Origin of the sequence: Pseudomonas sp. NBRC 111130 (assembly GCF_001320485.1) — a bacterium.
Lineage (GTDB): Bacteria > Pseudomonadota > Gammaproteobacteria > Pseudomonadales > Pseudomonadaceae > Aquipseudomonas > Aquipseudomonas vlassakiae.
On the sequence record NZ_BCBG01000100.1, the window covers coordinates 1 to 114,171 of the forward strand.

Annotated in this window: 107 protein-coding genes and 4 pseudogenes (1 of these 111 only partly in view); 64 read left to right on the forward strand and 47 right to left on the reverse strand. The window is 63.7% G+C overall.

Going from position 1 to position 114,171, the window contains the following annotated elements; genetic code table 11:
• On the forward strand, positions 1-679 hold a 679-nt coding region (locus tag APH33_RS22775), incomplete at its 5' end, for a thioredoxin family protein (protein ID WP_054887300.1).
• Between the two features lie 4 nt (positions 680-683).
• On the opposite strand, the gene ureG is transcribed toward APH33_RS22775, so the two are convergent.
• The 8 genes from ureG to APH33_RS22815 are packed head-to-tail and all read right to left on the reverse strand — an operon-like array spanning position 684 to position 6,246.
• Positions 684-1,307 (reverse strand): urease accessory protein UreG, encoded by a 624-nt coding sequence (gene ureG, locus APH33_RS22780; RefSeq protein ID WP_054887301.1) that lies wholly within the window; start codon positions 1,305-1,307, stop codon positions 684-686.
• A gap of 11 nt (positions 1,308-1,318) precedes the next feature.
• Positions 1,319-1,993: an urease accessory protein UreF gene (locus APH33_RS22785; protein WP_054887302.1), complete on the reverse strand. Its 675-nt coding sequence runs from the start codon at positions 1,991-1,993 to the stop codon at positions 1,319-1,321.
• On the reverse strand, positions 1,993-2,538 hold the full coding sequence (locus APH33_RS22790) for a HupE/UreJ family protein (RefSeq protein WP_054887303.1): 546 nt from the start codon (positions 2,536-2,538) through the stop codon (positions 1,993-1,995). Before APH33_RS22790 ends, APH33_RS22785 begins: the two co-directional genes overlap by 1 nt.
• Before the next feature lie 23 nt (positions 2,539-2,561).
• Positions 2,562-3,053, reverse strand: coding sequence for an urease accessory protein UreE (gene ureE, locus APH33_RS22795; protein ID WP_054887304.1), 492 nt, complete (start codon positions 3,051-3,053; stop codon positions 2,562-2,564).
• A gap of 10 nt (positions 3,054-3,063) precedes the next feature.
• Positions 3,064-4,767, reverse strand: a complete 1,704-nt coding sequence (gene ureC / locus APH33_RS22800) for an urease subunit alpha (RefSeq protein WP_054887305.1) — start codon at positions 4,765-4,767, stop codon at positions 3,064-3,066.
• Positions 4,764-5,081, reverse strand: coding sequence for an urease subunit beta (locus APH33_RS22805; RefSeq protein ID WP_054887306.1), 318 nt, complete (start codon positions 5,079-5,081; stop codon positions 4,764-4,766). The genes ureC and APH33_RS22805 overlap by 4 nt, the downstream gene beginning before the upstream one ends.
• Before the next feature lie 19 nt (positions 5,082-5,100).
• Positions 5,101-5,403 (reverse strand): urease subunit gamma, encoded by a 303-nt coding sequence (locus tag APH33_RS22810; RefSeq protein ID WP_027916767.1) that lies wholly within the window; start codon positions 5,401-5,403, stop codon positions 5,101-5,103.
• Between the two features lie 9 nt (positions 5,404-5,412).
• The gene (locus APH33_RS22815; protein ID WP_054887307.1) at positions 5,413-6,246 is read right to left on the reverse strand and encodes an urease accessory protein UreD; all 834 of its coding nucleotides are present in this window, start codon (positions 6,244-6,246) and stop codon (positions 5,413-5,415) included.
• Between the two features lie 272 nt (positions 6,247-6,518).
• Here APH33_RS22815 and APH33_RS22820 point away from each other — a divergent pair, with 272 nt between their 5' ends.
• The 6 genes from APH33_RS22820 (at position 6,519) to APH33_RS22845 (ending at position 12,389) form a co-directional block, all read left to right on the forward strand.
• Positions 6,519-6,896 (forward strand): glyoxalase superfamily protein, encoded by a 378-nt coding sequence (locus tag APH33_RS22820; protein ID WP_054887308.1) that lies wholly within the window; start codon positions 6,519-6,521, stop codon positions 6,894-6,896.
• Positions 6,893-7,246 (forward strand): hypothetical protein, encoded by a 354-nt coding sequence (locus APH33_RS22825; protein WP_054887309.1) that lies wholly within the window; start codon positions 6,893-6,895, stop codon positions 7,244-7,246. Before APH33_RS22820 ends, APH33_RS22825 begins: the two co-directional genes overlap by 4 nt.
• Positions 7,247-7,413: 167 nt before the next feature.
• Positions 7,414-8,994 carry an ATP-binding cassette domain-containing protein gene (locus APH33_RS22830; RefSeq protein ID WP_054887310.1) on the forward strand — a complete coding sequence of 527 codons (1,581 nt, stop codon included), beginning with the start codon at positions 7,414-7,416 and terminating at the stop codon, positions 8,992-8,994.
• 180 nt (positions 8,995-9,174) lie between these two features.
• Entirely contained in the window at positions 9,175-10,194 is a 1,020-nt protein-coding gene (locus tag APH33_RS22835) for a branched-chain amino acid aminotransferase (protein WP_054887311.1), read from the forward strand.
• 145 nt (positions 10,195-10,339) lie between these two features.
• Positions 10,340-11,020, forward strand: a complete 681-nt coding sequence (locus tag APH33_RS22840; RefSeq protein ID WP_054887312.1) for a response regulator transcription factor — start codon at positions 10,340-10,342, stop codon at positions 11,018-11,020.
• Positions 10,998-12,389 carry a HAMP domain-containing sensor histidine kinase gene (locus APH33_RS22845; protein WP_054887313.1) on the forward strand — a complete coding sequence of 464 codons (1,392 nt, stop codon included), beginning with the start codon at positions 10,998-11,000 and terminating at the stop codon, positions 12,387-12,389. Before APH33_RS22840 ends, APH33_RS22845 begins: the two co-directional genes overlap by 23 nt.
• Before the next feature lie 119 nt (positions 12,390-12,508).
• Here the strand turns inward: APH33_RS22845 and cysS are convergent, their stop codons facing one another.
• Together cysS and APH33_RS22855 are read right to left on the reverse strand one after the other, a co-directional pair.
• Positions 12,509-13,891 carry a cysteine--tRNA ligase gene (gene cysS / locus APH33_RS22850; protein ID WP_054887314.1) on the reverse strand — a complete coding sequence of 461 codons (1,383 nt, stop codon included), beginning with the start codon at positions 13,889-13,891 and terminating at the stop codon, positions 12,509-12,511.
• A 9-nt stretch (positions 13,892-13,900) separates the two neighbouring features.
• Positions 13,901-15,604: a glutamine--tRNA ligase/YqeY domain fusion protein gene (locus APH33_RS22855; RefSeq protein WP_054887315.1), complete on the reverse strand. Its 1,704-nt coding sequence runs from the start codon at positions 15,602-15,604 to the stop codon at positions 13,901-13,903.
• 248 nt (positions 15,605-15,852) lie between these two features.
• On the opposite strand from APH33_RS22855, the gene APH33_RS22860 reads away from it, so the two are divergent.
• Complete coding sequence (locus APH33_RS22860; RefSeq protein ID WP_054887316.1) at positions 15,853-16,353, forward strand: peptidylprolyl isomerase; 501 nt, start codon at positions 15,853-15,855, stop codon at positions 16,351-16,353.
• Positions 16,350-17,072, forward strand: coding sequence for a UDP-2,3-diacylglucosamine diphosphatase (lpxH, locus tag APH33_RS22865; RefSeq protein ID WP_054887317.1), 723 nt, complete (start codon positions 16,350-16,352; stop codon positions 17,070-17,072). Before APH33_RS22860 ends, lpxH begins: the two co-directional genes overlap by 4 nt.
• Before the next feature lie 121 nt (positions 17,073-17,193).
• Here the strand turns inward: lpxH and APH33_RS22870 are convergent, their stop codons facing one another.
• Entirely contained in the window at positions 17,194-19,512 is a 2,319-nt protein-coding gene (locus APH33_RS22870; RefSeq protein WP_054887318.1) for an acylase, read from the reverse strand.
• A 194-nt stretch (positions 19,513-19,706) separates the two neighbouring features.
• Here APH33_RS22870 and APH33_RS22875 point away from each other — a divergent pair, with 194 nt between their 5' ends.
• Positions 19,707-20,081, forward strand: a complete 375-nt coding sequence (locus APH33_RS22875) for a hypothetical protein (protein ID WP_054887319.1) — start codon at positions 19,707-19,709, stop codon at positions 20,079-20,081.
• A gap of 34 nt (positions 20,082-20,115) precedes the next feature.
• Here APH33_RS22875 and APH33_RS22880 read toward each other — a convergent pair whose 3' ends face one another.
• A complete protein-coding gene (locus tag APH33_RS22880; protein ID WP_003248064.1) occupies positions 20,116-20,304 on the reverse strand; it encodes a hypothetical protein in 189 nt (62 codons plus the stop codon).
• Between the two features lie 148 nt (positions 20,305-20,452).
• On the opposite strand from APH33_RS22880, the gene APH33_RS22885 reads away from it, so the two are divergent.
• The 4 genes from APH33_RS22885 to APH33_RS22900 all read left to right on the forward strand — a co-directional run bounded on the left by APH33_RS22885 (position 20,453) and on the right by APH33_RS22900 (position 22,866).
• On the forward strand, positions 20,453-20,911 hold the full coding sequence (locus tag APH33_RS22885; RefSeq protein WP_054887320.1) for a hypothetical protein: 459 nt from the start codon (positions 20,453-20,455) through the stop codon (positions 20,909-20,911).
• A 231-nt stretch (positions 20,912-21,142) separates the two neighbouring features.
• Positions 21,143-21,523, forward strand: coding sequence for a Mor transcription activator family protein (locus APH33_RS22890; protein WP_054887321.1), 381 nt, complete (start codon positions 21,143-21,145; stop codon positions 21,521-21,523).
• Positions 21,524-21,585: 62 nt separating this feature from the next.
• Positions 21,586-22,236, forward strand: coding sequence for a DUF2589 domain-containing protein (locus APH33_RS22895; RefSeq protein ID WP_054887322.1), 651 nt, complete (start codon positions 21,586-21,588; stop codon positions 22,234-22,236).
• 72 nt (positions 22,237-22,308) lie between these two features.
• Complete coding sequence (locus APH33_RS22900) at positions 22,309-22,866, forward strand: DUF2589 domain-containing protein (protein ID WP_256218727.1); 558 nt, start codon at positions 22,309-22,311, stop codon at positions 22,864-22,866.
• 6 nt (positions 22,867-22,872) lie between these two features.
• Here APH33_RS22900 and APH33_RS22905 read toward each other — a convergent pair whose 3' ends face one another.
• The 3 genes from APH33_RS22905 to APH33_RS22915 are packed head-to-tail and all read right to left on the reverse strand — an operon-like array spanning position 22,873 to position 28,990.
• Entirely contained in the window at positions 22,873-26,547 is a 3,675-nt protein-coding gene (locus APH33_RS22905) for a translocation/assembly module TamB domain-containing protein (RefSeq protein ID WP_054887324.1), read from the reverse strand.
• Positions 26,544-28,286: an autotransporter assembly complex family protein gene (locus APH33_RS22910; RefSeq protein WP_054887417.1), complete on the reverse strand. Its 1,743-nt coding sequence runs from the start codon at positions 28,284-28,286 to the stop codon at positions 26,544-26,546. The genes APH33_RS22905 and APH33_RS22910 overlap by 4 nt, the downstream gene beginning before the upstream one ends.
• A 53-nt stretch (positions 28,287-28,339) precedes the next feature.
• Positions 28,340-28,990, reverse strand: a complete 651-nt coding sequence (locus APH33_RS22915) for an N-acetyltransferase (protein ID WP_054887325.1) — start codon at positions 28,988-28,990, stop codon at positions 28,340-28,342.
• 164 nt (positions 28,991-29,154) lie between these two features.
• Here APH33_RS22915 and xthA point away from each other — a divergent pair, with 164 nt between their 5' ends.
• Positions 29,155-29,967, forward strand: a complete 813-nt coding sequence (gene xthA, locus APH33_RS22920) for an exodeoxyribonuclease III (protein ID WP_054887326.1) — start codon at positions 29,155-29,157, stop codon at positions 29,965-29,967.
• A 114-nt stretch (positions 29,968-30,081) separates the two neighbouring features.
• Here the strand turns inward: xthA and APH33_RS22925 are convergent, their stop codons facing one another.
• A complete protein-coding gene (locus APH33_RS22925; RefSeq protein ID WP_054887327.1) occupies positions 30,082-30,834 on the reverse strand; it encodes an anti-sigma factor in 753 nt (250 codons plus the stop codon).
• Positions 30,831-31,352 (reverse strand): sigma-70 family RNA polymerase sigma factor, encoded by a 522-nt coding sequence (locus tag APH33_RS22930; protein ID WP_054887418.1) that lies wholly within the window; start codon positions 31,350-31,352, stop codon positions 30,831-30,833. The genes APH33_RS22925 and APH33_RS22930 overlap by 4 nt, the downstream gene beginning before the upstream one ends.
• Positions 31,353-31,481: 129 nt before the next feature.
• Between APH33_RS22930 and APH33_RS22935 the strand changes: the two genes are divergently transcribed.
• The 4 genes from APH33_RS22935 (at position 31,482) to APH33_RS22950 (ending at position 34,969) form a co-directional block, all read left to right on the forward strand.
• Positions 31,482-32,528 (forward strand): catalase family peroxidase, encoded by a 1,047-nt coding sequence (locus APH33_RS22935; RefSeq protein WP_054887419.1) that lies wholly within the window; start codon positions 31,482-31,484, stop codon positions 32,526-32,528.
• Complete coding sequence (locus tag APH33_RS22940) at positions 32,525-33,058, forward strand: cytochrome b (RefSeq protein WP_054887328.1); 534 nt, start codon at positions 32,525-32,527, stop codon at positions 33,056-33,058. The genes APH33_RS22935 and APH33_RS22940 overlap by 4 nt, the downstream gene beginning before the upstream one ends.
• Positions 33,059-33,139: 81 nt before the next feature.
• Positions 33,140-34,345 (forward strand): MFS transporter, encoded by a 1,206-nt coding sequence (locus APH33_RS22945; protein WP_054887329.1) that lies wholly within the window; start codon positions 33,140-33,142, stop codon positions 34,343-34,345.
• Between the two features lie 78 nt (positions 34,346-34,423).
• Positions 34,424-34,969 carry a cupin domain-containing protein gene (locus APH33_RS22950; protein WP_054887330.1) on the forward strand — a complete coding sequence of 182 codons (546 nt, stop codon included), beginning with the start codon at positions 34,424-34,426 and terminating at the stop codon, positions 34,967-34,969.
• Positions 34,970-35,007: 38 nt separating this feature from the next.
• Here APH33_RS22950 and APH33_RS22955 read toward each other — a convergent pair whose 3' ends face one another.
• On the reverse strand, positions 35,008-35,601 hold the full coding sequence (locus APH33_RS22955) for a 2-hydroxychromene-2-carboxylate isomerase (protein ID WP_054887331.1): 594 nt from the start codon (positions 35,599-35,601) through the stop codon (positions 35,008-35,010).
• Positions 35,602-35,627: 26 nt separating this feature from the next.
• On the reverse strand, positions 35,628-36,359 hold the full coding sequence (locus APH33_RS22960; RefSeq protein ID WP_054887332.1) for an SDR family oxidoreductase: 732 nt from the start codon (positions 36,357-36,359) through the stop codon (positions 35,628-35,630).
• 87 nt (positions 36,360-36,446) lie between these two features.
• On the opposite strand from APH33_RS22960, the gene APH33_RS22965 reads away from it, so the two are divergent.
• Together APH33_RS22965 and APH33_RS22970 are read left to right on the forward strand one after the other, a co-directional pair.
• Positions 36,447-37,010, forward strand: coding sequence for a TetR/AcrR family transcriptional regulator (locus tag APH33_RS22965; RefSeq protein ID WP_054887333.1), 564 nt, complete (start codon positions 36,447-36,449; stop codon positions 37,008-37,010).
• Positions 36,997-37,590 (forward strand): DUF4157 domain-containing protein, encoded by a 594-nt coding sequence (locus tag APH33_RS22970; protein ID WP_054887334.1) that lies wholly within the window; start codon positions 36,997-36,999, stop codon positions 37,588-37,590. Before APH33_RS22965 ends, APH33_RS22970 begins: the two co-directional genes overlap by 14 nt.
• 123 nt (positions 37,591-37,713) lie before the next feature.
• Here APH33_RS22970 and APH33_RS22975 read toward each other — a convergent pair whose 3' ends face one another.
• A complete protein-coding gene (locus APH33_RS22975; protein ID WP_054887335.1) occupies positions 37,714-38,706 on the reverse strand; it encodes a bile acid:sodium symporter family protein in 993 nt (330 codons plus the stop codon).
• Positions 38,707-38,827: 121 nt separating this feature from the next.
• Here APH33_RS22975 and ampC point away from each other — a divergent pair, with 121 nt between their 5' ends.
• The gene (gene ampC / locus APH33_RS22980) at positions 38,828-39,964 is read left to right on the forward strand and encodes a class C beta-lactamase (protein ID WP_054887336.1); all 1,137 of its coding nucleotides are present in this window, start codon (positions 38,828-38,830) and stop codon (positions 39,962-39,964) included.
• A gap of 304 nt (positions 39,965-40,268) precedes the next feature.
• Entirely contained in the window at positions 40,269-40,601 is a 333-nt protein-coding gene (locus APH33_RS22985; protein WP_054887337.1) for a hypothetical protein, read from the forward strand.
• Between the two features lie 47 nt (positions 40,602-40,648).
• On the opposite strand, the gene APH33_RS22990 is transcribed toward APH33_RS22985, so the two are convergent.
• From APH33_RS22990 to APH33_RS23005, 4 genes are all read right to left on the reverse strand, one after another.
• Positions 40,649-40,945 carry a hypothetical protein gene (locus APH33_RS22990; RefSeq protein WP_054887338.1) on the reverse strand — a complete coding sequence of 99 codons (297 nt, stop codon included), beginning with the start codon at positions 40,943-40,945 and terminating at the stop codon, positions 40,649-40,651.
• 160 nt (positions 40,946-41,105) lie between these two features.
• Positions 41,106-41,294, reverse strand: a complete 189-nt coding sequence (locus APH33_RS22995; protein WP_054887339.1) for a hypothetical protein — start codon at positions 41,292-41,294, stop codon at positions 41,106-41,108.
• Positions 41,295-41,431: 137 nt separating this feature from the next.
• Positions 41,432-41,752, reverse strand: a complete 321-nt coding sequence (locus APH33_RS23000; protein WP_054887340.1) for a YbjQ family protein — start codon at positions 41,750-41,752, stop codon at positions 41,432-41,434.
• A 59-nt stretch (positions 41,753-41,811) separates the two neighbouring features.
• On the reverse strand, positions 41,812-42,699 hold the full coding sequence (locus tag APH33_RS23005; protein WP_054887341.1) for an EamA family transporter: 888 nt from the start codon (positions 42,697-42,699) through the stop codon (positions 41,812-41,814).
• 233 nt (positions 42,700-42,932) lie between these two features.
• On the opposite strand from APH33_RS23005, the gene APH33_RS23010 reads away from it, so the two are divergent.
• Positions 42,933-44,330 (forward strand): cytosine permease, encoded by a 1,398-nt coding sequence (locus APH33_RS23010; RefSeq protein WP_054887342.1) that lies wholly within the window; start codon positions 42,933-42,935, stop codon positions 44,328-44,330.
• A gap of 66 nt (positions 44,331-44,396) precedes the next feature.
• Here APH33_RS23010 and APH33_RS23015 read toward each other — a convergent pair whose 3' ends face one another.
• Positions 44,397-45,152 carry a class II aldolase/adducin family protein gene (locus APH33_RS23015; RefSeq protein ID WP_054887343.1) on the reverse strand — a complete coding sequence of 252 codons (756 nt, stop codon included), beginning with the start codon at positions 45,150-45,152 and terminating at the stop codon, positions 44,397-44,399.
• A gap of 53 nt (positions 45,153-45,205) precedes the next feature.
• On the reverse strand, positions 45,206-46,249 hold the full coding sequence (locus APH33_RS23020; RefSeq protein ID WP_054887344.1) for an ABC transporter substrate-binding protein: 1,044 nt from the start codon (positions 46,247-46,249) through the stop codon (positions 45,206-45,208).
• Positions 46,250-46,438: 189 nt separating this feature from the next.
• Between APH33_RS23020 and APH33_RS23025 the strand changes: the two genes are divergently transcribed.
• From APH33_RS23025 to APH33_RS23065, 9 genes are all read left to right on the forward strand, one after another.
• On the forward strand, positions 46,439-48,391 hold the full coding sequence (locus APH33_RS23025) for an FAD-dependent oxidoreductase (RefSeq protein ID WP_054887345.1): 1,953 nt from the start codon (positions 46,439-46,441) through the stop codon (positions 48,389-48,391).
• Between the two features lie 39 nt (positions 48,392-48,430).
• The gene (locus APH33_RS23030; RefSeq protein WP_054887346.1) at positions 48,431-49,033 is read left to right on the forward strand and encodes a helix-turn-helix domain-containing protein; all 603 of its coding nucleotides are present in this window, start codon (positions 48,431-48,433) and stop codon (positions 49,031-49,033) included.
• A gap of 39 nt (positions 49,034-49,072) precedes the next feature.
• Entirely contained in the window at positions 49,073-50,128 is a 1,056-nt protein-coding gene (locus tag APH33_RS23035; RefSeq protein WP_054887347.1) for a GlxA family transcriptional regulator, read from the forward strand.
• Positions 50,129-50,222: 94 nt separating this feature from the next.
• On the forward strand, positions 50,223-51,425 hold the full coding sequence (locus APH33_RS23040; protein WP_054887348.1) for an NAD(P)/FAD-dependent oxidoreductase: 1,203 nt from the start codon (positions 50,223-50,225) through the stop codon (positions 51,423-51,425).
• Positions 51,426-51,585: 160 nt separating this feature from the next.
• Entirely contained in the window at positions 51,586-52,425 is an 840-nt protein-coding gene (gene yghU, locus APH33_RS23045) for a glutathione-dependent disulfide-bond oxidoreductase (RefSeq protein WP_054887349.1), read from the forward strand.
• A 137-nt stretch (positions 52,426-52,562) separates the two neighbouring features.
• Complete coding sequence (locus tag APH33_RS23050; RefSeq protein ID WP_054887350.1) at positions 52,563-54,266, forward strand: amidase; 1,704 nt, start codon at positions 52,563-52,565, stop codon at positions 54,264-54,266.
• An 87-nt stretch (positions 54,267-54,353) separates the two neighbouring features.
• Positions 54,354-55,271, forward strand: a complete 918-nt coding sequence (locus APH33_RS23055; RefSeq protein ID WP_054887351.1) for a pyridoxal-phosphate dependent enzyme — start codon at positions 54,354-54,356, stop codon at positions 55,269-55,271.
• A gap of 310 nt (positions 55,272-55,581) precedes the next feature.
• On the forward strand, positions 55,582-56,679 hold the full coding sequence (locus tag APH33_RS23060) for a carboxynorspermidine decarboxylase (protein ID WP_054887352.1): 1,098 nt from the start codon (positions 55,582-55,584) through the stop codon (positions 56,677-56,679).
• A 33-nt stretch (positions 56,680-56,712) separates the two neighbouring features.
• Complete coding sequence (locus APH33_RS23065; protein WP_054887353.1) at positions 56,713-57,957, forward strand: saccharopine dehydrogenase family protein; 1,245 nt, start codon at positions 56,713-56,715, stop codon at positions 57,955-57,957.
• A 162-nt stretch (positions 57,958-58,119) separates the two neighbouring features.
• Here APH33_RS23065 and APH33_RS23070 read toward each other — a convergent pair whose 3' ends face one another.
• Positions 58,120-59,166 (reverse strand): class I SAM-dependent methyltransferase, encoded by a 1,047-nt coding sequence (locus APH33_RS23070; RefSeq protein WP_054887354.1) that lies wholly within the window; start codon positions 59,164-59,166, stop codon positions 58,120-58,122.
• A gap of 527 nt (positions 59,167-59,693) precedes the next feature.
• Between APH33_RS23070 and APH33_RS23075 the strand changes: the two genes are divergently transcribed.
• From APH33_RS23075 to APH33_RS23115, 9 genes are all read left to right on the forward strand, one after another.
• Complete coding sequence (locus APH33_RS23075) at positions 59,694-61,031, forward strand: UDP-glucose/GDP-mannose dehydrogenase family protein (RefSeq protein ID WP_054887355.1); 1,338 nt, start codon at positions 59,694-59,696, stop codon at positions 61,029-61,031.
• Positions 61,019-62,020, forward strand: a complete 1,002-nt coding sequence (locus tag APH33_RS23080; protein WP_054887356.1) for an NAD-dependent epimerase — start codon at positions 61,019-61,021, stop codon at positions 62,018-62,020. The genes APH33_RS23075 and APH33_RS23080 overlap by 13 nt, the downstream gene beginning before the upstream one ends.
• Before the next feature lie 5 nt (positions 62,021-62,025).
• A complete protein-coding gene (locus tag APH33_RS23085; protein ID WP_054887357.1) occupies positions 62,026-62,769 on the forward strand; it encodes a glycosyltransferase family 2 protein in 744 nt (247 codons plus the stop codon).
• Complete coding sequence (locus APH33_RS23090) at positions 62,766-63,038, forward strand: lipid-A-disaccharide synthase N-terminal domain-containing protein (protein ID WP_054887358.1); 273 nt, start codon at positions 62,766-62,768, stop codon at positions 63,036-63,038. Before APH33_RS23085 ends, APH33_RS23090 begins: the two co-directional genes overlap by 4 nt.
• Before the next feature lie 3 nt (positions 63,039-63,041).
• The gene (locus tag APH33_RS23095) at positions 63,042-64,598 is read left to right on the forward strand and encodes a glycosyltransferase family 39 protein (protein WP_054887359.1); all 1,557 of its coding nucleotides are present in this window, start codon (positions 63,042-63,044) and stop codon (positions 64,596-64,598) included.
• An 89-nt stretch (positions 64,599-64,687) separates the two neighbouring features.
• Positions 64,688-65,557 (forward strand): SdiA-regulated domain-containing protein, encoded by an 870-nt coding sequence (locus APH33_RS23100; protein WP_249342079.1) that lies wholly within the window; start codon positions 64,688-64,690, stop codon positions 65,555-65,557.
• Positions 65,558-65,630: 73 nt separating this feature from the next.
• Positions 65,631-66,851, forward strand: coding sequence for a putative DNA modification/repair radical SAM protein (locus APH33_RS23105; RefSeq protein ID WP_054887361.1), 1,221 nt, complete (start codon positions 65,631-65,633; stop codon positions 66,849-66,851).
• Positions 66,842-67,681 (forward strand): TIGR03915 family putative DNA repair protein, encoded by an 840-nt coding sequence (locus tag APH33_RS23110; RefSeq protein WP_054887362.1) that lies wholly within the window; start codon positions 66,842-66,844, stop codon positions 67,679-67,681. The genes APH33_RS23105 and APH33_RS23110 overlap by 10 nt, the downstream gene beginning before the upstream one ends.
• A 124-nt stretch (positions 67,682-67,805) precedes the next feature.
• Complete coding sequence (locus APH33_RS23115) at positions 67,806-69,962, forward strand: TonB-dependent siderophore receptor (RefSeq protein ID WP_054887363.1); 2,157 nt, start codon at positions 67,806-67,808, stop codon at positions 69,960-69,962.
• A 32-nt stretch (positions 69,963-69,994) separates the two neighbouring features.
• Here APH33_RS23115 and APH33_RS23120 read toward each other — a convergent pair whose 3' ends face one another.
• Positions 69,995-70,846: a type 1 glutamine amidotransferase domain-containing protein gene (locus APH33_RS23120; protein ID WP_054887364.1), complete on the reverse strand. Its 852-nt coding sequence runs from the start codon at positions 70,844-70,846 to the stop codon at positions 69,995-69,997.
• Positions 70,847-70,940: 94 nt separating this feature from the next.
• On the opposite strand from APH33_RS23120, the gene APH33_RS23125 reads away from it, so the two are divergent.
• The 4 genes from APH33_RS23125 to APH33_RS23140 all read left to right on the forward strand — a co-directional run bounded on the left by APH33_RS23125 (position 70,941) and on the right by APH33_RS23140 (position 75,512).
• Entirely contained in the window at positions 70,941-71,849 is a 909-nt protein-coding gene (locus APH33_RS23125) for a LysR family transcriptional regulator (RefSeq protein ID WP_054887365.1), read from the forward strand.
• 76 nt (positions 71,850-71,925) lie between these two features.
• A complete protein-coding gene (gene treS, locus APH33_RS23130) occupies positions 71,926-73,992 on the forward strand; it encodes a maltose alpha-D-glucosyltransferase (protein ID WP_054887366.1) in 2,067 nt (688 codons plus the stop codon).
• 182 nt (positions 73,993-74,174) lie between these two features.
• A complete protein-coding gene (locus APH33_RS23135) occupies positions 74,175-74,801 on the forward strand; it encodes a riboflavin synthase (protein WP_054887367.1) in 627 nt (208 codons plus the stop codon).
• Positions 74,802-74,810: 9 nt separating this feature from the next.
• Positions 74,811-75,512 carry a YoaK family protein gene (locus tag APH33_RS23140; RefSeq protein ID WP_054887368.1) on the forward strand — a complete coding sequence of 234 codons (702 nt, stop codon included), beginning with the start codon at positions 74,811-74,813 and terminating at the stop codon, positions 75,510-75,512.
• A gap of 3 nt (positions 75,513-75,515) precedes the next feature.
• Here APH33_RS23140 and proP read toward each other — a convergent pair whose 3' ends face one another.
• The 6 genes from proP to APH33_RS23170 all read right to left on the reverse strand — a co-directional run bounded on the left by proP (position 75,516) and on the right by APH33_RS23170 (position 83,724).
• Positions 75,516-77,018, reverse strand: a complete 1,503-nt coding sequence (proP, locus tag APH33_RS23145; RefSeq protein ID WP_054887369.1) for a glycine betaine/L-proline transporter ProP — start codon at positions 77,016-77,018, stop codon at positions 75,516-75,518.
• Between the two features lie 138 nt (positions 77,019-77,156).
• Positions 77,157-78,131, reverse strand: coding sequence for a porphobilinogen synthase (gene hemB / locus APH33_RS23150; protein ID WP_054887370.1), 975 nt, complete (start codon positions 78,129-78,131; stop codon positions 77,157-77,159).
• 314 nt (positions 78,132-78,445) lie between these two features.
• Positions 78,446-79,339: a PA4780 family RIO1-like protein kinase gene (locus APH33_RS23155; protein WP_054887371.1), complete on the reverse strand. Its 894-nt coding sequence runs from the start codon at positions 79,337-79,339 to the stop codon at positions 78,446-78,448.
• Positions 79,340-79,814: 475 nt separating this feature from the next.
• Positions 79,815-81,392, reverse strand: a complete 1,578-nt coding sequence (locus tag APH33_RS23160; protein ID WP_054887372.1) for an aldehyde dehydrogenase (NADP(+)) — start codon at positions 81,390-81,392, stop codon at positions 79,815-79,817.
• 29 nt (positions 81,393-81,421) lie between these two features.
• Positions 81,422-82,411 (reverse strand): AraD1 family protein, encoded by a 990-nt coding sequence (gene araD1, locus APH33_RS23165; RefSeq protein ID WP_054887373.1) that lies wholly within the window; start codon positions 82,409-82,411, stop codon positions 81,422-81,424.
• Positions 82,402-83,724, reverse strand: a complete 1,323-nt coding sequence (locus APH33_RS23170; RefSeq protein ID WP_054887374.1) for an MFS transporter — start codon at positions 83,722-83,724, stop codon at positions 82,402-82,404. The genes araD1 and APH33_RS23170 overlap by 10 nt, the downstream gene beginning before the upstream one ends.
• 184 nt (positions 83,725-83,908) lie before the next feature.
• Between APH33_RS23170 and APH33_RS23175 the strand changes: the two genes are divergently transcribed.
• The gene (locus APH33_RS23175) at positions 83,909-85,642 is read left to right on the forward strand and encodes an IlvD/Edd family dehydratase (protein WP_054887375.1); all 1,734 of its coding nucleotides are present in this window, start codon (positions 83,909-83,911) and stop codon (positions 85,640-85,642) included.
• Between the two features lie 167 nt (positions 85,643-85,809).
• Positions 85,810-86,532, forward strand: coding sequence for a FadR/GntR family transcriptional regulator (locus tag APH33_RS23180; protein WP_054887376.1), 723 nt, complete (start codon positions 85,810-85,812; stop codon positions 86,530-86,532).
• Between the two features lie 36 nt (positions 86,533-86,568).
• On the opposite strand, the gene APH33_RS23185 is transcribed toward APH33_RS23180, so the two are convergent.
• Entirely contained in the window at positions 86,569-87,000 is a 432-nt protein-coding gene (locus APH33_RS23185; protein ID WP_054887377.1) for a multidrug/biocide efflux PACE transporter, read from the reverse strand.
• A gap of 353 nt (positions 87,001-87,353) precedes the next feature.
• On the opposite strand from APH33_RS23185, the gene APH33_RS23190 reads away from it, so the two are divergent.
• From APH33_RS23190 to APH33_RS28070, 3 genes and pseudogenes are all read left to right on the forward strand, one after another.
• Complete coding sequence (locus APH33_RS23190) at positions 87,354-88,124, forward strand: EAL domain-containing protein (protein ID WP_054887378.1); 771 nt, start codon at positions 87,354-87,356, stop codon at positions 88,122-88,124.
• A gap of 60 nt (positions 88,125-88,184) precedes the next feature.
• Positions 88,185-88,955: pseudogene (locus APH33_RS28065) on the forward strand (PAS domain-containing protein); the annotation flags it as partial.
• 108 nt (positions 88,956-89,063) lie between these two features.
• Positions 89,064-89,504, forward strand: a pseudogene (locus APH33_RS28070) (methyl-accepting chemotaxis protein); the annotation flags it as partial.
• A gap of 9 nt (positions 89,505-89,513) precedes the next feature.
• On the opposite strand, the gene hutH reads toward APH33_RS28070, so the two are convergent.
• The 4 genes from hutH to APH33_RS23215 form a co-directional block, all read right to left on the reverse strand.
• On the reverse strand, positions 89,514-91,037 hold the full coding sequence (gene hutH / locus APH33_RS23200) for a histidine ammonia-lyase (RefSeq protein WP_054887380.1): 1,524 nt from the start codon (positions 91,035-91,037) through the stop codon (positions 89,514-89,516).
• Positions 91,038-91,049: 12 nt separating this feature from the next.
• Positions 91,050-91,883: a glycine betaine/L-proline ABC transporter ATP-binding protein gene (locus APH33_RS23205; RefSeq protein WP_054887381.1), complete on the reverse strand. Its 834-nt coding sequence runs from the start codon at positions 91,881-91,883 to the stop codon at positions 91,050-91,052.
• Positions 91,880-92,731, reverse strand: a complete 852-nt coding sequence (locus tag APH33_RS23210; protein WP_054887382.1) for a proline/glycine betaine ABC transporter permease — start codon at positions 92,729-92,731, stop codon at positions 91,880-91,882. The genes APH33_RS23205 and APH33_RS23210 overlap by 4 nt, the downstream gene beginning before the upstream one ends.
• Positions 92,732-92,804: 73 nt before the next feature.
• On the reverse strand, positions 92,805-93,773 hold the full coding sequence (locus tag APH33_RS23215; protein WP_054887383.1) for an ABC transporter substrate-binding protein: 969 nt from the start codon (positions 93,771-93,773) through the stop codon (positions 92,805-92,807).
• Between the two features lie 173 nt (positions 93,774-93,946).
• Here APH33_RS23215 and APH33_RS23220 point away from each other — a divergent pair, with 173 nt between their 5' ends.
• The 3 genes from APH33_RS23220 to APH33_RS23230 all read left to right on the forward strand — a co-directional run bounded on the left by APH33_RS23220 (position 93,947) and on the right by APH33_RS23230 (position 96,404).
• Positions 93,947-94,861 (forward strand): LysR family transcriptional regulator, encoded by a 915-nt coding sequence (locus tag APH33_RS23220; protein WP_054887384.1) that lies wholly within the window; start codon positions 93,947-93,949, stop codon positions 94,859-94,861.
• 197 nt (positions 94,862-95,058) lie between these two features.
• On the forward strand, positions 95,059-95,754 hold the full coding sequence (locus APH33_RS23225) for a 3-oxoacid CoA-transferase subunit A (protein ID WP_054887385.1): 696 nt from the start codon (positions 95,059-95,061) through the stop codon (positions 95,752-95,754).
• Between the two features lie 8 nt (positions 95,755-95,762).
• Positions 95,763-96,404 carry a 3-oxoacid CoA-transferase subunit B gene (locus tag APH33_RS23230; RefSeq protein ID WP_054887386.1) on the forward strand — a complete coding sequence of 214 codons (642 nt, stop codon included), beginning with the start codon at positions 95,763-95,765 and terminating at the stop codon, positions 96,402-96,404.
• Between the two features lie 71 nt (positions 96,405-96,475).
• Here the strand turns inward: APH33_RS23230 and APH33_RS23235 are convergent, their stop codons facing one another.
• The gene (locus tag APH33_RS23235) at positions 96,476-97,192 is read right to left on the reverse strand and encodes an IclR family transcriptional regulator (protein ID WP_082433691.1); all 717 of its coding nucleotides are present in this window, start codon (positions 97,190-97,192) and stop codon (positions 96,476-96,478) included.
• An 85-nt stretch (positions 97,193-97,277) separates the two neighbouring features.
• On the opposite strand from APH33_RS23235, the gene APH33_RS27795 reads away from it, so the two are divergent.
• The gene (locus tag APH33_RS27795) at positions 97,278-97,445 is read left to right on the forward strand and encodes a hypothetical protein (RefSeq protein WP_256218728.1); all 168 of its coding nucleotides are present in this window, start codon (positions 97,278-97,280) and stop codon (positions 97,443-97,445) included.
• Here APH33_RS27795 and APH33_RS23240 read toward each other — a convergent pair.
• Positions 97,385-97,747: pseudogene (locus APH33_RS23240) on the reverse strand (thiamine pyrophosphate-dependent enzyme); the annotation flags it as partial. The gene APH33_RS27795 and the pseudogene APH33_RS23240 sit on opposite strands and share 61 nt — an antisense overlap.
• Between APH33_RS23240 and APH33_RS23245 the strand changes: the two are divergent.
• Positions 97,736-98,728, forward strand: a pseudogene (locus tag APH33_RS23245) (cytochrome c); the annotation flags it as partial. The pseudogenes APH33_RS23240 and APH33_RS23245 overlap by 12 nt on opposite strands.
• Before the next feature lie 92 nt (positions 98,729-98,820).
• Here APH33_RS23245 and APH33_RS23250 read toward each other — a convergent pair.
• Positions 98,821-100,083, reverse strand: coding sequence for an OprD family porin (locus APH33_RS23250; protein ID WP_054887389.1), 1,263 nt, complete (start codon positions 100,081-100,083; stop codon positions 98,821-98,823).
• A 456-nt stretch (positions 100,084-100,539) separates the two neighbouring features.
• On the opposite strand from APH33_RS23250, the gene APH33_RS23255 reads away from it, so the two are divergent.
• Both APH33_RS23255 and APH33_RS23260 read left to right on the forward strand, forming a co-directional pair.
• Entirely contained in the window at positions 100,540-101,460 is a 921-nt protein-coding gene (locus APH33_RS23255; protein ID WP_054887390.1) for an SMP-30/gluconolactonase/LRE family protein, read from the forward strand.
• Between the two features lie 45 nt (positions 101,461-101,505).
• A complete protein-coding gene (locus tag APH33_RS23260; protein WP_054887391.1) occupies positions 101,506-102,840 on the forward strand; it encodes an MFS transporter in 1,335 nt (444 codons plus the stop codon).
• A gap of 4 nt (positions 102,841-102,844) precedes the next feature.
• On the opposite strand, the gene APH33_RS23265 is transcribed toward APH33_RS23260, so the two are convergent.
• Positions 102,845-104,026 carry an MFS transporter gene (locus APH33_RS23265; protein WP_054887421.1) on the reverse strand — a complete coding sequence of 394 codons (1,182 nt, stop codon included), beginning with the start codon at positions 104,024-104,026 and terminating at the stop codon, positions 102,845-102,847.
• A gap of 125 nt (positions 104,027-104,151) precedes the next feature.
• Positions 104,152-104,829, reverse strand: coding sequence for an RraA family protein (locus APH33_RS23270; RefSeq protein ID WP_054887392.1), 678 nt, complete (start codon positions 104,827-104,829; stop codon positions 104,152-104,154).
• Positions 104,830-105,054: 225 nt separating this feature from the next.
• Between APH33_RS23270 and APH33_RS23275 the strand changes: the two genes are divergently transcribed.
• On the forward strand, positions 105,055-106,032 hold the full coding sequence (locus tag APH33_RS23275) for a hydroxyacid dehydrogenase (protein ID WP_054887393.1): 978 nt from the start codon (positions 105,055-105,057) through the stop codon (positions 106,030-106,032).
• Positions 106,033-106,113: 81 nt separating this feature from the next.
• Complete coding sequence (locus tag APH33_RS23280) at positions 106,114-107,448, forward strand: MFS transporter (protein WP_054887394.1); 1,335 nt, start codon at positions 106,114-106,116, stop codon at positions 107,446-107,448.
• A gap of 85 nt (positions 107,449-107,533) precedes the next feature.
• Here the strand turns inward: APH33_RS23280 and APH33_RS23285 are convergent, their stop codons facing one another.
• From APH33_RS23285 to APH33_RS23295, 3 genes are all read right to left on the reverse strand, one after another.
• Positions 107,534-108,817 (reverse strand): OprD family porin, encoded by a 1,284-nt coding sequence (locus tag APH33_RS23285; RefSeq protein WP_054887395.1) that lies wholly within the window; start codon positions 108,815-108,817, stop codon positions 107,534-107,536.
• Between the two features lie 72 nt (positions 108,818-108,889).
• Positions 108,890-109,213: a hypothetical protein gene (locus tag APH33_RS23290; RefSeq protein WP_054887396.1), complete on the reverse strand. Its 324-nt coding sequence runs from the start codon at positions 109,211-109,213 to the stop codon at positions 108,890-108,892.
• Between the two features lie 66 nt (positions 109,214-109,279).
• Positions 109,280-111,049 (reverse strand): cyanophycinase, encoded by a 1,770-nt coding sequence (locus APH33_RS23295; protein WP_054887397.1) that lies wholly within the window; start codon positions 111,047-111,049, stop codon positions 109,280-109,282.
• A gap of 356 nt (positions 111,050-111,405) precedes the next feature.
• Between APH33_RS23295 and APH33_RS23300 the strand changes: the two genes are divergently transcribed.
• The 4 genes in view from APH33_RS23300 to APH33_RS23315 are tightly spaced (at most 11 nt apart) and all read left to right on the forward strand, a layout consistent with a single transcriptional unit that may run on beyond the window.
• Positions 111,406-112,182, forward strand: a complete 777-nt coding sequence (locus APH33_RS23300) for an ABC transporter substrate-binding protein (RefSeq protein ID WP_054887398.1) — start codon at positions 111,406-111,408, stop codon at positions 112,180-112,182.
• Positions 112,183-112,193: 11 nt separating this feature from the next.
• The gene (locus APH33_RS23305; protein ID WP_054887399.1) at positions 112,194-112,883 is read left to right on the forward strand and encodes an ABC transporter permease; all 690 of its coding nucleotides are present in this window, start codon (positions 112,194-112,196) and stop codon (positions 112,881-112,883) included.
• A gap of 9 nt (positions 112,884-112,892) precedes the next feature.
• Complete coding sequence (locus APH33_RS23310) at positions 112,893-113,588, forward strand: ABC transporter permease (protein WP_054887400.1); 696 nt, start codon at positions 112,893-112,895, stop codon at positions 113,586-113,588.
• Positions 113,589-113,597: 9 nt separating this feature from the next.
• Positions 113,598-114,171, forward strand: the 5' portion of a protein-coding gene (locus tag APH33_RS23315) for a succinylglutamate desuccinylase/aspartoacylase family protein (protein WP_054887401.1). Its footprint extends 539 nt past the window's final position; the window shows 574 of its 1,113 coding nt (coding positions 1-574); the start codon lies at positions 113,598-113,600; its stop codon lies beyond the right edge, outside the window.

The following is a 114,171-nucleotide window of genomic DNA, read 5'->3' on the forward strand; positions in this document are numbered from 1 at the left end:
GGCCGCCCGCCGCCAGCTGTGGCTGCACGAAAAGGCCTTCACCCACCAGCGCGATGAACTGGCTGCTGCCCGTCGTGCCCTGCCCTGGGTCAAGGTCGGGCAGCCCTACCGTTTCCAAGGCCCGGACGGCGAACTGAGCCTGCCCGACCTGTTTGCCGGGCGCAGCCAGTTGCTGGTCTATCACTTCATGTTTGCCGAGGGCTGGAACGAAGGCTGCCCAAGCTGCTCGTTCCTCGCCGATCATTTCGACGGTGCCAACCTGCACCTGGCCCATCACGACGTCTCGCTGGTCGCCGTGTCGCGCGCGCCCTACGCCGAATTCCAGGCTTTCCGCCAGCGCATGGGCTGGCGATTCCCCTGGTATTCATCGAACGGCAGCGGTTTCAACGAGGACTTCGGCGTCAGCGTCGGCACCGAGGGCCAACGCCAGTACAACTATGAGCCGTACACCGGCAACGAGGCCGAACTACCGGGCCTGAGTGCCTTCTACAAAGACCCGGACGGCGCGCTCTACCATACCTACTCCACCTACGCCCGCGGCCTGGACATCCTGGTCAACACCTACAACTTCCTCGACATCGCCCCACTGGGGCGCAACGAAGCCGGGACCATGGACTGGGTGCGGCATCATGATCGCTACGAAGGCCAGCACGGCAAACCCCATTGCAGCCATGAGTGAGCGGTCAGCCCCTCACACCCAGCATGCCCCGCTCCACGATGAAGTCGATCACCGCCTGCAAGCCTTCGCCCTTCTTCAGGTTGCTGAAGGTCCAGGGCCGCTGCGGGCGCATGCGCTGGGTATCACGCTCCATGACCTTCAGCGAGGCGCCGACGTAAGGCGCCAGGTCGGTCTTGTTGATCACCAGGAAATCCGACTTGGTGATGCCGGGCCCACCCTTGCGCGGGATCTTCTCGCCCTCGGCCACGTCGATGACATAAATGGTCAGGTCCGCCAGCTCCGGGCTGAAGGTGGCACTGAGGTTGTCGCCACCGCTCTCGACGAAGATGACTTCAAGGTTGCCGAACTTGCGCGCCAACGCTTCAACGGCAGCCAGGTTCATCGAGGCATCTTCGCGGATGGCGGTGTGCGGGCAGCCGCCGGTCTCGACGCCGACGATCCGATCAGGCTCCAGGGCGCCGGCTTCGGTGAGGATGCGCTGGTCTTCCTTGGTGTAGATGTCATTGGTGACCACGGCGATCTGGTAGTGATCGCGCATGGCCTTGCACAGGCATTCGAGCAGCGCGGTCTTGCCAGAGCCGACCGGGCCGCCGACACCGACGCGCAGGGGTTGCTGATAGCTTTGCATGTAGGCAGTCCTCAAGAACGGAACAAACGGGTGTATTGGGTTTCGTGACGCGAAGATGCGATTGCCAGCAGCGGCAGGCCGCCGCCGAGCTGGTCATCGGCCAAGGCCAGGGCCTGGTCCAGCACGCCGGGCAGTTCAGCACCCAGGTCGCGCAGCAGGGTCTGCGCCGCCTGCTGGCCGAACGGCACCAGCTTGACCCCGGCCATCACCGCGCCTTCGAGCCAGGCGAAGGCATGGCCGAGGGCGAGTTGACGCAACGGGATCTGCCAGTGCGCGGCGAGCCAGGCCATGCCGCCAAGCTGGCTGAGTTCAAGGCTGGCGCGCCAGGCCGGGTCCTGGCCCAGCTGCCAGCCGTCGAGCAGGCGCGCCAGGGCCGAGCCACGCTGCTGTTCTTCCAGGCGCAGCTCGGCAGTTTCGCGGTTGGCCAGCAGGAACCTGCTCCAGTGCGCAAAGGCCTCTGCATCGCCTGCCTCGCAGGCGCGATACAGGCGCGCCAGCACCGGCCAATCCAGACAAGCCAGGGTGTCGTGCAGCTGCTCCCGTTGCCAGGCGCTGAAGCTGGCAGTATCACGCACCCAGCCAGCCTCCACGGCCCACTCCAACCCTTGCGAGTAGGTGAAGCCACCCACCGGCAGGCCAGGGCTGGCCAGCTGCAGCAGACGCAGCAGTGCCAGGTCGCTGTTCATCAACCGGCCAGCACCAGCGCGGCGCCAGCCAGCATGCCGCCACCGAAGGCCTTCTGCAGGGCGCTATGACGACGCAGCAGGCATCCGACGCCGAAGCCGACGGCCAGCAGCAGGCCGCTGACCGTGACGAAGCCTGCGCTGAACATCCAGAAAGCGCTTGGCGTGGCTTCCACGCCGTGTGCCCAGCCGTGGAACAAGGCAAACACCGGCATGGCCAGGGCCAGCAGCAACTGACGGCGCGGCAGCAGCACGGCAACGGCAGCCACCAGCACCGACACGGCAATCATGCTTTCCATGCCCAGCACATCGCCGAACAGGTGGCCGCACACGGCGCCAGCGAACATCGACGCCAGGGTGGCCAGTGGCAGGGCAAGGTTGCGCCGGGTCAGCGCAGCCAGCACTCCGGTACCCAGCAGCATCAGCAGGTGGTCAAGACCGGTCAGCGGGTGCAGCAAGCCATCCTGCAGCGGGTTGCCGTCGTGACCAGGGTGGGCGAAAGCTGGCAATGCGACCATCAGCAGGGCAAGGGCGAAAATCTTTTTCATGGTGGGCTCCTTGGATGAGGGGTTCAGGGATGGGCTGGCAGGCGCACGAACGGATGGTCGTTGCCATGGCTGTGACTGTGGCTGTGCGGTGCGCTCTGGTAGGCGCCGGCTTCAGGCTCGAACGGTGCCTGCTCGGCCAGCACCGTCAGGCCCAGGCCACGCAGCATCTCGTCGAGCACATGATCGTGCTGGTAACGCAGCAGGCCTGGCTCGATCTGCAAGGGCACATGGCGGTTACCCAGGTGATAGGCGGCACGGGCCAGCAGATGCGGGTCGTCGCAGCGCACCGTCGAAACCGCTTCAGGTGCAGCGAGGATGCGGATCACCTGGGTGCCTGCGGCATCGGCAAGCAGCTCGCCACCGCGCAGCAGGTGGCCACGTTCGAGCATCAGGCCGGCTTCGCGGCCGTCATCGAGGACCACGCGCAGGCGGCTCTTGATGCGGCTGTCGACGTCCAGGGTCACAGTACCGGTGACGCTCTCGGATGCCTCGGTCCGACGGGTCAGGACAATCATCTTCACTCCTTCAGAACAGGAAATAACGCTGGGCCAGCGGCAGTTCGCTGGCCGGCTCGCACACCAGCAACTCGCCGTCGGCGCGTACCTGGTAGGTCTGCGAGTCGACTTCGATCACTGGCTGCAAGGTGTTGTGGACCATGTCGGCCTTGCGCACCCGCCGGCAGCCGTGGGCCACGCCGATCAGGCTCTGCAGCCCCAACTCCTGGTGCAGGCCACGGTCCATGGCGGCCTGGGGCAGGAAGGTCATGCGCGTGGCGTGACGGGCCGCACCCAGGCCACCGAACATCGGCCGGTAGTGCACTGGCTGCGGGGTTGGAATCGAACCGTTGATGTCGCCCATTGGCGCGGTGGCGATCATCCCGCCCTTGATCACCAAGGCCGGTTTGACCGCGAAGAACGCCGGTGACCAGAGCACCAGGTCGGCCAGCTTGCCCACTTCCACCGAACCGACTTCATGGGCGATGCCGTGGGTCAATGCCGGGTTGAGGGTGTATTTGGCGATGTAGCGCTTGACCCGGAAGTTGTCACTGTATGCGCTGTCCGGCGCCAGCGGGCCGCGACGCAGCTTCATCTGGTGCGCCACCTGCCAGGTGCGCAGCACCACTTCGCCGACCCGGCCCATGGCCTGGGAGTCGGACGAGGTCATGGCGAAGGCGCCCATGTCGTGGAGGATGTCCTCGGCGGCAATGGTCTCGCGGCGGATGCGCGACTCGGCGAAGGCCACGTCTTCGGCAATGCTCGGGTCCAGGTGGTGGCAGACCATGAGCATGTCGAGGTGCTCGTCGACGGTGTTGACCGTGTACGGCAGGGTCGGGTTGGTCGAGGACGGCAGCACGTTGGCCTGCCCGGCCGCACGGATGATGTCTGGCGCGTGGCCGCCACCGGCACCTTCGGTATGGAAGGTATGGATGGTGCGGTCGCCGATGGCCGCCAGGGTGTCTTCGATGCAGCCCGACTCGTTCAAGGTGTCGGTATGGATCGCCACCTGGATGTCCATTTCCTCAGCCACGCCCAGGCAGCAGTCGATGGCGGCCGGGGTCGAGCCCCAGTCCTCGTGAAGCTTGAGGCCCACCGCGCCGGCGGCGATCTGCTCGCGCAGCGCTTCGGGGCGCGAGGCGTTGCCCTTGCCCAGCAGGCCGATGTTGATCGGCAGGCAATCGGCGGCCTGGAGCATCCGCGCCAGGTACCACGGCCCGGGCGTGCAGGTGGTGGCATTGGTGCCGGTGGCCGGGCCGGTGCCGCCGCCAATGAAGGTGGTGACGCCACTGGTCAGCGCCTCTTCGACCTGCTGCGGGCAGATGAAGTGAATGTGCGAATCGATGCCGCCGGCGGTGACGATCTTGCCCTCGGCGGCGATCACCTCGGTACCTGGGCCGACCGGCACGGTCACGCCCGGCTGCACGTCGGGATTGCCAGCCTTGCCGATGGCAGCGATACGCCCGCGCTTGACGCCGATATCGGCCTTGACGATGCCCCAGTGATCAATGATCAGCGCATTGGTCAGCACCAGGTCCATGGCCTCGGCCGCGAGCATCTGGCCCTGGCCCATGCCGTCGCGGATGACCTTGCCGCCACCGAACTTGACCTCTTCGCCATAGACCGTAAAGTCCTTTTCGACCTCAACCCACAACGCGGTATCGGCCAGGCGAACGCGGTCGCCGACGGTGGGGCCGAACATGTCGGCATAGGCCCGACGGGAAATACGGCTCATGCCCTACCCTCCAGTGCGCCATTGACCTTGCCCTGGAAGCCGTACACTTCACGCTTGCCGCCGTAGGCCACCAGTTGCACGGTGCGCGCCTGGCCCGGCTCGAAGCGCACGGCGGTGCCAGCCGGTATATCGAGGCGAAAACCACGGGTCGGTTCACGCTCGAACACCAGCGCATCGTTGACCTCGTAGAAGTGGTAGTGCGAACCGACCTGCACCGGCCGGTCACCATGGTTGGCCACGCTGACGCTGACCGTGTCACGGCCGACGTTGAGTTCGATGTCGCCAGCGGCGACCTGAATTTCACCTGGGATCATGCTGAGCTCCTGCTCCAGGTCAGACGATAGGGTCGTGCACGGTCACCAGCTTGGTGCCGTCGGGGAAGGTCGCCTCGACCTGCACGTCATGGAGCATCTCGGCGACGCCCTCCATGACCTGCTCGCGGCCAATCACTTCGCGGCCCAGGCTCATCAGCTCGGCCACCGTGCGGCCATCGCGGGCGCCTTCGAGCACCGCAGCGCTGATCAACGCCACCGCCTCCGGGTAGTTGAGCTTCAGGCCACGGGCCAGCCGCCGTTCGGCCAGCAGCGCGGCGGTGAACAGCAGCAGTTTGTCTTTCTCTCTCGGGGTCAGCTCCATGGCGCTCTCTCAAGTGGCCCAGATGCGCGGCGGGCATGCGGCCAGGCCAAGAACGGCCGGGCGCAGGGCATGCCAGAGGCGCTGCAGGGTATGTTGCAGGTGTTGGTTGTCGTGATCGAGCAGGCGGATCACCAGCAGCGAACCGAGCAAGGTGGCGCCCGCGGGGGTTTCAAGTTCCTCGAGCAGCGCGCGCACCTGCTCCAGCACGGCCGGGGTTGCAGGCGCTGCGCAGAAGGTGGCGACCAGCGGGTGGCCGCCGACCTTGGCCAGTTGGCCGCCGGCGATGCGCAGGCGCTCGTGCAGGCCGGGGTCGCCTGGCAGCTCGATGCACAGGCGGCTGTCCAGTGCACCTTGCTCGAAACGCTCGTTCATCACGGGCCGGCCCAGGCACAGGGTTTCCCAGGCCAACAGCTTCGCCCCCGGTTCCAGGATGAAGCGGCTGTCGAGGCTGGCGCGGGCGCCGTTGAACAAGATGCTGTCCTGCGGCAGCCATTCCAGGGTGCTGCCGGCCTGCAGGTGGAAGCGCTGGGCCAGCCGCGCGGTGGGGCCGATGCTGCGGTAGAACTTGCTGGCACCCGGCATGGTCAGCAGCGCATGGCTGCCCGGCTCGAGGTGGATATCCAGCTCCAGCCGGTCACCGGCAACGATGCCGCCGGGCGGGTGCAACACATACACGTGGCACGGTCCACCCTCTGGGTAGAACGGGCGCTGCACCAAAAGCGGGCCGAAATGCCGGCGCGCACCAATGCGGGTCACGCCATTGCGCTCGACGAAGCGCAACTGCAAGTGCGCGCTCCAGCCGGCGTCCTGCTCCGATGGTTCGATCTGCTCCGCGAGCGACATCCTGCGGCCCCTTGATATCCGTGGCCTGACGGCCGTTTTGAGGGTCATGCGTGGCCTTTTCGGGCAACCGCAGACTGACCACTCGATCAAATTTCGCTGGCTGGATATAGCAGGTTGCGGGCCAACTACGCAGGTGAATGAAGATGAAACCTTCACGGCGACGGCTCTGGCATGGGGCATATGGGGTTACATCGCACATTGCCGGGGCGGCACTTGGCCCTGTTTCGGTGCTGCGCTACAGTCTCTGTTTTACCTACGGCCAAGGAACCGCCATGCCCCTCGCCCCTGCCATTCCGGTCCTGCGGATTTTCTCGGTCGACAAGGCCAAGGAGTTCTATCTCGAGTTCATGGGCTTTCAGCTCGACTGGGAACACCGCTTCAGCCCGGACCTGCCGCTGTACGCGCAGATCCACCGCGACGGCCTGATACTGCACCTGAGCGAACACCACGGTGACGCCTGCCCGGGCTCGACCGTTTTCGCCCGTACCGAAGACCTGCTGGCACTGCAGCGCGAACTGCTGGACAAGCAGTACGGCTATGCCCGACCTCAGGCCGAACGTGTCGACTGGGGCCTGCAGATGCAGATCCGCGACCCGTTCGGCAATCTGTTGCGCTTCTGCCAGCAGATTGATGATGAGGATGCCCAGTGAAAGCCATGAGCAAGCGCGACCTGGCACGCCTGGAGCGCGAGCTGGTCGCCTGCCTGACCGATGCCTGCGAAACTGCAAAGGGCGAGATCGTCGGTTTCACCTGGCTGACTCATCGGCTGGCCCCCGCTGATTTCCCGGCCAGCCTGCGCATTACCTGGGTGTTCGAGCGCGAGGCCGATAAAGCAGCAGCGCTGGCGGGTGAGGCCAAGGCACGCATGCTGGCGCTGACGGCCCAGGCACTCGACACGGCGGGGGTAAAGCTGGACCACGTGGCCTGGCATGTGCGCTTCGACAGTGAAGAAGCCTGCTCGCGCAGCCATGCAGGTGATTGGAACAGGCGCCTGCGTTGAGGAAGTGGCCAGGCGGGCCTTTACCCGCTCTCGCCGCTCGGTTAGGCTTTCGCATCCACTTCCACGAGGTATTCGTCCAATGCGCCATTGATGCCGCCGTCCCTTCGACGGCCAGTCTTCAGGCTCCGGCAACCACCGGGGATGTTGCGGCATGAGTGGAGTTGTGCATGACGAATACGTCGATCCTGACGCTGGACAGCGTCTCCCTGACCTTGCCTGATGGCAGGTCTCTGTTCACCGATCTCAACCTGTCGCTCGATCAACGCCGTACCGGCCTGGTCGGGCGTAACGGCGTGGGCAAGAGCATGCTCGGGCAGATGCTGGCCGGCCGGCGCGAGCCCAGCAGTGGCCGCTGCCTGCGCCATGGGCTGGTCCATTATCTGGACCAGCGGGCGATCGAACACAGCCTGCGGGTGGCCGACCTGGCCCAGGTTGGCGAAGTGATCGCTGCGCTGGAGCGCATAGAGCAAGGCGGAGTCAACCCGGACGATTTCGAGACCGTGGGCGAGCGCTGGAACATTCGCGAGCAGCTGCACCAGCACCTGCAACAGCAGGGCTTGGGGCACCTCGACCACCAGGACCCGATCGCCCGCCTCAGTGGCGGCCAGGCCATGCGGGTCGCCCTGCTTGGTGCTTGGCTTAGCGAGGCCGATTACCTGATCCTCGACGAACCCAGCAACCACCTGGACCGCAAGGGCCGCGCCGAACTGCTGCGCATGCTCCAGGCCTGGGACAAGGGATTGCTGGTCATCAGCCATGACCGCGAACTACTTCGGTACATGATGCGCATCGTCGAACTGTCGGGCCTGGGCCTGCAATCGTTCGGCGGCGACTACGACTTTTATGAACGAAACAAGGCTGAGCAGCGCGAACAGGCCTTGCAGGCACTCGACCGCGCCAAACAGGAACGCCTGCACCAGGCCCGCGAACTGCAGCGCCAACGCGAACGCCTGGAACGCCACCAGGCACGCGCCAGCCGCCAGGCAAAGCATGCCAACCAGGCTAAAATTCTCGTCGACCGCCAACAGGAGCGCAGCCAGGCCACCGCAGGCAAGCAACGGCGCGACCACCGCACGGCCCTGCAAGAGCTACAGGCGCAGGTGTGCAAGGCGGCTCGCCACGTCGAGCAGGACAGCCCGGTCGTGGTTCACCCGCCAGCACCTCGACGCCATGCGGGAGGTGAAGTGTTGCGGCTGCAAGGGGCGCGACTGCCCAGGGGCAGCGCCCAGGCGATTGACCTGCGCCTGTGCCTGGGCCAACGGATGGCCCTGACCGGAGCCAATGGCAGCGGCAAGTCCACTGTATTCCAGGTGCTGCTCGGCAATCTGCCGCTCAAGGCCGGCGAACTGCACCAAAACGGCGAAGTGGCGTTGCTCGACCAACATTGCAGCGCCTTGCCGAGCCGGCACAGCGCACTTGATCACCTGTCAGCGGCCAACCCGACGCAGGGCCAGGCCACCTTGCGCACTCGCCTGGCCCAACTGGGCCTGGATGCTTCTCGCATCGAGCTGCCCAGCGGCCTGCTGAGCGGTGGCGAGCGGCTCAAGGCGGCACTGGCCGCAATCCTGTACGGCGAACGACCGGTTGATCTGTTACTGCTCGACGAGCCCGGCAATCATCTCGATCTGCCTTCGCTGGAAGCCCTGGAACGCATGCTGGACCGGTTCCAGGGGGCCTTGCTGGTCAGCTCCCATGATGCTGTGTTTCTCGAACGTCTGAAACTTGACGGTTACGTGCATCTCATGTGAGAGCGAACCTGTGTCGCAACAGGGCTGCGACCTGGCCCTTGGACCGGGGTGCTTCGCCGCCTTTCGCGACTCAAGGCCGCTGCCACGGTTCCCGAGTCGCGAGGTTTGTATTATCGTGGCGTGGTGCGCATATAACAGCAGCCCGAGCGATCGGGCACTTGCAAGACAATCGAGGGTGTCATGAGTAACGAAAGCATTAACTGGGACAAGCTGGGTTTCGACTACATCAAGACCGACAAGCGCTACCTGTCCGTGTGGCGCAATGGTGAGTGGGACAAAGGCACCCTGACCGAAGACAACGTGCTGCACATCAGTGAAGGCTCCACCGCCCTGCACTATGGCCAGCAGTGCTTCGAAGGCCTCAAGGCCTACCGTTGCAAGGACGGCTCGATCAACCTGTTCCGCCCAGACCAGAACGCAGCCCGCATGCAGCGTAGCTGCGCGCGCCTGCTGATGCCGCAGGTGCCGACCGATGTGTTCATCGAGGCGTGCAAGCAAGTGGTCAAGGCCAACGAGAAGTTCGTCCCGCCACACGGCAAAGGCGCCCTGTACCTGCGCCCGTTCGTGATCGGTACCGGCGACAACATCGGCGTGCGCACCGCCCCCGAGTTCATCTTCTCGGTCTTCGCCATCCCGGTTGGCTCGTACTTCAAGGGCGGCATGAAGCCGCACAACTTCCAGATTTCCAGCTTCGACCGTGCCGCCCCTCAGGGCACTGGCGCAGCCAAGGTCGGTGGCAACTACGCGGCCAGCCTGCAGCCAGGCGCCGAGGCCAAGAAGGCCAACTTCGCCGACGCCATCTACCTCGATCCGCTGACCCATACCAAGATCGAGGAAGTCGGTTCGGCCAACTTCTTCGGCATCACCGCCAACAACGAATTCGTCACCCCGAAATCGGCCTCGGTACTGCCAGGCATCACCCGCCTGTCGCTGATGGAACTGGCACAAGCGCGCCTGGGCCTGACCGTGATCGAAGGCGACGTCGAGATCAACAAGCTCGACCGCTTCGTCGAAGCCGGCGCTTGCGGTACCGCTGCGGTGATCACCCCGATCGGTGGTATCGAGTACAACGGCAAGCTGCACGTGTTCCACGACCTGGAAAAAGTCGGCCCGGTCACCCAGAAGCTCTACAACGAGCTGACCGGTATCCAGAGCGGCGACGTCGAAGCGCCAGCCGGCTGGATCGTCAAGGTCGCCTGAGACGCTGCACCGCGCTGATCGACGGGGCATGCCAGACACTGGCATGCCCCGTTTTGTTTTACCCGGCGTAGATGAATTTTTCTTAAATCGCCGTTTGGCTATTCTTTGGCACAATCAAGTCTCCAATAGACGCCCAGGAACGAGCATGCCACGCGTACTGACCATCGAAGACGACGCCGTCACCGGCCAGGAAATCGTCGCCGAACTCTCCAGCCACGGCCTGGAAGTGGATTGGGCCGACAACGGCCGCGAGGGCCTGGCCAAGGCGATCGCCGGCGGTTACGACCTGATCACCGTAGACCGGATGCTGCCCGAGGTCGATGGCCTGACGATCGTCACCACCCTGCGCAACCTGAAAATCACCACGCCGATCCTGATGATCAGCGCCCTGTCCGACGTGGATGAGCGCGTGCGCGGTCTGCGCGCCGGCGGCGACGACTACCTGACCAAGCCGTTCGCCTCCGACGAAATGGCGGCACGGGTCGAAGTACTGTTGCGCCGCAACAGTGTACCGATGACCCAGACCCGCCTGCAGGTCGCCGACCTGCAGCTGGACCTGATCAGCCACGAAGCCCGCCGCGGCGAGCAGACCCTCAACCTGCTACCCACCGAGTACAAACTGCTGGAATACCTGATGCGCCACAGCGGCCAGGTGATCACGCGGATGATGATCTTCGAGGAAGTCTGGGGTTACCACTTCGACCCGGGCACCAACTTGATCGACGTGCACATCGGGCGCCTGCGCAAGAAAATCGACTCCCCCGGCCAGTCGCCGCTGATCCGTACGGTACGGGGCTCGGGCTATGCCATTGCTGAACCCGTCTAAGGGCTGGAGCTCGTCCACCAGCCGCCTGCTGGCGCTGTACAGTTTCCTCTTCGTGGCCTGGAGCAGCATCCTGATGGGGGTGCTGTATTTCGAGGTGTCCAGCTACCTGAACAAGCTGACCCGCCACTCGATGCTGCAGCGCCAGCACCTGTTCGCACACATGAGCGGCAAGCAGCTCGACGATGCCCTGGTCGCCAGCCAGGCGTTCGAGGAACGCAGTTTCGATGCCTATGGCCTGTTCGATGCCCAGTTCAACCCGGTGGGCGGGCGGATTCGCGCGATCCCCCCGGACCTGGGCCTGGACGGCAAGGTGCACGAACTCAAGCGCTGCCTGGATGCCGATGACCCGCACATGCCACGTGACAGCTGCGATGCGGTGGCGATCAGGGTGCAAGATGGCCGTTGGCTGGTACTGTTCCGCGACAATGGCTCGTTGTTCGTGGTGACCCGCATCATCCTGCATGCCTTGCTGTGGGGCATCTCGCTGACCCTGATTCCGGGGTTTGCCGGCTGGTACCTGCTACGCCGCCGCCCGCTCAAGCGCATTCGTGCCATTCAGGCCCAGGCAGAGCTGATCGTTGCCGGCGACCTCACCCACCGCTTACCACTGTCAGCGCGCCGCGATGAGCTGGACATGCTGGCCGATATCGTCAACGCCATGCTCGACCGCATCGAGCGGCTGATGCATGAAGTCAAAGGCGTATGCGACAACATCGCCCACGACTTGCGCACTCCCCTGACCCGCTTGCGGGCCCAGCTTTACCGTATTCGTCAGCAAAGCGCGCACGATTCACCACAAGCCGAAGCGCTGGACCAGGCGATTGGTGAGACCGATACGTTGATGGCCCGCTTCCGTGGCCTGCTGCGCATCAGCGAGCTGGAAGACCGCCAGCGCCGCGCCGGCTTCGTTCAGCTTGATCCGCACGACTTGCTGGTGGAACTGCACGACTTCTACCTGCCGCTGGCCGAAGATGGCGGCATTCGCCTCAACCTGGAACAGCCGGCCCAGTTACCGGCGCTGCACGGTGATCGCGAGTTGCTGTTCGAAGCACTGGCCAACCTGGTGGGCAATGCCATCAAGTTCACGCCTGAAGACGGCCGGGTTGCCATCAAGGCGACTCAGGATGAGCTGGGCGTGCACATTGCCATCGAAGACAGCGGGCCGGGGATTCCCGAAGAGGAGCGCGCTGCGGTGCTGAAGCGGTTCTATCGCAGCGAGGAAGGCCACCGCCATTCCGGGTTCGGGCTGGGGTTGTCGATCGTTGCGGCGATCGTCGACCTGCACGGGTTCGGGCTGGAGATTGGCGAGTGCGAGCTGGGTGGGGCCAGGCTGGTATTGCACTGCCCATTGGCCGGTTTGGCCAAATAAAGCTGGGGCTGCTTTGCAGCCCTTTCGCGACACAAGGCCGCTCCTACAGGAGATCGTGTTCCCCTGTAGGAGCGGCCTTGTGTCGCGAAAGGGCCGCAAAGCGGCCCCAGTTGCGCCGATCAGTCAGCCAGGCGCCAGGTGGTGGCACCCTTGCTGTCTTCCAGCACCACACCCATGGCCGTGATCTGGTCACGGATACGGTCGGACTCAGCCCAGTTCTTGTCCGCACGCGCCTGCAGACGCGCCTGGATCAAGGCTTCCACCTCCGCCGCATCGACCTTGCCTTCGGCGCCGGCACGCAGGAAGTCATCGGCCTCCAGTTGCAGCACACCCAGCACATCGCCCAGCTCACGCAGGCGACCGGCTAGGCCCGCCGCCGCATCGACATCGCTGTCACGCAGGCGGTTGATCTCGCGCACCAGGTCAAACAGCACGGCGCAAGCTTCCGGGGTGCCGAAGTCGTCGTTCATCGCCACGCTGAAGCGCTCGACGAACGCCTCGCCACCCTTGGCGGCAACCCGCGGCAGGCCACGCAGCGCGTGGTAGAAGCGCTCCAGGGCGCCCTTGGCATCGCGCAGGCTGTCTTCGGAGTAGTTGATGGCGCTGCGGTAGTGGCTGGCCACCAGCAGGTAGCGCACCACCTCCGGGTGATACTTCTCGAGCACGTCGCGAATGGTGAAGAAGTTGTTCAACGACTTGGACATCTTCTCGCCATTGATACGGATCATGCCGCAGTGCATCCAGCTGTTGGCGTACTGCTTGCCAGTGGCTGCCTCGCTCTGCGCGATCTCGTTCTCGTGGTGCGGGAACTCCAGGTCGCTGCCACCGCCGTGGATGTCGAAGCTCTCACCCAGGCAGCAGGTGGACATCACCGAGCACTCGATGTGCCAGCCCGGACGGCCCGGGCCCCACGGCGAATCCCAGTACGGCTCGCCCGGCTTGACGCCTTTCCACAGGACAAAGTCCAGTGGGTCCTGCTTGGCCTCGTCGACCTCGATGCGGGCACCGATGCGCAGGTCTTCGATCTTCTTGCGCGACAGCTTGCCGTAGCCGGCGAACTTGCCGACCCGGTAGTACACGTCGCCGTTGCCGGGCGCGTAGGCGTAGCCCTTGTCGATCAAGGTCTGAATCATCGCGTGCATGCCGGCGATGTGGTCGGTGGCACGCGGCTCCAGGTCCGGCTTGAGGATGTTCAGGCGGCGCTCGTCTTCGTGCATCGCGTCGATCATGCGCGCGGTCAGGGCATCGAACGCCTCGCCGTTTTCGTTGGCGCGGTTGATGATCTTGTCGTCGATGTCGGTGATGTTGCGCACATAGGTCAGGTCGTAGCCGCTTTTACGCAACCAGCGGGTCACCAGGTCGAACGCCACCATGCTGCGGCCATGGCCAAGGTGGCAGTAGTCGTACACGGTCATGCCGCACACGTACATGCGCACCTTGTTGCCATCGAGCGGCTTGAAGGCTTCCTTGGTCTTGCTCAGCGTGTTGTAGATGGTAAGCACGGCGGTTCCTTAGCTGCCCCAGGAGTCACGCAGGGTGACGGTGCGGTTGAACACCGGACGCCCCGGCTGGCTGTCCTTGAGGTCGGCGCAGAAGTAGCCTTCGCGCTCGAACTGGAAGCGGTCCTCAGGCTGCGCCTGGCCCAGCGATGGCTCGGCGCGGCAGCCCGTCAGCACTTGCAGCGAATCCGGGTTGATGTTGTCGAGGAAGCTGCCGCCGTCTTCGGTCTTTTCCGGGTTGGCGGAGCGGAACAGGCGGTCGTACAGGCGCACTTCGCACTCGACACTGCCTTCGGCCGGTACCCAGTGGATCACGCCCTTGACCTTGCGGCCTTCCGGGTTCTTGCCCAGGGTGTCCGGGTCGTACGAGCAGCGCAGCTCGACGATGTTGCCGTCGGCATCCTTGATCGCCTCGTCGGCGCGGATCACGTAGCTGCCGCGCAGGCGCACTTCACCGGCGGGCTCCAGGCGCTTGTAGCCCTTCGGCGGCTCTTCCATGAAGTCGTCGCGGTCGATGTACAGCTCGCGGGCGAACGGCAGCACGCGCACGCCCATGTCTTCCTTCGGGTGGCGCGGCAGTTCAAGCTGCTCGACCTGGCCTTGCGGATAGTTGGTGATGACCACCTTCAGCGGGCGCAGCACACACATGGCGCGTGGCGCGGTGCGGTCGAGGTCGTCACGGATGCTGAATTCGAGCATCGACATGTCGACCACGCCGTCGGAACGGTTGGTACCGATCATTTCGCAGAAGTTGCGGATCGACGCCGGGGTGTAGCCGCGGCGGCGGAAGCCCGACAGGGTCGACATGCGCGGGTCGTCCCAGGCACTGACGTGCTTTTCGTCCACCAGTTGCTTGAGCTTGCGCTTGGAAGTGATGGTGTAGTTCAGGTTCAGGCGGCTGAACTCGTACTGGCGCGGGTGCGCCGGGACCGGCAGGTTGTCGAGGAACCAGTCGTACAGCGGGCGGTGGCCTTCGAATTCGAGGGTGCAGATCGAGTGGGTGATGCCTTCGATGGCGTCCGACTGCCCGTGGGTGAAGTCGTAGTTCGGGTAGATGCACCACTTGTCACCGGTCTGGTGGTGGTGGGCATGGCGGATGCGGTAGAGGATCGGGTCGCGCAGGTTCATGTTCGGCGAAGCCATGTCGATCTTGGCACGCAGCACGCGCTCGCCGTCCTTGAACTCGCCGGCCTTCATGCGTGCGAACAGGTCGAGGTTTTCCTCGACGCCGCGCTCGCGGAACGGGCTGTTCTTGCCGGGTTCGGTCAGGCTGCCACGGTATTCCTTGGCCTGATCAGGGGTCAGGTCGCAGACATAGGCCTTGCCACGCTTGATCAGTTCAACGGCCCAGTCGTGCAGCTGGTCGAAGTAGTCGGAGGCATAGCGCACCTCGCCGGCCCAGTCGAAGCCCAGCCATTTCACGTCGCGCTGGATGGCGTCGATGTATTCCTGGTCTTCCTTGGCCGGGTTGGTGTCGTCGAAGCGCAGGTGGCAGACGCCGCCGAACTCCTTGGCCAGGCCGAAGTTGACACAGATCGACTTGGCGTGGCCGATGTGCAGGTAGCCATTGGGCTCCGGCGGGAAGCGGGTGACGATGCTGCTGTGCTTGCCCGAGTCCAGGTCGGCCTGGATGATCGGCCGCAGGAAGTTCGCAGGGACAGCGGGGGCGCCTTTGGCAGCGGCGTTGGGCGCGTTGTCGGCAGTGGGCTTGCTCATAGGATCCTTGAATGCACGTGTCCGGCCTGGGTAGGCCGATTGAATCAAAGGGCCTATCATAGCCGAAGCAGTCAAGCTGCTGACAGCCGGGCACCGACAAACTGGCGCGATTTATCGCGATCCGTGCAAAATGGTCGCTGCGCGCCATGAACCATCAACATGTGTCGCGGTTGCCCGATCCTGCGTCAGGTGACTAAACGCGCCCTGCGCACCCTATTCCCGTATGCCTTGAAAGAGCGAATTTCAGCATGTCCAAAGTCAAACTGACCACCAACCACGGCGACATCGTTCTGCAACTGAACGCCGAAAAAGCGCCGCTGACCACCGAAAACTTCGTTCAGTACGTCAAGGACGGCCATTACAACGGCACCGTGTTCCACCGTGTGATCAAGGGCTTCATGATTCAGGGCGGCGGTTTCGAAGCCGGCATGAACCAGAAGAAGACCCGTGCCAGCATCCAGAACGAAGCCGACAACGGCCTGAAGAACACCAAGTACAGCATTGCCATGGCCCGCACCATGGAGCCGCACTCCGCCTCGGCGCAGTTCTTCATCAACGCCGCCGACAACGACTTCCTCAACCACAGCGGCAAGAACGTCCAGGGTTGGGGCTACGCCGTGTTCGGCGAAGTGACCGAAGGCCGTGAAATCGTCGATGCGATCGAAAAAGTTGCCACCGGCTCCAAGGCTGGCCACCAGGACGTGCCGAAGGACGACGTGATCATCGAGAAAGCCGAGATCATTGAGTGATCCTGCTGATCTCCGATCTGCACCTGCAAGAAGAACGCCCGGACATCACCCGGGCGTTTCTTGATCTGCTCGACGGCCGCGCCCGTCACGCCAAGGCGTTGTACATCCTCGGTGATTTTTTTGAAGCGTGGATCGGCGACGACGCCATGACAGCGTTCCAGCAGTCGATCTGCCAGGCCTTGCGCCAGCTCAGCGACAGCGGCACGGCGATCTACCTGATGCATGGCAACCGCGACTTCCTGATTGGCCAGGACTTCTGCACGGCCGCTGGCTGCACACTGCTGGCCGACCCAAGCGTGATCGAGCTGGGCGGTGAACAGGTGCTGCTGATGCATGGCGACACCCTGTGCACCCGCGACCTGGGCTACATGAAGATGCGCCGTTACCTGCGCAACCCGGTGAGCCTGTGGATCCTTCGGCACCTGCCGCTGGCCACCCGCCAGAAACTGGCGCGCAAGCTACGCAGCGAAAGCCGTGCACAGGTGCGCATGAAGGCCACCGAGATCGTCGACGTCACGCCGGAAGAAGTGCCGAAAGTGATGGCCGCGCATGGCGTACGCACGCTGGTGCATGGCCACACCCACCGGCCGGCGATTCACAAGCTGGTGGTCGAAGGTGAACCGGCCCGGCGCATCGTGCTGGGGGATTGGGACCGTCGGGGCTGGACCTTGCAGGTCGATGGGCAAGGCTTTGCCCTGGAGCCATTCGAGTTCTCCTGAAAGTCCAATTCGCCCTTTTCGCGGGCTCGCCCGCTCCCACAGGGAAACCACTGGACTCAGGCCTGTGGAGTTTCCCGTGGAAGCGGGCGAGCCCGCGAACAGGCCGTTACAGGCCAAAGGCTCAAGGCCGGCTGGCCACCGCGGCTTTGTCCCGTTCACTGATCACATACTGACGATACTCCGGGTCCGCCTTGATCTGCGCCTCGGTAAACGGTATCGCTGCCAGCTGCTTGGCGGCAAACGCCTGGGTCTGGTCGCTGAAGTGCGCCGAGCCAGCTTCGCTGGATTGCGAGAAGGCCAGCAGCCCACGTGCCTGTGGCCCGTGCTCAGTGAAACTGACAAGCTGCAGATAGCTGGTACCGCTGACCACTAGGCGCTTGCCCGGCCCATGCGGCACGCTGAACATCGCGTTATAAACCCCAAGCTGCTGCGGGCCGCCCGGCACCGGCGTGCCATCGGCAGCCTGCTGGATCTGCCCCCATCGGCTACCCTCCTCGACTCCGGCGTCGGCCACTTGCTGCAGCGAACCCAAGGCCGCTTCACGCAACAGCTTGCGCACCAGCGCCTGCTCCACCGCCAGGCCCCGCGGGGTGTGCTGAGGGTCTGCCGGGTCGAAAGCCACGCGCCAACTTTGCGGATGCTTGGCCATGGCCTCGACCATGTTCTGGAAATGCACCAGACCAACACCACTGTCCACACCGGCCTTGCCATCCCAGGCAGCGAGGCTGACACACACGGCCTGCACCTCGGCCTCAGCCACTTTGCACCACTGCAGCAGGTCGGGCAGTACCAGGCTGGCCAGGTAAACCTCGTCATCCAGCACCATGCGCTGCAAGTCGTCGACACCCAGCTTGGCGTTGCCTTGCAGGCGCTCAAGGGCAAAACGCCCGCGCATGCCCAGCGGCTGGTCACTGCGGCTGATCAATGGCGAGAAGCCGGTCAACGGCTGGGCCGGGTTGGCCATCCAGGCCGGGTCGTTGGAATTCTGCACAAAGTCGTTGCGTTCCAGGCTCGGCAGCATTCGCGCCGGGAAGATACCAGGCTGCGCGGCCTGGGCATCGACCTTCCACTGGCAGGCACTGCGCGACCCGTCCAGTACCACCAGAGGGCCTTGCGCCGCCGGATCGCTGCAGGCGCTGAGCAGTTGCTGATCGACAAAAGGCACTACCGACTGGTTCAGGTACAGCGCCTTGCCTGCGGCATCGACGGCGAGGGTGTTGACCCACGGGATGCCCTGCAACTGCTCGATGGAACCCTTGAGGGCCTCCAGGCTGTCGGCACGATTGATGCGGTACCACTGCTGCAGCACGCGCGTGTTGTCCAGGTTGGCATCGCGCAGGCTGTAGGCTGCCTGGGTGTCCCAGTCCAGTCTCCCCGGCCACTGCACAATCGGCCCGAAACGGGAGCTGTAGACCTTGCGCTCGATCTGGCTGAGGGTGCCATCGTCGGCCTTGACCCTGACGCTCACGGTTTGCCGTGTCATCGGGATGGACTTGCCATCCTGCAGGTAATGGGTCGGATCCTTGGGGTCCAACTGCAAGCGATACAGGGTGAAGTGCTTTGAGGTATCCACCGTGTGGGTCCAGGCCAGGTGGCGGTTGAAGCCGATGTTCACCACTGGCAGGCCAGGCAAAGCGGCCCCCATCACATCCAGCTTGCCTGGGATGGTCAGCTGCATCTGGTAAAAACGCATGCCACCCATCCACGGGAAGTGCGGGTTGGCCAGCAACAGGCCGCGGCCATTGGCCGAGCGTTGCGCCCCCACAGCCACCGCGTTGCTGCCGCGCTCGGAGGCGAAGCGCTGCTGCCGGGCCAGCGCCACGTCAAAGGCCGGGGTTGTTCGCTGGGCTGCCAGCCTGGGGGGCTGGGCACCCGCCAGCGCTTCGGCGAACTGGCCCACGCCCCCTTCAGCCAGCAGGCGACGGGTCAGTTTGACCAAGTCCTGGCTGGTGATCTGGCGTACCCACTGGCCGTCGCCGCATTGCGCAGGCAGGCCTTGCTTGCGCCGCTCGGCCAAGGCGCGGTTGAAGCCGCTGGCATAACCCTCCAGCAATTCGCGCACCTGTGCTGGCTGGGCCTGCATGAACCCAGTGACTGCCGCCGGCGTGTTGAGCCAGGTGTAGAACAGGTCACTGGCGAGGTTGTCGCGTTGTTCGAGGGTCTTGGCCTGAGCGCCGAAATAGCGCGAGCGCTCACCGTTGACCGTCAGCACTTCATTGGCCAGCAGGCACAGGTTGTCCTGGGCATAGGCATAGCCAATGCCATACCCCAGGCCGCGCTCATCCTTGGCGACGATATGCGGCACGCCAAAACTGGTGCGACGGATCTGCGCACTGGCATCAGCGCCGGTTTGCCGCGCCTGCACGGCTACGCTGGAGGCGACCAGGGCAGCCGCCAGGCTGGCAAAGGTCAAGGGACGCGAAATTGACAACACGGGCATTCCTCGGATTCAGGGATCATTCCCGATCAAACGAACGGCTGGATGAAAATTTTACGCGCAGTGGCGCCGCGAACCGTCTTCAAGAAACACCGGCAGAAAATTTTGCAGGCAGACGCTGCAGATTTGCCGTTCTCATTCGTCCTAATCAGTGAGCCAACCATATTTCGGGACAGTCCACGAAAAGGAGCATTCACATGTACGACCCGCAACCCTCATTGCAGACCGGGTGCATTCCGGGAAAGGCGGCCAACGGCGCGGCCGCCTGCGTGGATGAGCGTACCGGCAACGAGCAGATTCGCGAACTGCTGCGCAATTACGGCCTGCGCACCAGCCTCATTCGCCTGAAGGTGATCGATGCGCTGTACCACGCAGATCGCACCGGGCGCAGCATCGGCGTGCGCGGCGTGCATGCGCAACTGGAGCAACTGGACATCCCGTTGTCGTTTCTGAGCGTGCGCGAGGTGCTCAAACGGCTGTGCACAGAGGGTGTGATCAGCCTTGGCAGCGACAAGTGCTACAGCCTCAAGCCCGAAGCACGCGCCGTACTCGAACAGCCCTTGCCGCGCTGACTGCAGGCCGCCTGACGCTGCCGCCGGGCAGGCGTCAGGGCTTGACCTTGCGCCGCAGAATCCCGTTGATCACGACCACCACAACGGCAATCGCGATAGCCAGCATCTGGAAGGTCTGTTCACTGATCGTGCCTTGCTTCTGCAGATGCGACAGGCCCAGCATGAGGCCCAGCACCACCAGGATGATCAGAAGCGAATATTTGAGGCGCTGCACGTGGGTCATCGAAAAATCCTTCAACTTCGGGGGTATTTGCTCACAACGAGCGACGACAATGATACAACGTCAACGCCTTGCAGCGCTGTATTTCCTGCTTAGCATGGCAGGGCATGCCTGAAAGCATTGGGCTTCCTCAATCCACGCTGGAGGCACCATGCGCAGGTTCGCGCTGTTCATCATACTGCTCGCACCATCACTTCCCATTCAGGCCCTCGACACCGGCCAGGCACCGCCTGAGCAATTGCTCAAGCTAGGTAACCAACTGGCTGCGCATGCTGGCAGCAGCCAGTGGCAACAACTGTGGCAGAGAACCCGTGCAGCCGGGCACCTGCAAGCAAGGCCCGGCCACCCCTACTTCACCATCGCGCACCCATTGCTGCCCGGACTCGCTCGCCAGGCGCTGGCACAGGCGGATCAAGTCGAGCCCCAGGGCAAAACCGTCGCCCGCTATCGGCGAACTTTTCCCGACAGGGTCATCGGCATGCTCGATGACCAGCCATTGAACAGCCTCTGCCTGGACATCGACTGGCGCACCTTGCCCCGCGAGCAGTCAGGTAACGCCCACGCCTATCTTTCAGGTGCAAGCCTGCTGAACAGTTATCCGTGTGAATAAGGGTTCGGGCACTCACTAGCGCGATGGTAATGCAACCCAACGAATAATCGGGCCTGCAAAGCAGCGTCGACGTAACGTCCTACATCACGCGACATCGTTGCCTGCAAGCCCTGCTCACCAAAACTACAACTGCCAGCCCACTTGGCGCCTAGCGGCAACATTCGGCGCTCACCGAGAATTCCTCAATGCCAACGACGGCATCGCGCCCAATCCACCGCGAGGAAGTCTCCTATGGAACTGCCAGATCTCACATCCATCGACATCGGCCAGTTACCGCATTCGTTGCAGGCCTTGATCGAATGCATCGGCCTTGAAAACGCCTACCACTTGACCTGCGCCTACGGCGGCAGGCCCAAGTACATTCCCAAGCACCGAACGCGCACCAAACTCGCCGACGTGCTTCCGGCAGACGCACTCGAGGCCCTGATCAAGCGATTTGCCGGCGTGGCGCTGGAAATACCCAAGGCAGATCATTTCCTGCGGCAATTGCGCAATCTGCAAATCCAGAAAGAGAGCGCCGAAGGTTTGTCTCGCAGCCTGCTCGCCAACAAGTATGGGCTGAGCCTGCGACAGATTGGCAACATCCGGCGCCAGGAGCACTGCTCCCGCTGACTGTACCTATCGCGGCCTGAACGTGGCCGCCCCCTCAACCCTGATAAAAAGAGAAAACCCACATGTCTATCGATAACAGCCTCATCGGTTCTGTCATCAATGCCTTGCCCATGGACCGCATGATCGCTGCACCATTGCAAGCCATGGTGCAAGCGCAGGTCACCGCCAGCAAATCCTATGCAGACTTTCTCATGCAGGTCTGCGTACAAGATGGCAAAGCGGTTGCCATCCAGTTCGACTATGACGAAACCATCGTTGACGAGCAAGGCGAGTACAAAGGCGTCGTCAGCAAATCCATGAAGGTGCCGCTGCTGGCGGCCATCACCCACCCGAACATCACCATCGAAGAAGGTAACGTCGAGTTCGAACTGACCATCAGCCAGATGGCCGAGGACTTCAGTGAATCCAACAAAAGTGGCGAAGTGGCGGCCTCGCTGGGTTGGGGGCCTTTCAAACTGGACGTCAAAGGCAGTATCAGCAGCAAGTCGACGCAAACCCGCAAGACCGATACCCGTGCACGCTATGCATTCAATACCTCACTGCGTCGCCAGGATCCACCGGAGGCCATGATGCGGGTGATCGACTTCCTCACCGAAGCCGCCACCAAGCCGACAGTGACCCAGAATTCAACCCTGGAGAGCCAGGAGGAGATCTCGCAGGCCGATACCTTGAAAGACCCAACGCCTCCAGGCGCAGCTCCCAATAACGCGTGATGGTCACTCGCTGTTTGATCGGTTGCCCCGCGCCTGGCGGCGGGGCCTCTTCCACCCTCAGGAGCCAACCCTTTGGACACCCCCCCAGTGCCCATGACTGCAATCGACCTGCGGGATATCACCCGCGGTCTTCAAGAGGCCGCTGCGGCCACCAATAGCCTTATAGCCCAGCAGTACATCAACCTGTTCGACCAGTTCTTTGACTGTGACAGCCAGGCCTTGGGCAGCCCGATGAAAGCGAAGATGGTCGAAATCGCCATGGACGATCGACACATCATGCGCGTGCCTCTGTTCGCCCTGGTGGCACCCAAGGGCCTGAGCCTGGAGCGCATGCAGGTGGATCTGTCGGTGCGGGTCAACGCAACCGAAGGCCTGGGCGCCCTAAGCGAAGAATGCGCACAGGCCAGTGCCGCCAGTTTCAAGGTGACGATCGGCGCCCAGGGGCGCCAGGGTGAAACACGGGACCCTGACGAAGTGCAGATCCGCATGCAGTTTCATGCCAGCGAACCACCCGAGGCACTTAACCGCCTGATTGAAGAGTACACCAAGCTGATCACCCCCATACGCAAGCCCGACACGCCGGCACCCGCCGAAACCAACGAATTCATCGAGGCCGCGACCGTTCGCTGACGTTCTTCAGAAGTCTCGCTTGTAGAAGATATCCAGGGAGCTCGCCAGCCCGCTGGCAGCCTCCAGGTATACCTTCTTGCTCAACTTGTAACGCAGCGCAATGGTATTGGCTGGCTCGAACACCCCGACCCCGTAGCGCAAGCTGAGCTTCTCGGTCAGGTTGCCACTGGCCACTACGCTGGTGCTGTTACCGGAGCCTTCGGTATCCAACTGGAAGTCATCGATCCCGAGGCCCGAGGCCAGGCTGCCGGTAATCCCGGCACTGCCCGCCAGGCCCAGGCCCAATGCCGCTTCGGCAAGCATGTTGTTATCCTCGCCAGAAGTCCCCAGCGGGCGCCCCAGCACCAGGTACGACAACGCCTGCTCCTGGCTCATGGCCGGTTCCGAGAACACCGTGGTGGTCGGCTGCTCGGCGCTGCCATTCAGGCGGATACCGGCAATCACATCGTCGACCTTGCGGATGGCCTCGATATCCAGATAAGGCTGGTCGATCGGCCCGGCAAAAAGCAACCGTGCGCGGCGAATGGTCAGGCGCTGGCCGTAGGCACGGTAGCGACCATCGGCCAGGCTCAGTTCGCCACGGGTGTCCATGTTGTCGCCTATATGCACGTGGCCAAGCAGGTTGGCAGTCAGGCCAAAGCCGCTGAATGACAGCGTGTCCTGCCCCACGACCACATCGATATCCATGGCCATCGCCATGGGCGGCTTGCCCTCTTCGGTCTGGTGGCCGACGATGACCGTGTCGTCCGAGACCTTGACAGTAGAAGGTGGCAACTCGCGCACAATGATCTTGCCCTTGGGCACCAGCACCTTGCCGATCACCGCCAGCTTGTCATCGACCAGCCGCAGGTTCAGGTCCGGGGCAACTTCCAGTGTCGCGTAGGGCTCGACGGTCACGGGCAGTTGCTGGCCCTGCAGACGCAGGTCCATGCCCAGGGCCTGGCCCCAGGTCAGCTGGCCGTTGAGTTGGCCGCGCCCGGCATCGCCGCTGCGCCAGCCGCCGTTGATCTGCACCTGCTCGCCAGCGATCAGGGCCTGCAGCGACAGGTCCTGCAGGCTGACCGGCAGCTCGGCACCACTGACCTCGCCCCCGGTGAGCACCAGGTTGCCGTTGATTTGTGGTGCCAGCAAGGTGCCGGTCAAGCGGCCGCTGCCATTCAACTGCCCGGCCAGGCGTTCGACCATCGGCACGAACGGACGGGCAATCGACACATCCAGCCCGGCGAGACGGAAGTCGCCAGACAGCGGCTTGTTCTTGCCCAGCGGATCGAGGCGCGTGTTCAGGCTCAGCTCACCCAGGCGCTCACCGCGAAAATCCAGGCGCGTATCGACCCGGCGTGGCGCCAGGGTGCTGTCCAGCCGCAGGGCCTGGTAAGGGAAGTCGATCCAGCGGCCGTTGTCGCGAACGCGCAACGTACCGCCACTGGCATCGACACGGATGTTGCCCTTCGGGCCGCTGGTGGGAATGTCCAGGTTCACGTCGGCATTGAGCATGCCTTGCCAGGCGAAGTCCTTCGGCAGCCATTGCGCCAGGCTATCCAGCGGGAACTGCTTGAGGTGATAGCGCAGACGCGGCTCGGGCGCCAGCCGTTGGTCCTCGCCGCACAGGCTGGCCTGGCCTGAACGCCAGCAATGGGCGCCGAAATCCAATTGGCCACTTGCCAGCCGCTGCAGGCGCGCCGGTGACTGCAGCTGCCAGTCCTGGCCACCGGCCTGGATCCTGCCGCTGGCCAGGCGACCACGCCAGTCGCCTTTGTTCAGCTGGCCATCCAGGCCCAGGTCGAGCTTGAGTTGCGGACCGTCCAGGGCCAGGGTCAGCGCCTGCTGGCGGATATCACCCTTGCCATTGGCCTGCAAGGTGCCCAGCACCGTGTCGCCCAGGCGGATGCCGCTGGCCTTGAGGTCGATCACGCCCCGTTGGGCGCTGTCCAGACGCCCCTCCAGCTCGAGCCGCTGGAGGTGGTTTTCTTCCTGCGCCAGTTGCTGGCCCTGCAGGGTCAGGTTGCCTTGCGGTGCGTTCAGCGTGCCGCTGACGTCCAGGCGCCCTTTAACCCGCCCTTGCAACCTCGGCCATAGCTGGCCAAGCCGTGGCAGATCGAGGTCGACACGCCCGGCCATGCGCTGCTGCAGGCTACCGCTACCGTTGATACGGTTATCGCCCAGTTGCACAGCCAGTGCGCCGAGCGTCCAGCTCTGCCCGGCCCCTTTGGCCTCGACCTTGAGCATCGCCGGCTGCCCGCGCAGGCGCCCCTTGAGGTCGAGCTGGGCATCCAGGCTGAGTTGTTCGCCCTTCATCTCACCCTTGCTGCGCAAAGGCCCGGCCAGGGTGCCCGGCAACTCGGCGAGCCAGTACGCGGGGTCCAGCGCTGACAACTGCAGGTCGACGTCCCAGGCCAGCGTATCGGCAAAGCGCACAACGACGCTGCCCGCCGCCTTGCCCTGCCCGGCGGTCAGCGCCAGCTGCGGCAGGCGCACCTGGCCCAGGTCACCTTGGAACGGGCTGGCCAGGGTAAATGCCCCTGCCGGGCCGTCGAGATCACCGTTGAAGGTGCCCTGGTAGTTGCCATCCTGGTATTGAACCTGGGCACTGAAACGCTTGAGGGTAACCTGCGGCGGCGTTTCCAGCGGGTATAGACGCAACCACGGAAAGTCCTGCCAATCCAGTTGAGCGTCGGCCTTCAGCGCCTGCTGCCAGTCAGCGCTGGCCTGCAGCTTGACGCGCTGGGTGTCGCTGGCTGTCAGGTCCAGGGCATCCAGCTTGGCACCCTTGGCGTCCACCTTGCCGGCCAGCGCCAGTGCGATCGGGGCCTGTTCGGCCGGCAAGCTGGCGCTACCAGACAGTTGATAGCCCTTGAGGAGGTCGCCCTGGGCATCCAGCACAAGCTGGTTGAATTGCAGCGTGTCGGGCAACGAGCCCATTGGTTTGAATGCGTCGGCGCGTATCTGCAGCTTCGCCGGCAAGTGTTCGGCCAGGGCCTGTAGCGTCCCGTTCAGGCGGGCATCCAGGTAGCCGCTGCTGGTGGCGTCGAGGGTAAGGGTTTTCTGCAATTCACCCTTGGCGGTCAGGGCCAGTTGCCAGGCCTTGCCCTCCACCGCTGGCAACTGCACCTGGCCTTGAAGTTGTACCGGCCAATTTCCCTCAGGCTGCACATCGCCCTGCAGGTGCACCCGCAAACCGTCACGTTGCAACTGCAGGCTGTCGATGCGCAGGCCACTCGCGGTCCAGTGCGCCGCCAGGTGCAGATCGCCAAGCAGATCACTGCCATCCAGGCGCAACTGCCCCACCTTCACCTCACCGACCTCGATCGCCAGCGGCAAGCGCAGGGCGGGTAACTGCAGCGGAGCACTTTCGGCCGTTTGATCGCCTGGCGCGAAGGCCATGTCGACCCGCTGAGCCTGTAGCTGGTCGATACACAGCGTGGCGCGCATGAGGCAAGCGGGAGACCAGCTCAGTAGCGGCGCTTGCAGCTGCACCGTGTTGCCGCCGTCGACCCAGCGCAACTGGCTGGCCTGCCAGGTGCCTGCCAAGCGGCCCTGGAATGCTTCGATCGTCAGCCCTGGCACTCGGCCGAGAACCCAACGGCTGCCGCCTTCGGTACCCAGCAACAGCCCCAGGGCCAAGGCCACCAGCAGCACACTGCCGAGCACGCCCGGCAGAACGAATTTCAACACACGCATCACAGCTCGGGCCCCATGGAGAAGTGCAGGCGAATACCGCCGTCGTCATCGAGCGCCTTGGCCAGGTCCAGGCGCAGCGGCCCTACCGGCGAAACCCAGCGCACACCAAAACCGACCCCGGTCTTGAGGCTGGGCAGTTCCAGCGTGTTGAACGCGTTGCCCTGATCGATGAAGGTTGCCACCCGCCATTTTTCGGCCAGCGAATACTGGTACTCGACACTCCCCGCGACCAGGTAGCGCCCGCCAATGCGGTCACCGTCGCTGTTCTTCGGCGAGAGCGTCTGGTAGTCGTAGCCGCGCACGCTCTGGTCACCACCGGCGAAAAAGCGCAGCGACGGCGGAATGTTGTTCTTGTAGCCGTTGGTGGCACTGCCACCGAACTGCACCCGGCCGAGGAAACGGTGATTGTGGCCGAGCGTAGTCAGGCCCTTGAGCAGGACATTGCCGTGCAACAGGTTGGTGTCGGACACCAGCCCCTCCTTGGCCACCTGGGTATCGAACTGTAAGCGGTAGCCGTTGTGCGGGTCGATGCGGTTGTCACTGCGCAGGTAGGAAAAACTCACGCCGGGCATCAGCAGGTTGCTAAGCCCCGAGTCATCGCCCAGGCGATACTCTTCGCGCTGGTACTTGAGCGAGACCACCCGCTGCCAGCCGCTGGCCAGTTTGCTGTGCCACTCCGGGCCGACGGTCAGCAACTTGCTGAGGGTGTCGGTGCCGGCGATTTCCTCGTTCTGGTAACCACCTGCGAAGCGCAGCTTGTCGGTCAAGGGTGGATCGAGCGGCACGTCGTACCACAAGCCCACGTTCTGCCGCGGAGCCGAAAGCTCGGTTTCCCAGCCATAACTATGGCCTTGCGGATTGACCCAGTGCCGTGTCCAGTTGGCCTTGCCACGCGGCCCCACGTCAGTCGAGAAGCCCAGGCCCAGGCCCATGGTGCGCGGTTTGCGGGTGTCGAGGCGCACCTCTACCGGGATGTCCTCGCCCACTGCCGCAGTGGGCGCGGCATCGACCCGCACGCCTTCGAAATAGCCACTCGATTGCAGGTCGTTGTTGAGTTGGGCAATCAGTTCGGAGTCGTAAGGCGTGCCGGGCTTGAACGAGACCATGCGCTGCAGCAGGTCTTCATCGAGCGGCGTGTCACCAGTGAATTTCACGGCGCCGAGGCGATAACGCGGACCACTCTGGTAAACCAGTTCGATATCGGCCACACCGGCCTGAGGGTCGACCGCCAGGCGCTGGCGCGTGAAGTGGCCACTGAAGAAGCCATAGCGCGAAGCCTGGTTCTGGATCAACCGCTTGGCATCTTCGTACGTGCCATGGTTGAGCTGTTCACCCTCCCGCAGGGCCTTGCTGTCGGGTACGCGAAAACCTTTCATCTCGCTGGCCGGCCCTTCGATGCGCACCGTCACGTTGCGCAGGCGCACCGGCTCGCCGGGGGCGATCTCGATGATCAGCTGTGGGTACTGGTCGGCCTTGGCTGGCGGCTTGACCTCGGTGTCGATCTGCGCCTGATAGTAGCCAAGGGCCTGCGCGGCCTTGCGCGCCTGCTCCTGGGCCCCGCGACTGAAACGCAGCAGCGCTTGCTCATCGCGGTCTCCAAGGCTACCGATATAGCCTTCGACATTGGCCTTGAGTTCCTTGTTGGCGGGCTTGACCTTCACCAGCAACTCGCTCTGGCCCCATGCAGCAACACTGGCAGCCCAGAAAACCAGGCCCCAGGTAAGTCTTCCTGAATACGTCATGCGGCGCATGCTACCAGAGCCAGGCGCTCAAGGGAGGCGCCTGGCGGCACAGTTCAAGCAATTGATGACATGGATGAGACTGGGTTGGGATGAAAGAACACCCTTTCCCGGACTGGCCCTACAGCTACCTCCCCTATCTCTTCATAGCCCTGGCGCGCGTAAAAGGCCAGGTAATGCTCGTTGCCAGAGTCCAGCACCACGCCTTGGGTGTTTGGGTCTTCCGCGCACCAATCGTGAACAGCTTGTAACAATTGCTCGCCATAGTGACAGCCTCGAAATTGCGGATGCACCCCCAGCAGCGGCAGCATGTGCACCTGCCCGCTCGGCAGGCAGCTGGCCAGCGCGGCCTGGTAATCCATGTAGCGTCGGGTACAGCGCTGGCCGGTGCCCAGCAGCATGCGCAAGCGCCAGGCCCAGCTGTCGGCCACACCCAGGCGACGTTGCGGCGGCACGATCAGGGCCATGGCGATCAGGCGGTCTTCCAGCAGCAGACCGATGGCCGGCAGCTGCAGGTAAAAATGTTGACGTACCCACTCGCGCACCATCACCCGCAACCGGCGCTCGTAGCCTGGGCGCTGGGCTTCGAAGATATAGGCAAAAGTCGGTTCGTGGCGGTAGGCGTTGTACAACAGCGAGCGTGCCTCACGGCTGTAGCCGTCATCGAGGGTGCAGATACGCGCCTGGGCGGCAGCTGTTTCGAGCATGGCGGGTCGTCCTCCTGGAAAGGGCATGTCAGTGCCTTGGAGGTGCTCCACTGCGCATCGTTCACCTCACCCAGCACGTTAGCAGTGCCAGGGCCTGGCCGCCATGCTGGTGATCATCGCCGATGTCGGCTAGCATCCGGCCTTTTACCAGGATTGTCTTTCCAATGAAGATCGTCTGTTTCAACATCAACGGCCTGCGGGCCCGCCCGCACCAGCTGGCGGCGCTGATCGAAAAGCACCAGCCGGACGTGATCGGCCTGCAGGAAACCAAGGTCAGCGACGATCAGTTCCCCCTGGCCGATGTCCAGGCGCTGGGCTACCACGTGCACTACCACGGCCAGAAGGGCCACTACGGGGTCGCCCTGCTCTCGCGCCAGGCGCCGCTGAGCCTGTTCAAGGGCTTTGCCACGGATGAAGAAGATGCGCAGCGCCGCTTCATCTGGGGCACCTTCGCCGATGCCGACGGTAACCCGATCACTGTCATGAACGGCTACTTCCCGCAAGGTGAAAGCCGTGATCACCCCACCAAGTTCCCGGCCAAGCAGCGCTTCTACAGCGATCTGCAAGCGTTGCTCGAGGCGCAGTTCAAGAACGACCAGCCGGTCTTGGTGATGGGCGACATGAACATCTCGCCCCAGGACTGCGACATCGGCATCGGCCCGGACAACGCCAAGCGCTGGCTGAAGACCGGCAAGTGCAGCTTCCTGCCGGAAGAGCGCGAGTGGATGGAACGCCTCAAAGGCTGGGGCCTGGTGGACAGCTTCCGCCACATGCACCCGGACGTAGCCGACCGCTTCAGCTGGTTCGACTACCGCAGCCGCGGCTTCGAGGACGAACCCAAGCGCGGCCTGCGCATCGACCTGATCATGGCCTCCCAGGCCCTGGTGCCGCGGATCAAGGCGGCCGGCGTGGACTATGAGCTGCGCGGGATGGAAAAGCCTTCCGACCATGCGCCGATCTGGCTCGAATTGAGCTGACCTGATCCGACGCATTCGCGGGCACGCCCGCTCCCACAGGGAACCCACAACGCTCGAGCTTGTGGTAATCCTGTGGGAGCGGGCGTGCCCGCGAAGAGACACACACGATACCCGCTAGAGCCCCAGGCGCAACGCCTCCCCAACCCCTGCCCCACGCCCATCGTCCGCCGCGCTGACCAGGGCAAAGTTGTACGCCCCATGCGACCAGTATCGCGCCTCCAGTTGCCCATCGACCCGCTGCCCCTGCGGCATGCGTTCATAGCGGTCGCCCGGCGAGCGCAGGAACAGGCTGATGCGCTGGCCGTTACGATCCTGGAATACCAACAGCGCTGCCGGCCCCTGCTCGTTGCTGAGCAAGCGCGCGCCGACCGGCTCGAAGCCGTAACCCGCCAGGTCAGGGAGCTGGCCCACGCGGTTGAAATGCCGGCCCAGCCAGTCGCGCAATTGCGCCGGGTCACTGGCCTGGATATCCAGTGCCTCACTGCCGGCGAACAACCGATGGGCCTGCACCGCATCGGCCATCGGCAATTCATGGCTGGCCAAGGTCACCTGGCGTGCCTGCCAGCCACCCAACCCGCCGACCCCCATGGCCAGCAACAGCACCGCCGCCGAAGCCAGCCGCCGCTGGCGACGCTGGCGCACCCGCTGCTGCACCTGACGCAGGTCGAGCGTGGCCGCCCCAGGCTGCTCGGCAAACCCTGCCAAGGCCGCACGCAGGCGCCGGGCATCGTTGCGCCAGGCCTCGACCCGCGCCGCTTCCTGCGGGTTGGCCGCCAGCCAGGCCTGCACCTCGGCACGGCGGGTGGGCTCCAGGCGGTCATCGATATAGGCGTGCAGTTCGTCTTCACCAGGAATCAGGCGTGTCATTTGAGTCTCCGCAAGGCCGGCGGCTGGGGGTTGCCTTCGGTCAGTTCACGCAAGGCAGCACGGGCACGCGACAGGCGCGACATCACCGTGCCAATAGGGATTTCCAGGGCTGCCGCCGCTTCCTTGTAACTGAGCCCCTCGATGCTGACCAGCAACAGCAAGGCCCGCTGTTCGGTCGAGAGCTGGGCGAAGGCCTGCAAGTCGGCCTGGGCCAGGACGATGTCCTCGGTGTTATCGCCGAGTGCTTCATGCTCCACCGCGCTGCGGTCGAACCATGACAGCCAGCGGGCATGCAAGCGCTCGCGGCGCTTGGCATCGAGAAACAGCCGATAAAGAATGGTAAACAGCCAGGCGCGCAGCGCCTCGGCTTCGCGTTGCTGGTCTCGGCGGCTCAAGGCGCGTTCGATGGTGGCCTGGACCAGATCATCGGCACTGCCGGGCTCACGGGTCAGCCACAGGGCAAAGCGGCGCAAGCGCTGCAACAGCTCACGCCATTGCTGTTCGTCCAGATCGTGCATGGTCAGGTACCGGGCGCTGGGGTTGTCAGTGTAGGGGCAGACGCCCGGCAAGAAAATTTATTCCCGCCCAGGGAATAAGTTTTTCCCCAGGCCGTCGTACCGCCACCTTCACTGAACCGGATGACCACCATGAACTCACCCTTGCAAGGCCCTGCCAAGGCGCTGCGCCTGGCCGGCATCGGCACCGTGCTGCTGGCGCTGGGCGCCGGCTTCGCCTATGCCGCAGGCTGGATAGGCGGGCCGCAGCTGACGCCACAACGCATCATCGATACCTTCGAAGCCCAGGCCGGGCACTACCCGGGGTATCGCAAGAACCACGCCAAGGGCCTGTGCGTCAGCGGCTACTTCGAGCCCAGCGGCCAGGCCGCGAGCTTGTCGACAGCACGGGCTTTCAGCCAGGCGCGAGTGCCGGTGATCGGCCGCTTCGCCATCGGCGGTGCCAACCCGTTCGCCCCGGACACCGGCATACCGGTGCGCAGCCTGGCAATCCAGTTGAGTACCGATGACGGCCAAGTCTGGCGTACCGGCATGAACAACCCGCCCGTGCTGGCGGTCAGCACACCGCAAGGCTTCTACGACCAGGTGCTGGCCGGCGCGCCAGATCCGGCCACTGGCAAGCCAGACCCGGCAAAGCTGCAGGCATTTTTCGCCGCCCACCCGGAGAGCGCGGCATTTCGCCAGTGGGCGGCAAGCTACAAACCCAGCGACAGCTTCGCCAGCACCCAGTACCACAGCATCAATGCCTTCCGCCTGATCGACGCCCACGGCACCGCGCACCCGGTACGCTGGCAGCTGGAACCGCAAACGCCATTCACCGCCCTGCCCGGCCAGGTCGACGACAAACAGTTCCTCCAGCACGACCTGCAACAGCGCCTGGCCCAAGGGCCATTGCGCTGGACCCTGCGCCTGGTGCTGGCAGACCAGGGCGATGCGGTGGACGACCCGGCTCGTCCCTGGCCGGCCGAACGCCGTCGCGTCGATGCCGGCAGCCTGGTGATCGAACAGGTCGACGCCCCCGAACAAGGCGCTTGCCGTGACCTGAACTTCGACCCATTGATCCTGCCCGGTGGCATCGAACCGTCCGCCGACCCAATCCTCGCCGCCCGTTCGGCGGCCTATTCGGAATCATTCAACCGCCGCAGCCGCGAGTCCCTCGGCGCAGGAGCAAAGCGATGAAACCTGAAGTCTTCCACCCGATGGCGCGCCTGGTGCACTGGCTGATGGCGATCCTGATCATCAGCATGCTGTTCATTGGCGTGAGCATGGTCGGCGACCTGTCACCGCGCCACCTGCTGCTGGTCGAATTGCACAAGGCCACAGGCCTGGCACTGCTGGTACTGGTGATCGTGCGCATCGGCCTGCGCCTGACCTTGCCACATCCGCCCTTGCCCACCGACCTGCCTGCCTTGCAACGTGTTGCCGCGGGCGCCTCGCACTTGCTGCTCTACGCCCTGATGCTGGCCATGCCGCTGCTGGGCTGGGCGATGCTGTCGGCGGGCGGCTACCCACGCCCCCTGCAACTGCCGGCGATCGCTCCGCACGACCTGCAGCTGTATGCCTTGCTGCGCCAGGCCCATGGCTGGGCAGGCTACCTGCTGTTCGCCACTGTACTGGTGCATCTGGGCGCGGCGCTGATGCATGCGTTGGTGCGTCGGGACGGCGTGTTGCGTAGCATGTGGCCAGGCCACGTGCGGCGCAGCGAATGACAGGCTGACGCCAGGCGGGCTCACGATGACTACTCTTACTCATCTCGACAGCTAGCTTGTCGACCTGCTCTGGACTGCCCGATGAACACCGCAAAGGACCCTGCCCTGCTTGCCCCTGCCAACGCCCTGGACATGCGCCCGCTGCTGCTGGCCAACATGGCCTGCACCATGTCGATGATGGCCTTCGTCGCGCTGATCGGGCCGATCTCGCGCTTGCTGGGCATGGCCACCTGGCAGGCCGGCGCGGCGGTGACGGTGGCCGGCGTGGTCTGGGTGCTGCTCGCGCGCCCTTGGGGGCGATTGTCCGACCGCCTGGGGCGTCGCCGCATCCTGCTGATGGGCAGCGCTGGCTTCACCCTGGCCTACTGGCTACTGTGCCTGTTCGTCGAAGGTGCGCTGCGCTGGTTGCCAGGGGCAAGCCTGGCCTTCGTCGGGCTGATGCTGGCGCGCGGTTGCATCGGCGCTTTCTACGCTGCCATACCGGTGGGCTGCAATGCACTGATCGCCGACCATGTCGAACCGCAGCGCCGGGCGCGGGCCATGGCTTCACTGGGCGCGGCGAATGCCGTCGGCCTGGTGGTGGGGCCGGCGCTGGCAGCCGTGCTGGCCCAGCACAGCCTCAGCCTGCCCTTTCACATCATGTCGTTGCTGCCGGCCAGCGCCTTCCTGGTGGTGTTGTTCAAGCTCAAACCACAGCCCCTTGCCCAAACCTATGCGCCCAGCCCGGTTCGGCTCAGCGACGCCCGCTTGCGCCGGCCACTGCTGGTGGCGTTCAGCGCCATGCTCAGCGTCACGGTTTCGCAGATCGTCGTCGGCTTCTTCGCCCTCGACCGCCTGCAACTGGCGCCGACCGATGCCGCACAGGCTGCCGGTGTCGCCCTGACCACCGTCGGGGTGGCGCTGATCCTGTCGCAGGTGCTGCTGCGCCAGCTGGAGTGGCCACCGTTGAAGATGATCCGGGTCGGTGCCAGCGTGTCGGGGCTGGGTTTCGCCGCTGGCGCGCTGGCCACCACGGCGCCCTGGCTGTGGAGCTGCTATTTTGTCGCTGCGGCCGGCATGGGCTTTGTATTCCCGGCGTTTTCCGCGCTGGCAGCCAATGCCATGCAGGCCTCGGAACAAGGTGCCACCGCCGGCTCGATTGGCGCAGCCCAAGGCATGGGGGCGGTGATCGGCCCGTTGGCCGGAACCCTGGTCTACGCCTTGGACCCACGCCTGCCGTTCCTGGCGGTGGCACTGCTGTTGCTACTGGTCGGGCTGTGGCCGCTGCCGCGTGACCAACGCGCCTGAAAGCACAGCGCGCAAGCGTGCAGAGTATGTTTTAATGCGTCGCTAATTATTTTAAACACCTCTGATTACAAGGCGGCTATGGACACGGGGACGCGACTCAAACTGGTGCGTGAACGCAACAACCTCTCCCAACGGGAACTGGCCCGCCGCAGCGGGTTGACCAATTCGACGATCTCGCAGATCGAACAGAACCGTGTCAGCCCGTCGGTCAGCTCCCTGAAAAAACTCCTCGAAGGGATCCCCATGACCCTGGCCGAGTTCTTCAGTTTCGACGAGCCGGTGCGCGAAGAGCGCTTCGTGTTCCGCGCCAGCGAGCAGCCGGACCTGGGCCGCAATGGCCTGCGCATGCTGCTGGTCGGTGCCAGCGTCGAGGCCCGCCAGATGCGCATGCTGCGTGAACTGTATGCCCCCGGCGCCGACTCCGGCGAGCCGATCGTGCATGCCGAAGGCGAAGAATGTGGCCTGGTTACCCGTGGCACCGTGGAGCTGTGGGTCGATGGCCAAGTGAGCATCCTCAACTCGGGCGATGGCTACTACATCCCTACTACCCTGCCGCACAGCTTCAAGAACATCGGCCCGGACGAGGCGGAAATCATCAGCGCCAACACCCCGGCGAATTTCTGAGCCCGCGATGGCCTCACCCATGGAGAGGCCATCCAGCCTCAACGGCTCAGCGCTTCTTCGACGAAATCCAGGCGATCCTGGCCGAAGAACATTTGCCCATCGACAAAGCAGGTCGGCGCACCAAACACACCCCGCGCAACCGCCTCCTCGGTCACCCGCTTGAGTTCGGCCTTTACCTCGCCATTGGCCGCCAGAGCATGAAACGCCTCAGGGTCGAAGCCAGACTGGTGCAGCGTTTCATTCAGTACCTGACCATCGCTCAAGTTGCGCTGATGCTGCCAAAGCCCCTTGAACAGCACGGCCAACAGCGCGTCGAACTGCGCGGGCGCACGAAGCTGCATGCCGAGGGTGCCGCGCATCAGGGTCAGGGTGTTCACCGGGAACCCCGGCGGCAGCCCGAACGGCACGTCATAACGGCGGGCGTAACGGCCAAGATCGATGGACATGTAGCGGCCCTTGGCAGGGATCATCGCCGGTGATGCGTTGCCGGTGGCCTGGAACACCCCGCCCAGCAGCATGGGCCGGTAGACCAGGGTCGCGCCATGCCGGGCGCACAGCGCAGGCAGCTGGGTCCAGGCCAGATAACTGGCCGGGCTGCCCAGGTCGAAGTAGAACTCCACGGTCTTGCTCATAGGTCACGCTCCTTGCTCAGGCAGGCTTACCAGCGCTCCATCCACGGGCGCAGGTCCAGTTCGAAGGTCCAGGCATCCCGGGGCTGGGCATGCAGGAACCAGTAGCTGTCGGCGATGTGCGCCGGGTCGAGGATACCGTCCTGATCCTTCAGCGCGTAGCGTTCGGGGAACGTGTCACGAATGAACGCGGTGTCGATGGCCCCATCCACCACCACATGGGCCACGTGGATGTTGCGCGGGCCAAGCTCGCGCGCCATGCTCTGGGCCAAGGCACGCAGGCCATGCTTGGCCCCGGCGAAGGCGGCGAAACCGGCAGCGCCGCGAGTGCCTGCGGTGGCGCCGGTGAAGAGGATCGTGCCACGCTCGCGGGTGACCATGCGCCGGGCCACGGCCTGGCCGGTGAGGAAGCCGGCGAAGCAGGCCATTTCCCAGATCTTGAAGTATTTGCGCGGGGTCTCCTCAAGGATGCTGCACGGCACATTGGCGCCGATATTGAAGACAAAAGCTTCAATCGGGCCAATATCACGTTCGATGGTTTCGACCAGCTCGGCAACTTCCTGCTCTTTGCGCGCATCCGAGCCGAAACCATGAGCTTGGCCCCCTTCAGCGCGGATCTCATCGATCAACGGCTGCAACTTATCGGCCTGGCGACGGGTAACACAGGCGACATAGTCCTCACGGGCAAAGCGCTTGGCGATTGCGCCACCGGTGGCGTCCCCGGCCCCGATCACCAGCACCACTTTTTGTTGTTCTAGCATGCCTGACTCCATTGGTGAATGATCGTTTAGTAAACGAACGCTATGTTATGATCGCCCCCATCGTCAAGCAGCGCGAAGAGGTCGTGCATGCGCTACTCCACCGAACACAAGCAGCAGACTCGCGACAAGCTGCTGGCCAGCAGCGGCGCGCTGGCCAAGCGTGGCGGCTTTTCCAGCACCGGCGTGGCCGGGTTGATGAAGGCCATAGGCCTGACCGGCGGTGCCTTCTACAACCATTTCCCGTCCAAGGACGACCTGTTCACCGAGGTGGTCCGCCAAGAGCTGTGCAACAGCCCGCTGGCCCGCCTGGCCAATCAGGGGGCCAGCCGCGAACGCCTGGCCCGTTGCCTGCAGCAGTACCTGAGCCTGGCCCACCTGCACAATGCCGAGGGCGGCTGCCCGCTGCCACCGCTGGGGGTGGAAATCGCCCGCGCCGAACGGCCTGTGCGCGAAGAGGCCGAGCACTGGCTGGTAGGTTTGCATGGGGCGTGGAGCGAAACCCTGGAAGACCCGGCGCTGGCCTGGGTGCTGATCAGCCAGTGTGTCGGCGCCCTGGTGGTTGGGCGCATGCTGGCCAGCGAGGAGGTGCAACAGCAGTTGCTCGATGCCAGCAAAGGCTTTGTCGACAGGGCATTGAATGAAGGCCATTAACCTGCTGTTGGGGCTACTGCTGGCAGCGCCCGCCCTGGCCGAACAGGCCTGCCCGGCCGGGCAGTACCAGGTGTGCCTGATGGGCTGTTTCTGCGCGCCGATCGACCCTGGCCAGGCCGGGCAGATACTGCAGGATGTCGAAGCCGTAGCGTCGAGCAGCCTGGCGTTTGCCTTGCAGCAGGCACGCGACGAGGCCACCGCCAGCGGCAGTCAACCGATCCCTTTGCACATCCGCGCACAACTGGAGCCCTGGTATGATTTTGCCGTGCTCGATGCAGCGCGCTACCGGGTCGGTGATGAGCAGCAAGTCACGGCGGCCAACGCCATGCTGCAGAACCCGGACGTGAACGCGGTAACCCTGGTCGATACCATCATCTTCCGGCACGCCAGCGATGCCGAGGACAACGTGGCATTGTGGGCACACGAGCTGAAGCATGTGCAGCAGTACCAGCAGCTAGGCGTGAATGAGTTTGCCCGGCGCTACACACGCAACTATGAAGAGCTGGAAGGCCCGGCCTACAAGATCGAGGCCGAAGTCGGGAAGGCATTGCGCGAGCGCAGTGCCGGGCAAGCGAGATAGCCTGTTCCGGCCTCTTGGCGGGTGAACCCGCTCCCACAGGTTCTGCACTGCTCTCAAGACTGGTACACATCCTGTGGGAGCGGGTTTACCCGCGAAGAGGCCAGTACAAGCAACATCTGGCGATCAGGACGAAGCGGTAGCCCCCTCACCCACCTGCTCCCGACTGGCATAGCGCTGTGCCAGTACCGCACACACCATCAACTGAATCTGGTGGAACAGCATCAGCGGCAGAATCATCGCGCCGATGCCGCTCCCCACGAACAGCACCTGGGCCATTGGCACCCCGGTGGCCAGGCTCTTCTTGGACCCGGCAAACAGGATGGTGATGCGGTCTTCCAGGTTGAAGCCCAGCAGCTTGCCCAGCATGCGCGTACCGAACAGCACCACCGCCAGCAGGATGCCGCAGACGGCGAACAGCCCGGCCAGGTGCTGCGGCGACACGGTGTGCCACAGGCCGGTGACCACGGCCTCGCTGAACGCGGTGTACACCACCAGCAGGATCGAACCCTGGTCGACGCTTTTCAGCCAGCGGGCATTCTTCTTGACCCACGCCCCGATCCAGCGGCGTGCCATCTGCCCGGCCACGAAAGGCACCAGCAACTGCAGCGTGATCTTCAACACGGCGTCCAGCCCCGAACCCGTATCGCCACTGGCGCCCAGCAGCATCATTACCAGCAGCGGGGTCAGGAAGATGCCGATCAGGCTGGACGCCGCCGCGCTGCAGATGGCAGCCGGCACGTTGCCGCGGGCCAGCGAGGTGAAGGCGATCGCCGACTGCACGGTGGCTGGCAGCGCGCACAGGTACAACACGCCCAGGTACAGTTCGTTGCCTACCAGCGGCACGAACAGCGGCTTGAACGCCAGGCCCAGCAGCGGGAACATCACGAAGGTACAGGAGAACACCAGCAGGTGCAGGCGCCAATGGCCAGCACCCGCGATGATTGCCTCGCGCGACAACTTCGCACCGTGCAGGAAGAACAGCAGGCCGATCGCCAGGTTGGTCAGCCAGCCGAAATACACCGCGCCGTCGCCCGAGCAAGGCAGCACGGTGGCGATCAGTACCACCCCGAGCAGGCACAGCGTGAAGTTGTCGAACAACATGCGCAAATACTTCATAACAGTTTCCATCTTGTCGTTGTGCAGGGCCTGACGATAAGGTCTTGGGTTTTTTCCCGCTAACGCCGGAACCCCCATTGGTGTCGCTCAACGGACACATCCACGAAAAGGACCCCTTTGCATGCCACGCGTACGTCTAGCTCCACTGCTGATGCTGTTCGGCCTTGCCTCGGCACACGCGGCCGAGCCGCTGCAGGCCCAGGTGGACGAGGTCATCCGGCCGCTGATGAAACAACAGGACATCGCCGGCATGGCCGTGGCGGTTTATGACAACGGCCAGGCCCACTACTTCAGCTATGGTGTGGCCAGCAAGGCCGACGGCAAGCCGGTGAGCGCCGACACCCTGTTCGAAATCGGGTCACTGAGCAAGACCTACACCGCCACCCTCGTGGCGCTGGCCAGTGCCGAAGGCAAGCTCGACCTGGACGCCCCTGCCCGGCGCTACGAGCCGGCCCTGACCGGTGCGCCGTTGGGCGAGGCCAGTGTGCTGGAGCTGGGTGCCTACAGCGCCGACTGCCTGCCACTGCAATTTCCCGATGAGGTGCAGACTGCAGAACAGGCACTGGCATTCCTGCGCAAAAGGAAGGCCCGCAGCGAACCTGGCACTCAGCGCTGCTATTCCAACCCGAGCCTGGGGCTGTTCGGCGACCTCGCGGCACGCGCGCAACACAAGCCATTCGCAGCCGTCATGACCCAGCACCTGCTACCGCAGATGGGCCTGCAGCACACCTACCTGCAGGTGCCAGAAGCGGCAAAGGCCTTGTATGCGCAGGGCTACGACGCGCAAAACCACCCGGTGCGCGTCAGCCCTGGTCCCTATGCCGACGAAGCCTATGGCATCAAGACCAGCGCCAGCGACCTGCTGCGCTACGTGCGTCTGCACATGCAGCCTGCGCAACTGCCGTCGGCGCTGCGCAAAGCCATCGGCATCACCCAGGCGGGCTACTTCAGGGTTGGCAGCATGACCCAGGGCCTGGGCTGGGAGCGCTACCCTTACCCGGTCGCGCTGGACACGCTGGTCGATGGCAACAGCCCGCGCCTGATTCGTGAACCCCAGGCCACCCAGCGCCTGCAGCCGGCGCTTCCGGCCCTGCCTGCCGCCTGGTACAACAAGACCGGCTCCACCAACGGGTTCGGCGCCTACGCTGCCTTCATCCCGTCCCAAGGCAGGGCCATTGTCCTGCTTGCCAACCGCAACTACCCCAACGAAGCCCGAGTTCGGGCGGCCTTCCAGATCCTTTCCGGGCTCGACCGCTGAGTCACCGCCGAACTGATTGCCAGACAATATGACAAGAATGTAGTGAATAAAAATATTCACTACAGAACCATTGACGACGTTCGTCGGCCTTGTGCATGATGAGGCCGTCTCCCTGATCGGGAGCGGTGGCAAGGGTGTTCCAGACGGCTTGCGCGGTAACGCAGGCCGTCCGTGGAGAGGGAATCTGTCCAAAAGGCAGCGTGAGAAAGCCCCTGTTGCGATGCTGCTGTAGCAGCCTTGGTAGTGCGCTACAACCTGTGGCGCCAACTGTGACAATCAACAACAAATAGGTGATGGGGGCTTTATGATGAACTTGAACGACAATCCGACTATCGACCAACTGGCCCAGCTGTTCGCGGTACGCAAGGACAGCCTCGACGACCACCTGCTGTGGGTCAGCCAGACCGGCGAGGTGCGCATCGACCGCCTGCCGCCGAACACGGTCGAAGATGAATTCGAAGCGCACCTGCCCAGCATGCGCGCCCGCTTCAAGGTCTACCGCCGTGGCCAGGGCTACGTCGGCAAGAAGGCCGCCGCCGACACCGAGTTCGTCGGCCGCGTGCTACAGACCCTGCAACAAGAATGGCCCGCCGCCCGTGAGCGGCAGGCAGTCAAGGTGATCGATCCGCTGAACTGAGGGTTGGCCACCACTTAGCGAGCCCGGCCTGCATAGGCCGGGCTTTTTCATGCCCGCTGTCGGCGCTGCGGCATCGGTAACGCACCGATCGCCAGCGCCCGAGCCCGGTTAACCCCCCACACCAGCGCGCGGGTCATGGTTTCGCCGGGCCGCGCCGGGTAGTACTCCTCCAGCAGTGCCCTGCCGTCCTGCCCATAAAGCCCAAGGAACAGTTGTGTCGCGCCGAGCCGCGACAGGCGCACCTGGATATCCAGCGAAGTGCCGTCGCTGAGCACTTCGTCATGGCAGCGGCTATGCAGCTGCGCATCGGCCCACTGCCAATAGGTTTCGTCCCTGAATCGCATGGAAAATCAATCCTCCCTTTCCTGGATGCCGCGCCAGAAGACCACACCTGCGCCGCCGCCGCGAGAGCAACCCGCGGTTACCATGAGCGGGATCAAGCAACTTCAACAAAAACCCCGCCGTTGGGCGGGGATCTGTGAGCAGGTTCACCTTTTGACTGGCCTATTTCCTGGCCGGCACCCGGGGTGTGAAGCGGCCCTTCTTGATGCGCTGCAGGTAGGCAGGCTTGAGGTCTTCCGACTCCTCCAGGGTCATGTGGATGAAGCCGAGGCGAAACGCCGCCTGGCCGCAACGCACCTGGCTATTGATCGGAAATGCATCGTTGCTGTCTTCGAAAAAGGACTCGCTCATGCCCCTATCTCCATTCAGTGGCGACCGCGTCAGCCAGCAATGGGCTGACCTGAAAAACGCGACCTGTGCCAGTGAGACTAGCCGGTCACAAGCGGACCGCTCGGACGAAACCTGCGGACCCGACCAGTGGCATTTAGCTACTTCAGCCGCACGGCAGTACCGGTGGCGAACACCACGACCATGCCGCCCTGCACCGACGGCATGCTGATCTCGAAGTCCACGCCTACCACCGCATCGGCTTGCAACTGCCGTGCCCGCGCCATGAGTTCTTCGGTGGCTTGCGCGCGGGCCTCACGCAGGGCGCTTTCCAGGGTCTGCGAACGGCCGCCGAAGACGTCGCGAACACGTGTGAAGAAATCGCGCACGAAGTTGATGCCCTGCACCGATTCGGAGCTGACAACGCCAAGGTACTCGGCGATCGGGCGGCCCTCGAGCTGGCTGGTGGTGGAGATGATCATGTTGCGCTCCTTGGCCTTGCAAAAAAGGCCAAGTCTAACAAAAGCGCCGGTGGCTTCCGCTATTGCGCACTGGCTGCCCGCAAACGCTGCCCCAGCCTGGGTCCGAACACATTGACCAGTAAACCAAGCATCACCAGCAATGCGCCCCAGCCCTGGGTGGCCGTCAGCCGCTCACCCAGCAACCAGGCTGACGAACTCAGGCCGATTACCGGCACCAGCAGCGAAAACGGCGCCACCTTGCCCGCAGGGTGGCGCGACAGCAGCTTGCCCCACAGGCTGTAACCGATCATGGTGGCGACGAAGGCCAGGTACGCAAGCGCCAGTACCGAGCTCCAGCCGATATTGGCCAGTGCATGACCAATCCGCTCCGGCCCTTCCAGCCACCACGACAACGCCAGGAACGGCAGCGGTGGAATCAGCCCGCCCCAGATCACCAGCGCCACCAGGTCGACCGAGCCAAAGCGGCGGGTAATGATGTTGCCCATGCCCCACATGGCCCCGCCACACAAGGTCAGCAGCAGCGCCACCAGCGGTACATGGCCGCTGTCCTCGCTACCGATCAGCGCCAGGCCGCTGGCCGCTACCAGCAACCCCAGCACACTCGCCAGGCGCAGCCGCTCCCCCAGGAACAGCGCGGCAAAACCGAGGGTGAAAAACGCCTGCGACTGCAGCACCAGCGACGCCAGGCCCGGTGGCATGCCGCTGTACATGGCCTGGAACAGGAAGGCGAACTGGCCCAGGGAGATGGTCGCGCCATAGGCGATCAGCCAGCCCCAAGGCAGCTTCGGCCGCTTGACCAGCAGCACAGCCGGAAACGCCACCAGCAGAAAACGCAATGCTCCGAGCAGCATCGGCGGCAAGCCATCGAGGCCGACCTTGATGACCACGAAATTGACTCCCCAGGCGACAATCACCACCAGGGCGATCAGTAGGTCCTTGAGCGGCATTGCAGCTTCCTTCTTCGGGCGTTCTAGACATATTTCGTAACAGCATAAGGCCATTTTCCGCCCACGGACCAGCACAGTTATGGCCAACCCTTGCGCTACAGATTGGCTGTTATGCCCAGCAGTCTTCACTTGACCCTACTTGTATAGACATGATGATATCGGGCAGACGCCATCCGCGCAGCGCGCCGGCGATGGCCCTCCCCTGACACAAGAACAATGAAGTGGAGCCCTCAATGTCCCGCAAATCCGTGCTCGAACGGCGCTCTATCGACTACATCCCGGAAGCCGAGCGCCATGGCAAGCTGTACAGTCAGTTCACCCTCTGGCTCGGCGCCAACCTGCAAATCACCGCCATCGTCACCGGCGCCCTGGCCGTGGTGCTCGGCGGCGACGTGTTCTGGTCGCTGATCGGTCTGCTGCTGGGCCAGTTGATCGGCGGCGCGGTCATGGCCTTACATGCCGCCCAGGGCCCGCGCCTTGGCCTGCCGCAGATGATCTCCAGCCGCGTGCAGTTCGGCGTGTATGGCGCGGCCATCCCGATGGTGCTGGTGTGCCTGATGTACCTGGGCTTCACCGCCACCGGCACGGTGCTGTCCGGGCAAGCCATTGGCCAGTTGCTGAGCGTCAGCGACAGCACCGGCATCCTCATCTTCGCCTCGGTGATCGTGCTCGCCACCCTGGCCGGCTACCGGGTAATCCACTGGATCGGCCGGGTCGCCAGCGTGCTGGGCATCATTGCCTTCGTCTACCTGTTCAGCCGCATCCTGATGCTCGCCGACATCGGCCAGTTGCTGGAAAACCGTCACTTCAGCTGGGCCAGCTTCCTGCTCTCGGTGTCGCTGGCGGCCTCCTGGCAGATCGCCTTCGGCCCCTACGTGGCAGACTACTCGCGCTACCTGCCGAGCAGCACCTCGCCGGTGAAGACCTTCCTCGCCGCCGGCCTGGGTTCGGTCGTCGGCGCGCAGGCGTCGATGATTCTCGGCGTGTTTGCTGCGGCCATCGCCGGCGGGCAGTTCTCCGGGCGTGAAGTGGCCTACATCGTCGGCCTCGGCGGCGCCGGTACCACTGCGGCGTTGCTGTACTTCAGCATCGCCTTCGGCAAGGTGACCATCTCGACACTGAACTCCTATGGCAGCTTCATGTGCATCGCCACCATCATCAGCGGCTTCCGTGGCCACCTGGCGATCAGCCGCGTGCAACGCCTGGTGTTCGTGCTGGCCATTGTCGGTGCCGCCACGCTGGTCGCCTTGCTCGGCCAGCACTCGTTCCTTAGTGCGTTCAAATCGTTCATCCTGTTCCTGCTGACCTTCTTCGTGCCCTGGAGCGCGGTCAACCTGGTGGACTACTACTTCATCACCAAGGAGCGCTACGACATCCCGGCCCTGGCCGACCCGCAAGGCCGCTATGGCCGCTGGAACTGGCCTGGCATCAGTGTCTATACCCTTGGCGTGCTGGTGCAGATGCCGTTCATCGACACCAAGCTGTACACCGGCCCCATGGTCGCGCACCTGGGGGGTGTGGATGTGTCGTGGCTGATCGGGCTGGTAGTGCCGAGCGTGCTGTACTACTGCGTGGCGCGCCGACGAGCCGCCGAAGCCCCCGCCAGCATGATCGTGCCGCAGGCGCGCTGATGGCCGTGTCCTGAGTTTTCTTGCACCGGCCTCTTCGCGGCGGTTCGACGCGAAGAGGCCGGCCAGTCAGTCGCGATAGTCTGGAGCAATGCGCTCCAGCATCCGCAATAAAGCCGCCCACGCCAGCTGCAGCGCATCCGGGTCATTCAGCTCGCCCTGCTTCAACCCGCGCATCGGCTCATTGAACTGCCGCTCGGTATGCGCACACACCGCCTCCGGCGGCAACACCAGTTGCCCGGCACTCTGCGCCGCCAGCTGAATGTCGCACGCCTTCTCCAGGTAATACATGCGCAAGAACGCCTCGGCCACCGAGCGCCCGGTAGTCAGCAAGCCATGGTTGCGCAGGATCATCACCGGCTTGTCACCCAGGTCCGCCACCAGCCGTTGCTGCTCGTCCAGGTCGAGCGCGATACCTTCGTAGGTGTGGTAGGCGACCTTGCCATGGAACTCCATCGACATCTGGTTGACCGGCAGCAAGCCGCACTCCAGCGCCGCCACCGCGCAACCGGCGCGGGTATGGGTGTGCAGCACGCACTGGGCGTCTTCACGGGCGGCATGGATGGCACTGTGGATGACGAAGCCGGCCGGGTTGACCGGGTATTCGGTAGGTTCCACCGGCCGGCCTTGCAGGTCGATCTTCACCAGGCTCGAGGCGGTGATTTCGTCGAACAGCAGGCCGTAGGGGTTGATCAGGAAATGGTGTTCGGGGCCCGGCAAGCGCAGGGAGATATGGGTGAAAATCAGGTCCGACATGCGGAAATGGGCAATCAGGCGATAGCAGGCGGCCAGTTGCTGGCGCAGGGTATGTTCCGTGGCGGTCATTGTTGTTCTTCCTGTTGGAATCTGGGGCTGCAAAGCAGCCCCGATAAACTACGTCATTTGCTCGCCCAGGCATTGAAGCGTTGCTCCAGCTCCTCGCCGTGATCGACCCAGAACTCCACATTCATCGCCAAGGCGCCCTGCAGGTTCTCCGGCGAGGTCGGCACCCAACTGGCCAGCGCCGGGTCAAGCTTGGCCGCCGCCTTGGTATTGGTCGGCCCGTAGGGGATCTGCTCGACGTAACGCACCTGGGTATCCGGCTGGTTGGCATAGCTGATCAGGCGCTTGGCCTGGTCGACGTGCTTCGAGCCCTTGATGATCGCCCAGTAGTCCATGCCATACAGGCTGCCAGGCCAGACCACCGCCAGCGGGCTGCCGTGCTGAGCGGCCACGGCGATGCGGCCGCTGTAGGTCGAGGTCATCACCACATCACCCGCCGTCAGCCACTGCGCCGGTTGCGCGCCGGCCTCCCACCACTGGATGTACGGTTTGAGCTCGGTGAGCTTGGCAAAGGCACGCTCGACACCCGCCGGGGTCGACAGCACCTTGTACACGTCATCGACCTTGACCCCGTCGGCCAGCAAGGCGAACTCAAGGTTGTACACCGCGCGCTTGCGCAGGCCGCGTTTGCCCGGGTACTTCTGCACGTTCCAGAAATCGGCCCACGAGGTCGGTGCCTGGGCCAGCTTGTCGCGGTCGTAGGCGATTGCCACGCTCCACACCAGCGCCGCCGAGCCGCAGGCCTGGGCCGCCGCGGGGATCAGTTCGGCGGCATGCCCCAGGCGCTGCCAGTCGAGGTGCTCGTAGATGCCCTCGTCGCAGCCGCGCATCAGGTCTGGCCCCTCGATCTGCACCACGTCCCAGTCGACATTGCCGGTATCGGCCATCACCTGGATGCGCGCCATCTCGCCGTTGTATTCGCTCTGGATCAACTTACTGCCGTCCTGGGCGCTGAAAGGCTGGAAGATCGCCACATCCTGGGCTTTCTGACCGGCGCCGCCATAGCCGACCACGACCATCTGCGGCGCCGCTTGCGCACTGCCCAGGCCGAAGGCCAGGAGCGCTGCGCAAAGGCCGGTACTGCGAGGAAATGCCTGCATCGAGTTGCCTCCTGTCGGTGCCGTCCAGCGTTTAGCTCGAAGGCCCGTTTCTTGTTGTAGTGAGGTCACGCGCCACTGCCGTGGCTGGGAAAAAGCTAGTCGGGCACTAGTAAAAAAACAAGTTGATTTTTTACTGGCGCTACACTTTCATGAGAAAAACAAGAACGACACCGCACCGGAGCCGCCCGCATGACGACCGCCTTCGCCCACCTGTTCGAACCCCTGCAGATCCGCGGCAAACGCCTGAAGAACCGCATCATGTCGACCGGCCACGACACTTGCCTGCCCACCGACAACCTGGTCAACGACAAGCTCATCGCCTACCAGCGCGCCCGTGCCGCCGGCGGGGTCGGCCTGATCGTGCTGCAGGTGGCCGGGGTGCATGACAGTGCCCGCTACACCTCGCACGTGCTGATGGCCACCGACGACGCCTGCATCGACGGCTACCGGCGCCTGGCCGAGGCCTGCCATGCCCACGGCACGGTGGTGCTGTCGCAACTGTTTCACCCGGGTCGGGAGATCATGGAGTCGGCGGATGGCCTGCTGGCAGTGGCCTATTCGGCCTCGTCGGTGCCCAACGAGCGCTTCCGGGTCATGCCGCGGGCGCTGGACCAGGCGATGATCGACGAAATCGTCCAGGGCTATGCCAGCGCCGCCCGGCGCCTGCACCAGGCCGGCCTGGACGGTGTCGAGGTAGTGGCCAGCCATGGCTACCTGCCGGCGCAGTTCCTCAACCCGCGGGTCAACCAGCGCACCGACGGCTACAACGGCGACCTGGAACAGCGCCTGCGCTTTCTGCGCGAGGTGCTGGCAGCGGTCAGGGCGGCCACCGACGAGCCGTTCATCGTCGGCCTGCGCATCAGCGCCGACGAACGCGACAGCGAAGGCCTCAGCGAGGACGAATCGCTCGCTGCCGCCCAGGCCCTGCAAGACCAGGTCGACTACCTGCACATCGTCGCCGGTACCTCGGCGTCGCTGGGCGGTGCCGTGCATATCGTGCCGCCCATGGCCATCGCCCCGGCCTACCTGGCGCGCGAGGCCGGCACCTTCAAGCAGCACCTGGACATCCCACTGTTCGTCACCGGGCGCATCAACCAGCCGCAGGAAGCCGAACTGATCCTGGCCCGTGGCCAGGCCGACGTGTGTGGCATGACCCGCGCCCTGATCTGCGACCCGCAGATGCCGGCCAAGACCGAGCGCGGCCAGGTCGAGGACGTGCGCGCCTGCATTGCCTGCAACCAGGCCTGCATCGGCCACTTCCACCGCGGCCTGCCGATCTCCTGTATCCAGCACCCGGAAACCGGGCGCGAGTTGCAGTACGAACACCCAGCCCCCGCTACTGCGCGCAAGCGCATCCTGGTAGCGGGCGGCGGCCCCGCTGGCATGAAAGCCGCAGCCGTGGCTGCGGCCCGCGGGCATGACGTCACGCTGTACGAAGCCAGTACACAACTCGGCGGCCAGATACAGCTTGCCCAGATGCTGCCCCGGCGCAGCGAGTTCGGCGGCGCCAGCACCAACCTGCAGCGCGAGATGGAACTGGCTGAGGTTCGCGTAGTACGTAATACACGTGTTGATCGCGCATTGGTCGAACGTGAACGCCCCGACCTGGTGATTGCCGCTACCGGCGCCACGCCCTACTGGCCCTCGTTCGAACGTAGCGGCGAGCTGCAGGTGGTGGATGCCTGGCAGGTTCTGCGCAATGAAGTCGCTCTTGGCCCCTCGGTGCTGGTGATCGATTGGCGCTGCGACTGGATCGGCCCCGGCATCGCCGAGCGCCTGACTCGAGATGGCCACCAGGTGCAGCTGGCGGTGAACGGCACCCACTGCGGCGAAACCCTGCCGCTGTACGTGCGCGACCAGATGGCCGGCGAGCTGCACCGCCTGGGCATCCCGATCACACCTTATGCCCGCCTGTACGGGTGCGACGACAACACCGTCTACCTGCAGCAGACCGCCAGCGGCCAACCAATGATCTTCGAAGGTATCGACACCCTGGTACTGTGCCTCGGCCACCAACCTCAGGACACCCTGGCAGCAGAACTGGCCGGCCTGGTGGAGGTGCGGCGCATCGGCGACTGCCTGGCCCCACGCACGGTCGAGGAGGCGATCCATGAAGGCCTGACAGTTGCCTGGGCGCTCTGAGCCTGTCCATACTGCGGCTTTCCCGATGGACCGAAGCGCATGAGCCAGCAACCCCAGTTTCCGCCCGCCGCCGAAGACGGCGGCAGCGCGCCGCAGTTCCTCGGTGGCCGCATCCGCGGCCTGCGCAAGCGCCGCGGCATGACCCTGGCGGAGCTGGCGGCGCACAGCGAGCTGACCGCCGGCTACATCAGCCAGCTGGAACGCAACCTGTCGTACCCGTCGATCCCGGCGCTGTTCAACATCGCCCGCAGCCTCGGGGTGACCATCCAGTGGTTCTTCGCCAGCGAAGCCACCACCGCCCCCGAAGACCAAGGTTACGTGGTGCGGCGCAACAGCCGGCTGAGCGTGCATTACGAGGACGGCATCGTCGACCAGCTGCTCACGCCGCAACCCAACCGCCAGCTGGAGATGCTGCACTCGCGTTTTCCACCAGGCACCTACAGCCAGCAGAGCTACAGCCATGAAGGTGACGAAGCGGGTTACGTGCTCTCGGGCAGTTTCGAGGTGTGGGTTGGCGAGCGTCACTTCCTGCTGGGCGAAGGCGACAGCTTCAGCTTCTCCAGTCAGGAGCCGCACCGCTATGGCAACCCTGGCGAGGTGGATGCCGTGATCATCTGGGTGATCACTCCGCCAACATTCTGAATCCGAGGATGCCATCACCACCAGGCGACGCCCGATACGATGACCGAGCCCAATCAGCAACTCGACCCACCGCTGCTCCCCGTCGACCACCCAAGGGTGCTGGTCTTCGTCGCCTATCCGCAGATGGGCCTGCTCGACCTCAGTGGCGCGCAGACCGTGTTCTGGGCCGCGACCAAGGCCATGGCCGAGCGCGGCCTGCCAGGCTACCGGCTGCACACCGCCAGCCTGGAAGGTGGCCTGCAGCAAACGGCCGAAGGCCTGGTTGTCGCCAGCGAGCGGCTGGACGATGTCATGACGCAAACCGTCGACACGCTGATCGTGCCCGGCGCCCCCGACATCATCCGCAGCCTCCCCGATCACGGCCCGCTGATCACCTGGTTGCGCCGTGCCAGCCACCACGCCAGGCGCACCGCTTCGGTCTGCAGCGGTACCTTCCTGCTGGCCAGTGCCGGCCTGCTCGATGGCCGGCGCGCCGCCACCCACTGGGCCATGTGCGAGGTATTGCGCCGCGACTTCCCGGCCGTGGAAGTGGACCCTGAATCGATCTTCGTCCAGCAGGGCAGCGTCTGGACCTCTGCCGGTGTGAGCGCGGGTATCGACATGGTCCTGGCCCTGGTCGAACTGGACTGCGGCCGCGACGTGGCGATGCAGGTGGCGCGCGAGCTGGTGGTATTCCTCAAGCGCCCCGGCGGCCAGGCCCAGTTCAGCGAACTGCTCAAGTCCCAGGGCCAGGACGCGGGGGCGTTCGAGGCGCTGCACCTATGGCTCAACCAGCATCTGCACGACCCACGACTCAGCGTCGAGCATCTGGCCGAACAGGCGCACATGAGCCTGCGCAACTTCACCCGGGTATACAAGCAGAAAACCGGCCGCACCCCGGCCAAGGCCATCGAGGTGTTCCGCCTCGAAGCGGCGCGGCGGCTGCTGGAGAACAGTGACGGCCACATCGAGCAAGTTGCCCGCCAGTGCGGTTTCGGCAGCGAAGAGCGCATGCGCCTGGCCTTCCAGCGCCACCTGGCGGTGACCCCTCGCGACTACCGGGCGCGCTTTGCCCGCACGGTACCTTTGGCCGAAATTCAGGGTTCTCTGGCCTAGGGTGCGGCACCTGGCCGGTCGTAACATCGTTGACCGCAATGACGGTCTGTCTTGTCTACCGGTCTTTCCTCATGGACTACCCAGGAGCATAACGATGAAGAATATCCTGATCATTGGCGCCGGCTTCGCAGGCCTGTGGAGCGCCCTGAGCGCCATCCGGCAACTGGACCTGCACGGCCGCCGGGATGTCCAGGTGACACTGCTCGCCCCCCAGGCCGAACTGCATGTGCGCCCGCGCTTCTACGAACCTGAAGTGCATACCATGGCGGCACCGCTGCAGGAACTGTTCGATGCGGTGAACGTGCGCTTCGTCCACGGCACGGCCTTCGATGTCGATGAAGCCGAGCAGCGCGTACGCTACCGCACGTCATCCGGCACCGAATGCAACCTGCCCTACGACCGCCTGATCATGGCCTGCGGCAGCGTGCTCAATCGCCCGGACATGGTGGGTATCGAGCACGTCTTCGATGTCGACAAGATCGACAGCGCCGCGCGCCTCGAAACCCACCTCAAGTCCCTGGCCGACCTGCCCGAGAGCCCCGCACGCAACACCGTGGTGGTAGCCGGCGGCGGCTTTACCGGTATCGAGACCGCCACGGAACTGCCGACGCGCCTGCGCGCCATTCTCGTTGAGGACGCCAGGCTACGGGTGGTTGTGGTCGACCGCGGGGCGAAGATCGGCGCCGCGCTGGGTGACGGCATCCGCCCGGCCATCGAACAGGCCTGCGAGGCGCTGGGCATCGAGTGGATCTGCGGCACCACTGTCGCCTCGGTGGACCGTGACGGGGTGCTGCTGGACGACGGCCAGCGCATCGACGCCGCCACGGTCATCTGGACCGTGGGCTTCAAGGCCAACCCGCTGACCGAACAGATCAGCGGCGAGCGCGACCGCCAAGGCCGGCTGCATGTCGACGGCAACCTCAAGGTCATCGGCAATGACGCGGTCTACGCGGCCGGGGACGTGGCCTATGCCGCCTGCGACAACCAGGGCAACTTCGCGGTGATGTCGTGCCAGCATGCCATTCCGCTGGGGCGCTATGCCGGCAACAACGCAGCGGCCGAGCTGATCGGCGTGGCACCGATGACCTACAGCCAGCCCAAGTACGTGACCTGCCTCGACCTTGGCGCCTGGGGCGCGGTGTATACCGAGGGCTGGGAGCGCACCGTCTCGCCACCGACCGACAAGGCCGAGGCCAAGCTGCTGAAAGCGCAGATCAACTCGATCTGGATCTATCCGCCGATGGCGGACCGTACGGCGGCCCTGGCGGCGGCGGACCCGACCATTCCCGTAGCCTGACCCTGCGCATTCGCGGGTACGCCCCGCGAATGCCCCCACCCATTCCCCATGCAGCCCGTGCCCGCGCCCAATGCATTTGCGCTTTTCTCCGAACCCGTGGCATAGATGCAGGTCAACGTCTTTGGCTGACTGCCTTCGCGACTTCCCAGGAGAACCCTGCATGAGCAAGCACCCTTACGTCCCGCCCAAGGTCTGGCGCAACGACGCGGCCTCCGGCGGCCAGTTCGCCAGCATCAACCGGCCGATCGCCGGGCCGACCCATGACAAGGACCTGCCCGTCGGCAAGCACCCGCTGCAGCTGTACTCCCTGGCCACCCCCAACGGTGTCAAGGTCACCATCCTGCTCGAAGAACTGCTCGCCCTGGGCCACAGCGGCGCCGAATACGACGCCTGGCTGATCCGCATCGGCGACGGTGACCAGTTTTCCAGCGGCTTCGTCGAGGTCAACCCCAACTCGAAGATTCCCGCCCTGCTCGACCGCAGCGCTGAACCGCCGGTGCGGGTGTTCGAGTCCGGTTCGATCCTGCTGCACCTGGCGGAAAAGTTCGGCGCCTTCCTGCCCAAGGCACCCGCCGCACGCACCGAAACCCTCAACTGGCTGTTCTGGCAGATGGGCGCCGCGCCTTACCTGGGCGGCGGCTTCGGCCACTTCTATGTGTACGCGCCGGACAAGATCGAGTACGCGATCAACCGCTTCACCATGGAAGCCAAGCGCCAGCTCGACGTGCTGGAGCGCCGCCTGGCGGTAAGCCGCTACCTCGGCGGCGACGAATACAGCATCGCCGACATCGCCGTGTGGCCATGGTACGGCCAGCTGGTGCGCGGCAACCTGTATGGCGCGGCGGAATTCCTGGCGGTGGATGAATACCCACAGGTCAAGCGCTGGGCCGAGGAAATCGCCCAGCGCCCGGCCGTGCAGCGTGGCACCCGGGTCAACCGTACCTGGGGCGATGAAGCCAGCCAGGTGCCCGAGCGGCACTCGGCGGCCGACCTTGACTGAAGCTGTCGGGGGCCGCTGGGCGGCCCCGACAATGCCCCGTTGCAAAAAACCATTTCTGCCGCGCAAACCTCCCAGCCCTGATCCCTTCTTGTACACTCCTCGCACTAGCCCCAACCTGCACAAATTTTGGTGAAAGCATGATCGAGGTAACCGAGGTTTCCATTGCCGAGCTGCGCGACGCACTCGAAACGGGCCGCACGACGGCGGTCGAGCTGGTCAAGGCCTACCTGGCGCGCATCGACGCCTACGATGGAGCCGACACCGCCACCGCGTTGAACGCCGTGGTCGTACGCAACCCTGATGCGCTCAAGGAAGCCGAGGCCTCCGACGCCCGCCGCGCCAAGGGCCAGACCCTGAGCCCGCTGGACGGCATCCCCTACACCGCCAAGGACAGCTACCTGGTCAAGGGCCTGACCGCCGCCTCCGGCAGCCCCGCGTTCAAGGACCTGGTCGCCCAGCGCGACGCTTTCACCATCGAACGCCTGCGCGCCGCCGGTGCCGTGTGCCTGGGCAAGACCAACATGCCACCGATGGCCAATGGCGGCATGCAGCGTGGCGTCTACGGCCGCGCCGAAAGCCCGTACAACGCCAAGTACCTGACCGCACCGTTCGCCTCCGGCTCGTCGAACGGCGCCGGTACCGCCACCGCCGCCAGCTTCAGCGCCTTCGGCCTGGCCGAAGAAACCTGGTCGAGCGGCCGCGGCCCTGCCTCGAACAATGGCCTGTGCGCCTACACCCCGTCGCGTGGCGTGATCTCGGTACGTGGCAACTGGCCGCTGACTCCGACCATGGACGTAGTGGTGCCGTATGCCCGAACCATGGCCGACCTGCTGGAAATCCTCGACGTGGTGGTTGCCGACGATGCCGACAAACGCGGCGACCTGTGGCGCCTGCAGCCATGGGTACCGATCCCGGCTGCCTCTTCGGTGCGCCCGGCGTCCTACCTGGACCTGGCTGTCGATGCCAGCTCGCTCAAGGGTAAACGTTTTGGCGTACCGCGCATGTACATCAATGCCGACGCTGAAGCCGGCACCTCGGAGAAGCCGGGCATCGGTGGCCCGACCGGCCAGCGCATCGTCACCCGCGACAGCGTCATCGCCCTGTGGCAACAGGCTCGCCAGGCCCTGGAAGCGGCTGGCGCCGAAGTGCTGGAAGTGGACTTCCCGCTGGTGTCCAATTGCGAAGGCGACCGCCCGGGGGCGCCGACCGTCTACAACCGCGGCATCGTCAGCAAGGAATTCCTCCATGACGAGCTGTGGGAGCTGTCGGGCTGGGCCTTCGACGACTTCCTGCGGGCCAACGATGACCCCAAGCTCAACCGCCTGGCCGATGTCGACGGCCCGCAGATCTTCCCCCACGACCCGGGCACCCTGCCCAACCGTGAGGACGACCTGGCCGCGGGCATGGACGAATACGTCAACATGGCCAAGCGCGGCCTGAAGACCTGGGACCAGATCGAGACCCTGCCCGATGGCCTGCGCGGGCTGGAAAAGACCCGCAAGCTTGACCTCGAAGACTGGATGGACGCGCAGGGCCTGGACGCCGTACTGTTCCCGACCGTGGCCGATGTCGGCCCGGCCGATGCCGACGTCAACCCGGCCTCGGCCGACATCGCCTGGAGCAACGGCATCTGGGTGGCCAACGGCAACCTGGCGATCCGCCACCTGGGCGTGCCGACCGTGACCGTGCCGATGGGTGTGATGGCTGATATCGGCATGCCGGTGGGCCTGACCTTTGCAGGCAAGGCCTATAGCGACAATGCGCTGCTGAGCTTTGCTGCGGCCTTTGAATCGACCGGTTCGCGCCGGATGGTACCGCCGCGTACCCCGCCGCTGGGCTGATCATCCTGGCCCCAGCGTCGCCTTGCCGATGCTGGGGCCAGCTGGTATGACAGGCTTCCTTTGTATTGCGCAGACCAGAAGGCTCACATGTCCCTGCATATCCAGACGCCCCTCCTTGAATCCCGCCCTCTGTCGCTTGCCGCCGGCCGCTCGGTCTGGCTGAAAATCGACGCCCTGCAGCCCTGTGGCTCGTTCAAGCTGCGCGGTGTCGGCCATGCCTGCGAGGTGCATCATGCCCGTGGCGCGCGCCATTTCGTCTCCTCGTCGGGCGGCAATGCCGGGCTGGCGGTGGCCTATGCCGGGCGCAAGCTGGGGGTGCCGGTGACCGTGGTGGTGCCCGAGACCACCACCGAACGGGCCAAGGAGCTGCTGCGCCTGGAAGACGCCAAGGTGGTGGTGCATGGCAGCTCGTGGCAAGAAGCCAATGAACTGGCACTGACCCTGGTCGGTGCCGGCGATGCCTTCATCCACCCGTTCGACGACCCGCTGCTATGGGCCGGGCATGCCAGCCTGGTCGACGAAGTGGCGGCGGGCGGCTTGAAACCGGATGCGGTGGTCCTGTCGGTGGGCGGCGGCGGCCTGCTCAGTGGCGTGGTCGAAGGCTTGCAGCGTAACGGCTGGGGCGATGTGCCGGTGCTGGCGGTGGAAACCACAGGGGCCGCTTCGCTGCATGCGGCCATGCAGGCCGGGCACACAGTGGAACTGCCGGGCATCGCCTCGGTGGCCAGCTCGCTGGGCGCCAAGCGCGTGGCCGAACAGGCTTTGGCCTGTACCCGGCAGCATCCGGTGCACTGTCATCTGGTCAGCGACCGGGCAGCACTGGAAGCCTGTGAGCGCTTCCTGCTGGACCATCGGGTACTGGTGGAGCCCGCGTGTGGCGCGGCATTGGCACTGGCTTACTCGGCAGAGGCGTTGGCTGGCTACCAGCATGTGCTGGTGGTGGTTTGTGGGGGAGCTACTGCAACGCTGGAGCAGATTCAGGCGTGGTTGAAGCAGGCGCAATGAACGGCGGTATGGCCGCCGGGTGCTCGCCTAGGCCTTTTCGGCGCCTGTGGGACCGAGCACCGCCCGCGATGCACCGCTCGGGCGGCGCTCGGTCCCACAGACGCAAAAATGCCATGGCGAACATATGCCATCGGTCACGCTGTCATCAGGATGTTCATTTCCCCCTGTATTACTGAACCCGCCGCTGCCGAATCATTTCACCTGCAACAACCGCCACGCAGACGAAATACACCATCCGCCCTTTCGATCTGCGGCAAGTGAAGGCACAATGCGGATCTTTTTTTTGGCCGGCCTGGCCGGGGGCCTTTAAATGATCAAGACGCCGTACTACCTCATCGACAAAACCAAGCTCCTGCGCAACATGGAGAAGATCGCCTACGTGCGTGAAAACTCCGGTGCCAAGGCGCTGCTCGCCCTCAAGTGCTTCGCCACCTGGTCGGTGTTCGACCTGATGCAGCAGTACATGGACGGCACCACGTCGTCCTCGCTGTTCGAGCTCAAGCTCGGCCGCCAGAAGTTCGCCGGCGAAACCCACGCCTACAGCGTGGCCTGGGCCGATGACGAAATCGAGGAAATGCTCGAGAACTGCGACAAGATCATCTTCAACTCGATCGGCCAGCTGCAGCGTTTCGCCGAACAGTCCGAAGGCAAGGTCCGCGGCCTGCGCGTCAACCCGCAGGTGAGCAGCTCCGACTACCTGCTGGCCGACCCGGCCCGCCCGTTCAGCCGCCTCGGCGAGTGGGACCCGGCGAAGATCGAACAGGTGATCGAACAGATCTCCGGCTTCATGTTCCACAACAACTGCGAGAACGGTGACTTCGGCCTGTTCGACCAGATGCTGATACACATCGAAGAGCGCTTCGGCCACCTGCTGCACAAGGTCGAGTGGGTCAGCCTGGGTGGCGGCATCCATTTCACCGGTGAGGGGTATGCCCTGGATGCCTTCTGTGCACGCCTGAAAGCCTTCTCCGAGCGATACGGCGTGCAGGTGTACCTGGAGCCGGGCGAAGCGGCCATCACCAACAGCGCCTCGCTGGAAGTGACCGTGCTCGACACCCTGTACAACGGCAAGCACCTCGCCGTGGTCGACAGCTCGATCGAAGCGCACCTGCTCGACCTGCTGATCTACCGCCTCAACGCCAAGATGGCCCCCAACGACGGCGAGCACACCTACATGGTCTGCGGCAAGTCGTGCCTGGCCGGTGACATCTTCGGCGAGTACCAATTCGATCGTCCGCTGGCCATCGGCGACCGTCTGTCGTTCATCGACACCGCCGGCTACACCATGGTCAAGAAAAACTGGTTCAACGGCCTGAAGATGCCATCGATCGTGGTCAAGCAGCTCGACGGCAGCGTCGAGGTGGTGCGCGATTTCGGTTTCGAAGACTACGTTTCCAGCCTGTCGTAAGACCGGCTACCCAAGTAAGGAGCAACAGGTAAATTGAAGAAGAACGTTCTTATCATTGGTGCAGGAGGTGTCGCCAAGGTGGTGGCCCACAAGTGCGCGCAGCATAACGACGAACTGGGTCGTATCGCTATCGCGTCACGGAACATCTCCAAATGCCAGGCCATCATCGACAGCGTCAAGGCCAAGGGTAGCCTCAAGGTGCCCGCCGACATCCAGGCCTTCTCGCTCAACGCCCTCGATGTCGAGGCGACCAAGGCACTGATCCGCGAGACCGAATCGCAGATCGTGATCAACGTCGGTTCCGCCTTCCTCAACATGTCGGTGCTGCGTGCCTGCATCGATACCGGTGTCGCCTACCTGGACACCGCCATCCACGAAGAGCCGGGCAAGATCTGCGAGACCCCGCCGTGGTACGGCAACTACGAGTGGAAACACCTCGAAGAGTGCCAACAAAAGAACATTACCGCCATTCTCGGTGTCGGTTTCGACCCGGGTGTGGTGAACAGCTACGCAAAACTTGCGCAACAGCAATACTTCGACAGCATTGATTCGATCGACATTCTCGACGTCAACGCCGGTTCGCACGGCAAGTACTTTGCCACCAACTTCGACCCGGAAATCAACTTCCGCGAGTTTACCGGGCAAGTATGGAGCTGGCAGAACAGCCAGTGGACCAGCAACACCATGTTCGAAGTCAAGCGTACCGACGACCTGCCGGTGGTCGGTTCGCAGAACCTGTACCTGACAGGTCACGACGAAGTTCATTCGATCTCGAAGAACCTCAACGTACCGAACGTGCGTTTCTGGATGAGCTTCGGCGAGCACTACATCAATGTGTTCACCGTGCTGAAGAACCTCGGCCTGCTCTCCGAACAACCGGTGAAGACGGCCGAGGGCCTGGAAGTGGTCCCGCTGAAAGTGGTCAAGGCCGTACTGCCTGACCCGGCCTCGCTGGCCCCGGGCTACACCGGCAAGACCTGCATCGGTGACCTGGTGAAGGGCACCAAGGACGGTAAGCCGCGTGAAGTGTTCATCTACAACGTGGCCGACCACGAAGAAGCCTACGCCGAGACCGACAGCCAGGGTATCTCCTATACCGCCGGTGTACCGCCGGTGGCTGCGGCTCTGCTGGTCGCCCGTGGTGAGTGGGACGCCAAGCGCATGGTCAACGTCGAAGAGTTGCCAGCCGAGCCGTTCCTCAAGGCGCTGGACGTGATGGGCCTGCCGACCCGCGTGAAAGATGAAAATGGCGATCGTCCGTGGGACGCTGAAGCCTGAGCCGTAAACCAGAAGGGGCGCCAACATGGCGCCCCTTCTGCATTTGCAGGCCCGGCCTCTTCGCGGGCTCGCCCGCTCCCACAGGTACTGCGCAGGCCTCGAATACTGCGCAGTACCTGTGGGAGCGGGCAAGCCCGCGAAGAGGCCGGCACAGGATTACATCTATTTCCTGGCCTCCAGAATCAGGTTGAACGGTGTCTGCGTAGCCCGCCGGAACCGTGTGAACCCCGCCTCCTCGAACACTGCCCGCAAGCGCGCCTCCCCGGCCTGAGCGCCGAGCCCCAGCCCCACTTCCTGGGACAATGAATTAGGCGTGCAGATGAACGTCGACGCCGCATAGAACAACCGCCCGACCGGCGTCAGGTTGCCCTCCAGCGAATCCTCGGCATAAGGCTCCACCAACATCACTGTGCCATCCGCCTTCAGCGCCCGGTAGGCATGCTTTGCTGCGCCCACGGGGTCGCCCATGTCATGCAGGCAATCGAAGAAGCACACCAGGTCGTGGTCATGCCCCGGATAGTCCTTGGCCGATGCCTGCTGGAAGCTCACACGCGCCGCCAGCCCGGCTTCGCGCGCACGTTCACTGGCCGTGGCAATGGACGGTGCGTGGTAGTCGTAGCCGATGAAGGTAGAAGCCGGAAACGCCTGCGCCAGGACCAGCGTCGAAGCGCCATGGCCACAACCGACGTCTGCGACCTTGGCCCCGGCCTGCAGCTTGGCCACCACGCCTTCGAGCGCCGGCAACCAGTCCGCCACGAGAAACGTGCGGTAACCGGGCCTGAAGAACCGCTCGGTGCCACTGAACATGCACGGGTGGTGGTCACCCCAGGCCAGCCCGCCATCGCCGCGCATGGCCGCCACCAACTTGTCCTTGTCATGGAACAAGGCCGCGATGACCGCCGCGCCCCCGGCCATGTAGGCCGGCGAGTCTTCCAGGGCCAGCGCCATGGCCTGCTCTTCAGGCAGAACGAACGTGCCTTTGTCATGCACCATGTAGCCGGAGGCTGCCTGGGCGTTGAGCCATTCGCGCACCAGCCGTGGGTGGCAGCCGGTCTTTGCCGCCAGGGCCTCGGGGCTGGTCGGCTGGCTGTCGGCCATGGCCCGGTACAGGCCAAGTTCATCGCCAAGGATGACATTGGCCAGGGTCGCTGCAGCGCCCATGTCACCGACCAGCTTGCCCATGAATGCGTGAAGCCTTGTCTCGTCCATGACCTGCCCTCCTCTGCAAGAAGGCCACCGTCGACGAGGAAGTCCGGTTCGAGGGGAGCGGTGGTCAGTGGTTTGAATGGATGGACATCCGTTATAAGTCTAGCCCCTCGATGCCGTTCATGGGCAACACCAACTTAACGGGCTTACAACTTTCGCTTGTTAGTGCAACTTATCCTAACGAACCCACCGCATATTCTGGCACTTCGCAGTCCACTATCTATGCTCTTGCACTGTGTCGACTCTTTTCCGGCTTATGTTCAAAGTCGCAATTATCAAGTAGTCCATCGCTCAACTTTCCGGCCTGCGCCGGGCGCTTTTCCGTGCGTCAGGAAGATGAGTTTGCATTTCATTTACATAGCAAACGTGTGCAGCACACAAGGGCCCTGAGAACCGCACTCAGGTAACAAAATTTAAACAAAAATGTGACATTTTTTTTCAGCTTTTTCGCCAAGGATCTCTGCGGCCGCATCCCGGCACCTGCGTAAGCAGGGGTACTGCCCGTACAGGTTCACACCATGGAGCTTTGAATGAAGGTTACGGTTTTCGGTACCGGCTATGTCGGCCTTACCCAGGCGGTGTGCCTGGCCCAAGTGGGGCACTCGGTGTTATGCATGGATATCAACGCCGCGAGGGTGGCGGCGCTCAGCGAGGGACATTGCCCGATTTTCGAGCCCGGCCTTGCGCCTCTGCTGGAGAAGAACCTGGCCTGCGGCCGCCTGCGCTTCACCACCGATGCCGCTGAAGCGGCGCAGTACGCCAGGTTGCAGTTCATTGCCGTCGGTACCCCGCCCCAGGCCGATGGCAGCGCCGACATGCGCCATGTGTTCAGCGTCATCGACAGCATTCTCGAACATGCCGACGGCCCCAAGGTGATCGTCAACAAGTCCACCTCGCCGGTCGGCACGGTAGACCGTATCAAGGCGCGGATCAGCCAGGCGGTGGCCGACGCTGAACGCTACCAGGTGATCAGCAACCCCGAGTTTCTCAAGGAGGGCTCGGCGGTGGATGATTGCATGCGCCCGGACCGCATCATCATCGGCGGCGCCGAACCGGCCGAGGTCGAGTTGCTGCGCGAGCTGTATCAGCCATTCAGCCGCAACCGCGAGAAAATCATGCTCATGGACGCGCGCAGCGCCGAGCTGACCAAGTACGCTGCCAACTGCATGCTGGCGACCAAGATTTCCTTCATCAATGAAATGGCCAACCTGGCCGAGCACCTGGGGGCCGACATCGAAATGGTCCGCCGCGGTATCGGCTCGGACCCGCGCATCGGCTACGATTTCATCTACCCCGGCTGCGGCTTCGGCGGCTCGTGCTTCCCCAAGGACCTGCAGGCGCTGCGCAGGACTGCCGAGGCCGAAGGCTTCGACCCGCTGTTGCTCGGCGCAGTGGAGGCCGTCAACCAGCGGCAGAAGAGCCGGCTGTTCAGCAAGATCCAGCGCCACTACCCCGACGGCCTGCACGGCAAGGTCTTCGCCATGTGGGGGCTATCGTTCAAACCCAACACCGATGACATCCGCGAAGCCTCCAGCCTGGTGCTGCTCGAAGCCCTGTGGGCCGCCGGCGCCCGCGTGCAGGCCCACGACCCGCAAGCCATGGAAGAGATCCAGCGGCTCTACGGCGCTCGCCCCGACCTGAAACTGGTGCCATGCAAGGACGACGCCCTGCTGGGGGCCGATGCTTTGGTGATCGTCACCGAGTGGCAGGATTACCGGGTATTGAACCTGGACAAGGTCCCGCAGCAACTGGCTGACCGCGTGGTGTTCGACGGCCGCAACCTGTTCGAACCCGAGCACATGGCCGCCGCCGGCCTCACGTATTACGGTATTGGCCGTGGCCAGGTGAAACAAGCATGCCCGTACTGATCACCGGCGCCGCTGGATTCATTGGTTTCCACCTGGCTCGCCGCCTGTGCGAAGCCGGCATCGACGTGGTGGGCATCGATAACCTCAACGCCTACTACAGCGTCGAGCTCAAGCTGGCGCGCCTGCAGCAGCTGCTCGCCTATTCCAGTTTCCGCTTCCAGACGGTCGACATCGCCAACGCCGCCGACATGCAGCAACTGTTCGCCGGGCAGCCATTCAGCGAAGTGATCCACCTGGCGGCGCAGGCGGGCGTGCGCTACTCACTGGACAACCCGGCGGTGTATGGGCAATCCAACCTGACCGGTTTTCTCAACCTGCTCGAAGCCTGCCGCCAGCACCCGCCGCGCCACCTGATCTATGCCTCCAGCAGTTCGGTGTATGGCGCCAACACCAAACAGCCGTTCAGCGTCGAAGACCCGGTCGAGCAGCCGATTTCGCTGTATGCCGCGAGCAAGCGCGCCAATGAGCTGATGGCCCACAGTTATGCGCACCTGTACCAGCTGCCGATCACCGGCCTGCGCTTTTTCACCGTCTATGGCCCGTGGGGCCGCCCCGACATGGCGCTGTTCAAGTTCACCCGGGCGATGCTCCAAGGCCAGCCGATCGAGATCTACAACCATGGCCAGATGGCGCGCGACTTCACCTACATCGACGACATCGTCGAAAGCATCCTGCGCCTGCGCCAGAAACCGCCTCAGCCTGATGCCGGGCAACCGCCCTGCCAACTGTTCAACATCGGCCGTGGCCAGCCGGTACGTCTGCTGGCGTTCGTCGAGTGCCTGGAGGACGCACTGGGCATCAAGGCCCGGCGCGAATACCTGCCGTTGCAGGCCGGTGACGTGCTGGAGACCTGGGCGGATGTGGACTCACTGACGCGCTGGATCGATTTTTCGCCGAGCACCCCACTGGAGCACGGCGTTGCCGCTTTCGTCGGGTGGTACCGGGACTTCTACCGTGTGACCACGCAATCCATACAAGCACACAGGTAGCCTCGATGACTGATCCTCTTGACCTCTCGGTACTGATCCCCGCCAAGAACGAGGTCGACAACCTGCCGGCGCTGCTGGCGGAAATCCGCACGGCGCTGGCCGCCGAAAACTATGAAGTGCTGGTGGTCGACGACGGCAGCACTGACCAGACGCTCAACAGGCTGAAGCAGCTCAAGCAGCAAGGCTTTCCCCAGTTGCGCATCCTGCGCCACGACCGCTCGCTGGGCCAGAGCACCTCGATCTGGCACGCCGCCCAGGCTGCCCGCGGCCGCTGGCTGGCCACCCTGGACGGCGACGGGCAGAACGACCCGGCCGACATCCCCGGCATGCTCGCCCTGGTGCGCGGCAACCAAGACCTCGGCGGCGGCATCCAGCTGGTCGCCGGGCACCGCGTCAACCGCCGCGATACCGCCAGCAAGCGCTGGGCCTCGCGCTTCGCCAATGGCCTGCGCAGCCGCCTGCTCAAGGACGCCACGCCAGACACCGGCTGCGGCCTGAAACTGATCGACCGCGAAGCCTTCCTGCGCCTGCCCTATTTCGACCACATGCACCGCTACATCCCGGCGCTGATCCTGCGCCACAAGGGCCGCATGCTGGTGCACCCGGTGCACCATCGCCCGCGCCATGCCGGCGTGTCCAAGTACGGCAACCTGGACCGCGCCCTGGTCGGCATTCTCGACCTGGTCGGGGTCTGGTGGCTGATCCGCCGCACACGCCTCGACACCCACCCTCAGGAGCTCGAAGGATGACCCGCGAAACCCTCTGGCTGATCGTCGGCTTCGCCGGCCAGGTCGTGTTCACCGGCCGCTTCGTGCTGCAGTGGCTGTACAGCGAATTCAAGAAACGCAGCGTGATCCCGGTGGGCTTCTGGTACCTGAGCATGCTCGGCAGCGCCCTGCTGCTGGTCTACGCCATCTACCGCGAGGACCCGGTATTCATCATCGGCCAGTCGTTCGGCCTGGTGGTCTACCTGCGCAACCTGCAGTTGATTGCCCGCCACAAAGAGCAGAAGGAATAGCCCTTGCCAAGGTTCCAGACACTGGGGGCCGAACGCCTGGCCCTGGTTGTACTCGCCGTGCTGCTGGTCGGTGCCGGTATAGGCTGGCGCCAGCCGATGAACGTCGATGAAGAGCGCTTCCTCGGCGTCGCCCTGGAAATGCTCCAGAGCGGCAACTGGTTCATCCCTCACCGCGCTGCGGAAATCTATGGCGACAAACCCCCGTTGTTCATGTGGACGGTAGCCCTGTTCAGTTACCTGACCGGCTCGCCCAAGGTCGCCCTCTACCTGCCAGGGCTGATGTCCGCTGCGACCATCACCCTGGTGCTGCATGACCTGGGCAGACGCCTGTGGACCCGGCGCATCGGCATGATCGCCGCGCTGCTGTTCCTGGCGACCTACCAGAGCTACAGCATCCTGCGCACCGGGCAGATCGACAGCTACCTGTGCCTGTGGGTGGCGCTGGGCCTGTACGGCATGGTCCGCCATCTGTTGCTCGGGCCTGCCTGGGGCTGGTTCTACATGGCCTGTGCGGCCATGGGCCTGGGCATCATCAGCAAGGGCGTGGGGTTCGTACCCGCACTGATGCTGCTGCCTTATGCCTGGGCCGTGCGCAAAGGCTGGCGCGGCGTGGTGGCGTATCCCGGCCAGGGTTGGCGCTGGAGCCTGGGTTTCGTCTGGCTGCTGGCAGGCTGCGCGGTGTGGCTGCTACCGCTGCTGATATCGATCGCCCACGGCGGCGGTGCCGCGGAACTGGCCTACCTGAAGGAGATTCTCCTGCGCCAGACCGCTAACCGTTACGCCAATGCCTGGGACCATCGCGAGCCGTTCTGGTACTTCTTCGTCAAGGTCATCCCGCAATACTGGCTGCCCCTGATCCTGGCCTTGCCGTGGCTGGTCCCGGCCTGGCGCAGGCAGCTGCAAAAACGTGACGGGCGCTTCCTGCTGCTGCTCGGCTGGGTGGCCCTGGTGCTGCTGTTCTTCAGCCTGAGCAGCGGCAAGCGCAAGCTCTACATCTTCCCGGCCCTGCCCGGCCTGGTACTGGCCATCGCCCCGCTGGTGCCGTGGCTGCTCAAGCGCTGGTTGCAGCGCCGCCCCGGCTGGCGCAAGGCGTTCACGGCCATTGCCCTGGCGTGGTTCTGCCTGTGGTTCGCCCGCGGCTTCGTCGAGCCGCTCAAGGAGGGCCGCAACCCGCACGAAACCTTGATGGCCGACGCCGCCCGCGCCACCGGTGGCGCCGAACTGGTGCTGGTCAACTGGCGTGAAGGGCATTGGCTGTTCGCCCGGCAACCCCTGGTTCATTTCGGTTTCGCCAACCAGTCCAAGCCGGAAACCGCGGTGTATTGGTTACGCCAGAACCCCACGGCCTTCGCCCTGGTTCCGCAAACCGAACTGGGCCGCTGCTTCAACGCTGACAAGGCTCAACGGTTGGGCGACACCTCGCGCGCCGAGTGGTACGTGGTCGGTGCCGATGCCGACAACGGCCAATGCCAGCCAAACGTACCTGAACAGGTCTACCACTTCGCCTGGGCCAACACGCCCGCACACCTGCAAACAGCAGCACAGGGGGTCGGACAATGACGACTCAAACCCTGCCAGCACCGCGCCGGCATGTGTGGCGACGTTTGAACCGCTGGGGCCAGATCGGCGCGGTCGGCGTCTTGGTGGCCATGGCATTGGTGGGCATCGAGGCCGCCCGCTCGTTCTGGCCTCAGCAACTCTACGCGCACCTGAGCAACCGCTTGACGGGCGACACCGCACCCGGCAAGAACGTCTGGCTGCCGGACTTCAAGGTCACGATCGACGCCAAAGTGGTGGACCCGAACCTGACCAACCTGTCCGGCATCACCTACGACTACGACCGCGACCGGCTGCTGGCGATCACCAATGGTGTGCCCATGGAATTGCTGGAGTTGAGCAAGACCGGCGTCATCGTGGCGCGCTATCCCCTGGTGGACTTCGAAGACACCGAAGGCCTGGCCTACCTGGGCAATGGCCGCCTGGCCATCAGCGACGAGCAGAAGCAACGCCTGGACGTGATCACCCTGCCCGACCACCCGCAGCCGATCCACGCCAGCGAGGCTCAGTGGATCACCCTCGACATCAACCCGACCCTGCGCAACAAGGGCTTCGAGGGGGTGACCTACGACCGCCAGCATGACCGCCTCTTCGCCATCAAGGAGCGCGACCCACGACAGCTGTTCACAGTCACCGGCATGCTCGGCGCACTCAGCGGCGGGCCCTTGCAACTGACAGTCAGTGACCGCCGCGACTGGGTCAAGCGCAGCGTGTTCGCCACCGACCTGTCCGATGGCTACTACGACCCACGTACCGGCCATCTGCTGGTACTCAGCGACCAGTCGAAGAACATCACCGAGCTCGATGGTGATGGCCGCTTCGTCAGTATCCGTTCACTGCGTGCCTGGCTTGGCGGGCTGCACCGTGACGCGCCGCAGCCCGAAGGCATGACCATGGACAGCGCCGGCAACCTCTACGTCGTCAGCGAGCCCAACTTGTTCTACATGCTCAGCAAGCCCTGACGCCGGCGCTGGCCCTTGCAAATGTACCGGTCTCGAAATACTGTATGAATATTCAGTATTTCGAGACATCCCCATGCAACTCATTGCCAAACTCGGCATTCTCGCCGATGCCGCCAAGTACGATGCCTCATGCGCCAGCAGCGGCGCGCCGAAACGCAGCTCGCGGGGCAGCGTCGGCATGGGCGCGACCGATGGCATGGGTATCTGCCACAGCTACACCCCCGATGGCCGCTGCGTATCGCTGCTCAAGGTGCTGCTGACCAACTTCTGCCTGTATGACTGCCAGTATTGCGTCAACCGCCGCTCCAGCAACGTCCCGCGGGCGCGCTTCAGCCCCGAGGAAGTGGTGCGCCTGACCCTGGATTTCTACCGGCGCAACTGCATCAGCGGCCTGTTCCTCAGCTCGGGCATCATCCGCTCGGCCGACTACACCATGGAACAGCTGATCCGTGTGGCGCGCCTGCTGCGCGAGGAACACCACTTCCGTGGCTACATTCACCTGAAGACCATCCCCGACGCCGACCCGCTGCTGATCGAAGAAGCCGGGCGCCTGGCCGACCGCCTCAGCGTCAACATTGAACTGCCTACCGACGCCAGCCTCAAGCGCCTGGCCCCGGAAAAGCAGGCACATACCATACGCCAGGCCATGGGCGTGATCCATCAGGGTCAGCAGGCCGTGGCCGGTGAACCGAAGGCACCCCGCTTCACCCCGGCCGGGCAGAGCACCCAGGTCATCGTCGGCGCCGACGCCACCGACGACAGCACCCTGTTGCGCAACGCCGAATCGCTGTATCAGGGCTACGGCCTCAAGCGCGTGTACTACTCGGCCTTCAGCCCGATCCCCGACAGCCCTGGCAGTGTGCCGCTGGCCGCCCCGCCACTGCTGCGCGAACACCGCCTGTACCAGGCCGACTTCCTGCTGCGCAACTACGGTTACAAAGCCGGTGAGCTGCTCGGCCAGGCTGGCAACCTGGCGCTGGACATCGACCCCAAGCTGGCCTGGGCGCTGGCCAACCGCGAGCTGTTCCCGCTGGATGTGAACCGTGCCGAGCCTGCGTTGCTGGCGCGCATTCCCGGCATCGGCCTGCGCAGCGTGCAACGGCTGGTGGCGCTGCGTCGCGAGCGGCGCGTGCGCTACGACGACCTGATCCAGCTGCGCTGCGTGCTGGACAAGGCGCGGCCGTTCATCGTCACCAGCGATTACCGCCCCGCCGATGGCGAGCTGCGCAGTGGCTTGCTCAGGGCACGCCTGCGCGAACCCCAGGCGCCGCAGCAGATGGGGTTGTGGGGGTGATTGCGCTCGATTGCGATGACCTGTTCGCCACGTGTCGCAACCAGGCGCGTACCCTGCTGGGGCATGGCATCGACCCCGCCGACGTGACTTGGGCACAAGGCCCGATCCAGGACCTGCTGGCGCAGCCCACTCCCCTGCCCGAAGGCCCCGGCCCATTTCGTGCCAAGGTGCCGGCCGCACTGCTGACGCAACTCGAGCAGGCGGCCCGCTACCGCGGTGAACAACGCTGGAACCTGTTGTACGAAGTGCTCTGGCGCGTGGCCCATGGCGACCGTACCGCAATGCTGGCGGGTGACCGCCTGGGCAGTGAGTTGCAGCGGCGCATCAAGCAGGTCAGCCGCGAGGCGCACCACCTCCACGCATTCGTGCGTTTCGTGCCACTGCCCCAGATGCTGGCCGAGCGGTTGCAGCTGGACCTGGTGGCTTACCACGAACCCGCTCACGACATCCTGGAAAGCGCCAGCGCGCACTTCGCTGACCGCCTCGGGCGCCAGCGCTGGCTGATCGCAACCCAGCAGGATGGCATTCGCTTCGATGGTCAGGTATTCGATTATCGACGCCGCTGCCCGGACGATTGGCGGCAATGGGCGCACAATGCCGACGACCCCGGCGCTGAACTGTGGCGTACCTATTACCGGCATACTTTCAATCCTGCCCGGCTCAACCCTGACGCGCTGCGCCTGCACATGCCGGGTCGGTTCTGGCGGCACCTGCCGGAAGGCATGCTGATTCCGCAGCTGGAAGGCCTGGCACGACAAGGCAAGCAGCGCGACGGGCAGGCAATCGAAGTGGCCGGCCAGCGTGGCAAGAAGATCACCCGCACCGGGTGATTTGTGAAAATTTTGTAATGGATCTGGCATACCACCTTCCCAAGGTGCGACACATCCTGACAAACTAACTGCTAATCATTCTCATAATTAGTTACGTTAGCTATACGCCAGGAGCCCATCCGTCATGCTTTCACCCCTCGCGCACACGCGCCCCCTCGCCGCCCGCAACCTGCTCGCCATGGCCGTATGCATGGCCATGGCCACGCCCACCCTGGCCGAAGACGCTCCGACCACGCTGGAGCTGGGCGCGACTGAAATCAGCTCGGACAGGCTGGGCAGCACCACCGAGGGCTCGGGCTCCTACACGACCGGCTCCATGTCTACCGCCACCAAGCTGCCGCTGAGCATGCGCGAAACGCCCCAGGCAGTAACCGTGATCACCCGCCAGCGCATGGACGACCAGGCCATGACCAGCATCAACGATGTGGTCAAGGCCACGCCTGGCCTGTTCCTCGACTACTCCAGCGGCCCGGGCCGGCAGAGCTACTCGGCACGCGGTTTCAACATCGATAACCTGATGTACGACGGCATCCCCAGTGGCTATACCGGCTGGGTCGTCGGGGCCCAGCCGAACCTGGCAATGTTCGACCGGGTCGAGGTGGTGCGCGGCGCCACCGGCCTGGTCACCGGTGCTGGCAACCCGTCGGCGGCGGTCAACCTGGTGCGCAAGCGCCCGCTGGCCGAGCAGAAGGTCACCCTGACCGGCGCCGCCGGCAGCTGGGACGACTACCGCGGCGAGGTCGATGCCTCCAGCCCGCTCAATGACAGCGGTACCCTGCGCGGGCGCGTGGTGGCGTCCTACCGTGACGCCAACAGCTACATCGATGATGTCGAGGAAGACCACGGCCTGTTCTATGCGGTGACCGAGGCAGACCTGTCCGATGACACCAGCCTGATGCTTGGTTTCTCGCACCAGACGGACAAGACCAATAACTTCTGGGGCGCCATGCCCACTGCGGTCGATGGTCACCACCTGGACTTCTCACGTTCCTACAACCCCGGCAGCGACTGGGAGAACAAGGACCAGCAGATCGATACCCTGTTCGCCGAACTGCGCCACTTACTGGCCAACGACTGGAAGCTGCAGGTCAATGCCAATTATGCGCAGCAGCAAGCTACCTTCACCGGGTCCTACCAGTCGCGCTGGGGCGGGCTGCAGGCGCCGATTGCGCGCACGGTCTACCAGTCCAGGCACCAGGAAAACCAGGCAGGCCTGGACGCCTTCGTCAGCGGCCCGTTCGAACTGCTTGGCCGCAGCCATGAACTGGTGGTCGGCGCCAGCAAGCGCATCTACGACATGGACACCCGCAACTACAGCCCGTACGACAGGTTCTGGCCGCTAAACGGCAGCAAGCCGAACTTCGTGCACACCGGCAACCAGCGCGAAGTGACCACCCAGGACGGCGTGTACATCACCACCCGCCTGAACCTGGCCGACCCGCTCAAGCTGATCCTCGGCGGGCGCCTGGACTGGTACGACTACGACAACCGCGATGGCGACGGCGACTACAAGGTCACCCGCAACGTCACCAAGTATGCAGGCCTGATCTACGACCTCGACGACCATCACTCGGTGTATGTCAGCTACAGCGACATCTTCACCCCGCAAAGCTCGAAGGACACTTCCGGTACCCCGGTAAAACCGATCGTAGGCAGGAACTACGAGGTCGGCATCAAGGGCGAATACTTCGGCGGCGCGCTCAATGCCAGCGTCGCGCTGTTCCGCATCGACCAGGAGAACCGTGCCACCCAGGTATACGTCGCGAACTGCCCGCAAACCTCCTGCTACGAGGCCTCGGGCGAGGTCCGCAGCCAGGGTATCGACATGGAGCTGCAAGGGGCGCTGACGCCTGACTGGCAGATCGGCGCGGGCTATACCTATGCGCGGGCACACACCATCAAGGACGCGGCCAACCCTGCCAACGTCAACCAGCGTTTCGACACCGATACCCCGGAGCACATGTTCAAGCTGAACACCGTGTACCACTTCCAGGGCCCGCTGGAGAAACTGCGCGTGGGTGGCAACATTTCGTGGCAGAGCCGTATCTACAACGATTTCACCGTGGCCGATGGCAGCGAGTACCGGCTGGTCCAGGGCGCCTATGCCGTCACCGACCTGATGGCGGGCTACCGGGTCAACCAGCACCTCGACCTGCAGCTCAATGCCAACAATGTGTTCGACCGCAAGTACTACTCGGCCGTTGCCAGTTCGGTGGACTACGCCGGCGACACCTGGGGCGCGCCGCGAAACCTGATGATGACGGCCAAGTACAGTTTCTAGCATTCAAGGCCGGGGCGCTGGCTTGTAGGCAGTCACTGCCTCTGCTCGCGCTCAGCCAGCTTCTGCAGAAGCACCTTGGCCAGTGCTTTATCAGAGAACGGGTTCTGACCGGTGATCAGTTCTCGATCAACCTGAACATGCGGCTGCCAGGCCTGGGCATAGCTCATGGCACCACCCGCCCCGGCCATGGCCTTGGCCGGATAGAACTGCAAACGCTGCGGCGCGAGCGAGCGCTCGAAAACCTGCTCCTCAGGGTCAGAGAAAATCGTCATCCGATACCCCTGATACACCCAGTCACGGGCCGCAGGCTGATCGCCACGTGCCAAGGCAGCCTGGTAGCTGGCCGGGTCCTGTTGCGCGGCCAACAAGGCGATAGGCCCGTGGCAGATGGCTGCGGTCGGTTTGCCAGCCGCGTGGAAATGGCGCAGCAAGGTACCTACGTCGGGGTCGTTGGCCAGGTCAATCAACGGCGCATGGCCACCGGGGATGAACAGACCGGCATAGCGCTCCAGCCCGCCGGCCAGCAGTTCCTTCACTGACAAGGTGTCGTCGATGCCTGGCAGGCCCTTCACGACTTGCTCGATGCGCCGCATTTCCGTTGCATCGCCAGCAAAGTACTGCGGATCGACCGAGCGCACATCGACGCTTGGCGCATTGCCTTTGGGGGTCACCAGCACCAGTTTGTAACCGGCCTTGAGCAATTGGTCGGCAGGTACGCCGAACTCGTTCAGGTAATAACCGGTGGGGTACTGCTTGCCGTCTTGCAACGGCAACTGGTGTTCACTGGATAACAGCACCACGATCTCGCCCTTGGGTGCGGCATAGCCAGTACTGGCGAGCAGAGCACCGGTCATTGCCAGCGCCAGGGTATTGAGCTTGTTCATCGGTTTCACCTGAATAGATATGGGAACTGGGCCCATCGTAATCAGGCCGCTAGAATTCGATAATTCGAAAGCTCTTATTTCTGTGATCCATAAAATGAATATCGCCAGCAAGGACCTCAACCTGCTGTACCTGTTCCACGTGCTCTACCAGGAACGCAACGCCACCCTCGCCGCGTCGCGCATGGCCCTGAGCCAACCGGCGCTCAGCCATAAGCTGAACAAGCTGCGGCACCAGTTTGGCGACCCGCTGTTCGTGCGTGCCCCCCGTGGCCTCGCCGCCACCCCGCGGGCGCATGAGCTGGCCCCCGAAGTACAGCGGCTGGTCGAAAGCCTGGCCGCGTTCTATGAACGGTGTGACGGCCAGGACTTTCTCGCCCGCCCGGCGCGCCTGCACCTGTACAGCACCGACTTCATGGAACAGACCCTGCTCCCAAGGTTGCTGCCGATCCTGCGCCGCCAGGCGCCGAACCTGGTGCTGATCACCCACAACACCGCTGGCCAGTTGCCGCGCGAGGCGCTGGAAAAAGGCACCTGCGACCTGGCCATCGCGGGCTTCTTCACCGACCTGCCAGATACCTTCCATCAGCAACGCCTGCTCAGTGAGGACTTCGTGGTGCTGGCGTCGCGCAACAACCTGCGCCTGCATGCAGGGCTCGACCTTGAGGCGTTTCTGGCCTGCGATCACCTGTTGACGACCCTCACCGGCGACCTTGACGGCCTGGTGGACCGTGCCCTGCGAGCGGCCGGGCGCAGCCGGCGAATCGTAGCTGGCTTGTCCAGTTTCATCGCCCCAACGCGACTGATACCGGGCACCGACCTGCTGCTCACCTGCCTGCGCTCGGTCGCCGAAGAGGCCGCCAAGCGGGAACCGGACCTGTGCCTGCACCCTCTGCCCCTGAACGTGCCGAAGATCGAACTCATGCAGATCTGGCATGAACGGACCCATGCCGACCCGCTGCGACAATGGTTTCGTCAACAACTGTGGGCCGTGGCGCAGCAATGACCGGCCTCAAGCCGAACGATCCGCCCACGATGCCGTCATAACCTTGGCCGGTGCCGCCACGCAAAGAGGACGCGAAATGACCCAGCCCGACCCGTCATACCTCCAATGGCTCCAAGACCGCTCGATGCTCAAGGCCTCGCAGGAGCGGGCCCGCCTGTACTCCGGCCAGTCACGCCTGTGGCAGAACCCCTACGCCGAAGCCCAGCCACGCCGCGCCACGGAAATCGCCTCGGTATGGCTGACCGTCTACCCCGACGCGATCATCGCCCCCGAAGGCTGCTCGGTGCTCGCCGCCCTCGGCCATGAAGCGCTGTGGAAACGCCTGTCGGAGATTGGTGTGCAGGGCATCCACACCGGCCCCATCAAGCAGTCTGGCGGGGTGCGCGGGCGTGACTTCACCCCGAGCATCGACGGTAACTTCGACCGCATCAGCTTTGACATCGACCCGCTCTACGGCACCGAGCAGGAGCTGGTGCAGATGAGCCGCCTGGCCGCCGCGCACAATGCCGTGACCATCGACGACCTGATCCCCTCGCACACCGGCAAGGGCGCGGACTTTCGCCTGGCCGAGCTGGCCCACGGTGCCTACCCCGGGCTCTACCACATGGTCGAGATCCGTGAGGAGGACTGGCCGCTGCTGCCCGAGGTGCCTGAGGGCCGCGATGCCGTGAACCTGTCGCCGGCGGTGTGCGACGAGCTCAAGGCGCGCCACTACATCGTCGGTCAGCTGCAGCGGGTGATCTTCTTCGAACCCGGGGTCAAGGAAACCGACTGGAGCGCCACCGCGCCCATCACCGGGGTCGACGGCAAGACCCGGCGCTGGGTGTACCTACATTACTTCAAGGAAGGCCAGCCATCCCTGAACTGGCTCGACCCCAGCTTCGCCGCCCAGCAGATGATCATCGGCGACGCCCTGCACGCGCTGGACTGCCTGGGTGCCCGCGGCCTGCGCCTGGATGCCAACGGCTTTCTCGGCGTGGAAACCCGCCCCAGCGGCAGTGCCTGGTCCGAGAGCCACCCGTTGTCGATCGTCGGCAACCAGCTGATCGGCGGCATGATCCGCAAGGCCGGCGGTTTCAGCTTCCAGGAGCTCAACCTGACCCTGGACGACATCGCGCAGATGTCCAAGGGCGGTGCCGACCTGTCCTACGACTTCATCACCCGCCCGGCCTACCAGCACGCCTTGCTGACCGGCGACACCGAATTCCTGCGCCTGATGCTCAAGGAAATGCACGCCTTTGGCATCGATCCGGCGTCGCTGATCCACGCCTTGCAGAACCACGACGAACTGACCGTCGAGCTGGTGCACTTCTGGACCCTGCACGCCCACGACATGTACCTGTACAAGGGCCAGACGCTGCCTGGCAGCATCCTGCGCGAGCACATCCGCGAGGAACTCTACGAACGCCTGTCCGGTGAGCATGCACCGTACAACCTGCGATTCGTCACCAACGGCATCGCCTGCACCACCGCCAGCCTGATCACTGCAGCATTGGGCATGCGCGACCTCGACCAGATCAGCCCGGCGGACATCGCACTGATCCAGAAAGTGCACCTGCTGCTGGTGATGTACAACGCCATGCAACCGGGCGTGGTCGCGCTGTCCGGCTGGGACATGGTCGGCGCCCTGCCGCTGCCGGCCGAAGCGGTGGCCGAGCGCATGGCCGACGGCGATACCCGCTGGATCCACCGCGGCGGCTACGACCTGGCCGGGCTCGCCCCGCAGGCAGAGACATCGGTGCGCGGCATGCCGCGCGCCCGCTCGCTGTATGGCAGCCTCGACAGCCAGCTGGACAACCCCGCGTCGTTCGCCAGCCAGGTGAAGAAACTGCTGGCCGTGCGTCAGGCCTATGGCATCGCCACCAGCCGACAGGTGCTGGTGCCCGAGGTCAGTAGCCCGGGGCTGCTGGTGATGGTGCATGAGCTGCCGGCCGGGCGTGGCATCCAGATCAGCGCGTTGAACTTCGGCCAGGCGGTGATTGCCGAGGAGCTGCAATTGACCGGCTTCACCCCGGGGCCGGTGGTGGACATGATCAACGAGACGGTCGAAGGCGACCTGACCGAGGATGGGCGGCTGACTGTCAACCTGGACCCTTATGAAGCGCTGTGCCTGAGGATCGTGAACAGCAGCGGGCATGTCTGAAGCCTGTACTGGCCTCTTCGCGGGTAAACCCGCTCCCACAGGATCGCCACAGTCTTCAAGCTTTGTGCAATACCTGTGGGAGCGGGTTTACCCGCGAAGAGGCCGGCACAGGCAGCTTGCATTTGCGGCGCCACGGGCATAGCTTCCTGATGTTTTCCCACTCTGTGCCCAGGAGCAACTTCATGTACACCGGCATCGTCCAGGCCGTCCGCCCTCTGCTTGATGTGACCACCTACCCGGGCCACAACCAGTTCACCATCGACCTCACCCCGGAACTGCTCGACGAGCTGAAGATCGGCGCCAGCGTCAGTGTCGAAGGTACCTGCCTGTCGGTCACCGAAATCGACGGCACCCAGGTCAAGTTCGACGCCATGACCGCCACGCTCGAACGCACCAACCTGCGCTGCTTCAAGGCTGGCCAGGGTGTCAATATCGAGCGCTCGGCGAAAATGAACGCCGAAGTGGGTGGCCACCTGATGGCCGGCCACATTGCCACCACCGCCGAGGTCGTCGAGCTGTCGATCAAGGAAACCGGCGCTTTCATCACCTTCCGCATGCCACCGCAGTGGGGCAAGTACGTTTTCCCGCGTGGCTTCATCGGGGTCAACGGTTGCAGCCTGACCGTCGCCGATGTCGAGGACAACGTGGTGACCATCAACCTGATCCCCGAGACCCTGCGCCAGACCACCTTCGCCCGCTACCAGGCCGGCGAGCTGCTGAATATCGAGGTGGACCACCAGACCATGGTGCTGGTGGATGTGGTGGAGCGCACCATCAAGAGCACCCTCGCCCGCGAATTGCCGCACTGAAGCCCGCACATGCTGCCCAACGCCCTCCCCGCGCGCACGGCCAGGCGCCTGCGCCTGCAGGTCCTGCGTGGCCGCGTCGGCCTTGGCCTGGTGGCCGGGTTATCGGTGCTGGCCGGCATGACGGATGCCATCGGCCTGCTGGCATTGGGCGATTTCGTCTCGTTCATGAGCGGCAACACCACGCGCCTGGCCGTGGCCATCAGTGACGCGGACCAGGCCATGGTGCTGCGCCTGAGCGGCGCCGTGCTGGGCTTCGTGGCCGGCAACGCGCTGGGTGTCATACTGGCACGTGGCTTCCGACGCCGAGCCTGGCCAGTGTTGCTGGTGGTCGCCACACTGCTTGCCTGCGCCGCAGCATGGCCGTTTGCGGCGACGTTCCCGGCGCTGCTGGCGGCCACCTTGGCCATGGGCATGATCAATGCGGTAGTGGAACAGGTGAATGGCCTGCCCATCGGCCTGACCTACGTCACCGGCGCACTGTCGCGCTTCGGCCGCGGCCTGGGCCGCTGGCTGCTGGGCGAGCGGCATAACGGCTGGCGGGTGCAACTGGTGCCCTGGGCCGGCATGCTGCTCGGCGCTGCCCTGGGTGCCTGGTTACAGCAGCGCCTGGGCCTGCAGGCGATGGCCGGCAGCGCCGCGCTGGCCTGCCTGCTGGCGCTGGTGTCGCGCTTCATTCCCCGCACCTGGCAGCGCGGCTACATGCCGCGTTGAGCCTCAGTCGATACGCGGGTGCTGCTGCGCCAGCACCTGGCGCTTGGCCTCCAGCTCGGCGATCTGCGCGTCGATATCTTCGATCTTCTGCTCGATGTTGTCGTGATGCTCCTGCAACAGTTCGCGCGCTTCTTCGATGTCCGACGCCGCAGGTGCTGCGCCACGCAGCGGCTTGTTGGCGGTTTCCTTCATGGTCACGCCGGTGACCAGGCCGACCACGGCGATCACCATCAGGTAGTACGCCGGCATGTACAGGTTGCCGCTGCTTTCCACCAACCAGGCGGCGAGGGTCGGGGTCAAGCCGGCGATCAGCACCGAGATGTTGAACGCACTGGCCAGGGCGCTGTAGCGGATGTGCGTGGGGAACATCGCCGGCAAGGTCGAGGCCATCACGCCAATGAAGAAGTTCAGCAGCACGGCGATGATCAGCAGGCCGGAGAAGATCAGCCCCAGCGCGCCGCTGTTGACCAGCATGAACGCCGGGATGGCCAGGGCGAACAGCCCGACGCTGCCGACCACGATGAACGGGCGGCGGCCATACTTGTCGCTCAGCAGGCCGATGATCGGCTGCACGAACAGCATGCCGACCATGATCGCGATGATGATCAGCACACCGTGGTCTTCGCTGTAGTGCAAGTTGTGCGACAAGTAGCTGGGCATGTACGTGAGCAGCATGTAATAGGTGACGTTGGTGGCGATCACCACGCCGATGCAGGTAATCAGACTGCGCCAGTGCTTGGTGGCAACTTCCTTGAACGACACCTTCGGCCCCGAGGCCAGGCCTTCGCGGTCACCCTGCTCGAGTTTGTCCACGTGTTGCTGGAACGCCGGGGTTTCTTCAAGGGCGTGGCGCAGGTAGAGGCCGATGATGCCCAGCGGCAAGGCCAGGAAGAACGGCAGACGCCAGCCCCATTCGAGGAACTTCTCTTCGCCGAGCACAGTGGAGATCAGCACGACCACCCCCGCCCCGAGGACAAAGCCGGCAATCGAGCCAAAGTCCAGCCAGCTGCCGAGAAAGCCGCGCTTGCGGTCCGGGGCGTACTCGGCGACGAAAATCGATGCCCCCGTGTACTCCCCGCCCACCGAGAAGCCTTGGGCCATCTTCGCCAGCAACAACAAGATCGGCGCCCAGATGCCGATCGAGGCATAGGAAGGAATCAAGCCGATGGCAAAGGTGCTCAGCGACATGATCACGATGGTTGCGGCGAGGATCTTCTGTCGCCCGAAGCGGTCGCCCAGGGCGCCGAAGAACAGCCCGCCCAGCGGGCGAATCAGAAATGGCACCGAGAACGTGGCCAGTGCCGCGATCATCTGCACGCTGGGGTCGGCATTGGGGAAAAACACTTTGCCCAGTGCATAGGCGACGAAGCCGTAAACACCAAAGTCGAACCATTCCATGGCGTTGCCCAGCGCGGCGGCGGTGATGGCCTTGCGCATCTTGGCGTCGTCGACGATGGTGATGTCTTTCAAACCGATCGGCTTAACACTTTTCTTGCGAGATTTCATGCCCGTTTCCCTGTTGCTGATAGCTCTATGGGATCTGATCCAACGGGACACTAAATAATTCAGCGCTTACTGCTTTTTTCCTGCGCCAGCGCATTGCGCGCACTGCAAGCGCCGCTCGGAAGCGGCGCTTGCTGACGGTCAGATCCCGTCGCGAGCGAGGTCCATGGCGAAATAGGTCAGGATCAGGTCGGCACCGGCGCGCTTGATCGCACCGAGGCTTTCACGCACCACCCGGCCTTCGTCGATGGCACCGGCCAGGCCGCCGAACTTGATCATCGCGTATTCGCCGCTTACCTGGTAGGCCGCCAGCGGCAGGCGCGACGCAGCGCGGATGTCGGCGATCACGTCGAGGTAGGCGCCGGCCGGCTTGACCATCAGCACATCGGCCCCTTCCTGCTCGTCGAGCAGCGACTCACGCACCGCCTCGCGGCGGTTCATCGGGTTCATCTGGTAGCTCTTGCGGTCGCCCTTGAGCGCGGTGCCGCCCGCTTCACGGAACGGCCCATACAGCGACGAAGCGAATTTGGTGGAATAGGCCATGATCGCGGTGTCGTGGAAACCGGCACCGTCCAGGGCGCTACGAATGGCCTGCACCTGGCCATCCATCGCCGCCGACGGGGCGATGAAGTCGGCACCAGCAGCGGCGGCGATGACCGCTTGCTTGCCCAGGTTGGCCAAGGTGGCGTCGTTGTCCACGCCATGGTCGTGCAGCACGCCGCAGTGGCCATGGCTGGTGTATTCGCAGAAGCAGGTGTCGGACATCACCACCATCTCCGGCACGGTGTCCTTGCAGATGCGCGACATGCGCGCAACCAGGCCGTTTTCGTTCCAGGTGTCGCTGCCGGTGGCGTCCAGGTTGTGCGACACGCCGAAGGTCATCACCGACTTGATGCCGGCGCGGGCATAGCGCTCGATTTCCTGGGCCAGGCGTTTTTCCGGGATCCGGTTGACACCCGGCATGCTGGTGATTGGCACGAAGTCATCGATGCCTTCTTCGACGAAGATCGGCAGGATCAGGTCTTCCAGGCGGAATTCGGTTTCCTGGAAGATCGTGCGCAGGGATTCGTTCTGGCGCAGGCGACGGGGACGAACGGACGGGAAACGGTTGGACATGACAGCTCCAGGGCATTTTTAACGGCGTATACCTTATGCCTGTCCGGCGCCAGTGAAAAGGCCGGATGACGAGATACTGCCTTGCGTCAATGGCAACAGCCGATTTTTGCCTGTGCGGCGAGGAAACGGCGGCACTAGTGTTGAAGCGCGTCTTGGCGCAACAAACGGGTACCGCCTTCGGTTTGAACTGCAATTTTTATCCGCTGCCCGTGCTCAGGCTGCTACAGCAATGGTTGACTCCCAGCGCTGATTGGGGCCCTCGGCAAGCAGGTGGGAAGAGCGAAATGCCTGGCAGCGCAGGAACGGTCAGACCTTTACTGCATCCACGGCGGTGTCGGCTCTTCAGCCTTGGCCGGCCCATGCTCGGCCTCATCCCGCGCCGCACGGCGGCGGGCTTCATCGCGCAGGGTGGCGTCGATCTCGCGCATCACTCCGGCCACGTCGGCGGCATGGTCGTCTTCCTCGAACTGCCCGCTCAGCGGGCTGTCCGGGCGCAATTCACCGGCTTCGTACAGCGCCCACATCTCATCGGCGTAGCGGGTGGCCTTGAGTTCCGGGGCAAAGCGCCCGAAGTAATGCGCCATGTTCGCCACATCCCGCTGCAGCATGCTGAACGCATGGTTGTTGCCCGCCGCGTCCACCGCCTGTGGCAGGTCGATGATCACAGGGCCTTCAGGGCCGAGCAGCACGTTGAATTCAGACAGGTCGCCATGCACCAGCCCGGCGCAGAGCATCAGCACGATCTGGCGGATGACGAAGGCATGATGCTCACGGGCCTCTTCGGCCTCCAGGTGCACGTCGTTCAAGCGGGGCGCGGCGTCGCCGTCGGCGTCGGTGACCAGTTCCATCAGCAGCACGCCGTCCTGGAAGTCGTACGGCTTGGGCACCCGAACGCCGGCATTGGCCAGGCGGAACAGCGCCGCCACCTCGGCGTTCTGCCAGGCGTCTTCGGCTTCTTTGCGGCCGTACTTGCTGCCCTTGGCCATGGCCCGGGCCTGGCGGCTGTTGCGGACCTTGCGGCCCTCCTGGTATTCGGCGGCCTGGCGGAAGCTGCGCTTGTTGGCCTCTTTGTAGACCTTGGCGCAGCGCACCTGGGCACCGCAGCGCACCACGTAGACGGCCGCTTCCTTGCCGCTCATCAAGGGCCGCAGTACTTCGTCGACCAGGCCGTCTTCGATCAGTGGTTCGATTCGTTTTGGTGTCTTCATCAGGCTGCGTTCGGGGGTCCTGGCTTGGAGGTTGGACATCCTCTCACAGGCTGTGATTGTCGTCAGCCCTGGTGTTTGTCGTTAGCCCTGGTGATTGTCGTCAGCCCTGGTGTTTGTCCTTAGCCCTGGTGTTTGTCCTTAGCCCTGGTGCCTGCCTTGAGAGGTTTGGCGCCTGGGAGATCGAGCGCCGCCCGCGCGGCGCATCGCGGGCAAGCCCGCTCCCACATCTGTTTCGGGCCAGTCCCTCCTGTGAAGCCAACAGGGACCGCCCTGTTTGTTCCTTCCGATATCGAGGTTGGCGCAACTGCTTTTCACAGATCTTCAGTCATGCACCAAGGCGGATCCTGTTGGCGGGGCAGGAGTAACTGGCCCGAAACAGATGTGGGAGCGGGCTTGCCCGCGATGCGCCGCGCGGGCGGCGCTCGATCTCCCAGGCGCCACACCTCTCAAGGCAGACACCAGAAGCAACCACCACCTATCGGCTTATCCCCTCGCGGCTGTACACACCATCCACCAACCGCAACAAACCAAGCGGATTGCCATCCTGCAACGCCGCCGGCAACAAGCCATCCGGATAGTTCTGATAACACACCGGCCGCAAGAAACGATCAATGGCCAATGTCCCCACCGAGGTCCCCCGCGCATCGGACGTGGCCGGATACGGCCCGCCATGCACCATCGCATCGCTCACCTCGACCCCGGTCGGGTAACCGTTGACCAGCAGGCGGCCAGCCTTGCGTTCAAGCAACGGCACCAGTGCTGCGTACCGCTGCAGGTCCTGAGGTTCGGCAATCAGTGTGGCCGTCAGCTGGCCATGCAAGGCGCCCAGCGCACGGCGCAGTTCGTCTTCGTCGGCCACTTCGACCACCACCGTGGTCGGGCCGAAGACCTCTTCCTGCAACAGCTCATCACCGCTCAGCAGCAAGCTGACATCTGCCTGGAACAGCTGCGCCTGGGCCTGTTCACCGCCCTGCCCGGCCCCAGCCAGGTGGCGTACGCCCGGATGCTGGTGCAAGCGCGCTACACCGCTGGCATAGCTGCGCAGCGTGCCAGCATTGAGCATGGTCTGCCCTGGCTGATCGGCCATGCGTGCAGCCAGTGCAGCCACGAATGCCGAGAACGCTGGCCCCGCCATGCCGATAACCAGGCCCGGATTGGTGCAGAACTGCCCGCAACCCAGTACCACCGAAGCCGCCAGCTCGGCCGCCACCTGCTCGCCCCTGGCCTGTAACGCCGCCGGCAGTACCAGCACCGGGTTGATGCTGCTCATCTCGGCAAACACCGGGATCGGCTGCGGACGCGCTGCCGCCAGGTCGCACAAGGCCCGGCCCCCCTTGAGCGAGCCGGTGAAGCCCACCGCCTGGATCGCCGGGTGGCGCACCAGCGCTTCGCCTACGCCGGCGCCGTAGATCATGTTGAACACCCCGGCTGGCATGCCAGTAGCCTCGGCGGCCCGCTGGATCGCCTCGGCGACATACTCGGCAGTGGCCATGTGGCCACTGTGGGCCTTGACCACCACCGGGCAACCGGCAGCCAGCGCGGCAGCGGTATCGCCGCCTGCCGTGGAGAACGCCAGCGGGAAGTTGCTGGCGCCGAATACCGCCACCGGGCCGACACCGGTGCGGTACTGGCGCAGGTCAGGGCGCGGCAGCGGCTGGCGCTGGGGCTGGGCGCGGTCGATGCGGGCGCCCAGGTAGTCGCCACGGCGCAGCACCTGGGCGAACAGGCGCATCTGGTTGCTGGTGCGGCTGCGCTCGCCCTGGATGCGTGCGGCGGGCAAGGCGGTTTCGCGGCAGACCGTGTCGATGAAGGCCTCGCCAAGCGCATCCAGCTGCCCGGCAATGGCATCCAGAAACTGCGCACGGCGCTCTGGCGCCAAGCCGTTGTATTCGGCAAAAGCCTGCTGGGCGGCGCAGGCGGCGGCATCCACCTCGTCAGGCGTGGCCTGGGTGAAGACGACCGGCAGGGCCTCGCCCGTGCGGGCATCCAAACTCAGCAGGCGCACGCTGCCTGCGGCGCTGCGGGCGCCGCCGATGAAGTTGCTTCCTGACATGCTTGACTCCTGTGACAACGATTGAAGGCTCAAAGGCTTTTCACCAGGCCTGGGCGCACCGCGTGTTCAGAGGCAACGATGCCATTGCGCAGTGGCTCGCCGAAGGCGTCCAGGCTGACCTCGAAAGTGTCCCCCGGCCGGGCCTGGATACCGTCGGCGAACGACAGCGTGGCGGTGCCAAAATAATGCACATGGACATCGCCCGGGCGCAGGAACTGGCGGTACTTGAAGTGGTGGAACTCCAGGTTTTCGAAGCTGTGGCACATATTCTGCTCACCGGACAGGAACGGCTTGCTCCACAGCTCCCGGCCGTCGCGCAAGATGCGGCTGCGGCCTTCCAGGTGCGCCGGCAGCGCGCCCAGGCGCAGTTCCGGGCCGAAGCTGCAGGCGCGCAGCTTGGAATGCGCCAGGAACAGGTAGTTGCGCCGCTCCATCACGTGGTCGGAGAACTCGTTGCCCAGCGCGTAACCCAGGCGGAACGGGGTGCCGCACTCGCCGATCACATACAGCCCGACCAGCTCCGGCTCCTCGCCGGCATCTTCGGCAAAGGCCGGCAGCGGCAAGTCGGCACCGGGGCGCACGACCATGGCGCCATCGCCCTTGTAGAACCACTCCGGTTGCGCGCCCTGCTCGCCTGCGGGCGGCCGCCCGCTTTCAAGGCCCCACTGGAACATGCGCATGCTGTCGGTGACGGCACCCTCGGCCTGCTGCTGGTGCATCTTGTCGCGGGTGGCGGCGCTGCCCAGGTGAGTCAGGCCGGTGCCGGTGACCAGGCAGTGCGCCGGGTCTTCGTGGTCCAGAGGTGGCAGCACTCGGCCTTCGGCCAGGAGCGCCAGGTAGTCATGGCCCTCGCCCAGGCCCGCGGTTCGTACCTGGCTGACCAGGTCGCGGCCTGCCGCTATGGCCTGCAGCGCCAGTTGGCGGGTGCTGCTCACGCCGCTGATTTCCAGGGCGCGCTTGCCTTCCACCACGCCGACCCGGCGCTGGCCGGCGGCAGTTTCGAATTGGATCAGTCGCATGCTTGTGCTCGCTTGTCGGTTGCAATGTTCACGGATGCCTGGCGCTGGCGGCGCTCGAGGCGGTTGTAGACGACACCGGTCAGCACCAGCCCGAACAGCATCATCACGGCCAGGAAGTACAGGCCCGAGGACAGCTGGCCGGTGTGTTCCTTGAGCGCGCCGATGCCGAACGGGCCGAGGTAGCCGCCGAGGTTGCCGATCGAGTTGATCAGGGCGATGCCGGCCGCCGCGCTGGCGCCGGAAAAGAAACGTCCAGGCAAGGTCCAGAAAATCGCCGTGCAAGAGAACAGCGCGAAAGCCACCAGGCACAACGCGGCCAGCTGCATCGCCGGCACGGTCAGCCAGGCGCTGAGAAACAGCCCCGTTGCGCCCAAGGCATACAGCAAGCCCAGGTGGCCATAGCGGTCGTTGAGACGGTCGGAGCTGCGCGGGATGATCAACAGGCCGATGATGCCGAACAGGTACGGCACTGCCGAAACGAAGCCAGTCACCAGGTCACTGCCACCGAACTGGTGGATCAGCGTCGGCAGCCACAGGCCCAAGCCATAGATGCTCAAGGTCACTGGCAGGTAGAACAGCGCCAGCAGCAGCACCCGGCCATCCTTCAGGGCGTGCAGCGGGTTGCCGTGGCGGGTCTGGCCGAACGCACGCTGGTCTTCGGCCAACTGCTCCTTGAGCCAGCTGCGCTGCGCATCATCCAGCCAGCGCACCTTGTCCGGGCCGTCCGGCAGCAGGCGCAGGGTCGGCCAGGCCAACAACACGGCGGGTGCGCCGATGCAGACGAACAGCCACTGCCAGCCATGCAGGCCCAGGTTGCCATCCAGGCCCAGCAAGGCGCCCGACAGTGGCCCGGTGATCAGCATCGCCAGCGGTTGCGACAGGATGAAGAAGCCAAGGATCTTGCCGCGATGGCGCACCGGGTACCACTGGGTGATGTAGTACAGCACGCCAGGGAAGAACCCTGCCTCCGCCGCGCCGAGCAGAAAGCGCATCACGTAGAAGCCGCTGGGCCCGGTGACGAACGCCATGCCGACGGTGATCGCACCCCAGGTCAGCAGGATGCGGGCAAACCAGCGCCGTGCGCCGAAGCGATCGAGCAGCAGGTTGCTGGGGACTTCGAACAGAAAATAGCCGATGAAGAACAGCCCGGCGCCCAGGCCGTAGGCCGCATCACCGAGGCCGATGTCGGCACCCATGTGCAGCTTGGCAAAGCCCACCGCCGAACGATCGACGTAGGCCACCAGGTAAAGCAGGACCAGAAAAGGGATGAGTTTCAGGGTGATCAGGCGGACGAGCCGCTGCTCCTGGATCATGGCGAGGTCTCCGATTGTTCTTGTAATGGGGACAGCACATGGCCGGGGTTTCATGGGCAGACCTCCGGCGCGGTGATATGAGCATATAGTATTACTATTTAAATCAACAAGCCTTCACAATGATGATTTTTAGCGATAGAGTCGAAGCATAACGACAAATAGTAATACCAATAAGGTGTCCGTCATGTCTGATAGCAAACGCCCCCTGCGCTCCGCCCAATGGTTCGGCACCGCCGACAAGAACGGCTTCATGTACCGCAGCTGGATGAAGAACCAGGGCATTCCCGACCATGAGTTTCAGGGCAAGCCGATCATCGGCATCTGCAACACCTGGTCCGAGCTGACCCCGTGCAACGCGCACTTTCGCAAGATTGCCGAGCATGTGAAGAAAGGCGTGCTGGAGGCCGGCGGCTTCCCGGTGGAGTTCCCGGTGTTCTCCAGCGGCGAGTCCAACCTGCGCCCCACCGCGATGCTCACCCGCAACCTGGCGAGCATGGACGTGGAAGAAGCCATTCGTGGCAACCCGGTGGACGCCGTGGTGCTGCTGACTGGCTGCGACAAGACCACCCCGGCCCTGCTGATGGGCGCCGCCAGCTGCGACGTGCCGGCGATCGTGGTCACCGGCGGGCCGATGCTCAACGGCAAGCACAAGGGCCGCGACATCGGCGCCGGCACCATCGTCTGGCAAATGCACGAGGCCTACAAAGCCGGGCAGATCGACCTCAACGAGTTCCTTTCGGCCGAAGCTGGCATGTCGCGTTCGGCAGGCACCTGCAACACCATGGGGACCGCTTCGACCATGGCCTGCATGGCCGAGGCCCTGGGGACCTCGCTGCCGCACAATGCGGCGATCCCGGCGGTGGACTCGCGCCGTTACGTGCTCGCTCACCTGTCGGGCATGCGCATCGTCGAGATGGTCAACGAAGACCTGCGCCTGTCGAAGATTCTTACCCGCGAAGCCTTCGAGAATGCCATCCGCGTCAACGCCGCCATTGGTGGCTCGACCAATGCGGTGATCCACTTGAAAGCCATCGCCGGGCGCATCGGCGTCGACCTGCAACTGGAAGACTGGACCCGCGTCGGCCGCGGCACGCCGACCCTGGTCGATCTGCAGCCGTCCGGGCGCTTCCTGATGGAAGAGTTCTACTATGCCGGTGGCCTGCCTGCCGTGATCCGTCGTCTGGGCGAGCACAACCTGCTGCCCCACCCCAGCGCGCTGACCGCCAATGGCAAGAGCCTGTGGCACAACTGCCAGAGCGCACCGCTGTATGACGAAGCGGTCATCCGGCCGATCGACAAGCCGCTGGTGGCCGACGGCGGCATCTGCATCCTGCGCGGCAACCTCGCCCCCAAAGGCGCGGTGCTCAAGCCCTCGGCGGCAACCCCCGAACTGATGCGCCACCGTGGCCGTGCGGTGGTGTTCGAGAACTTCGAAGACTACAAGGCGCGTATCAACGACCCGGCGCTGGAGGTCGACGCCAGCTCGGTGCTGGTGATGAAGCATTGCGGCCCGAAGGGTTACCCGGGCATGGCCGAAGTCGGCAACATGGGCTTGCCAGCCAAGCTGCTGGCCCAGGGCGTGACCGACATGGTGCGCATCTCCGACGCGCGCATGAGCGGCACGGCGTATGGCACCGTGGTCCTGCATGTGGCGCCTGAAGCTGCGGCGGGTGGGCCGTTGGCGGCGGTACGCGAAGGTGACTGGATCGAGCTGGACTGTCATGAGGGCCGCCTGCACCTGGATATTTCCGAGGCGGAACTGGCCGGCCGCCTGGCAGATCTGCAGGTGCCGCAGCCGTTGATCAGCGGAGGCTATGCGAAGTTGTACATCGACCATGTGATGCAGGCCGATGAAGGTTGTGACTTCGACTTTCTGGTGGGCTGCCGAGGCTCTGCTGTGCCCAAGCACTCCCACTGAGCCTGCACTGGCACTGTGCGGGAGCGGGCATGCCCGCGAAGCAAGCAGCGCGGTGCGTGGCACCGGCTTTGCCGGTGTTCGCGGGCCTGCCCGCTGCCACAGGGGCCGGTACAGCTTGACTGATGCTATGATGCCCACCCCGCTCCGATGGACCGCCAGCACCCCACATGAACTACCGCCAGCCCACCACGCGCAAGAGCATGCACGCCACCCTGGTCCAGGACCTCGGCCTGCAGATCGTATCCGGCCAGCTCCAGCCGGGGCAGAAACTGCCCGCCGAAGCCAGCCTGTGCGAGGCCTATGCGATCAGCCGGCCGGTGTTCCGTGAAGCGATGCGCGCCCTCACCGCCAAGGGCCTGATCGAAGCCCGCCCCCGTGTCGGCACCTTGGTGCGCCCGCGCCACGCCTGGCACATGCTCGACCCCGACGTGCTGCACTGGCTGATGCAGGCTACGCCGCAGCAAGAGTTTTTCAACACCCTGTCCAGCGTGCGTTGGGTCATCGAACCTGCCGCCGCCGCACTGGCCGCGACCAATGCCAGCGCCGAGGATGTCGCCTCGATCAGCGAGGCCTATCAGCGCATGGAAGCCGCACGCACCCACGAAGAGCGCCTGCAGCCGGACCTGGACTTCCACGCACGTATCGCCGACGCCACCCACAACGATCTGCTCGCCTACCTGTGCAACATGCTCTCGCTGGCCCTTCGCGAGTCGGTGCGCTACTCCAACCAGCGCCCCAACTTCGACGAACTGGCCCTGCCGCGGCACAAGGCGATCCTCACGGCTATCCAGAACGGTGACGCCCTCGGCGCCCGGCATGCTTCGCTGGTGCAACTGGAAGATGCCCGGGTTGCGTTGAGCAAGGTGCTCGGCCAGGACCCGATCGGCTAAGCCTCACCGCCGCTGCAAGCAAGCACTTCTGAGGCCTCAGGCCACGGCTCGGCGCTGCATGATGAAGTACCGGGCCCGGTCGAACGCCCAGTTGTACACCACGGTGTAGGGCAAGATGATCACGAAGAAGCCCAGCTCGACCATGAACGCCTGCAGCAGCGAGATCTCCAGCATCCAGGCCGCCACCGGCAGGCACCAGACCACCAGGCCCGCCTCGAAGCCCAGACCATGGACGAGGCGCGCCGGGGCTTTCCACTGAATGCGAGGCGTCGCCACGAAGCGGTCGACGAGCGCGTTGTAGACCATGTTCCAGGCCATTGCGATCAGCGACAGCGTGACCGCCAGGGTGCCAGCCGTGGCCAGCGACTTGCCCATGATCCACGAGAGCAAGGGCGCACACAGCAGCACGGCGAAGATTTCATAGCCGACGGCATGGACCATGCGTTCGGTGAAAGAGACTTTGTTCATGGCAGATTCCAACCTGTGGTTACGTGGCCCATTTTCTTTGATGGAACAGATGCTTGCGATATAGCTCCCATCGGTTTTATCAATACCAAAGCGCGCTGAGGGACTCGTAAGTGCAATGGCGTCGCCGCACCGCCCCCAAAGTTGTACAGCCTCAGGCACAGAAGCCCACAAAGACCTCGATATGGCTTTTTTGTCGCCAGATTTGGCCGATACACCGCCTTACCTACGAAAAATAATTGTACAAACAGCTTTCATTGTACAAGTATTGGGGCAATACTTCGCCTCAGGGAGCGTGCAAGCACCTCCAGGACATCGGCACGGAGCCATACCACCGCCCCACACGAGGTGCCAGCTTGTCTACAGAACTCATACCCGTCACGGCTCAGCGGCCCCACGGTTGCCGCAACTGCAAGGACAATCGCGGCTTTGATGTCGATTTCACCATGGCCTTTCAACCGATTGTAAATACCTTCAACAACACTGTATTCGGCTATGAATCTCTGGTTCGCGGCACAGACGGAGCGGGTGCCAAATCCATTTTGGACAAGGTCAATGAGTCTAATCGATACCGCTTCGATCAAGCATGCCGTGTCAAAGCCGTTGAATTAGCCGCAAAAGCCAGCGTTGAAAATTTTTTAAGCATCAATTTTTTACCCAACGCGGTCTATCAAGCAGACGCCTGCATACGCACCACACTGGAGGCCGCCGAGACATTCGGATTCCCGATTGATCGAATCATCTTCGAAGTCACTGAAGGCGAGAGCATCCGTGACAAATCTCATATCAAGAACATCATGAGCTCTTACAGGAAGCAGGGTTTCAAAACGGCTATCGATGATTTCGGCGCCGGCTACTCTGGACTCAACTTACTTGCCGATTTTCAGCCGGACATCATAAAAATCGACATGGATCTCATCCGAGGGATTCAGCACAGCAAAGCCAAAAGAGTGATAACCCATGGAATCGTAACGATATCCAAGGGGCTCGGCATCGAGGTCATCGCCGAAGGCGTAGAAACCTTGGAAGAATTGACGACACTGCAAGACATTGGCGTCAACTTATTTCAAGGGTACTTTTTCGCCAAGCCCGCGATCGAAACCCTCCCCCGTATTAGTTGGCCTTAGCCACGACATCGATGACACAGAAGCACCGAGCCCAAAATCAAAGCAGCACTAGGAAAGCTTATGTTTAATACTCGATTAAAGCTCGAACTTGAACATGCCTCATCGGCGTTAAGGTACACGGAGGCAAGAACGCGCGCCATCGACCTGTCCAACCTGGTAATGGCGCTTACACCGAACGGCACCATCATCAGCGCCAACCAGAACTTGCTACATGCGCTGGATTACCGTCAAGACCAACTGATTGGAAAGCATCACACCCTGCTCGCCCCGAAGGATGACACCCCTACAGGTATAAATAGCGACCTTTGGACAAAATTGCGCAGAGGTGAGTATGTTCGCGATCGGTTTGCGCTCTGCAATAAAGCGGGAACGAAAGTATGGATGGAAGCGAGCTACAATCCGATTCTCCGCTCAGATGGCGGCGTAGAAGAGATCCTGATGCTCGCGACCGTTGTAACAGACCGGGTAAAGATTGAGCAAGAGCAAAGGGATGTAATAGACGCCATCCATCGCGCCATGGCCATTGTCTCGTTCGACCTGAACGGGCACCTCATTGAAGCCAATCAAAACTTTCTGCGCACATTCAAATATGAAGTAAAAGATATCCAGGGCAAGCATCACCGACTGTTTTGCACGCCGCAGGAAGCGGACTCGGCTGAATACCAACAATTCTGGAAACGGCTGAACGCAGGTGAGTTTTTCTCTGGCCGCTTCCAGCGAGTTGACCGGCACGGCAATACCGTCTGGCTGAGCGCGACTTACAACCCGGTCTTCGATACCGAGAACAGGCTGTACAAAATTGTCAAATTTGCTCGCGACATAACACCTCAAGTCAACCACCAACACGCTGAATCAGCGGCTGCCGCGCTGGCTTATGAAATCGCCCACAACACCGACCGCAGCGCTCACGAGGGCGCACTTATCGTTCGGCAAACCATCGCCACGGTGCGAGAAATTGCCGATGAGCTTTCCAGAGCCGCGGAGCAGATTCAGGCAGTCAACAGGCAATCCGAAGCCATCACCCGCATCATTCAAACCATACGCGAGGTTGCCGAGCAAACAAACCTCTTGGCCCTGAATGCAGCGATTGAAGCGGCCCGAGCGGGAGAGCACGGCAGGGGTTTTTCCGTGGTAGCAGACGAAGTTCGCAAGTTGGCAGTGCGTACCGCCCAAGCAACAACGGAGATCAAGGATGTGGTAAAGCGAAACCATGATCTCTCCCTCGTCGCTGTCCACGGCATGCAGAAAAGTCTTGGTAAAGCCGACCTCGGCGTCGAAATGGTTGGCCAGGCGGGACAGGTGATCGAGGACATTCAAAGCGGAGCGCGCCAAGTCGTGGAGGCCGTCAAGCTGTTCAGCAACGCTGTGGAACACTCATGACAGCCCACGTCATAGCAACCCGGGGAAGGCAGCATCCAGCAGCCCTGGCTCCTTCAGGATCGCGGCACTGCTGACGATATCCGGGGCCAGCCATCGGTCCTGGACATAGGCCGGCACCCGCTCGCGCAGCAAGCGCCAGGCAACCTCCGTCCCTGCCCCAAAACGCTGCTCCTTGAGGAACTCGAATGCCTGGGCCGCCAACAGGTACTCGATGGCAAGGATCTGCGTGCAGTTCTCCAAGGCGCGGTGCAGCTTCAACCCGGCATTGGTGCCCATGCTCAAGTGATCCTCCTGCAGCCCGGAGGTGACGTAGTTGTCGATGACAGCCGGTTGCGCCAACTGGCGGTTTTCCGCACACAGGGAAGCGGCCACGTACTGGACAATCATCATGCCCGAATTCACCCCGGGCTGGCTGACCAGGAACGCCGGCAAGCCACTGACCAACGGGTTGATCAGGCGGTCGAGCCGGCGCTCGGCAATCGCCCCGATCTCGGCCACCGCGATGGCCAGCAAGTCAGCCGCCATGGCCACCGACTGGCCGTGCGGGTTCGCCTGGGAAACCACTCGATAGGACTCGGGCGTACCCAGCAACATCGGGTTGTCGGTCGTGGAATTGAGTTCGGTTTCGATCTGCCGCGCAGCGTGGGCCAACTGATCGCGGGCGGCGCCATGAACCTGCGGGATCGAACGAATGCTCAAGGCATCCTGGGTGCGGATGCCATGGCTGCTGGCAATGACTTCGCTGCCGTCAAGCAGGCGGCGCAAGTTGCTGCCCACACGCTGCATGCCGGGGTGCGGTTTGAGCGCGATGACTTGCGCGTCGAACGCATCGAGTTGGCCACGCAGGGCTTCGAAGCTCATTGCACCGATCACGTCCGCCCATTGGCTCAACCGCGTGGCGTCATCCAGAGACAGGCAGCTCAGGCCGGTCATGCACGGGGTGCCGTTGACCAGGCACAGGCCATCCTTGGCGCCCAGCCTGACCGGCGCCAGGCCAACCTCGGCCAAGGCTTGCTGCGCAGGTACGATCTGACCGCGATAGCTGACCTGGCCGACGCCCAGCAAGCTGATGCTGATATGGGCCATGTGGGTCAGATATCCCACCGACCCCTGCTTCGGAACCTGTGGGGTAATGTGCTGATTGAGCAGTGTCAGCAGCGCCTCGACCACCTTGCGTTGCAGGCCGGAACGGCCCTGGCTGAAATTGATGACCGCCGCGCACATGATCGCCCGGGTCTGTTCATCCGACAGCGCTGCCCCCACGCCGCAGGCATGGCTGAGCAGGGTATTGCGCGACAACTGGCTGAGCTGTTCGTCTTGCAATGAGACATTGCACAAGGCGCCAAGCCCGGTGTTGACACCATAGGCGCGTTCACCGCTGGCAACGATGCGCTGGACAATCGCCTGGGCGTTGTCGATCCGCGCCCAGGCCGAGGGCGCCAGCTCTAGCCTGGCGCCATGCCGCGCCACGGCCACCACGTCCTGCCAGTGAACAGGCGCATCGGCGATGATGATTTTTTTGGCAAACGACATACACGCAATTCCTTAAAGCGAAGCTACGCGGCGCTGCACGAAACGATCGACGTATTCGTCCGCAGGCTGATAGAGGATTTCCTTCGGCGTGCCGACCTGGATCAGGCGACCGTCTTTGAGAATGGCAATCCGGTTGCCGATACGCACCGCTTCATCGAGGTCGTGGGTGATGAAGACGATGGTCTTGTGCAGGGTCTTCTGCAGCTCCAGCAGCTGGTCCTGCATTTCGGCGCGAATCAGCGGGTCGAGCGCACTGAAGGCTTCGTCCATGAGGATGATGTCAGTGTCGGCGGCCAAGGCACGGGCCAGGCCGACGCGCTGGCGCATCCCGCCCGATAACTGGTGCGGGTACGATTTTTCATACCCCTTCAAGCCCACGGTGTTGATCCAGTGCAGGGCTCGCTCAGTGCACGTGGCCTTGTTCTCGCCACGGACTTTCAGGCCATAGGCGACGTTGTCCAGCACGCTGCGGTGCGGCAGCAGGCCGAAGCTCTGGAACACCATGCTGATCTTGTGTCGGCGGAATTCCCGCAGGGCCGGCAGGTCGTATTGCAGGATGTCCTCGCCATCGACCAGGATCTGGCCACTGGTGGGGTCGATCAGGCGGTTGAAGTGGCGCACCAGGGTTGATTTGCCCGAGCCCGACAGCCCCATGATCACGAAGATCTCACCGCTGCCGATGGACAACGAAAGGTCGTTGACGCCAACCACACAGCCGGTTTCGGCCAGCACCTGGTCCTTGGCCTTCTTCTGGCGGATCAGTGCCAGGGCCTCTTCGGCGCGCGCCCCGAAAATCTTGAAGACGTTCTTCACTTCGATCTTGTTCATCATCTGCTTGGCGCTCATTTGCCCACCCCATGCCGTGGCCGGCCATAAGCCTGGGTAATACGGTCGATCACGACCGCCAGAATCACAATGGCCAGGCCCGCTTCCAGGCCACGGCCGACGTTGAGGGTCTGAATGCCGACCAGGACGTCTTCACCCAGGCCACGGGCCCCGATCATCGACGCGATGACCACCATCGACAGGGCCATCATGGTGGTCTGGTTGATACCCGCCATGATGCTCGGCAACGCCAGGGGCAGTTGCACGCCGAACAGCTGCTGCAGGCGATTGGCGCCGAAGGCATTGATTGCCTCCATCACTTCGCCATCCACCTGGCGAATCCCCAGATCGGTCAAGCGGATCAGTGGCGGGGCGGCATAGATGACGGTGGCAAAGATCGCCGGCACCTTGCCCAGGCCGAACAGCATCAGCACCGGGATCAGGTACACGAAGCTGGGCATGGTCTGCATGATGTCGAGCAGCGGCATCAACACCGCCCGCAGGCGGTCGTTGCGCGCCGACAGGATCCCCAGCGGAATGCCCACCAGCACCGAGATCAGCGTGGCCACCAGCATCAGCGCCAGGGTCTGCATCAGCTTGTCCCAGAGGCCTACCGCACCGACCAGGAACAGCAAGCCGACGATCACGGCGGTGGCCGCGACCTTGCGGGTGGCGTGCCAGGCAATACCCGCGACGATGGCCAGCACCAGCCACCAAGGGGTCGCGCGCAGCAGGCCTTCGAGGTTGACGATGGCCCACAACAGGGTGTCGGAGACGTGCCGGAACACATCGCCGTAGTTGCTTACCAGCGCATCGACCCAGCCATTGACCCAGTCGGCAATGGAGAACGTGAAGTTTTTGGGAAACATGGAATTGTCTCGAGCAAGTGCATGGAGCGGACCGACGTGGGTTTATCCGGCAAGCGCCGGACGCCCCCCGCTTTCAGAGTGCCGCATCGACCTTCTTGGCTGCGTCTTCGCTGACCCAGCTGTGCCAGACTTCGGGGTGTTCCTTGAGGAACAACCTGGCCAGCTCCGGCGACTCGATACGGTCTTTGCTCATGCGCGCCAGGTTCTGGTTCAGCAGGTCGATCGGCAGATTGACCTTTTCCAGTACCGCCACCAGTTCCGGCGCCTGCTCGTGGAAGGCCTTGGACACCCCCACCTTGATGGTCACGGATTTGTCCACGCCGGGCTTCTCGTCCAGCTTGACCAGGTCGGCCTGGCCCATCAACGGCGTCGGTGACCAGTAGTAGAACAGGATCGGCTCACCACGCTTGTAGCTCGACAGCACGGCGGCATCCAGCGCCGGGCCGGTGCCCGGGCGGAAGTTGGTATAGGTGTTCTCCAGGCCGTATTGCTTGAGCATTTCGCTGTTGTCCAGCTCACAGGTCCAGCCGGCCGGGCAATTGTAGAAGCGCCCCTTGTCCGGTTCTTCCGGGTCCTGGAAGACCTGAGCGTATTGTCCCAGGTCGGCGATGCGCTTGAGGTTGGGTGCCTTGGCTTCGAGTTTGCGCCTGGCATCGCCTTCGATCACATAACGCGGCACGTACCAGCCCTCGACCGCGCCTACCACCGGGGCGCCGACGCCGACGACCTTGCCGGCAGCCGCAGCCTTGTTCCATACCTCGCTGCGCCCTACCCATTCTTCGGCGAACACCTGGATATCGTTGCTGCTCAGGGCGTTCTCCATGGAGATGGAGTTACCCGGCAGGCTATCGGTATCGCAGCCGTAACCGTTTTTCAGCACGAACTGCATCACGTCGGTGAGCAGCATCCCGCTTTCCCAGTTCAAACCGGCGAATTTGACCGGTTTGCCAGACTCGCACCAGTTGGCGGCCTGGCTGCCGCCAGCGCACGCCAGCAACCCGAGAGAGAGTGTCGTGGTCAGCAGAGCCTTTGTAATTGTCATTGTGACGCTCCCAAACAAGAACATTGATTGCAGTATTCGAGGGCATCCGGCCCAAAGAGGGACGCCAGCCTGGCTGGCGTGCCGTCCTTGGTGAGCACTGCGCAGGAGAAATATTTCACAATGTAAAAAAAGGATAAAATAATAAGTGCTGATGCATCACAAAGGAAAAACCTATGAAGTTCACACTGCGCCAACTGCGCTATGCGCTCGCAGCGGCCAAGCATGGAAACCTGACGGCTGCGGCCATGGAACTGCATGTTTCACAACCCTCCATCTCGGCCGCCATCACCGAGCTGGAGGAGGTGCTGGGGCAATCGATCTTCATCCGCCAACGGGGCCTGGGCATATCGCTGACACCCTTCGGTCGCACAGTCATGGTCCAGGCCCGTCGCGTGCTGGCAGAGGCGCAGACCTTTGCCGAAATCAATGCCAATGCAGGTGAGTGCGTCGGCGAACTGGTGGTCGGCTGTTTCGAAGACCTGGCGCCCTATTGCCTGCCGCAAATCGTGCGGCGGATGCAGGAGTCCTGCCCACGAGTCACGGTCGACATGCGCGATGGCAGCTTCGATTTCGTGGGCAAGCGGCTCAGTGAAGGGGCGATAGAACTGGCGATCACCTACGACCTGGGTTTGCCGCCGAACACCCACTGCACTCAGCTGTGTGAGCTGACCGCTCAGGTACTGCTGGCGGCCGATCACCCCTTGGCCAGGCAGCCGCGCGTCAGCCTCAAGGCATTGGCGCAATACACCTTGGTGGTCACCGATCAGGCGCAAAGTTGGCAGCATGTGCTGGACCTGTTCAGCTTCTACGACCTGTCACCGGCCGTTGTGCACCGTGTGCGCACCTTCGAGCTGCAGCGTAGCCTCGTCGCCAACGGCTTTGGCGTGGCGCTGATCTATACCCGGCCATTTGGTGACCGCAGCTACGATGGGCAAGCGCTGGTCTGCCGGCCGACCGAGGAGAAGCTGCCCACCCACAGCATCGTTCTGGCGCATGACCAGCGCTATCCGCTGACGCCTTCGGCCGAGGCGTTCAAGGCGCTGGCGGTGGCCTGGTTCGCCGAGCGGCCGTCGTTTGCATCGGAGTGAATGCCAGGCAGCCGGGCCGCTCAGAAATCGCACAACAGTTCGGTAATCGCACAAATTCCTCTCCACCCTCTCTACTGTTTCACGCTATTGCGGCACGCTATGGGCAGTCAGCACACAACGCCAACGCGCTGCATGGCCCCACCGCGTCAACGCGGCAGGTCGACAATTCATACTCCAGGAAGAACCAGGAGCTCGCTGTGATCAATAAAACGTTTGAGTCCATCGCCAGCGCGGTGGAAGGGATTACCGACGGTTCGACCATCATGGTCGGTGGCTTCGGCACCGCCGGGATGCCGTCCGAACTCATCGATGGCCTGATCGCCACCGGTGCCCGCGACCTGACCATCATCAGCAACAACGCCGGCAACGGCGAGATCGGCCTGGCCGCTCTGCTGATGGCCGGCAGCGTGCGCAAGGTAATCTGCTCCTTCCCGCGCCAGTCCGACTCCTACGTGTTCGACGAACTGTACCGTGCCGGCAAGATCGAACTGGAAGTGGTGCCACAAGGCAACCTGGCGGAGCGCATCCGCGCCGCGGGTTCGGGCATCGGGGCGTTTTTCTCGCCGACCGGCTATGGCACCCTGCTCGCCGAAGGCAAGGAAACCCGTGAAATCGACGGCCGCATGTACGTGCTGGAAATGCCACTGCACGCCGACTTTGCACTGATCAAGGCGCACAAGGGTGACCGCTGGGGCAACCTGGTCTACCGCAAGGCCGCGCGCAACTTCGGCCCGATCATGGCCATGGCGGCCAAGACCGCCATCGCCCAGGTCGACCAGGTCGTCGAGCTCGGTGAGCTGGACCCGGAGCACATCATCACCCCGGGTATTTTCGTCCAGCGCGTGGTCGCCGTTTCCGGCGCTGCCGCTTCTTCGATCGCCAACGCTGTCTGAGGCCTGCCATGACCATCACCAAAAAGCTCTCCCGCACCGAGATGGCCCAGCGCGTGGCCGCAGACATCCAGGAAGGCGCCTACGTCAACCTGGGCATCGGCGCACCGACCCTGGTGGCCAACTACCTGGGCGACAAGGAAGTGTTCCTGCACAGCGAGAACGGCCTGCTGGGCATGGGCCCGAGCCCGGCGCCAGGCGAGGAAGACGACGACCTGATTAACGCCGGCAAGCAACACGTGACCCTGCTCACCGGCGGTGCTTTCTTCCACCACGCCGACTCGTTCTCGATGATGCGTGGCGGCCACCTGGACATCGCCGTACTGGGTGCCTTCCAGGTGTCGGTCAAGGGCGACCTGGCCAACTGGCACACCGGCGCCGAAGGTTCGATCCCCGCCGTGGGCGGCGCGATGGACCTGGCCACGGGCGCCCGCCAGGTGTTCGTGATGATGGACCACCTGACCAAAACCGGCGAAAGCAAGCTGGTGCCTGAGTGCACCTACCCGCTGACCGGCATCGGCTGCGTCAGCCGCATCTATACCGACCTGGCCGTGCTGGAAGTCACCGCCGATGGCCTGAAAGTGGTAGAGATCTGCGCGGACATCGACTTCGACGAGCTGCAGAAGCTCAGTGGCGTGCCGCTGATTCAGTGATCTGCTGAACCTGACCGAACGGCTACAGCGGTCATTGCGCTAGTAGCCGCCCCGCGTCCAGCTGGCGATGTTTACTTCCCGGCTGCCGGCAAGCCATCTGCGGCCTTGCAGCCAAGGCTGCGCATCAGGTCACGGGTAGCGTCGAAGAAGATGTCGTTGAAGGCTTCGGCACACTCCGGGGTGAGCCGGCTGGATGGGCCGGAAAGCACCAGTGCGCCGACCAGCTCGTCGCCAGCGCCGTACACGGGAAAGGCGACCGATGCGGCATGCGGGTCTGTGGCTCCCATCGAGTAAAACGGCTTTTGCATGGCGATACCGCTGGCGAACGGCGCGCGCAACGCCTGGGCCCCAGCGGCGTCGTCCATCGGCCGCATGTCGCCGGGCTGGACGTGCATGCGCAGTCGATGGGGCGAATTGACGCGGTACTGACACATCCGATACGCGCCGTGTCGCACGTAGAACGAGGCCGTCTCGCCGGTACGCTCTGCCAACAGGTGCAGCCTGGGCATCACGTGGCGCTCCAGATCAATGCCCTCCTCATACACCGCATTGAGCCGCATGACCTCGCTGGCCAGCTGGTAGCGCCCATCTGCCATGCGATTGACGAAACCATGGTTCTCCAGCGAGACCATCAAACGCATGATGGTACTTTTGATCAGTCCGGTACGCTCGACAAGCTCCACAAGGGTCAAGGACGTGTCGCCCACCTGGAACGCCGAGAGCACTGTCAGCACGCGGTCAGCCGAAGCCACGCCATTCACCGCAGGACGCGGCCGAACATTAACCATCCGTAGATCCTCACATTTGATTTGCCCAAGTCTTTGTCAGGGCCCAGATGAATCATTATCTGCGAATGCCCTGGCAACCGCCATCATGCCAGCAAGAGCCGATGCGGCACCATCATCGTCGACGGTGAAGAACCTCGAGCAGAAAACCAGCAGGCCCGTCATCGCGCCTGCCGGCCCACTGCAAAGCGTGGCTCAGATGGCCATGCTGCGCTCACGCAACTGCATGTTCAGGATGAAGTCGTTCTCGCTGTAGTCCACCGGGCAGTCGATCACGTGCACGCCAGGGGTCTTGATGCAGTGCTCGAGCAGTGGCAGCAAGGCTTCGGCGCTTTCGACGCGGTGACCATTGGCACCATAGGCTTCGGCGTATTTGACGAAGTCCGGGTTGCCGTAGTCCAGGCCGAAATCGGTGAAGCCCATGTTGGCCTGCTTCCAGCGGATCATGCCGTAGCCATCGTCACGCAGGATCACCACGGTGATGTGCATGCCCAGACGGGCCGCAGTTTCCAGCTCCTGGCTGTTCATCATGAAGCCGCCGTCGCCGCACACCGAGACGGCATTCGCAAGGATGGCAGTACCCTCTACCCCGCCATGCCCTACCCCTCGTACGCCAAGGTCACCGACCAGGACATCGCCGACCTCTATGCCTACTTCATGAAAGGTGTGCAGCCGGTGGCCGAGGCCAACCGCGAAAGCGACATCCCCTGGCCGATGAACATGCGCTGGCCGCTGGCGTTCTGGCGCTGGACGTTCGCCCCGAAGGTCGCCACCGAAACGGCCAGCACGCCAGACCCACAACTGGAGCGCGGCCGCTATCTGGTCAACGGCCTCGGTCACTGCGGGAGTTGCCATACCCCACGCGGCATCGGCATGCAGGAAAAATCGCTAACCGACAGCGATGGCGACCACTTCCTGGCCGGCGGCGCACCGCTGGAAGGCTGGGTGGCGAAAAGCCTGCGCGGCGACGCGCACGATGGCCTGGGCAGTTGGAGCACCGAGGAGCTCGCGCAGTTCCTGAAAACCGGCCGCACGGAACGCACGGCGGTGTTCGGTAGCATGACCGATGTCATCCAGCACAGCATGCAACACCTGACCGATGCTGATCGCCTGGCCATCGCTCACTACCTCAAGAGCTTGCCTCCGGTGAATGCGTCGCCTGCCGTCAAAGCCGAAAGCAACACCGCTTTGCAACTGAGCCGCATGGACGTGAGTACCCCGGGCGCTCGCACCTACATCGACAACTGCATGGCCTGCCACCGCAGCGACGGCCGCGGTTACGCCGAGGTGTTCCCGGCCCTGGCCGGCAACCCGGTACTCAATGGCAAGGATGCGACCTCGCTGATCCATATCGTGCTGGACGGCGGCTACCTGCCGGGCAACCAGCATGCCCCCACCGGTTACGGCATGCCCAGCTTCGCCTGGCGCCTTGGCGATCAGGAAGTGGCAGACGTGGTGTCGTTCATTCGCTCGGGCTGGGGAAATTCAGGCTCGCCTGTGTCCACGGACGAAGTGGCGAAGCAACGCATGCAGCACTGATGCAACAGCCATGGCCCCGCGCCTCTGCGCGGGGCCGTACTGACCTGTAGTTTTCCCGGGCCGTAACGCTGAACAGGCCGGCTGCTGCCAGCTCAGAACAATGCCACGGTATAGTTGACGATCACGCGGTTCTGATCGCCATTGCGGGCCGCTTCGCTGCGGGACATGCCATTGCGCCAGGCCACGCCCAGGCCCTTGAAGGTCCCGCTCTGGATCACATAATCCAGGGAGAAGTCCCGCTCCCACTCCGACTGCTCGGCGCCGCCCGCGGTCTGGATGTGGTCACCCTTGAGATACATCACCGAGGCCTTGAGGCCGGGCACACCCAACGCCGCGAAATCGTAGCCATACTGCGCAAAACCGGTGCGCTCGCCAGCACGCGTGAAACTCAATAGCATCTTGTCTGTCCACAGGTACAAGCTGCTGCCACCGGCCCCCTTGTCGATCGACCCTTGGTTGATCTGCACGAAGGTGCTGTCATCGGAAACGCTCTGATAGCCCAGCATGAGCGAGTGACCACGCAGGCGGTAAGTGAACGCCGCACTCCACAGGTCGCTATCGATTTCGCCGTCTCCATCGGCGGTGTAGCCGCCTACGGTATAGCCCTGCGCTCGCCCCGAAGCGCTGCCGTTGGCGCCGTCCGAGCGGGTGCGGAAGTAGCGCAGGTCGGTCGTCAGCGAGCTGTCGTCAGTCAGTGCCAGGGTATGATTGAGGCCAGCAAAATGCTGCTGGTAATAGTCCTGCAATTCACCCGCGTAGTACTGCAGCATGAGCGCATCGCTGGCACGGTAATCGACACCGGCAAAATAGAAACGGTCACTTTCCTGGGTGCCGCCACTTACGGCCATGCCGGTCAGGTCGGTGGACGCCCGGCCCCGGGCGCGGTCAAGCGCACCGCCGATCAGCATCAGATTGTCGAACTCCTTCGACTGCAGCTGCACCCCCTGGAAGGTCTGCGGCAGCAACCGACCATCCGAGGCCATCAGCACCGGCATCTTCGGCATCAACTGGCCGACCCGCAGCTCGTTCTTGCTCGCTTTCAACTTCAAAGTCGCGCCCGCGCTGCCCCACTGATCCACCGCACGCTCGCCATCGGACGGAATCATCGTGCCACCCGCGTGTCGGCCACGGCCGCTGTCCAAGGTGACACCCAGCATGGCGGTCGCATCCACCCCGACGCCGATCACCCCGCTGGTGTACCCCGAACGCAGATCGAGCAGGAAGCCCTGCGCCCATTCCTCGGTCTTCGAAGGCTTGGCGGCACCGTCGCGGTTATCACTGTTGAAGTAGAAGTTACGCATCGCCAGGTTGGCATGGCTGTCGGCAAGAAAGTCCGCCAGAGCAGGCGACGCCATTAGGCCACCACTGGCGGCAAGGGCAAGACCACAGAAGGAAGGTAAGGATTTCAAGACGAAAGCTCCCTGAGCACCCGAACCCGGGTGCCGGTTTTCTTGTTATTGGAATGGACGCCGAGTCAGCCCTGCATGCCCCAACGGCGCACGGTGACCCGCTTGCGCCAGGCGGTGACAGCCGCAAGGCCAACGGTAAGCGAGAGGTTTTTCAGAGACCGAGAAGGACGGTACGGCATACGCCATGACCAAGGCTGCATAGCAAACTCCAGTTGTTTTTATTTTGGAACGCCATTTCCTTTACATAAGGTCACATAATTTTGAGCCTCGTCAAGAGCCGCGAAAAAGACGACGAAAATCATCGCCTTTCGTCGCATCATGATTTATTTTGAAATGGCATTGCATTAAACCAAGAACACAACAACCTGGACGCTCACGCGCCCCTTGCCGCCAGGAGCCCTCATGAGTTTTTTCGCTGCCCCACCCACCGTTGAAACCACCGTCTTCACGCGCCTGCCCGAACGCTTCCGCGAGCCGCGCCCCACTGCCTGGGCCAACGCCAACCGCCAGGGACGCGCAATCGACTCATTCCTCGAGGGCCCGTCTTTCGACCGTCAGGGGCGCTTGTACGTGACCGACATTCCCAACGGGCGCATCTTCCGCATCTCGCCCCAAGGCGAATGGGAACTGGTCTGCCAGTACGATGGCTGGCCCAACGGCCTGAAGATTCACCAGGACGGGCGCATCTTCATCACCGACTACAAGCGTGGGATCATGCTGCTCGACCCGCAGACCGGCGCCATCGAGCCGCTGCTGGACTCGGCCGGCTCCGAAGGTTTCAAGGGCGTCAACGACCTGGTGTTCGCGCCAAACGGTGACCTGTACTTCACCGACCAGGGCCAGACTGGCCTGCAGGACGCCACGGGCCGGGTATACAAGCTCGACGCCAAGGGCAACCTGACGTGTCTGCTGGGTACCATTCCCAGCCCCAATGGCATCGTCTACGACCCCCACCTCAACCACCTGCTGGTAGCCGTGACCCGCGCGCAGCAGATCTGGCGCATCCCGCTGGGTAACGGCTCGATCGTCGGCAAGGTGGGCGTTTTCGCGCAGTTGCATGGCGGCCTGGGCGGGCCCGACGGCCTGGCCCTCGATGCGCAGAGCAACCTGTACATCGCCCATACCGGCTTCGGCTCGGTGTGGAAGCTGTCGAAAGTCGCCGAACCGCTGCAACGCATCGTCTCCTGCGCCGGGATCAGCAACACCAACCTGGCCTTCGGTGGCGATGACGGACAGACCCTGTTCATTACCGAATCCGAGACCGGCAGCATTCTGCAGGTCCGTACCGCCACACCTGGGTTGCAGATGTATTCCCACAGCTGAACCCGCGCCTGTCAGCGCACACAACAACTACAAAAGAGTGACGACATGAACCACGATTCCCCTGCAGCCCAGGCGCCGCTCAGCGACGCCGAGGGCGACCGCCTGATGCGCCGCGTGCTGTGGCGCCTGGTGCCGTTCATCTTCATCTGCTACGTGATCAGCTACCTCGATCGCACCAACGTCGGCTTCGCCGCCATCAGCATGAACCAGGACTTGGGGCTGACCGCGACGATGTTCGGCTGGGCGGCCGGCCTGTTCTTCTTCGGCTACTTCATGTTCGAGATCCCCAGCAACCTGCTGATGCAGCGCTTTGGCGCACGGGTGTGGATTGCCCGGATCATGATCACCTGGGGGCTGATTTCCATGGCCACCGCCTTCGCCACCGGCCCCATCAGCTTCAGCATCGCACGGTTCCTGCTGGGGCTTGCCGAAGCAGGCTTCACGCCAGGGGTGTACCTGTACTTCACCTACTGGTTCCCCGGGAAGTGGCGAGCGAAAGCTACCGCAGCGTTCCTGCTGGGCATCCCGGTCGCCAACATCGTCGGCTCGCCACTGTCGGGCTGGCTGATGGAACAGCACGGTGTGTGGGGCCTGAAGAACTGGCAACTGCTACTGGTCACCGAATCGATGCCTGCCGTGTTGCTCGGTATTGCCTGCCTGTTCGTGCTGGTCGATGCCCCGAACAAGGCAAAGTGGCTGAACCCACGGGAAAAGGCCTGGCTGACCCAGCGCCTGTCCCAGGAGCAACAGGCCATTGGCGCCTCCCACGGCAACACACTGCGCGCAGCACTGACCAATCCCAAGGTGTTCACCCTGGCGGCCATCAACTTCTGCTGCATCGTCGGCTCCATCGGCATCGGGCTTTGGCTGCCGCAGATCATCAAGAGCCTGGGTATTTCCAGTGGCGTGGTCGGCCCGGTAGTGGCGCTGCCTTACCTGCTGGGCGCCGTGGCCATGACCTTATGGGCGCGCCTGGCCAACCGCAGCACGCACCGTCTGCCCTACGTGGCCAGCGCACTGGCGTTTGCTGCACTGGCCCTGGTGAGTGCTGCGCTGATCGACCAGCCGCTGCTGAAGATCGCCAGCCTGTGCCTGGCCGTGGCCGGCATCCTGTCTTTCCAGGCAACGTTCTGGGCGATTCCCTCGACCTTCCTCACCGGCCGCGCCGCAGCGGGCGGCCTGGCGCTGATCGTCTCGATCGGCAACCTTGGCGGCTTCACCGGGCCCTTCCTCATCGGCCTGATCAAGGATGCCACGCACAGCTTCACCCTGCCGTTCTTCGCCGTAGCCTCGATCCTGCTGATCGGTACCTGCCTGATGCTCTGGCTGGGTGACCCGGCCAAGCAGCAAACGCCGCAGGGCCAGGGTCAGGCTGCCTGACCGATCAACTGCGGCGACGCATGCCGTACTGCCCCAGCAACCCCAGCACCAGCACCCCACCGGCGATCCCCAAGGTCGCCGGTGCCCCCCAGCGGGCCGCGGCCAGCCCGGCGATCATCCCGCCCAGAGCCTCGAAGCCAAAACGCATGGCGATGTAGAAGGCAATCACCCGGCCACGCAAGTGGCCCGGCGCACCGCTCTGCAGCTGCATGTTGGTGCTGACATTGCTCAGGGTGATGCCAAAACCCAGCAATGCCAGCGCCAGCAACGCCAATGGCAGCATGCCCGCCAGCCATAGGCCGACCAGGGCGACCGCGCACAGCAGCGCCCCGGCGTCGGTGAACTGGCGCAGGCGGGGCAATGCGCCGCCGAACGCCAGCACCAGGGTCGCCGCGAAGGCTCCCGCCCCCGCCGCCCCCCACAACCACCCCAGCACTTTGGCGTCACCGGCAAACACCGCCTTGGCGAGGATCGGCAATAACGCTGCATAGCAGGACGCCAACAGGTTGACCATGATCACGTTGACCAGCAGTTGGCGCACATTGCGGGTCTGCCACATGTAGGCCAGCCCCTCGCGAAACACCTGGGCAGTCGAACCACTGGCCTTTGGGCTGGCGCTACCGCGCACCTTCAGCAAGCCGAACAGCAATGCCAGGAAGGCCAAGGCCGTCAGCGCGAAGCAGGTCGCCTCGCCGGCGAGCGCGATCAGTGCCCCGGCCAATGGCGGGCCGACGAAACGTGCGCCGTTGATCAGCATGGCATTGAGTACCAGCGCATTGGGCAGGTCGGCCGGGTCATCGACGAAACTGCCGATCAAGGCCTGGCGTAACGGTGTTTCCAGGGCGTTCAGCAAACCCAGCAGCAAGGCCATGCCGGCGATGATCGGGCCATCGACCCAGCCCAGCCAGGTAGAGAGCGCCAACGCCGACGACTGCAGGGTCAGGATCACTTGCACGATGATCAGCAATCGACGTTTGTCGTGCCGGTCGATCCATGCACCGGCCAGCGGGCCAATCAGCAGTTGCGGCGCCAGCGAAAGGAAGGTGATCAGGCCCAGCAGCACCGCCGAACCCGTGAGGTGATAGGCGAGCCAGGCCAACGCCACCTGCTGCACCCACTTGCCCAGGGTGGAAACCCCCTGGCCGGCGAAATAGATCTGGAAATTACGGTGGGCGAGCGCCCGAATGGCCGAAGGCCATTGACTACGATGCGACGACGGTGAATCGGTCAAGTCTGCGAATCCTCATGAGACCCGCGCCAGTCCATCACCTGCTGCGCCCCCCATCGCAAGGTGCGCAGCAGGTTGTTGGGTCAGCCTGGCAGCAGGCAGCCTTTCTTCTTCAAGGACTCAATGACCCAGGAGCGGTCGTTGGTACCTTGGGCAATGTGCTCCATCTGAGCGGTTTCGGCAGCATGCTTGGCCGTGGCACGGGCATAGACGTCGGCAACCTGGTCGTACGGTACGCAGAGCAGGCCGTCTTCATCGCCGATCACCAGGTCGCCCGGCTCGATCACCATACCATCAATGGCAATCGGCACGTTGATCTCGCCCGGGCCGTCCTTGTACGGGCCACGGTGCGACACACCCGCGGCGAACAGCGGGAAGTCGCCTGCGCCGATATTGGCCGCATCACGGATCGCGCCATTGATGACGATGCCCGCCACACCACGCTTGACGGCGTAGGCCACCATCATTTCGCCGATCAGGGCGTTGGTCAGGTCACCGCCGGCATCGACCACGATCACGTCGCCTGGCTGAGCGATGTCGAGGGCGTAGTGCAGCATGAGGTTGTCACCTGGGCGAGCCTTGACGGTGAGGGCCGGGCCGCAAAGCCCCCCTTCGCGGTGCATTGGGCGCAGCCGGGCACCGCCCGCCGTCATGCGGTTCATCGAGTCGCTGACGTTGGCGACCGGAACCTCACGGTAGCGTGCAACCCACTCTTCGCCAATTTTGCGCGTGCGCTCAAGCACTTGGAAGCCAATGCTCATGTGACATACCTCTATTGATGTTATTCGATGTCATCGGCGGCCGCCGAATCTGTTTTTTAGAATGTCATTGCATTATTCCTTTTTCAATCGCTTTTTTTAGCTGCTATTCAGATGGCGACGAGCAGTAAATTTATTTTGTTGCAACGCCGTTTCATTATGGTAGGGTTGATTCCATCGCCGCCCCTGAGCTGCAGCGACTGCCCTGACAATAAAAAGGTGTTCACGATGTCCCGTACCATTCTGATTACCGGCCCCGAACTCGCCGCCGAGGCCATGCAACTTGCCGCCGACCAGGGCATCAGGGTGGTCCCCACCACGCCCTACCTGCCGGCAGAAGAGCTGGTCGCCATCATTCGCGCGGAACAGCCCGATGCCATCGTGGTTCGCCAGGGCAGCCTGACCCGTGCCATGATCGAGGCTTGCACCAAGCTGAAGCTGATCACCAAGCACGGTGTCGGCTTCAACACCATCGATATCCAGGCTGCTGCCGAGCACGGGATACCTGTGTCGATCGCAGTGGGTGCCAACGCACAGTCAGTGGCCGAGCATGCCTTTGCCCTGATGTTCAGCGTCGCCCGCCAGACCGCCCTGCTCGATGCACGCATGCGTGAAGGTCACTGGGACAAGGCATCAGCCAACGGCATCGAGCTGTCCGGCAAGACCTTGGGCCTGGTGGGTCTGGGTTCGATCGGCAGCATTCTGATGGACCTGGTGGCGCCGCTGCGCATGAAGGTCAAGGTGTTCGACCCTTACCTCAAGCAACTGCCGGCACGCGCCCATGTCGAGCGCGAAGAAGATTTCGATCGCCTGCTCGCCGAAAGCGATATCATCAGCCTGCACTGCCCGCTGACCGAGACCAATCACGGCCTGATCGGCGCTGACCAATTGGCACGCATGCGTCCGGGTGCCATCCTCATCAACACTGCCCGTGGCGAGCTGATCGACACTGACGCCCTGGTACAGGCACTCAGCGAGCGTCGCATTGCCGGTGCGGGCCTGGACACCTTCAGCCCCGAGCCGCCACCCGCCGACAGCCCGCTGTGGGGCTTGCCGACCCTGGTCGCCACACCACACGTCGGCGCCAACACCACCGAAGCCCGCGACCGTGTAGCCCTGGTCTGTGTGAGGCAGGTGCTGGATATCCTGGCGGGCAATGCCCTTGATCCGCGTTGCGTGGTCAACCGCCACCTGATCGACAGCTGATTGCAGCCCTCTCGCGCCGCTTTGCGAGAAGCGGCGCCGATACCACGCATCACTCCAGAAAAACAACAATTGGAGAGCACCATGAATTCAGCTACATCCGTGCCGGACGACCTCGAACGCAGCACCATGCGCCGTGTTGCCTGGCGCCTGCTGCCTTTTCTGATCATCTGCTACCTGATTGCGATCATCGATCGCGGCAACATTGGCATGGCTTCGCTACAGATGAACCAGGACCTGGAGCTCTCAGCCAAGGTCTTCGGTTTCGCCAGCAGCCTGTTCTTCTTCTCTTATTTCCTGGTTGAAGTGCCCAGCAACCTGGCCATGCAGCGGTATGGCGCGCGGATCTGGATCGCTCGCATCATGATCACCTGGGGCCTGATCTCCGCCGGCACGGCGTTCGTCCAGGGCGCCAATTCGCTGTACGTGATGCGCTTCCTGCTGGGCGCCGCCGAGGCCGGCTTCTTCCCGGGCGTGCTGCTCTACCTCACCTACTGGCTACCGTCGGCCTACCGTGCGCGCATGGTGGCGCTGTTCATGGTGGCGATCCCGGCCGCCAACTTCATTGGCTCGCCCCTGTCGGGCCTGCTGCTGAGCCTGGATGGCTGGATGGGCATGCGCGGCTGGCACTGGTTGTTCATCCTCGAAGGCATCCCGGCAGTGTTGCTGGGCATCGCCTGCCTGTTCGTGCTGACCGACCGTCCCGAACAGGCCAAGTGGCTGAGCGACGAGCAACGCGGCTGGCTCACCCAACGGCTGGCCAGCGAGGCCGCCAAGAAGACCGCCATCGGCCATATCTCGCTGTGGAAACTGCTGCGCCACAAGGATATCTGGGTACTCGCGTTGATCTACTCGGGCGCTTCCGCCGCGGGCAGCACCATGAGCGTGTGGGCGCCGCAACTGCTGAAAACCTTCGGTCTCAGTGCCCTGGAGATCGGCCTGGTCAATGCCATCCCGTATGGCATCGCCTCGGTCGCGATGATCATCTGGGGGCGTAGCTCCGACCGTACCGGTGAGCGCCGCTGGCACACTGCGATGACCATGCTGCTGATCGCCGCAGGCCTGCTGATGACCTTGTTCACCTCCTCGCTGCCGGCCACGGTCGTGATGCTGACAATGGTGCTGGTGGGCGCTTATTCGATGAAGGGGCCGTTCTGGGCACTGGTCTCCGGCTGGCTGTCGTCGTCCACGGCAGCCGCCGGGCTGGCGGCCGTCGGCGCCATGGCCAACCTGATCGGTGGCGGGCTGATGGTCAACGTCTACGGTGCCATCCACGACGCCACCAACAGCTATGCCCTGGCATTGATGCCCCTCGCGACACTGTGCACGCTGGCCGCCATGGGGGTATTGGTGATCGGCCGCAAGCGCCAGCATGAGCAGGCTGAAGCAACCGCCACTGCAAGCGCCAAGCAAGCCTGAGCCTCGGCGCTTTGATGCCTGCCTTGCGCAGGGAACGTGGGCATCGTCTTTTCGATCCTCAGGCAGGCATCCATCGCCCCACGGATTACAGCAAGCTCAGCGGGTACTCCACGATCAGCCGCACTTCATCCAGGTCGTTATCGAATGAAGTGGAACGGTGGGTGGCCTGGCGCAGGCGGAACGAGAGGTCCTTGGCCATGCCGGCCTGGATGACATAGCGGGCTTCCATATCCCGTTCCCAGTGCTTCTGGTCATCTCCCGCCCATCCCGCGAACGGGCCGTTCGGGTCCACCCGGGTACCGTCGATCTGATCGCCCTTCACATACCTGGCCATGAGCGTCAGCCCCGGTACACCGAAGGCCACCAGGTTCAGGTCGTATCTCAACTGCCAGGAGCGCTCGTTGGGGGCGTTGAAGTCCGAGTACTGGACCGAGTTGGCCAGCCAGATCGAATCACCACCGATGTAGTCGAAAAAGTCGTCGCCGCTGATCTTCTGGTACGCCACGCTGAGCTTGTGCGGACCCTGGCTGTAAGCACCCTTGAGCGAATATGCCGTATTGTCCAGTTGCCCCGCCAACGCAGCGCCCTGATCGCGGGTGTTGTAAGCGACCAGGTCGAAGCTCACGGACTGGGTTTCAGCCAGGGGCAGTGTGTAGTAGACGTTGGCGAAATACTGGCGCCAGAGCTCTTCGGCTTGGCTGGCGTAGGCCGCCAGGCTGAGCCTGTCGGTGACGTGGTAGGTGGCACCGATGAAATCAACGCTGCGCGCTTCCACACCTGCGTATTCGGTGGTCAGAGCGCCATCGGCGTTGCTCGAGTCACGTCGGTTGATCGAAGTGAAGTGCCCTCCTTCAACGGACAGCTTCTCGTACTCCTGGCTGGCCAGGTGAACGCCGGTCGCGGTCTCCGGCAGCAGACGCGAATCGCTGGTGGCAAACACCGGGGCGGTGGTGCGTTGCTCGCCATATTTCAAGGTAGTGGACGACACCCGCAGCTTCACCGCACCGCCCAACTCGCCGGTACTGTCTTCTATACGCCCCTCGCTATCCACCGGCAGGATCCCGTTGCCGACGCTTCCGCGTCCACCATCAAGCTTGATGCCGCCATATGCATGCACATCGAAACCCAAGCCCAGCATGCCCGGGGTAAAACCCGACACATAGTGCGCCTGGATACCCTGGTCCCATTCATTCCGGGTGTTGCGCCTGGCATTGCGATAGTCGCGGTGCATCCAGAAGTTGCGGTTGAGCAGGTTCAGCGTGCTGTCTTCGATCAAGCCTTTCGAGGCCTGCTGTTCGCCAGCACCTGCCCACTGGGCGTGAGTAGAGGCGAGGGCCACTGCGATCAGGGTCGCTTTCACGGTATTCATTGCTTGCTCCATTGTTCTTGTTATGGGGGTACGTGGCGGCTTGCACCGCCAGTCAGGACAGGCGCATCGGCCCTATGCCAATTGCTCCAGTGAAAATTCGGGTGGGCACGTCCCTTTGCTGATGACCGCCTCCAGGCACAGGGTGGTCGCCGACTCTGCCCAGCAAACGAAATAGCCCTTGGCTTTGGATTGCTTGAGCTTGAACAGCCACTTCAACTCTGCATCGTCGTGCAGGCTCTCCATGCTCGCTGGCAACTGGATGATCGAATAGAAGCCAGCCTTGGTTTGCGTCCGCTCCAGAACCTGGAACGCCGGCTGGGCGATGGCGAAGGCTTTCGGGCTTTGCGGTTGCAGCAATTTTTCCAGGGCGAACGCTTCCAACCTGCTGATTTTCATACAGGACTCTTGTGTGGGTTGACGGAGGGTCGATGCTGCGCCAGGCCAAGCGCGGCCTGGTTCAACTTACAGCGGTTGCAACCCGACGACCTTGGCCAGTACCTGCGCCACTTCGGCCCGGGTTACCGGGGCTTGTGGGTTGAAGCGGCCTTGCGCGGCCTGCAACCAGCCCTCACCCACGGTGAGGGTGGCCGCATCGGCATAGGCTTTGGCCAGGCCACCGATGTCCGACAACGCCGCAGTTCTGCTCAGGCGGATGCCCTGATAACGCTCTACCAGCGCCCGGCAGGCCAGCGCCCATTCCTTGCGGCTGACGAGCTGGTTGACAGAGAAGGGTTCGCTGCTGCTCATCCAGCCGTTGGACAGCACCACGTCGAGTTGATCACGCAGCGGGTGTTCGGCGCCGACATCGGTCAACGCGGGCAACCGGTCTCGCCTGGGCTCCGCGGCCAGCGTCATCTGCAGGGCATTGGCCAGTTCCAGACGGGTGATGGGCCGCCCTGGTTCGAAGGCGTTGCCGGCGTTCAAGGTCATCAGCCCCCTGAAACTGACGGCGCGAATCGCATCGCCGCTGCTCCCCGAGCCGGCGTCGGTCGGCGCGCTGGTTGCGGGCTCGCCGAGGGTGGCATTGACCGGGCGGATATCCAGGCGCACGCCACCCACGCTGTACTGGGTCAGCGCATCGTGCACCTGGCTATAGGCGCTGAAGTCAGGCGTCTTGCTAAACTCGAAACGGTAGCCGTAGTGGTAGCCGTTGAGCGGGTTGTAGCGGGTCATCAGGCCCAGCTGCCGCGAGGCGGTATTATCCGCCAGACCATAGATCACCGCCCGGTCGATCGCCGAAACGCCCGAAAGGTCTGTAATCAGCTGATTGCCCGACAGGTATTCGCTACCGGCCTGAATGACTGCCTTGCCTGGGGCGGGCTGCACCTTGCCGCTGGCAAGGTCATAGCGATCGCCATGGCTGAGCATGGCCAAGCGCACATTGCTAAGCCGTGTGCCATACAGGCCGAAGGATTTCTCTGCCTGGCGGGTGTCCATCACGGTCAGATAGCCCTCGCCCAGCACCTGTACCTGCCCTTGAGGGTTGACCCACATCGCGGTGTTGGTGTCCAGGCCGAACCCGCGGTTGAGCGTGCCCCCGGTGAGGTAGGCTGCCATGCGCGCGACACGCCCGGTGCTGGTTTCCTCGATCTGATCGAGGTGCTGATCGATCACACCACCTTTGAACAGGCCGGCACCCTTGAGCAACGCCGTGCCGCGCTGGTCAGCTTTGCTGGCCACGCCGAAGTCCAGGGTATCCATCACGACGCCGAAGGCGGTTGGCATCCGTCCCCCCAGAACGCTGGCACCGGCGCTGGTGCCGCCGACCACGCCACCGCGGTCATAGACGCTGCGCACAGCCTGCATCAGCAGCGACGGGGAGCCATCGGCGTTGAACAGGGCGCGGGCGATCCGGGCCTGGTCGCCACCGACAAACCACACGCCGCTGGCACCGCGCAGCGGTTCGACCACTGCGGCATCGTTCATGGTTCGCTGGTAGTTGAGCTTGTCGACCCCCACGATACTGATGCGCTTCGCGGCAACCCCGAGGGCAACCAGTTCCGCCATGAAGCGATTGCTCGAGCTCAGGCTGCCGCTGGCCGTTGGGACGATGACGATGCGGGCGTCCTGACGACCACCGGCGAGTTCGATGAACTTGTCATAGACCGGAAGGTTGCTGGCACGCAGCATACCGCCCACGGCCAGCAAGTTGCCTTCAGCCAGGGCGGCCGGACTGGCACAGGAAAGCATCAGGGCGGCGATCATTGCCCCCGCGTTCAACGGTGTGTTCATGGATTGTCGCTCTTGTTATGGAAATTCGTGCGAGCCGGCTGGCAGCGCGCCATGGAACTATATTTTCCAAATTCTATTTTTTGAAAATTTATATATCAGCGCAGGCATGTCTTCAAGCGTTGCGCGCTGGCGTGCCCCCGACGCGTGCCAGGACAAAAACGTGAGAACGACCGGCAAGGCACGCGCTAGAGGCTTCTCGACCTGAAGAGGCAATAGAGAGGTAGATAATTTATTTTCACGAATGTAGATTTCTGAAAAAAATAATGTCATAAATCTGCACACCAACGGCCCAGGTAACGCCATCGCCCAGGCGACCTGCGCGCACACTCAATCCGCCCCAGCTAGGAGTCAACAAGATGAACAAGATCGTACTTCTCGGCGCGCTGGCACTCAGCGCCGTCAGTGGCATCACCGCCGCCAGCGACGATACCCTGCGCATCGGTATCGAAGCGGCCTATCCGCCCTTCGCCTTCAAGACCCCGGAAGGCAAGATCAGCGGTTTCGACTATGACATCGGCAATGCCCTGTGCGCAGAAATGAAGGTCAGATGCGAGTGGGTCGAGCAAGAGTTCGACGGGCTGATCCCTTCGCTGAAGGTGCGCAAGATCGATGCGGTACTGTCATCGATGTCGATTACCGAGGACCGTTTGAAGTCGGTGGACTTCAGCAAGAAGTACTATCAGACGCCTGGCAAGCTGGCGATGAAGGCCGGCAGCGTGGTGAACGATCCGTTGGTGGACCTCAAGGGCAAGAAGGTGGGCGTACAGCGCGCATCGACCTACGACCGATTCGCCTCTGACCAGTTCGAACCCGCCGGCATCGAGGTGGTGCGCTACGCCTCGCAGAACGAAGCCTTCCTCGACCTGGCCGCGGGCCGACTGGACGCGACACTGGCAGACATCGTGAACACCAGCGAAGGCTTCATCAAGACCCCCATCAGCAAAGGCTTCGCTTTGGTCGGCCCAGACTTCAACGACCCACGTTACTTCGGCAAGGGGGCAGGCATTGCCGTGCGCAAGGGTGACAGCGACCACGCCGCCCGCCTCAACGCAGCCATTGACGCGGTTCGCGCCAACGGCACCTATCAGCTGGTACAGGCGAAGTACTTTGCGTTCGACATCTACGGCAAGTAAGAGGCCCGACCATGCTCCACGGCTACGGCCCGACCATTCTCCAGGGGGCTTGGCTGACGCTGAGTCTGGCCCTGATTTCCATGACAGTGGCGATCGCCCTCGGCTTGCTGGGCGCGACATGCCGCCTGTCGCCCTTGAAGTGGCTGGCCGTGCTTGGCGAAAGCTACGCCACGGTCATCCGCGGCATACCTGACCTGGTACTGATCCTGCTGATCTTCTACGGCGGCCAGGACCTGATCAATCGTGTCGCGCCGCTGCTCGGTCATCCTCGCTACATCGATATCAACCCGTTCATCGCAGGGGTCTGCACGATGGGCTTCATCTTCGGTGCCTATCTTTCGGAAACGTTCCGCGGTGCTTTCATGGCCATCCCCAGAGGGCAGGCCGAAGCCGGCGCGGCCTATGGCATGACAGGCATGCAGGTCTTTAGGCGAGTGCTGCTGCCGCAGATGGTCCGCTTCGCCCTGCCCGGCTTCACCAACAATTGGCTGGTGCTGACCAAGGCCACGGCACTGATATCGCTGATTGGCCTGCAGGACATGATGTTCAAGGCCAAGAGCGCGGCCGACGCTACCCACGAACCATTCACCTTCTTCCTGACCGTTGCCGCGTTGTACCTGACGCTCACCAGCGTATCGCTGCTCATCCTGCGCCTGGTGGAAAAGCGCTACAGCGTCGGCACCCGTCTGGCCGAACTTTGAGGACGCTCCATGCTGGACTTCAAGCTGATCGCCGACAGCCTGCCGCTCTTTGCAGGCGGTGTGCTAGTGACCTTCAAACTGCTGCTGATTGCCCTCGCCGCAGGCCTGGCGCTGGCCATCCCGCTGGCGCTGTTGCGCGTATCGCGCCAGCCATGGCTCAGCGCCCCGGCATGGCTGTATACCTACGTCATTCGTGGCACCCCCATGCTGGTGCAGCTGTTTCTCATCTACTACGGCCTGGCGCAGTTCGAGGCAGTGCGCACCAGCGTGCTGTGGCCGTACCTTTCCAGCGCCACCTTCTGCGCCTGCCTGGCGTTCGCCATCAACACCAGTGCCTACAGTGCCGAGATTCTCGCCGGCAGCCTGAGGGCCACGCCGCCTGGCGAGATCGAAGCGGCCCATGCCATGGGCATGCCACGCATTACCCTGTACCGCCGGATCCTGCTGCCGTCTTCGCTGCGCCGTGCACTGCCGCAGTACAGCAATGAAGTCGTCATGATGTTGCACACAACCTCGCTCGCCTCGATCGTCACCTTGGTCGACATCACCGGTGTGGCCAGGACCGTCAGCTCGCGTTACTACATGCCGTTCGAGGCCTTCGTCACTGCCGGGCTGTTCTACCTGTGCCTGACCTTGATCCTGGTGCGCCTGTTCAAACTGGCAGAAGGCCGCTGGCTGGCCCACCTGGCCCCGCGCAAGAACTGAGAGATCTACATGGAACATATTCAACACACCCTGCCCTGGAGCAGCGCTGGCATGGAACGTCGGGTCTCGGTGTTCCGCTTTGGCAGTGGCTCGCGCAAGGCTTACATTCAGGCAGCCCTGCATGCCGATGAACTTCCCGGCATGCGCGTCGCAGCGGAGCTCAAGCAGCGCCTGCTCGAACTGGAACGCCAAGGCCGCCTGGCTGGCGTGATCGAGCTGGTGCCGGTAGCCAACCCGATCGGCCTGGGGCAGGTTTTTCAGGCCACTCACCAGGGGCGCTTCGACCTGGCCAGCGGGCACAACTTCAACCGCGACTTTCCTGCTTTGGCAGCACTGATCGCACCACAGCTCGAAGGCCGTCTGGGTAACGATGCGCGGCAAAACATCGCGTTGGTTCGCCGCCTGATGCGTGAGGCCATCAGCGCGATGCCGCCCGCGGCCTCGGCACTCGAAGGCCTGCGCCGGATACTGCTGCTACAGGCCTGCGACGCAGACGTGGTGCTCGACCTGCATTGCGACTTTGAGTCGGTCGTGCTGCTGTACGCCCTGCCCCAGCTCTGGCCAGCCCTGAAACCGCTGGCTG

Coding starts and splice junctions, on each gene's coding strand:
- proP (WP_054887369.1), bottom strand. CDS start 77,018: ATGAAATCTCGCAAGAAAAGTGTTAAGCCGATCGGTTTGAAAGACATC.
- APH33_RS22955 (WP_054887331.1), bottom strand. CDS start 35,601: ATGAGCAAGACCGTGGAGTTCTACTTCGACCTGGGCAGCCCGGCCAGT.
- APH33_RS22995 (WP_054887339.1), bottom strand. CDS start 41,294: ATGAGCGAGTCCTTTTTCGAAGACAGCAACGATGCATTTCCGATCAAT.
- APH33_RS23300 (WP_054887398.1), top strand. CDS start 111,406: ATGAACAAGATCGTACTTCTCGGCGCGCTGGCACTCAGCGCCGTCAGT.
- APH33_RS23260 (WP_054887391.1), top strand. CDS start 101,506: ATGAACCACGATTCCCCTGCAGCCCAGGCGCCGCTCAGCGACGCCGAG.
- APH33_RS23175 (WP_054887375.1), top strand. CDS start 83,909: ATGTCTGATAGCAAACGCCCCCTGCGCTCCGCCCAATGGTTCGGCACC.
- APH33_RS23135 (WP_054887367.1), top strand. CDS start 74,175: ATGTACACCGGCATCGTCCAGGCCGTCCGCCCTCTGCTTGATGTGACC.
- treS (WP_054887366.1), top strand. CDS start 71,926: ATGACCCAGCCCGACCCGTCATACCTCCAATGGCTCCAAGACCGCTCG.
- APH33_RS23255 (WP_054887390.1), top strand. CDS start 100,540: ATGAGTTTTTTCGCTGCCCCACCCACCGTTGAAACCACCGTCTTCACG.
- APH33_RS23100 (WP_249342079.1), top strand. CDS start 64,688: ATGGCATTGGTGGGCATCGAGGCCGCCCGCTCGTTCTGGCCTCAGCAA.
- APH33_RS22845 (WP_054887313.1), top strand. CDS start 10,998: ATGCCATTGCTGAACCCGTCTAAGGGCTGGAGCTCGTCCACCAGCCGC.
- APH33_RS23230 (WP_054887386.1), top strand. CDS start 95,763: ATGACCATCACCAAAAAGCTCTCCCGCACCGAGATGGCCCAGCGCGTG.
- APH33_RS22815 (WP_054887307.1), bottom strand. CDS start 6,246: ATGTCGCTCGCGGAGCAGATCGAACCATCGGAGCAGGACGCCGGCTGG.
- APH33_RS22875 (WP_054887319.1), top strand. CDS start 19,707: ATGTACGACCCGCAACCCTCATTGCAGACCGGGTGCATTCCGGGAAAG.
- APH33_RS23285 (WP_054887395.1), bottom strand. CDS start 108,817: ATGAATACCGTGAAAGCGACCCTGATCGCAGTGGCCCTCGCCTCTACT.
- APH33_RS23010 (WP_054887342.1), top strand. CDS start 42,933: ATGTCCCGCAAATCCGTGCTCGAACGGCGCTCTATCGACTACATCCCG.
- APH33_RS23185 (WP_054887377.1), bottom strand. CDS start 87,000: ATGAACAAAGTCTCTTTCACCGAACGCATGGTCCATGCCGTCGGCTAT.
- APH33_RS23140 (WP_054887368.1), top strand. CDS start 74,811: ATGCTGCCCAACGCCCTCCCCGCGCGCACGGCCAGGCGCCTGCGCCTG.
- APH33_RS22990 (WP_054887338.1), bottom strand. CDS start 40,945: ATGCGATTCAGGGACGAAACCTATTGGCAGTGGGCCGATGCGCAGCTG.
- araD1 (WP_054887373.1), bottom strand. CDS start 82,411: ATGCGACTGATCCAATTCGAAACTGCCGCCGGCCAGCGCCGGGTCGGC.
- APH33_RS23015 (WP_054887343.1), bottom strand. CDS start 45,152: ATGACCGCCACGGAACATACCCTGCGCCAGCAACTGGCCGCCTGCTAT.
- APH33_RS22965 (WP_054887333.1), top strand. CDS start 36,447: ATGCGCTACTCCACCGAACACAAGCAGCAGACTCGCGACAAGCTGCTG.
- APH33_RS22855 (WP_054887315.1), bottom strand. CDS start 15,604: ATGAGCAAGCCCACTGCCGACAACGCGCCCAACGCCGCTGCCAAAGGC.
- APH33_RS23160 (WP_054887372.1), bottom strand. CDS start 81,392: ATGTCAGGAAGCAACTTCATCGGCGGCGCCCGCAGCGCCGCAGGCAGC.
- xthA (WP_054887326.1), top strand. CDS start 29,155: ATGAAGATCGTCTGTTTCAACATCAACGGCCTGCGGGCCCGCCCGCAC.
- APH33_RS22890 (WP_054887321.1), top strand. CDS start 21,143: ATGGAACTGCCAGATCTCACATCCATCGACATCGGCCAGTTACCGCAT.
- APH33_RS23215 (WP_054887383.1), bottom strand. CDS start 93,773: ATGACAATTACAAAGGCTCTGCTGACCACGACACTCTCTCTCGGGTTG.
- APH33_RS22950 (WP_054887330.1), top strand. CDS start 34,424: ATGGACACGGGGACGCGACTCAAACTGGTGCGTGAACGCAACAACCTC.
- APH33_RS22915 (WP_054887325.1), bottom strand. CDS start 28,990: ATGCTCGAAACAGCTGCCGCCCAGGCGCGTATCTGCACCCTCGATGAC.
- APH33_RS22985 (WP_054887337.1), top strand. CDS start 40,269: ATGATGAACTTGAACGACAATCCGACTATCGACCAACTGGCCCAGCTG.
- APH33_RS27795 (WP_256218728.1), top strand. CDS start 97,278: ATGCCAGCAAGAGCCGATGCGGCACCATCATCGTCGACGGTGAAGAAC.
- APH33_RS22840 (WP_054887312.1), top strand. CDS start 10,340: ATGCCACGCGTACTGACCATCGAAGACGACGCCGTCACCGGCCAGGAA.
- APH33_RS23075 (WP_054887355.1), top strand. CDS start 59,694: ATGAAGGTTACGGTTTTCGGTACCGGCTATGTCGGCCTTACCCAGGCG.
- APH33_RS22820 (WP_054887308.1), top strand. CDS start 6,519: ATGCCCCTCGCCCCTGCCATTCCGGTCCTGCGGATTTTCTCGGTCGAC.
- APH33_RS22835 (WP_054887311.1), top strand. CDS start 9,175: ATGAGTAACGAAAGCATTAACTGGGACAAGCTGGGTTTCGACTACATC.
- ureE (WP_054887304.1), bottom strand. CDS start 3,053: ATGATTGTCCTGACCCGTCGGACCGAGGCATCCGAGAGCGTCACCGGT.
- APH33_RS23040 (WP_054887348.1), top strand. CDS start 50,223: ATGAAGAATATCCTGATCATTGGCGCCGGCTTCGCAGGCCTGTGGAGC.
- APH33_RS22785 (WP_054887302.1), bottom strand. CDS start 1,993: ATGAACAGCGACCTGGCACTGCTGCGTCTGCTGCAGCTGGCCAGCCCT.
- APH33_RS23105 (WP_054887361.1), top strand. CDS start 65,631: ATGCAACTCATTGCCAAACTCGGCATTCTCGCCGATGCCGCCAAGTAC.
- APH33_RS22940 (WP_054887328.1), top strand. CDS start 32,525: ATGAAACCTGAAGTCTTCCACCCGATGGCGCGCCTGGTGCACTGGCTG.
- APH33_RS23310 (WP_054887400.1), top strand. CDS start 112,893: ATGCTGGACTTCAAGCTGATCGCCGACAGCCTGCCGCTCTTTGCAGGC.
- APH33_RS22830 (WP_054887310.1), top strand. CDS start 7,414: ATGACGAATACGTCGATCCTGACGCTGGACAGCGTCTCCCTGACCTTG.
- APH33_RS23115 (WP_054887363.1), top strand. CDS start 67,806: ATGCTTTCACCCCTCGCGCACACGCGCCCCCTCGCCGCCCGCAACCTG.
- APH33_RS23205 (WP_054887381.1), bottom strand. CDS start 91,883: ATGAGCGCCAAGCAGATGATGAACAAGATCGAAGTGAAGAACGTCTTC.
- APH33_RS23030 (WP_054887346.1), top strand. CDS start 48,431: ATGAGCCAGCAACCCCAGTTTCCGCCCGCCGCCGAAGACGGCGGCAGC.
- yghU (WP_054887349.1), top strand. CDS start 51,586: ATGAGCAAGCACCCTTACGTCCCGCCCAAGGTCTGGCGCAACGACGCG.
- APH33_RS23290 (WP_054887396.1), bottom strand. CDS start 109,213: ATGAAAATCAGCAGGTTGGAAGCGTTCGCCCTGGAAAAATTGCTGCAA.
- ampC (WP_054887336.1), top strand. CDS start 38,828: ATGCCACGCGTACGTCTAGCTCCACTGCTGATGCTGTTCGGCCTTGCC.
- APH33_RS23155 (WP_054887371.1), bottom strand. CDS start 79,339: ATGAAGACACCAAAACGAATCGAACCACTGATCGAAGACGGCCTGGTC.
- APH33_RS23270 (WP_054887392.1), bottom strand. CDS start 104,829: ATGAGCATTGGCTTCCAAGTGCTTGAGCGCACGCGCAAAATTGGCGAA.
- APH33_RS23275 (WP_054887393.1), top strand. CDS start 105,055: ATGTCCCGTACCATTCTGATTACCGGCCCCGAACTCGCCGCCGAGGCC.
- APH33_RS23070 (WP_054887354.1), bottom strand. CDS start 59,166: ATGGACGAGACAAGGCTTCACGCATTCATGGGCAAGCTGGTCGGTGAC.
- APH33_RS22945 (WP_054887329.1), top strand. CDS start 33,140: ATGAACACCGCAAAGGACCCTGCCCTGCTTGCCCCTGCCAACGCCCTG.
- APH33_RS22860 (WP_054887316.1), top strand. CDS start 15,853: ATGTCCAAAGTCAAACTGACCACCAACCACGGCGACATCGTTCTGCAA.
- APH33_RS23280 (WP_054887394.1), top strand. CDS start 106,114: ATGAATTCAGCTACATCCGTGCCGGACGACCTCGAACGCAGCACCATG.
- APH33_RS22885 (WP_054887320.1), top strand. CDS start 20,453: ATGCGCAGGTTCGCGCTGTTCATCATACTGCTCGCACCATCACTTCCC.
- APH33_RS23210 (WP_054887382.1), bottom strand. CDS start 92,731: ATGTTTCCCAAAAACTTCACGTTCTCCATTGCCGACTGGGTCAATGGC.
- APH33_RS22935 (WP_054887419.1), top strand. CDS start 31,482: ATGAACTCACCCTTGCAAGGCCCTGCCAAGGCGCTGCGCCTGGCCGGC.
- APH33_RS22975 (WP_054887335.1), bottom strand. CDS start 38,706: ATGAAGTATTTGCGCATGTTGTTCGACAACTTCACGCTGTGCCTGCTC.
- APH33_RS23235 (WP_082433691.1), bottom strand. CDS start 97,192: ATGGTTAATGTTCGGCCGCGTCCTGCGGTGAATGGCGTGGCTTCGGCT.
- hemB (WP_054887370.1), bottom strand. CDS start 78,131: ATGTCCAACCGTTTCCCGTCCGTTCGTCCCCGTCGCCTGCGCCAGAAC.
- APH33_RS23020 (WP_054887344.1), bottom strand. CDS start 46,249: ATGCAGGCATTTCCTCGCAGTACCGGCCTTTGCGCAGCGCTCCTGGCC.
- APH33_RS22790 (WP_054887303.1), bottom strand. CDS start 2,538: ATGAAAAAGATTTTCGCCCTTGCCCTGCTGATGGTCGCATTGCCAGCT.
- APH33_RS22910 (WP_054887417.1), bottom strand. CDS start 28,286: ATGACGTATTCAGGAAGACTTACCTGGGGCCTGGTTTTCTGGGCTGCC.
- ureC (WP_054887305.1), bottom strand. CDS start 4,767: ATGAGCCGTATTTCCCGTCGGGCCTATGCCGACATGTTCGGCCCCACC.
- APH33_RS23120 (WP_054887364.1), bottom strand. CDS start 70,846: ATGAACAAGCTCAATACCCTGGCGCTGGCAATGACCGGTGCTCTGCTC.
- APH33_RS23000 (WP_054887340.1), bottom strand. CDS start 41,752: ATGATCATCTCCACCACCAGCCAGCTCGAGGGCCGCCCGATCGCCGAG.
- APH33_RS23295 (WP_054887397.1), bottom strand. CDS start 111,049: ATGAACACACCGTTGAACGCGGGGGCAATGATCGCCGCCCTGATGCTT.
- APH33_RS23060 (WP_054887352.1), top strand. CDS start 55,582: ATGATCAAGACGCCGTACTACCTCATCGACAAAACCAAGCTCCTGCGC.
- APH33_RS23220 (WP_054887384.1), top strand. CDS start 93,947: ATGAAGTTCACACTGCGCCAACTGCGCTATGCGCTCGCAGCGGCCAAG.
- APH33_RS22880 (WP_003248064.1), bottom strand. CDS start 20,304: ATGACCCACGTGCAGCGCCTCAAATATTCGCTTCTGATCATCCTGGTG.
- APH33_RS22970 (WP_054887334.1), top strand. CDS start 36,997: ATGAAGGCCATTAACCTGCTGTTGGGGCTACTGCTGGCAGCGCCCGCC.
- APH33_RS23035 (WP_054887347.1), top strand. CDS start 49,073: ATGACCGAGCCCAATCAGCAACTCGACCCACCGCTGCTCCCCGTCGAC.
- APH33_RS23125 (WP_054887365.1), top strand. CDS start 70,941: ATGAATATCGCCAGCAAGGACCTCAACCTGCTGTACCTGTTCCACGTG.
- APH33_RS23250 (WP_054887389.1), bottom strand. CDS start 100,083: ATGGCGTCGCCTGCTCTGGCGGACTTTCTTGCCGACAGCCATGCCAAC.
- APH33_RS22810 (WP_027916767.1), bottom strand. CDS start 5,403: ATGGAGCTGACCCCGAGAGAGAAAGACAAACTGCTGCTGTTCACCGCC.
- APH33_RS23005 (WP_054887341.1), bottom strand. CDS start 42,699: ATGCCGCTCAAGGACCTACTGATCGCCCTGGTGGTGATTGTCGCCTGG.
- APH33_RS22805 (WP_054887306.1), bottom strand. CDS start 5,081: ATGATCCCAGGTGAAATTCAGGTCGCCGCTGGCGACATCGAACTCAAC.
- APH33_RS23050 (WP_054887350.1), top strand. CDS start 52,563: ATGATCGAGGTAACCGAGGTTTCCATTGCCGAGCTGCGCGACGCACTC.
- APH33_RS22960 (WP_054887332.1), bottom strand. CDS start 36,359: ATGCTAGAACAACAAAAAGTGGTGCTGGTGATCGGGGCCGGGGACGCC.
- hutH (WP_054887380.1), bottom strand. CDS start 91,037: ATGTCGTTTGCCAAAAAAATCATCATCGCCGATGCGCCTGTTCACTGG.
- APH33_RS23085 (WP_054887357.1), top strand. CDS start 62,026: ATGACTGATCCTCTTGACCTCTCGGTACTGATCCCCGCCAAGAACGAG.
- APH33_RS22925 (WP_054887327.1), bottom strand. CDS start 30,834: ATGACACGCCTGATTCCTGGTGAAGACGAACTGCACGCCTATATCGAT.
- APH33_RS22930 (WP_054887418.1), bottom strand. CDS start 31,352: ATGCACGATCTGGACGAACAGCAATGGCGTGAGCTGTTGCAGCGCTTG.
- APH33_RS23180 (WP_054887376.1), top strand. CDS start 85,810: ATGAACTACCGCCAGCCCACCACGCGCAAGAGCATGCACGCCACCCTG.
- APH33_RS23090 (WP_054887358.1), top strand. CDS start 62,766: ATGACCCGCGAAACCCTCTGGCTGATCGTCGGCTTCGCCGGCCAGGTC.
- APH33_RS23170 (WP_054887374.1), bottom strand. CDS start 83,724: ATGATCCAGGAGCAGCGGCTCGTCCGCCTGATCACCCTGAAACTCATC.
- APH33_RS23305 (WP_054887399.1), top strand. CDS start 112,194: ATGCTCCACGGCTACGGCCCGACCATTCTCCAGGGGGCTTGGCTGACG.
- APH33_RS23080 (WP_054887356.1), top strand. CDS start 61,019: ATGCCCGTACTGATCACCGGCGCCGCTGGATTCATTGGTTTCCACCTG.
- APH33_RS22895 (WP_054887322.1), top strand. CDS start 21,586: ATGTCTATCGATAACAGCCTCATCGGTTCTGTCATCAATGCCTTGCCC.
- APH33_RS23055 (WP_054887351.1), top strand. CDS start 54,354: ATGTCCCTGCATATCCAGACGCCCCTCCTTGAATCCCGCCCTCTGTCG.
- APH33_RS23025 (WP_054887345.1), top strand. CDS start 46,439: ATGACGACCGCCTTCGCCCACCTGTTCGAACCCCTGCAGATCCGCGGC.
- ureG (WP_054887301.1), bottom strand. CDS start 1,307: ATGCAAAGCTATCAGCAACCCCTGCGCGTCGGTGTCGGCGGCCCGGTC.
- APH33_RS22870 (WP_054887318.1), bottom strand. CDS start 19,512: ATGCCCGTGTTGTCAATTTCGCGTCCCTTGACCTTTGCCAGCCTGGCG.